This is a genomic window from Streptomyces sp. LS-MS-L19 (genome assembly GCF_058382285.1).
On record NZ_JBYCLL010000001.1, the window covers coordinates 6250072 to 6362610 of the forward strand.

Here is a 112539-nt window from a genome sequence, read left to right on the forward strand (position 1 = left end):
ATGATATCGCTGGTGGCAACAGGCCGGACGGACGGTGCGTGCGCCAGCATGCGGGCGTTGGCTTCTTCGAGCTGGGGGATACGCATCCCGCGATGGTAGGGGCGCCGCGGAGGCTTGTCACAGGTGACGCGGAACTCGAAAAAGCCAGGCCATAAAGCCCATGACCTGGCCTTTTCAAGAAGGTGCGCACGCAATTCCCCCGTGGTTCACCCGGTGTTCCGCCTAGCGCTGCACAGCCTTCTTCAGCGCCCGCGCCCGCCGCACCACCCGGCGCGCCGTGGAGTTGCGCGGCAGGAAGGTCAGCCGCTCCGGAATCCCGCCCGGCAGCCCCAGCGCCGTCAGGCGCTTCTTGCGGAAGTAGCGGCGGGTGCGCGGGCCGAAGTGCTGCGAGAGATAGCGTTCCGCGGCCGGCCGCAGCGAGGGGTGGATCTGCGGTTGGAGGGTGAAGCCGAGCGCGGTGATCAGGGCGTTGAGGGTGTCCGCGGGCACGGCCTCCTGCCCTCCTCGGCCCTCCAGATCCGGCAGCACCGCGTCCGCCAGCACCACCGGCACCCGGTTGCTGTTCTGGTACGGCGTCAGCCGCTCCAGCAGCAGCTCGGTGCCGATGCGGGCGGCCGGCAGGTCGTAGAGCGCGGACGCCGTGAACAGGGCGGTGGAGAAGCAGCCGACGACCAGTGCGGGCCGGGCCTTCTCGAACAGCACCTCGGCGAGCACCGGCTCGTCCAGGACGGTGAGGGCCACGCCGAGCTTGTCGGCCTCGGCCTCCAGGGCCCGGCTGAAGCGGGCAGGGGCGCTCGGGTGAGGCTTGAAGACGACCGAGCGGTGGCCCTGGGCGACGGCCCCCTTCAGCATCCGTACGTGCAGGTTCTCCTCCTCCTCGGGGGAGAGGATGTCCAGCGCCGAGAGGTACTGCCCGAGCAGCAGGGCCGCCTCGTCCGGAACCCGCGGCAACTCCTGGACCGACGCGCTGACTTCGCCCATCGCCTTGAGGAAGGCGGACGTCGGCACCACGACCGGCGGCACGTCGAACTCGGTCAGCAGCATCGGGGTGAGCCCCGCGACCAGGTCCAGGTGGAGCAGGCGGCGCACCCGGGTGCCGACCAGCGGGTCGAGCTTGTTGCGGGTGGGGCCGTAACTCATCAGGCCGTCGGCGTAGACGTCGACGGGGGCGCCGGTGAAGATCTGGGCGACGGTCAGGGCGGGGGTGACCTGGATGGACTCCAGGACCAGTTCGACCCGGTCCTCGCCGAGGCCCCACAGCAGGCGCAGATAGCGCTCGAAGAGGGGGACGTCGTCCGGGCGCGGGGTCCAGGAGCCCGGGTGGAAGGGGCGGATGGCCTCGTTCCAGGACAGCACCTCGTCGAAGTGGTCGCGCAGCGGGGCGAAGCCCGGCATCTCGTCCAGCGGCACCGAAGTCTCGGGCGTGGAGGTGTTGTTGAACACCAGCAGCACCCGCCGCTCGGGCTCCTCGAACAGGTCCGAGTCGATCGCGGCGGCCAGCGTGACCGCGCCGTACAGCGTCGAGGCGCAGAAGATCTGGGTCGTACGGGAACCGGTCTGTGCCATCACGCGGCCGCCTTCGCTGAGGTGACCCGCCGCCGCAGCCGCCGCAGCTTGGCGGAGCGGCGCAGGTCCATGGTGTCGAGCACGTCACCGAGCATGTCCTGCGGCATCCGCTTGATGGCGGCCGCGCTCATGGTCCGCAGCTGCCGGGCCACGGACGGCTCCCACTTGGACTCGTCGGAGAGATGGTGGGCGATGATCGCGCAGTAGGTGCGCACCGCCTTCGGCAGCAGCCGGTCGGCGTCCCGGTCCGCCGCCGTCTCCTCGATGACCTGGTCGAATGCGCGGATGAAGTCGAGCTGGCGGGCGTCGCCGATCTGGGTGAGCGAGGAGGCCACCCCGCGCCGGTAGAACACGCCGAGCAGGCTCACCACGGCGAACGACTCGGCCTCGCGGTGCAGCCTCCAGATCCACGGCCGGTCCTCGGCCGTGCGCAGCCCGTCCGTGAAGTGCAGCAGGCCCTTGTCCAGCAGCCGGCGGTGGTAGGCACCGGCCCAGGCGAACGCGTAGTCCACGGAGGTCGAGCGGTCGGCGGGCAGGATCGCGTCCCTCGGGTTCAGCACCTCGTTGCGCCGCCCGACCGGCACCCGGTGCACGGTCCGGGCGCGGGCGACCGTCTGCACATGGTCGGTGCGCACGAAGTCGCAGCCCAACTCCTCGATGGCGGTGACCAGTTCCGTGAGGTAACCCGGCGCCAGCCAGTCGTCACCGTCCAGGAAGGTCAGGTACTCGCCCCGTGCCGCGTCCAGGCCGGTGTTGCGCGCGGTGGCGAGCCCTCCGTTCGTCTCGTGGTGGATGACCTGCACCTGGGCGACGTCCGAGAGATCCTCGGCCGCACGGTCGAGAATGGCCGGGGTTTCGTCCTTGGATCTGTCGTTCACCAGCACGAACTCGAAATCCCGGCGCGCATTCATGCGGAGACTTCGGAGGGTGTCCGGGGCGTATTGCTGCACGTTGTAGAACGGCACGATGACGGAGAGCTTAGGCACCCGAGAAACGCTAGAAGGCGGTCCGGCAGCGGAACTTTCCGGAAAGGGGACTGAGGGTGAACTCGATGTGTCGGAACGGTGCATCCCGTGTACTTCCCGGTCTTCGGCGGGCCAGTTCGGCTCTCGGTGGGGTGTTGTTAACTTTTCGTTGATTCGCGGTTGGGCCGCACCTAGAAATTGCTTCCTAGCGTCTTCGTCGTGCCGCCAAGTACACCGAAGTCCCTCCGAATCGCCGTCCTCGCGGACTCCGACACCCGCTGGAAATGGGGTGCGCTGACCGCCGACCGCATAGCCCCGGATCCGTCCATGGAAGCCGCACCGCGAGGCGGGGCGCAAGTCGGCCTCGCGCTGGACGGATACCTGCTGCGCGGCCGGGCCACCCCCACCCCGCGCCAGCTCGAGGAGGTCGGCGTGCGCGCGGACTCCCTGCGGGAGGTCACCGCCGTCGAGTTCCTGCGCGCCATGGCCGAGACGTCGTACGACCTCGTCGTCCTGGCCCTGGTCGGCGGCGGGGTCCAGGCGATGCTGCACGGCCTCGCGCGGGTCTGGGAGGGTCGGGAGAAGCGGCCCGTCGTCGTCACCGGCTATGTCGGCGTCGTCTACGAGAAGCTCGCCGACGGCCTGCTCCTGCGGCACGGAGCGGACCTGGTCCTCGCCAACTCCCGCCAGGACGCCGAGCGTTTCCGCGCGGTGTACGAGGGGGTCGGCGCCGACGCCTCCGCCGTGACCGAGGTGGCCCTGCCCTTCCTCGGCGGCGCGGCCTACGAAGGTGAACACACCCCGTACACCGTGGTGTTCGCGGTGCAGCCCTCGGTGCCGGACAACCGCAGGGACCGGATGTACCTCCTGGAGCGGCTGGTCCGGCACGCACGGCTGCACCCCGAGCGCGAGGTGCTGCTCAAGCTGCGCTCCAGGCCCGGCGAACACACCACTCACATCGAGGAGTTGCCGTACCAGAAGCTGGTCCAGCGGCTCGATCCGCCGGCCAACTTCCGCCTCATGTACGGGAACATGGGCGAGGTCCTCGACCACACCGACCTGCTGGTCACCATCAGCTCCACGGCCGCCCTGGAGTCCCTGCACCGCCGCATCCCGACGGTCGTCCTGACCGACCTGGGCGTGCGCGAGACCCTCGGCAACCACCACTTCGTGGGCTCGGGCTGCCTCGCCTCCTGGGACCAACTGGACGCGGGACACCGGCCGGTGGCGGACGAGGAATGGGTGGCCCGGCAGGGCGTGGTCGCCGACGGCACGTACGCCGCCGCGTTCGACACGGCCCGCGAGCGCATCGCCAAGCTGCTGGCCACGCCCGAGATGCCGCCGCTGACCCCGTACTACACACCCACCACGGCCCCCGGCTACCTCCCCGGCATCCTCGCCCGCCACCACCTGGGCCCCGACGGCACGCCACTGCCGGGCGCCCCCGCCGCCGACAAGGAGCCCGGCCCGGTACGGCAGATCGTCCGCCGCGCGGCGCGGGGGGCGTACCGCCACGGCGTGCAGCGGGTGGCCCCGGTGATCCGCCGGATGGGCGAGCTGTGACCACGTACCCGGATGGGGGAGCTGTGACCCCGTATCAAGGAGTAGACCCCATGTCCCACCCGCAAGCCGTGCGCCGGGTGCTCGCGGTGATCCCCGCGCGCGGCGGCTCCAAGGGCGTGCCCGCGAAGAACCTCGCCCCCGTCGGCGGTGTACCGCTGGTGGCCCGTGCCGTGCGTGAGTGCCGGGCCACCCGGCTGGTGACGGACGTCGTGGTCTCCACCGACGACCAGGCCATCGCCGCCGCCGCCCGCTCGGCCGGCGCGGAGGTCGTGCTGCGGCCCGCCGCGATCGCCGGTGACACCGCCACCTCCGAGGCGGCCGTCCTGCACGCCATGGACGCCCACGAGGCCCTGCACGGCTCCGCCGTCGACGTGGTGGTGTTCGTGCAGTGCACGAGCCCGTTCATCGTCCGCGAGGACATCGACGGTGTGGCCTCCGCGATCGTCGAGAACGGCGCGGACACGGCGGTCACGGTGGCCCCCTTCCACGGCTTCATCTGGCGCGACGCGGACCCCTTCGACGAGGCGATCACGGCGGGCACCGTCACCGAGGCCGAGGCGGCCGTAGGCGGTGGCTACGGCGTCAACCACGACAAGTCCTTCCGCCCCCGCCGCCAGGACCGCCCCCAGGACCTCCTGGAGACCGGCGCCGCCTACGCGATGGACGCGCCCGGCTTCCGCAAGCACCAGCACCGCTTCTTCGGCCGCACCGAACTCGTGCGCACCGACCCCGCCCGCGTGCTGGAGATCGACGACCCGCACGACCTCGCCCGGGCAAGGGCACTCGCGCCCCTGTTCGACGCCGAGCGCCCCGGCGCGCTCCCGTCCTTCGCGGACGTGGACGCGGTCGTCCTGGACTTCGACGGCACCCAGACCGACGACCGGGTGCTGATCGACGCCGATGGAAAGGAGTTCGTCTCCGTGCACCGCGGCGACGGACTCGGCATCGCCGCCCTGCGCAACAGCGGGCTGAAGATGCTGATCCTCTCCACGGAGCAGAACCCGGTCGTCGCCGCCCGCGCACGGAAGCTGAAGATCCCCGTGCTGCACGGCATCGACCGGAAGGACCTCGCCCTCAAGCAGTGGTGCGAGGAGCAGGGCATCGCGCCCGAGCGCGTGCTCTACGTCGGCAACGACGTCAACGACCTCCCGTGCTTCGCCCTCGTGGGCTGGCCCGTGGCGGTCGCGAGCGCCCACGACGTGGTACGCGGCGCCGCCCGTGCGGTCACCACCGTCCCCGGTGGCGACGGCGCGATCCGAGAGATCGCCAGCTGGATCCTCGGCCCCTCTCTCGACTCCCTCGACAAGTAAGGAACGTTCCGCCATGTCTGCTGTGAACACCCGCCTGCGCACCTTCGGCACCGAGCGCATCGCCGGACCCGGCCAGCCCGTCTACATCTGCGGCGAGATCGGCATCAACCACAACGGCGAGCTGGAGAACGCGTTCAAGCTCATCGACGTGGCCGCCGAGGCCGGCTGCGACGCCGTGAAGTTCCAGAAGCGCACCCCCGAGATCTGCACCCCGCGCGACCAGTGGGACATCGAGCGCGACACCCCCTGGGGCCGGATGACCTACATCGACTACCGCCACCGCGTGGAGTTCGGCGAGGACGAGTACCGCCAGATCGACGAGTACTGCAAGGAGAAGGGGATCGCCTGGTTCGCCTCCCCGTGGGACACCGAGGCCGTCGCCTTCCTGGAGAAGTTCGACGTCCCCGCCCACAAGGTGGCCTCCGCCTCCCTCACCGACGACGAGCTCCTGCGCGCCCTGCGCGCCACGGGCCGTACGATCATCCTCTCCTCCGGCATGTCGACGCCGAAGCAGATCCGCCACGCGGTCGAGGTTTTGGGCAGCGACAACATCCTTCTCTGCCACGCCACTTCGACCTACCCGGCCAAGGCCGAGGAGCTCAACCTCCGCGTGATCAACACGCTCCAGGAGGAGTACCCGAACGTCCCGATCGGTTACTCCGGTCACGAGACGGGCCTGCAGACCACCCTCGCTGCGGTCGCCCTGGGCGCCACCTTCGTCGAGCGCCACATCACCCTGGACCGCGCGATGTGGGGCTCCGACCAGGCCGCGTCGGTGGAGCCGCAGGGCCTCCAGCGCCTCGTCCGCGACATCCGCACGATCGAGGCCTCCCTCGGCGACGGCGTCAAGAAGGTCTACGACTCCGAGCTCGGCCCCATGAAGAAGCTGCGCCGCGTCACCGGTGTGGTCGCCGAGGCGGAGATCGCCGCCGCCGCGGGCGAGCCGGTCTCGGTCTGATCCACCAAGCACCGGGTCCTCGGCCGCTGTTCGCCTTCGCCGAGGGCCCGGCGCCTCTCCTGCTTACGCGCCCCTCATGAGCGCCTTACGACGGGACGGTCGTACGTCGATGAGCCCCCGCGCCGGCAACACCGGCCCCCGCACTCTCGCGTTCGTGGAGAGTCCGGTACAGCTCCTGAACGCGCTGGAGTGGGCGCACGCCCACGGGCCCGGCGCCGAGCTCACCCTCGTCGTGCTGTCCCCGACCGACCCCATGACCCGCGGCCAGCTGCGCCGCATGGCGGAACTCGCCCGCGAGGAGGGCCACGAGGTCCGCTGGGAGGAGGCGAGGGGCGGCCCGGGGGCCCCCTTCCAGACCATCGGCGGCCTGGCGGGGATGCTCCGCAGGGCGGACCGCGTGGTCCTGGGCGACCCCTTCTCCCGCTACGTGCAACTCCTCCTGACCATCACCCGCGCCGACGACCTGGTCGTGGTCGACGACGGCACGGCGACGATGGAGTTCGTGTCCCAACTGGCCCGTGGGGAACGCCTCGTGCGCTGGCACCGCAAGGGCGGCCGTCCGAGCCCCCGCGACCTCGCCTTCGCGCCGATCTCTGCGGCGGCCCGCAAACGCCTGACGCCGGGGGAGGGCCGGCGAGTCGAGATCTTCTCCTCGATGCCGATGACGGAGACACCGGCGGGGGTGACGGTCTCGTCGAACTCCTTCGCCTGGACCCGCGCCCGCTTCGGCCCGCCGCGCATCACCAAGGGCGCGGACATGGTGGGCACTTCACTGGTGGAGACGGGCGTGGTGGACGCCGACCGCTACCTGGAGGCGGTGACCGGCCTCGCCAAGACCCATGGTGCGACGCGGTACTTCGCCCACCGCCGCGAGTCGACGGAGAAGCTCCACCGGCTGGCCGTGGAGACGGGCCTGGAGATCGTCCGCCCGGACCTCCCGCTGGAACTGATCGCCCGACGGGGCCCGATCGGCCGTACGATCCTCAGCTTCCCGTCGACCGTCGTCCACACGCTTCCGCTGGCGCTCGCGGGCACGGAGGTCCGGGTGGCGGTCTGTGACATCGATCCCGACTGGCTGACGGAGACGGCGTCGCCGCGGGCGCAGGGGTTCCTGTCGGGGGTGACGGGGTCGGCGAGGGATGTGCACCGGCTGTCGGCGGTGACGGCGGTGCCGATCGTCTGAACGGCCGCGTCCGAAACGCCGCGTCCGAAACGCCGGGGGCGGCGCACAGCCGAATCGTCTAGCATCATCGTTCACTTGTGCGACGTTCGATGGGGTCTACGACGGGGGCGGCTGGCGTGAGTGCCGAGGCGTTGGGTGAACGGCGGGCATGGGTGGGGGAGTTCCGGCGCAGGGAGGTCCTGGTGCCGGTGGTCGACGGCTCGTTGCTGTCGGTGGAGGCGGGCGGCATTCGCTGGCTGTTTGCGTTCACGGAACGCGCGGCGCTGGAACGGTTCGCCGAGGCGCGGGGCGAGGCTCCGCCCGGCTGGGTGCCCGTGTTCGGCGCACGCCTGCTGGACCAGGTGGTCCCGAGGGTGGACGGCCCGGTCGGTATCGCGGTGGACGCGGGAAGCCCGACCGGCATGGTGCTGCCCCCGGTGACGGGGATCGTGCCGGACGCGGTGGCCGTGGACGTCGCGTCGTGAGCGCCGGTGACGGCTATCAGGTCGATCCGGAGGCGATGGAACGGATCACCCGCGGCATCAACCAGGCGATGGCGGAGCTGAAGCAGTTCGGCTTCGACATCGAGGCGAATCTGGGCCGCGGTTTCGACGACCTGTCGATGACGGGCCTGGAGGTCGGCGACGACGGTCTCCAGCAGGTGTTCGGGGACTTCTGCGACCGCTGGGGCTGGGGCGTGCGCTCCCTGATGCAGGACGCGAACGAGTTCGCGGGCCGCCTCGGACTGTCGGCGGGGATCTACCACGAGCAGGAGCAGTACGTCTCCGACACCCTGAAGTCGGTGTGGACGGCCGGCACGGGCAACCCGTACCTCTCCCCGGAGGAGGTGAAGGAACGTTCCTGGTCGGAGACGTTGAAGGACAACCCCGTCTCCCAGGTGGCGAACGCGGACTACAGCGCGGAGTCGTTCACGTCGGGCCAGGACGAGGTGAAGGCGGCATGGTCGCAGGCGGCGGAGGACGTCTCGACCTCGACGGTGACGCCGGACGCGTTGTTCGATCCGCGGACGGACTGGCAGTGGAGCGGACCCCCGTCGGCGGACTCCCCGGAGGGTGAGGGCTGATGGGCTTCGGGGATCTGGTCGACGACTTCGGCGACGGTCTGGAGAGCGCGGCGGACGGCCTGAACAAGGGCGTCGGCGAGGCGGTGGGCTGGGGCACGGACAAGGCGGCCGGCGTGCTGTCGGACGTGGGCGCGGACGGCGCGGCGGAGAAGGTCCGCGACGTCGGCGAGAGTGTCAACAACCGCCTGGGCGGCACGGTCGCGGAACGCGCGCTGGGCGAGACCGAGGACCCGAAGGAGTTGATCCACGGCAGCTCGGGAGCGCTCCGCGAACGGGCAGTCCACCTACGGAAGTTCGCGACGGCCTTCGAGAACGTCGGCCAGGGCATGCGCTCTTTGGACCCGGGCGAGTGGCGCGGACAGGCGGCGGACGCGTTCCGCGCGAAGTTCGAGGTCCAGCCGAAGCAGTGGCTGACGGCGGCGGACGCGTGTACGGCGGCGGCGGGGGCGTTGGAGTCGTACGCCGACATGGTGGAGTGGGCGCAGGGGCGGGCGCGGGCGGCGATCGAGAAGTACCGGGACGCGGAGCGGGCCAGCCGACGGGCACGCCAGGAGTACGAGGCGGAGACGACGGCCTACAGCAAGGCCGCGGAGCAGTACAACGCCGCCGCCCGTGCCGGCGAGGACCCCGGCCCGAAACCGATCGACCCGGGTGAATACGTGGATCCGGGCAGCGGGGGCCGCCAGGAGGCGCAGGACATCCTGGAGCGCGCCCGCCGCCAGCGCACCGACGTGGCGGAGGACGCCCGCCGCAAGATCGCCACCGCGCTGCAATCGGCCCCACCGAAACCGGAGTTCACCGACCGCCTGGGCGCGGGCGCGGCGGACCTGTTCGTCGGCACCCAGCTCAACTCGGTCCACGTGCTGGGCGGTTTGCTGCGCGGCGGCACGGACGTCCTGAAACTGGCCCGCACGGTCAACCCGCTCGACCCCTACAACCTCACCCACCCCGGCGAGTGGTCGAAGAACTCCTCGATGCTGCTGGCGGGGTTGGTGGGGACGGCGGCCCATCCTGAGCGCCTGCCGATGTCGATCCTGGGGACGGGGTGGTCGAGCGACCCGGGGGACGCGGGCGGGTACTTCATCTCGAACCTGATCGGCGGGAAGGGCGCGGGGGGTGTGGGCCGGGCCGCGCTGAAGGACGCGCTGCGGGGGGCGGCCAAGGACGCGGCGACGGGAGCCGCGCGCGACGGTGTGCGCAGGGCGCCGATGGACGCCGCCCGTCGGCTGTGGTGCAAGGTGTTCGGCAGCGACCCGATCGACATGGCCACCGGCCGCATGTCCCTGCCGCAGACGGACGTGTCGCTCCCGGCCAGGCTCCCGCTGGTGTTCTCCCGCCAGTTCGAGTCGTCGTACCGGGCGGGCCGCTGGTTCGGCCCGAAGTGGACGTCCACCGCCGACCAGCGCCTGGAGATCGACGCCGAGGGAGTCGTCTTCGTCCGCGAGGACGGCTCGTTGCTGGCGTACCCGCATCCCGCTCCCGGTGTGCCGGTGCTCCCACTGGCGGGCGAAGGCCATCCGCTGACGGTCGACGAGTACGGCGACTACACGGTCACCGACCCTGTCACCGGCCGGATCTGGGACTTCGCGGGTCCGGGCGGCGACGGCAATGGCATCGCCCTGCTCTCCCAGCTCATCGACCGTTCGGGCAGCCAGTGGCTGACCTTCGAGTACGACGAGGAGGGCGCCCCGACGGGGATCGTGCACTCGGTCGGCCACCACGTGAGGATCTCGACCGAGGGCGGCCGCATCACGTCCCTCCACCTGGCCTCGGCCGAGGACATCGAGCTGGTCCGCTTCGACTATGACGCCGAGGGCCACCTGTCGGCGGTGACGAAGTCCTCCGGCCTCCCCACCCGCTTCACCAACGACGCGACCGGCCGCGTCACGGCCTGGACGGACACGAACAACTCCTCGTACCACTACGTCTACGACGACGAGGACCGCTGCGTCTCGCAGGGCGGCGAGGCAGGCCACCTGAGCTACCGGTACACCTACGGCGACCTGGACCCGACGACGGGCCGCCGAACCGTCACCGCGGTCGACTCCCTGGGCCACAGCACCCTGTACGAGATCAACGGCGACGTACAGGTGGCGGCGGTGACCACCCCGGACGGCGCCACGACCCACACCACCCGCGACCGCGCCCACCGCCCCCTCACGGTCACCGACCCGCTGGGCCGCACGGTGAGCTACGCGTACGACGAGGCGGGCCGCACGGTCCTGGCGATCCGACCGGACGGCCGCTACACGAGCATCGCGTACGACGACCAGGGACTACCGGTGGCGGTGGCCGGCGCGGACGGCACCCATGTCGCCCAGCAATTCGACGAGTTCGGCAACCGCACGGCGGTGACCGACGCGTCGGGGGCGACGACCCGCTTCACGTACGACGACCGGGGCCACCTGGAGACCGTCACCAACGCCCTCGGCGACACCACGAGGGTGCGCTGTGACGCGGCGGGCCTCCCCTTGGAGATCACCGACCCCCTGGGCGCGGTGACCCGCTACTCACGGGACGCCTTCGGCCGCCCGGTGCGGATCACTGACCCCACGGGGTCGGTGACGGCCCTGGAATGGACGGTGGAGGGCCGCCTGTCCCGCCGTACGGCCGCGGACGGCACAACGGAGTCCTGGACGTACGACGGAGAGGGCAACTGCGTCGCCCACACCGACGCCTCGGGCGCGGTCTCCCGCTTCGAGTACACCCACTTCGACCTGCTGGCGGCCCGCACGGGCCCGGACGGCGTGCGCTACGAGTTCGCCCACGACACGGAACTGCGCCTCACGCGGGTGACGAACCCACAAGGCCTGACGTGGAGTTACGACTACGACGCGGCAGGCCGCCTGGTCTCGGAGACGGACTTCGACGGCCGCACGCTGACCTACACCCACGATCGGGCCGGCCAACTGACGGAGAGCACCACGGCATCCGGCCAGTCGATCCACTTCTCACGGGACGTCCTGGGCCGGGTGATCCGCAAGGAGGCGGCCGGGGCGGTCACGACGTACGCGTACGATCCGTCGGGCGCCCTGGCGGAGGCGACGGGCCCGGACGCGGTCCTGACGCTGCACAGGGACGAAGCGGGCCGCGTCCTGTCGGAAACGGTGAATGGCCGCACCCTCACCCACACGTACGACGAACTGGGCCGCAGAACGAGCCGCACCACGCCCACCGGCGCCACGACGACCTGGTCGTACGACGCGTCGGGCAACCGGACCGACATGGTGGTGTCGGGCCGCACCCTCACCTTCACGCACGACGAGGCGGGCCGCGAACTGATCCGCCACATAGGCGAGTCGGTGAGGCTGACCCAGTCCTTCGACCCGCTGGGCCGCCTGACGAAACAGGACCTGGTGGGCCCCGCCGGCAACCGCCTCCAGCACCGCGCGTACACCTACCGCCCCGACGGCAACCTCACGGCCATCGACGACCTGAACGGCACGCGCCACTTCGATCTCGATGCCGCCGGCCGGGTGACGGCGGTCCACGCGGCGAACTGGACGGAGACGTACGCGTACGACGAGGCGGGCAACCAGACCGCGGCCTCCTGGCCGACGGAGCACCCGGGCAGCGAATCGACCGGGCCTCGGGAGTACGTCGGCACCCGCATCACCCGGGCCGGCTCCGTCCGCTACGAACACGACGAAGCGGGCCGCATCACCCTCCGCCAGAAGACCCGGCTGTCCCGCAAGCCGGACACGTGGCGCTACGAGTGGGACGCGGAGGACCGCCTGACGGCGGTGACAACGCCCGACGGCACCCGCTGGCGCTACCGCTACGACCCGCTGGGCCGCAGAATCGCAAAGCAACGCCTGTCCCCGGACGACGAATCGGTCCTGGAACAGATGGACTTCACGTGGGACGGCACAACCCTCTGCGAACAGACGACGAGCTCCCCGTCCGTTCCCCACCAGGTAACCCTGACCTGGGACCACCAGGGCCTGCACCCCCTGTCCCAGACGGAACGCATCACAGCGGCGGACGCCCCGCAGCAGGAGATCGACTCCCGCTTCTTCGCGATCGTCACGGACCTGGTCGGCACCCCGACGGAACTGCTCGACGAACAGGGCGACATAGCCTGGCGCACCCGAAGCACCCTGTGGGGCACGACAGCCTGGGCGGCGGACAGCACGGCATACACCCCGCTGCGCTTTCCAGGCCAGTACTTCGACCCCGAAACGGGGCTGCATCATAATTACTTCCGCTACTACGATCCGGAAACTGCGCGGTACCTCTCCGTAGATCCGCTCGGTCTGGCACCAGCACTGAATCCGGCCACTTATGTGCGGAACCCACATGCGTGGACCGATGCCCTGGGGTTGGCACCAAAAGCATGCACTGATGGGGAACACCTTTTCCGGGGTACGACCAGAGACTTCGATGCGAGCAGCGGAACTCAGGCGAGTGGATACACGCCCACATCTACCGATCCGGGCGTGGCTACTACTTTCGCGCGACACTCGGAGCAGTATGGGGAGGCTGTAGTTCAGTTGATTCCCAGGAGTGCGCTGGAAGGAGTGCCCCTCGAGAGGGGATTCATCCCGCCCGAAGCGGAGGTCGCCGTCGGTCTCCCTGCCGGAGAGCTGGCGCAAAGGGCCAGTGTGGTACTTCCGGTGGAAGCTGCCAGGGGGATCCTCGCCGACATGGGGATCCATGTACCCAGGTTGAACTTGTATGGAGATATCAGTGATGCTTTGAGATTCGACGTTCCGAAACTGACGCCTGAACAAGTGCAAAAATTTATCACGGAAGCGTATAGGCATGGCTGATCAAAATCTGGGGAAGCTTCAAATCTATTCAGTTGATGAGGTGGGTTCTGGGTCGGCAACGTGCATTGTGCGATGTGTGGGCGGAATCGTTCGAGCAGGGCAGCGATTTAGTGTGGATCCTGCGGACGTTGACTCGGCCGCGAGCCCCCCGGTTCTTCTGAATTGGATCAACCGGTATGGGTCTCTGGTCGATTTTGTCGATCCTCCCCACAATGCAAAGGTCAATTTCACCGGAGAGGGGGTGTCTCTACTCCGGGATGGATTGACAATCACCTCCACGGAATGAATGGGCAACTGGCCGGTCGGCTATCGGGGGCTGCCAGGCTGTCGATTCCGCAGGGTGAGATCGCGACTCGCGGGTGTCGGGATCGGGACCGGGGACGGCGAGCAGTCCCGGACGAGGGCGTCGTAATCGTGGTGGCCGAAACGCTGGTTCGCGGGCCACTTGCGGTCCGCGCCGATGAGGTCGATCGCGCCTTAAGGTAGATCCGTTCTTACGTAGATTGATTCTTACGCATCTCGGAACTACCTTTCCGGCGTGCTCGAAGCCGTCCTACGCCGGTTTCCTCGCCAGCAGGTAGGCCCGGGACAGCTTTTCCTCGTCGAGCGGTTCCCTGAGGACTCGGGCGATCACCTCGAAGCCTGCCTTGGTGAGCGGCTCGGCCACCGCCTCCGGGGCGCGGAGCCAGTAGTCGAGGGAGATCCTGTGGCCGAAGCGTTCGTCGAGGTGCATGTGGGTGCCGCCGGGCTCGTACTGGAAGCCGATCAGGGCGTGGGTGCCGGGGGCGAGGACGCGGTGGAACTCGGCGAAGGCCTGGGGGAGGTGGTCGTCGGGGACGTGGATGATCGAGTAGAGGGCTGTGATGCCGCCGAGCGTCTCCGACGGCAGGTCCAGCGACGTCATCGAGCCCACGTGGAAGCGGAGGTCCGGGTGCGCCCGGCGAGCCAGTTCCACCATCTTCGGGGAGACGTCCACGCCGAAGACCGGGACACCGATTGCGTGGAGCGCCGCGGTCACGTGTCCCGGGCCGCTGCCGATGTCGGCCACCGGGCCCTTGCCCTGCTCCTTCACCAACTCCGCGAATCCGGTGATCTGGGCTCTGTCCAGCGTGGGGATGCCGGCCCAGTCGGAGAACTGCGCGGTGTAGGGCTCGGCGATCGTGTCGTACGCGGTGCGGGTGGCCCGTATGAAGTCGGGGGTCTCGGCGTTCACGGGCTGCACCCTAGTGGGGCGTCACGGGGTGGTGTGTGGAGTTTCCCTGATGGTCACCGGGGGGTGCGGTGCGGGGACTTCAGCGCTTCGAGGAACGGTGCGAAGGCTTCGGGCGGGAAGGTGAGGGTGGCCCTGGTCGGGGTCTTGGAGTCGCGGATAGCTATGTGGGTGGGTGAGTTCGCTATCTCGACGCAGGAGTCGCCGTCGCCAGGGCCGGAGTAGGACGACTTCCGCCAGTTGTCGGGGGTGCCCATGGGTTCCTCACAACTCGTTCGCCAGCTTGTGGATGAAGTCACGCGACTGCGCGGTGTCCAGCGAGACAGCTTCCACTTTACGGAAGAGCGTTCGATAGGCTGCTAGTTGGGCTTCGGAGTCGATGAAGGTGGCGCCGTGGGGGCCGTCCCGTACCACGGTGTCCAGATTCGGTACGGATCCTGCCGCGTAAGTCATCGCGCTCGCGGCGCCGGCGAAGTCCTCGAGGTCGAACGGGATGACGCGCACAGTGATGTGGTCCGCCTCGGAGAGCTGTACGACCCGGGCGAGCTGGGCTCGTGACGCGGCGCGGTGACTGACCATGATGCGCAGTGCCGCTTCGTGGATGACGGCCTCGTACGGCTTGGGGGCGGGACCTTCCAGGATGACCTTGCGTCTCATTCGGTGCTGGACCCGCAACTCCAGCTCCTCGTGAGGGAGTTCGGGAACCCTGTACGCGTACACAGCGCGGGCGTAGTCCTCTGTCTGGAGCGGGCCGGGGATATACAGGAACTGGGCCTCTCGCAGGGATGTGGCGTGATGTTCCAGCTCGGCGAGATCCAGGAACGGCGTGGGCAGGTGCCCCCGGTACTCCTCCCACCAGCCGCGGGTGCGGTCGGTCGCCATGGCCGCCAGGGCGTCGATCAACTCGCTGTCGGCGCAGGAGTAGTGAGCGGCCAGGCGCCGGAGGCGTTTCTCGCTCACTCCCGCGACGCCCGACTCGATCTGACTGACCTGCGCGGTACTCACTCCCAGCAGGTCGGCTGCCTGGCGGTTCGTCAGCCCTGCCGCTTCGCGAAGCCTGCGCAGTTCTACAGCCAGGCGCATCTGACGTGCGGTCGGGTCGCGCCTCAACGCCATCGCGTGCTCCTTCCGACGCGCCGGAAGGGCGCGGCTCGTTCGGAGTCAGATTACGGGATCAGCTTGCGAAACCTAAACGCTAATCCCTACCGTCGGTGATGCAACGCACACTCTGCGGAAGTGCACCGCTTCGTCATGCTGTGACGGACGCGGCACCGCCACCGCCCCCAAACGCCTTCAACCGAACCGGAGTTGACCCATGCCTGAAAGTGAACCCTGGGAGTACACGCTGTATATCCCCAACGACCCCCGAGCCGTCACCGTCGCCCGCCGTACCCTCCGGCTCATCCTGACGATGCACGGCCTCATCCGCCTCGTCGACACCGCGGAGCTCCTCGCCGCGGAGCTGGTCTCCAATGCCGTACGGCATACGAAAGGGCCCGCTGCGTTGCGGGTGCGGTGGTCGGCGGGGGTGTTGCGGATCGGGGCGTGGGATGCGGATCCTCAGCCTCCCGAGCCGCCGGAGGAGTCGGATCTGCTGGGGGAGGAGGGTGGGAGGGGGCTGGCGCTGGTCCAAGCCTGCGCTGATCTGTGGGGGTGGCAGCCGTTGGCCAGGCACGGGAACCGGGGGAAGTTTGTCTGGTGTGAGCTGGGGGCTGCCTAGTCGTGGCCCTGGGACCGCCCGCTTCCTTGGCAGTGTCGTGCTTCCGTGAGCCGAGTAAAGGGCGCTTGCGCGTCGCCTTCGGCGATGGCCCGTCGGGCCACCCTTGACTCGGCTCACTCCAGCACGGGGGAGAAGCGAGCGGGCGGCCGAGGAGGGCGGGGGCCCGGGTGGGCTGATGCTTGGGGCGGTCGAGGCGTGGGCCGGGCTGTGGGGTGCGCGGTCGCGTGCTACGTCCACTGAGGCCGGTTCGGCGGCGAGCCGCTCGTGGGGGGCCGGGGCGGGCGGACCGCGGGTGCGCACGGTTGGGGGCTCAGTGAGCGGTGTGCATCGTGAAGTTACTGGTCACGGGTCTGGTGTGCGCGGGGTTCGGGATGCTCGTGCTGGTCGTGGGTGGATGCCTTCGGTGAAGATCGTCGGTAACCGGGAAACTTCGCGGTTCGTGAGGACGAGCAGGGCCCGGACCAGGGCGGTCGCCCACGTCGGGTCGGTGCGGACCTTGCCGAGTACGCGCCAATTCTTGCGGTGGGCGAAGCCGTGCTCGACTGGTGCTCGGACTGCGGCCAGTGCGGTGTTGGACAGTTTGTGGCCGCGGGTCAGGGGCCGGTTCCGGGCGGCCTTGTAACCGGTGATCGCCACCGGGTCGGTCTCGGGACCGCTGTCGTCGAGCCCGACGAGGCCCAGGTCGGCGATGGCCCCGAGTCCGGCCGCCCGCAGCCTGGCGGTGAGCCGGTTGTGGCGGCAGGCGGTGATCTCCGAGGTGCGTCCGGGTAGGGCCGCGAAGACCCAGAGCAGCCGGCCCTGGTCGTCGGTGAGCGCGATCACGAGCAGGCCATGGCCTTGTGATTGCCGGAGTAGTTCTTCCGGTTCTCCTTCCCGGTCCTGCGCCCGGTGCGGATCAGCGTGCCGTCCAGCAGTACGACTCCGCCGCCTGTTCGGGTGATCTTCTTCAGGGTGCGGTCCAGGCGTGAGGCGCGGGTGGCCAGCAGGCCGACGACTTCCCTCACCCACCGGGTGACGGTGGTTCGGTGTATCTGGTTGCCGCCGGCCAGGTCGCCGGGCCGCTGGTCACAGCGCAGTACCGCCAGCACGATGCCCGCGATCTTTCCCGCGGGCAGCGCCCGCCACCGCGAGCCGATCTTCTTCAGGTGGCCGCGTATCAGGCCGGCGAGCCAGTTCAGGGTGGCGCTCGACTGCCGTCGATCTACCGCGGCACCGCCGGTACGAAAGACGCGTTCAAGACATGTGTCCGCGTCGCTGGTAGTGGTGTCGGCGGGCGGTGTGCTGGTGTCTTCGTCGCCGGTGTGAGCGGCGCAGTTGAGCACAGGACGCCTCCTTCAGCTTCCGTTCGCGGCTGCGTGCGCCGGCTGTCGTGCCTGGCTCCGGAACTGTGCGGGTGATGAGCCGACCACGCGGCGGAACGCTGTGCTGAACGCGCTCTCGGACAGGTAGCCCGTGGCCCGTGCGAGCTCGGAGATCGACAGAGAGTCGCGGGCGAGGGCGTCGCGCGCGAGGCTGATGCGCCATTGGATGAGGTACTCCAACGGCGGGACCCCGACGTGGCTCTTGAAGGCCTGGGCGAACGCGGAACGCGACATGTGGCTGATCTCGGCGAGCTCCTTGAGGCTCCAGGAGTGGGCCACGTCCGCGTGCATGGCACGCAGGGCGGCCCCGATGCCGTCCTCGTTCAGGGCGCCCAGCCAGCCGGTGGGCCGGTCTGTCTGACCGGCGTGAGCACGCAGCATGTGCACGAGCAGGATCTGTGCGAGGTGGTTCTGCACCAGTGGGCCGCCGGCGGCGGCGACCGAGACCTCGGTGGCCAGGAGATCGATCAGCTGCGCGAGCTGCCCGCCATGAGGATCGGCCACGCGGACGATCACCAGCGGCGGCAGAAGATCGGTCAGGAGGGCCGCGTTCTGGTCGTCGAACGCGATGTGCCCGACGCAGAGGTAGAGGTCCTCCTCGGCCTTGGGGCCGATCCGCACGAACCCGTCTTCGGCACCCGCCCACACCTGCTCCGCAGGGCGCGGGCTCGCGTCGAGCGTGCCGGCCAGCACGTAAGGCGGCGGGTTGCCCAGCATGAAGGTGTCACCCTCCTGCAGGAGCACCGGCTCGTGCCCTTCGAGGATCAACCAGCACGTGCCGCGTACGAGGCCCCCGATCCGCACATGCAAGAACGTGTCGAAGCGCAAAGCCCACTCTCCCGCGGCCCGGAGACTGGGCCCGATCACCGTGCGGGGCCGGAGCAGGCCGATCGCGTCAGCCACTGGATCCTGAAATCCGAGCACCGACGACCCCCTGGACGATACGTAAAGAACCCTGGACTCTGCATTATGGATAGTATCCCCGATCTCCCGCAGTATCGATGTCGAACGGATCGGCATCGAGACAGTGATGGAGACACCCACATGGGGCAGCTGGAAGGCAAGACGTCAGTGGTCACCGGGGGCAGCACCGGTATCGGTCTGGCCACCGCCGTACGGCTGGCGAACGAGGGCGCGTACGTGTTCGTCACCGGCCGACGCGAGGCCGAACTGGAGGCCGCCGTCAAGACCATCGGAGCAGACCGGGCCACCGCGGTCGTCGGCGACATCGCGAAGCCGGAAGACCTGGACCGGCTCTACGAGGCGGTCCGGGCGCGAGGCAAGGGTTTGGACGTGCTCGTGGCGAACGCGGCGATCGGCTCGTTCATGACGCTGGAACAGACCACCGAGGAGCACTTCGACCAGACCTTCGCGGTGAACACCCGAGGCACCCTGTTCACCGTGCAGAAGGCGTTGCCGCTGCTCAACGACGGAGCCTCGATCGTCCTGGTCGGTTCGACGGCCGGCGACCGCGGAGTAGAGGCGTTCGGCGCGTACGCGGCGTCGAAGGCGGCCGTCCGGTCCTTCGCGCGGACGTGGTCCAACGAGCTCAAGGACCGTGGCATCCGGGTCAACGTGGTCTCGCCGGCATGGATCGAGACTCCCGGGGGTACCGCCGCTTTCGGTGACGAGGAGACCGCCCGGGCCGTCAAGGAGAATGTCGCCGCGACCGTGGCCAAGGGCCGCATGGGTCAGCCCGAGGAGGCCGCCGCGGTCGTGGCCTTCCTGGCCTCGGAACAGAGCAGCTACGTCGTCGGCGCGAACATCTACGTCGACGGTGGCGCGAACCAGATCTGAGCAGGCACCACAGGGTGGGTGGCACCTGAAGCGTTCCAGGCTCCATGCCGCTACTACCAGGAGCGTGCGGTGAACGGCCCGTTGCCTCGCTTGCGCAGTCAGCCGCGGTCGGCGAGCTTGGTCATCTTCGCACGCAGCGGTTCCGGCTTGCCGCGCACCGTCTCCTGAAGGCCCAGTTCCTCGCCCACCGCCCTTGCCCGGACGGGGCCGTCGGCGGCCCGCACGATCGCCAGGATCTTGCGGTAGTCAGCGGGCAGGGCGGCATTGTCGGGATTCTCGCTGCGGTGCGGGACCAGCAGGACCGCCCGCCCCGCCACCCGGGCGGGAGTCGGGGTGACGGTCGCGGCGGCCTCCGCCGCGGCCCGGTCCTGCTCGGCCGGCCGGTTCAGGACCCGCTCGGCGATCGGCAGCTCCTCCCGCTCGGCCTGGACCTCCGCCAGCTGCTTGGCCAACTCCTCGGCCAGCGTGTCCAGTTCACTCCGGCGAGCCGTGATTAGCTCCAGCTCCTGCATGCCCACGCCCTCCCCGCGACATCCCCCTGCCCCAACCCGGTGACGGATAGTAAGAGCGGCACGGGTCCTCGGCGCAGCAGAACCCGACAACGACTCCGGCCGGCATGTCAGACGATCTTCACCGTGGACCCCTGCCGACGACCAGCAGTCGGGCAGGTGAATCCAAGTGTTCGGGCAGGTCCCCGCCGGGCGCCATCCGGAGTGACGCAGTCGACAGAGGGAGGCCGCCGATGTACGGGTTGCCCCGCTCACTCCACCGCTCACCTGCGGCATCACGCCCCGCATCCGGCTGTGACCGTTCCGGCACGCAGCCCCCGCCTCGCCCCCGCCCCGTCCCGATCCTGTTTCGACAGATGAACAGAACCGCCGGGGGTAAGCGCAGCATGGTATGTGTGGGAAAAGAGGTTCCTACCCACGCCAAAACACATCCATGCGTCGAGCGGCCAAATTTTCTGCCCACCGAGGGTTGAAGTTTTGTTGATCTCGGGTCGGTTGGTCGCCCCGGCGTCCTACCCTTTAGAGGGTGAAGCAACTGATGTCACTGGAGTCCGAGGTCGATCTGCCCGGGGAAGCACTGCTCCCCGGCGTGCTGAGCGATGCGCTGCACGCCGAACTCGTCCACTTCCGGCGCGACTTGCACATGCACCCGGAGCTCGGCAACCAGGAGTTCCGCACCACCGCGGCGATCAAGGAACGGCTGGAGCGGGCCGGGCTGAAGCCCCGCGTGCTCGCCGTCGGGACCGGGCTCGTGTGTGACATCGGGGAGTGGGACGGCGGACGGCCCATGCTCGCGCTGCGCGCCGACATCGACGGGCTCCCCATCCCGGACACGAAGAGTGAGTGCTCGTACCGGTCGACCGTGCCCGATCGGGCGCACGCCTGCGGGCACGACGTGCACACGACCGTCGTGCTGGGTGCCGGCCTCGTCCTCGCCGAGCTCGACAAGCAGGGGCTGCTGCCCCGGCCCGTGCGGCTGCTCTTCCAGCCCGCCGAGGAAGTGCTGCCCGGCGGCGCCGCCGACGCCATCGACTGCGGGGTGCTGGAAGGGGTCGGCAAGATCCTCGCCGTGCACTGCGACCCCCGCGTCGACGCCGGGAAGATCGGGCTGCGGACCGGTGCCATCACCTCCGCCTGCGACCGGCTGGAGATCGCCCTCGACGGACCCGGTGGGCACACCGCCCGGCCGCACCTCACCACTGACCTCGTCACCGCCGCCGCCCGCGTCGTCACCGACGTGCCCGCCATCGTCGGCCGGCGCGTCGACACCCGCGCCGGGCTCGCCGTGACCTGGGGGCGCATCGAGTCGGGGCACGCCCCCAACGTCATCCCGCAGCACGCCGAGCTCTCCGGGACCGTGCGCTGCCTGGACCTCGACACCTGGCGGCAGGCCCCGGACGTGGTCGTGGCCGCGATCGACGAGGTCGCCAACCTCCACGGGGCCAAGTCCGAGATCAACTACGTGCGCGGTGTCCCGCCCGTCGTCAACGACGCCGAGGTGACCGGTCTGATCCGCGCGGCCATGACCGCCCGGCGCGGAGCCGACTCCGTCGAGAGCACCGAGCAGAGCCTCGGCGGCGAGGACTTCTCCTGGTACCTCCAGCAGGTGCCGGGCGCCATGGCCCGGCTCGGCGTACGCACGCCGGGCGAGCGGACCGTGCGCGACCTCCACCAGGGCGACTTCGACGCCGACGAGTCCGCGATCACCGTGGGCGTGGAGATGTTCACGGCGGCGGCCCTCCTCGACGCCGCCCTCTGATCCCACCCTGACGGTCTCCGATCCCACCGTCACGAAGACGAACGGCCCCCTCGGGGGCCGTTCCGCCGCCCGGCGCAACATGCTCGTAAGCCAATCGTGCACTCTTCGCAATCCAGGTGTGCGAAGGCCGAAGACCCTCAGTTCAGACGCTGTTTGCCTCGAATCGATAACGGCTTCGGAAGAGGTCTGTTTCCGACATCTACGCGCGTTACGATGCCGCGAAGCCAACGCCGCAGGGGCGTACAGGCCCGAGCACTGGCATGGTGCTCACATGAAGCGCCGACAAGGCGCTCAGGTCAGGTGAAGGAGCCTCCCGTGCGCCGGGTAGCCAAGCTTTCCGCTGCGTGTATCGCGACCGCAGCTCTCGCACTGACTGCCACCGCGTGTGGCAGCACCTCCTCGGAGAACGACAGCTCGTCCTCCTCGTCGTCCTCGGACGGCGGCAAGGGCGGCATCAAGATCGGTCTCGCCTACGACGTCGGCGGCCGTGGTGACCGCTCCTTCAACGACTCCGCCGCGCGCGGTGCCGACAAGGCCAAGAGCGAGTTCGGCGGCTCCCTCAAGGAGCTGACCGCCAAGAGCTCCGACACCGAGGCCGACCGCGAGCAGCGCCTGACCGACCTGGCGGACGCCGGCTACAACCCGATCGTCGCCGTCGGCTTCTCCTACGCCACCTCGGTCGACAAGGTCGCCGCCAAGTACCCGAAGGTCAGCTTCGGCCTCATCGACGCGGTCGCCAACGCCAAGAACGTCGACAGCATCACCTTCACCGAGGAGCAGGGTTCCTACCTTGCCGGTGTCGCCGCGGCGCTGAAGACCAAGAAGAACCACGTCGGCTTCATCGGCGGCGTGGACACCCCGCTGATCAAGAAGTTCGAGGCGGGCTACGCCCAGGGCGTCAAGGACACCAACCCCAAGGTCAAGGTCGACGTCCAGTACCTGACCCACGGCTCGGACTTCTCCGGCTTCGCCGACCCCGCCAAGGGCAAGGAGGCCGCGTCCGGCATGCTCGACAACGGCGCCGACGTGATCTACGCCGCGGCCGGCTCCTCGGGCAACGGCTCGATCGAGGCCGTCTCCGGAGTCAAGGGTGCCTGGGCCATCGGCGTGGACTCGGACCAGTACAACATCCCGGGCCTGGCCAAGTTCAAGAACTCGATCCTGACCTCGATGGTCAAGAACGTCGACGTCGGCGTCTACGACTTCATCAAGTCCGTCCACGAGGGCAAGCCGCTGACCGGCAACCAGCTCTACTCGCTCGCCAAGGGCGGTGTCGGCCTCTCCACCAGCGGTGGCTTCATCGACGACATCCAGCCGCAGCTGGACGCCGCGAAGAAGAAGATCGTCGACGGCACCATCAAGGTCAAGACCAGCTGACCTCATGGTCAAGCCCGGCTGACCTCACGGTTACGGCCGGACCCCGGCTCGGCGAGGGGGCCTCGACAACCCCCTCGTCGAGCCATAACAATGTGTCAACTCTACGCGTGTAGCATGGAGTTGCCGCGCTAGCGTCGCCGACGCCTGCCCTCCCCTACGCAGCCCCTTTTCCCCGAGGAGAGTGCGCCATCAACGCGTCCAGCCCTCCCGCTGCCGTCGAACTGCGCGGCATCACCAAGCGATTCCCCGGCGTCGTCGCCAACAAGGACATCGACATCACCGTCCGCACGGGCACCGTGCACGCCCTGTGCGGTGAGAACGGTGCCGGCAAGTCCACCCTGATGAAGATCCTCTACGGCATGCAGCAGCCGGACGAGGGCACCATCACCGTGAACGGCGAGACGGTCACCTTCCACACCCCCGCCGACGCCATCGCCCGCGGCATCGGCATGGTGCACCAGCACTTCATGCTCGCCGACAACCTCACCGTCCTGGAGAACGTCGTCCTGGGCGCGGAGAAGCTGTACGGCATCGGCGCCAAGGCCCGCGCGAAGATCAGGGAGATCTCCGACGCGTACAGCCTGAACGTCCGCCCCGACGTCCTCCTCGAGGAGCTCGGTGTCGCCGACCGCCAGCGCGTGGAGATCCTCAAGGTCCTCTACCGAGGCGCCAAGACGCTGATCCTCGACGAGCCCACCGCCGTCCTCGTGCCGCAGGAGGTCGACGCGCTCTTCGACAACCTGCGGGAGCTGAAGGCGGAAGGTCTCACGGTCATCTTCATCTCGCACAAGCTCGGTGAAGTCCTCTCCGTGGCCGACGAGATCACCGTCATCCGCCGCGGCACCACCGTCGGCACCGTCAAGCCGGCCGGCACCACGACCAAGCAGCTCGCCGAGCTGATGGTCGGCAGCGAACTGCCCACCCCGGAGACCGAGGAGTCCACGGTCACCGACGTGGCGCTGCTCAAGCTGGACGGCCTGCGCCTGGCCCAGACCGACCTCGACGGCGTCGAGCGGATCATCCTCGACGACATCTCCTTCACCATCCACAAGGGCGAGGTCCTCGGCATCGCCGGTGTGGAGGGCAACGGCCAGTCCGAGCTGGTCGAGGCCATCATGGGCATCCGTGCCCTGAACGCCGGCACCATCGCCCTCGACGGCACCGACATCTCCCACGTCCCCACCCGCCAACGCCGTGAGGCCGGCGTCGGCTACATCCCCGAGGACCGCCACCGCCACGGCCTGCTCCTCGAGGCCCCGCTGTGGGAGAACCGCATCCTCGGCCATGTCACCGAGAAGCCCAACTCCCGCGGCCAGCTCCTCGACATCAAGGCCGCCCGCACCGACACCGAGCGCATCATCCAGGCGTACGACGTCCGCACCCCCGGCATCGACGTCACCGCCGCCTCCCTCTCCGGCGGCAACCAGCAGAAGCTGATCGTCGGCCGCGAGATGAGCCACGCCCCCAAGCTGCTCATCGCCGCCCACCCGACCCGCGGTGTGGACGTCGGCGCGCAGGCCGCGATCTGGGACCACATCCGCGAGGCCCGCCGCGAGGGCCTGGCCGTGCTGCTGATCTCCGCCGACCTGGACGAGCTCATCGGCCTGTCCGACACCCTGCGGGTGATGTACCGCGGCCGACTGGTCGCCGACGCCGACCCCGCCACCATCACCCCGGAGGAGCTGGGCTCCGCCATGACCGGTGCCGCCACCGGCCACCTGGAGCACGAAGAGGGCTCCGCAGACGACTCCGCAGCGGTCTCCGCCGAGGACGACGAGGACGCCCGATGAACAAGCTGACCCAACGCATCGACAAGGAGCGGCTGCTCCTCGGCATCGCGGCCCCGCTGCTCGCGGTCGTCGCCGCGCTCGTCGTCACCACCCTGGTGATCCTCGCCACCGGCAAGAATCCGGGCGCCGCCTTCAGCGACATGCTGACCTACGGGTCCGCCAGCGACAGCCAGGTCTACATCCTCAACAAGGCGACGACGTACTACCTGGCGGGTGTCTCGGTGGCCATCGGCTTCCGGATGAACCTGTTCAACATCGGCGTCGACGGCCAGTACCGCATCGCCGCGTTCTTCGCCGCCGTCCTCGGTGGCGCGCTGACCACGCCGGGCTGGATCTCCATCCCGCTGATCATCCTGTGCGCCATGGCGACCGGCGCCCTGTGGGCGGCCATCGCGGGCGTCCTCAAGGTGACCCGCGGGGTCAGCGAGGTCATCTCCACGATCATGCTGAACTCGATCGCCACCGCGATCATCGCCTACCTCCTCCAGCCCGGGAAGCTCGCCGAGCTCCAGGCCGGCGGCACCGTCGTCTCCACCAAGCCGCTGCCGGAGTCGTCGTACTTCTTCCAGATCGACACCGGCGCCGCGGGCGAGCTGTGGGGCTTCATCGTGATCGCCGTGATCGTCGGCATCGCCTACTGGTTCGTGCTCGGCCGCACCCGCTTCGGCTTCGACCTGCGCACCGTCGGCCAGTCCGAGTCCGCCGCCTCCGCGAGCGGTGTCTCGGTGAAGAAGATGGTCGCCACCAGCATGGTGATCTCGGGCGCGGTGGCCGGCCTGATCGGCATGCCGACCCTGCTCAACGACAGCCACCAGTTCAGCAACGACTTCCCCGTCGGCATCGGCTTCACCGGTATCGCCATCGCCCTGCTCGGCCGCAACAACCCGGTCGGCATCGCGCTCGGCGCCCTGCTCTGGGGCTTCCTGGAGCGCACCACCAACCACCTGGAGTTCGAGGGCTACGACAAGGAGATCCTCGGCGTGATCCAGGGCGTCATCGTCCTGTGCGTCGTCATCGCCTACGAGGTCGTACGCCGTTACGGGCTCAAGCGTCAGCAGCAGCGGGTCGGCGCCGAGCTCGCCGCCCAGGCCGCCACCCGGACCCAGAAGCAGGAGGTGGCGTGATGACTGCCACGATGACCGACACGCCGCCCCCCGCGGCCCCCAAGGCGGACACCGCCACCCGGTCGGGCCGCTCGCTCGGCCAGATCCTGATGATCGTCGCCGGCGCGCTGCTGCTCATCGCCGCGGTCCGGGTCATCTCCGGCTCCGACCAGCTCACCTCCGAGGGCCAGGTCTCCGCCGCCCTCAGCCTCGCCGTGCCGATCGGCCTCGCCGGTCTCGCCGGTCTGTGGTCCGAGCGGTCCGGCGTGGTCAACATCGGCCTCGAAGGCATGATGATCCTCGGCACCTTCGGCGCCGGCTGGATCGGCTGGCAGTCCAGCCCCTGGCTCGGCCTGCTGTGCGGTGTCGGCTTCGGCGTCGTCGGCGGCCTGCTGCACGCCGTCGCCACCGTCACCTTCGGCGTCGACCACATCGTCTCCGGTGTCGCGATCAACCTCCTCGCGCTCGGCACCACCCAGTACCTCGCCAAGCTGTTCTTCGTCGACGGCAAGGCGGCCGAGGCGGGCGGCAACCCCAAGCAGTCCCCGCCCGTCGACTCGCTGCCCAACTTCGACGTCCCGGGCCTGTCCAGCGGGCTGCACTCCATCGAGAACCACCACTGGTTCCTGATCTCCGACATCGCCGGCATCCTCGGCGGCCTGGTCACCGACCTGTCCGTGGTGACGGTCCTCGCGATCGCGCTGTTCGTCGGCAGCTGGTGGCTGCTGTGGCGCACCCCGTTCGGTCTGCGGCTGCGCTCCTGCGGTGAGAACCCGATCGCCGCCGAGTCCCTCGGCGTCAACGTCTACAAGTACAAGTACATGGCCGTGGCCGTCTCCGGCGGCCTCGCCGGCCTCGGCGGCGCGTTCCTCGCACTGGTCACCTCGCACACCTACCTCGAAGGCCAGACCGGCGGCCGCGGTTACATCGGTCTCGCCGCGATGATCTTCGGCAACTGGCGTCCGGGCGGTCTCGCCATGGGCGCGGGCCTGTTCGGCTACTCCGACGCGCTCCAGCTGCGCAACGGCGGCGAGACCGTCCACGCGCTGCTGCTCCTGCTGTTCGTGCTGCTGCTGGCGATGGCCGGCTGGAAGCTGTACAAGAAGGCGCACTGGCAGGGCGGCATCAGCCTCCTGGTGGCCGCGGGCGTCCTGGTCTGGTACCTGGTCACCGACGAGGTCCCGAGCGACTTCGTGGGCGCCACCCCGTACGTCGTGACCCTGCTGGTGCTGTCGCTGTCCGCGCAGCGCCTGCGGATGCCCAAGGCGGACGGTATGCGCTACCGGAAGGGGCAGGGCAAGTGACGGGCGTCGACTGGAGCGCGCTCAGGGAAGCGGCCCGGGGCGCGATGTCCCGGGCCTACGCCCCCTACTCCGGCTACCCGGTCGGCGTGGCCGCCCTGGTCGACGACGGCCGTACGATCACCGGCTGCAACGTCGAGAACGCCTCCTACGGCGTCGGCCTGTGCGCCGAGTGCGGTCTGGTCTCGGAGCTGCAGAACACCGGGGGCGGCCGCCTCACGCACTTCACCTGCGTGGACGGCAAGGGCGAGGTGCTCGTCCCCTGCGGACGCTGCCGCCAGCTGCTCTACGAGTTCGGCGGCGCCGAGCTCCTCCTGGAGACCCCGGCGGGCATCCTGCCGCTCTCCGAGATGCTCCCGCAGGCCTTCGGGCCCGAGCACCTCACCAAGTAATTCCCGGAAGGAAAGCCCTGCATGGCCATGGACGTCATCTCCGTCATCCGCACCAAGCGGGACCGCGGCGAACTCAGCGACGAGCAGATCGACTGGGTCATCGACGCGTACACCCGCGGGGAGGTCGCCGACGAGCAGATGTCCGCGCTCGCGATGGCCATCCTGCTCAACGGCATGAACCGCCGCGAGATCGCCCGCTGGACGGCCGCGATGATCGCCTCGGGCGAGCGGATGGACTTCTCGTCCCTCTCCCGCCCCACGGCGGACAAACACTCCACGGGAGGTGTCGGCGACAAGATCACGCTGCCGCTGGCGCCCCTGGTGGCGGCCTGCGGCGCGGCCGTGCCCCAGCTCTCGGGCCGCGGCCTCGGCCACACCGGCGGCACGCTCGACAAGCTGGAGTCGGTCCCCGGCTGGCGCGCGCTGCTGTCGAACGAGGAGATGCTGAACGTCCTCGACACCACCGGCGCGGTGATCTGCGCGGCGGGTGACGGCCTGGCCCCGGCCGACAAGAAGCTGTACGCCCTGCGGGACGTCACCGGCACGGTCGAGGCGATCCCGCTGATCGCCTCGTCGATCATGTCGAAGAAGATCGCGGAGGGCACGGGTTCGCTCGTGCTCGACGTCAAGGTCGGCACCGGCGCGTTCATGAAGACCATCGAGGACGCGCGGGAGCTGGCGTCCACGATGGTGGGTCTGGGCACCGACCACGGCGTCAGGACGGTCGCGCTCCTGACGGACATGTCGACCCCGCTCGGCCTCACGGCGGGCAACGCCCTCGAAGTCCGCGAGTCGGTCGAGGTCCTGGCGGGCGGCGGCCCCTCGGACGTCGTGGAACTCACGATCGCCCTGGCCCACGAGATGCTGGCCGCGGCCGGCATCCGTGACGCCGACCCGGCGAAGGCGCTGGCCGACGGCTCCGCGATGGACGTGTGGCGGCGGATGATCGCGGCGCAGGGCGGCGACCCGGACGCGTCCTTGCCGGTGGCCCGCGAGCAGCACGTGATCAAGGCCCCGTCCTCGGGCGTCCTGACCCGCCTCGACGCCTACGGCATCGGCGTCGCCGCCTGGCGCCTCGGCGCGGGGCGTGCCCGCAAGGAGGACCCGGTGCAGGCGGGCGCGGGCGTGGAGATGCACGCCAAGCCGGGCGACACGGTCACCGAGGGCCAGCCCCTCCTGACCCTCCACACGGACACGCCGGAACGCTTCGCCTACGCGCTCGAGTCGATCGCGGGTTCCTACGACATCGAGGCGGCGGGTACGGCGTTCACGGCGTCGCAGGTGGTGCTGGAGCGCATCGCCTGAGCGGGAGTTCTTTCGAGTGAACGGGATCGGCGCGGCTGCCCGCCGATCCCGTTCGGCATGTTGGCTGACTCCATGGACGTGCTCGACGGCGACTACATCATGGCCGACAGCGAGTGGGACGAACTGGTGTGGGTCTGGCGGCAGTCGGAGGTCCCCCGAGGCTGCCGCGTGGAGATCATCGACGGACTGATCGCCGTGACGCCGTACTCAGCGGTTGGTCCTCGCAGTGCCACCCCGCCTCGGTCTCCACGTCCCCGATGTCGCCGTGGTGCCCCAGGACGCGTTGCTCACGACCGACCAGGCCTTTGTCGACGCCGGCCGGGCCGAACTCGTCGTGGAGGTCACCTCCCGGGCCACCGCCCGCCACGACCGGGTGACCAAACCCGCCGCCTACGCCTCCGCGGCCGTCCCGCTCTACCTCCTTGTCGACCGCTGGGCGCCGGACGGCCCCACCGCGACCCTCTACGGAGAGCCCCGGGGAGACGTCTACACCCCGCTGGCAGCCGCCGAGTTCGGCGAAGCCCTCACCATCCCGGCCCCCTTCGACCTCGTCATCGACACCGGTGAGTTCCCCGCGACGTGAGTCACCCCAACAACGCCGCCACGACCACCAGCACCGGTACCGACACCACCGTCGACACCAGGATCGAGTCCCGGGCCAGGCGCTCGCCCACGCCGTAGGTCGACGCGTAGGTGTAGAGGTTCTGCGCGGCCGGCAGGGCCGATGTCACCACCACGTCGAGGAGTTGCGCTCCGTGGAGGCCGAAGACGCCGGCCGCCAGCGCCCAGGCCGCCACCGGCTGCCCCACCGACTTCAGCGCGACCGAGAGCAGGACGAGCCCGCGGTCCGGGCCCCGGCCGGGCATCGTGCTGCCGCACAGGGAGATGCCGAAGGCGAGCAGGACCGCCGGGACCGACATGCCGCCGATGAGCGTGAGGGGGTCCATGACGGGGGCCGGGACCTTCAGCCCGGCCGCCGAGACCGCCACGCCGGCCAGTGAGCCCACCGCGATCGGATTGCGCAGCGGAGTGAGCAGTCGCCGCCACAGCGGGCCCTTCTCGCCCTCGCCGGACGCCAGGTCGAGGACCGTCAGCGCGACCGGGGTCACCCCGACCAGCTGGAACAGCAGCACCGGCGCCACGAGTGAGGCGTCACCGAGGACGTACACCGCGATGGGGATGCCGAGGTTGCCGGAGTTGACGTACGACGAGCACAGCGCGCCGATCGTCGTACGGCCCAGCCCCCACCCCCGTACGACACCCACCGCCACGAAGACGCCCGCCGCCGCTGCCGTGCTGAGCGCGGTCACCAGCAGGCGGCTGGAGAAGATCACCGACAGGTCGGCCTTCGCGAGCGTGGTGAACAGCAGGGCGGGGGAGGCGACATGGAAGGCGAGCTTGGTCAGGACCTCCCGGCCCTGGTCACCGAGGTATCCGCGCAGGCCGATGAGGTAGCCGACCCCGATGACCACCGCGATCACCGCGAAGCCGGTCAGCACTCCCTGCACGGGGGCTCCTCAAGGGTGAGGAGGGCGTGGGGTATCCAGGGAGGTGCTGATGGGTGGCGCATACAGGTAACCCTCGGGGGAAGGTGCCACCCAGGTCAACGTGATCCTGCCCGCGCCGAGGCGGCCGTCCTCGCGGCAGGGCCGATGAGTTACGCCCACCCGCCCGGTCTACCGATCGTGGACGCCATGACACCCGCTGTACTCGTGCTGACCGGCCCCGTCACCCGGGACGAGGTGACGGGGCTGAGCGACGAGGTCGGGGCGCTGCTGCGGACGACCCGCGCCGGGGTGGTGGTGTGCGATGTCGCCGGGCTCGGTCCACCAGGGCTCGGCGCGGTGGACCTGCTCGCCCGGCTCCAGCTGGCCGCCCGGCGGGCCGGGGGCCGGATCAGACTGCGCGACCCCGACCCCGCGCTACACGCCCTCCTTGACCTCGTCGGCCTCCGCTTCGAGGTGGAGGGGCAGACCGAACAGCGGGAACCAGCGCTGGGTGTCGAGGAAGAAGTGGAACCCGGTGAGCCGGCCCTCTGAGATCTCCAGCACCTGGACCGCCCACGGGCTGTAGCCGCCCTTCTCCGGGTCCGGCTTGTACTGGGCGAACCCCGGCAGGCCGTTGACCTGCACCGGCACCAGGCGGGAGCCCTCGCAGGCCGAGCCCAGGGTGGTCATGAAGCCGGTGATGTCGTCGTGGCCCGTCAGCCACAGGTCGAACGGCGGCATCGTCATGATGGCGTCCTCGTGGAGGAGAGCCGTCAGGGCCGTCATGTCGTACCCCTCGAACGCCTTCACATAGCGCTCCAGGAGCTTCTGCTGCTCCTCGTCGAGCGGGTCGGACACGGCCGCGTCGGCGCCGTGCTCCTCCCGCTCGGCGAGCGTGGCGCGGGCGCGCTGGAGGGCGCTGTTGACGGAGGCGACGGAGGTGTCGAGCAGCTCGGCGACCTCGCTGGCCTTCCAGGCGAGCACCTCGCGCAGGATCAGCACCGCGCGCTGCTTGGGGGGCAGTTGCTGGAGGGCGGCCATGAAGGCGAGCCGGACGGTCTCCTTGGCGACGGCCGCCTCGGCCGGGTCCTCGACGGTGGGCAGGATGCGGTTGTCGGGCATCGGTTCCAGCCAGGTGTGGTCCGGGCGGGGGGAGAGGGCGGCCTGGGCGAGGGGCGTCGACTCGGAGAGGTCCATGGGGCGGGCGCGCTTGTTGCCGGCCGTCAGCATGTCCAGACAGACGTTGGTCGCGATGCGGTACAGCCACGAGCGGAGGCTGGAGCGGCCCTCGAACTTGTCGTAGCTGCGCCAGGCCCGCACCATCGTGTCCTGCACCGCGTCCTCGGCCTCGAAGGAGGAGCCGAGCATGCGGTAGCAGTAACCCGTCAGCTCGGTGCGGTGCTTCTCGAGCCTGAGATCGAGGTCTGTCGTCGTCGTACTGTCCGTCATCGTCCACCCACCCCTGTGGCCGTGCTGTGTCGCGCCTTTGCGCCCAGTACTTGGAAGCTACCGCAGGGGTCTGACAATGGCGTGCCGAGTGGTTGAACGTGCAGGTCAGGGAGTCTCTCGCCCCCGCCGCCCCTACCCGTCCCGTCCTCCAGGGGGCTCCGCCCCCTTCCACCCCCGCTCCTCAAAGGCCGGACGGGCTGAAATCAGCCTGTCCGGCGTTTGAGGACGAGGCCCCTTCAGGGCCGATGGGGGTCTGGGGGCGCAGCCCCCAGGAACGACACGATCCCCTGGCCGGCCGACCCCGGCCAGGGGAAGCGAAACGTGCGGCTCAGGCCGTCGCGAGCCGCTGCTGGGTCTTAGGGCCGGCCAGGCACATTCCCGCCTGCCGGGCGGCGCCTGGCACGCACGCTCGCCGCGTTGCCGAACCGCCCACGTGGCTCCGCCACGAGGGCGCTCCGGCGCCTTGCGATCGCACGCACCAGACGCCGCCCGGCCAGCCCTTCGGGCTGACGACGGGAATGTGCCTGGCCGGCCCTTGCCGCACGTGTTCCGAGGACGGTGATCGACACGACGCCGAGCACCGCGAGGAGGCCCACCCCGACCGTTCCGGCCCAGCCGCCCGCGTGGAAGGCGAGCGCGCCGACCGTGCTGCCCGCGCTGGAGCCGATGTAGTAGGCCGACTGGTAGAGGGCCGAGGCCTGGGCGCGGCCGTGGGTGGCCGTCTTGCTGACCGCCGACGAGGCGACCGCGTGGCCCGCGAAGAAGCCGCCCGTGATCAGGACCAGGCCGAGCAGGACCAGGGGGAGGGAGCCCGCGAGGGAGAGCAGCAGGCCCGTCGCCGTCGTACCGCCCGCCGCGTACAGGGCGCCCCGGCGGCCGAGGCGGCCGACCAGGCGGCCCGCCGTGGACGCGGACACCGTGCCCACCAGGTAGACCAGGAAGATCGAGCCCACGATGCCCTGGGGGAGCGAGAAGGGCGCCTCGGTCAGGCGGTAGCCGATCACCGTGTACACGCCGCCGAAGACCGTCATGAACAGGGCACCGATCGCGTAGAGGCGGCGCAGCAGCGGGTCACCCAGGTGTTCCCGCACCGTGCCGAGCAGCACGCGCGGCTTCAGGGAGCCCGCCTGGAAGTGCTGCGGCGCCGGTAGCAGCAGGCGGAACGCCACCGCACAGGCCACCGCGAGCGCGCCGATGACCCCGACGGCCACCCGCCAGCCCCATTCCTGCGCGACCCAGCCGGTGATGACCCGCCCGCTCATGCCGCCCACGCTGTTGCTGGCCACGAACAGACCGATCGCCGTGACCAGGGCCTTCGGGCGGACCTCCTCGGCGAGATACGCCGTCGCGGAGGCCGGCAGTCCGGCCAGGGCCGCCCCCTGCACCGCCCGCAGCGCCACCAGCACGGGCAGCGAGGGCGCGAAGGGGACCAGGAGACCGACCGTCACCGCGACCGCCAGCGAGGCCGTCATGACCGTACGGCGTCCGAAGCGCTCGGAGAGGGCGCTCATCGGCAGGACGAACAGCGCCAGCCCGCCGGTCGCGGCCGCCACCGTCCAGCTCGCCTCGCTCGCCGCTACCCCGAACTCGCCCGAGATCAGCGGCAGCAGGGCCTGCGTGGAGTACAGCAGCGCGAAGGTCGCGACACCGGCGAGGAAGAGGGCGAAGCTCATCCGGCGGTAGCCGGGGCCGCCCGGGGTCAGGCGGGAGTCGGGGGCAGGGGCGGGAGGCACGGCGCCCACGCGGGTGGACGCCTCGGTACTGGCAGGCATGCCTCGAAGTTACGTACGACCGCGCTTATCCGTCCAATGCATGGATCCGCCATAATCGTTCCCATGGAGCATCAGCACAGGTCACGGGCGCACCTGTCACCATCCAGTGACACAGAAGACATGGTGATGTTGCTGGCCCCACGGCTCGCCCACTTCGCCGGCGTCGCCCGCACCGAGCACGTCACCCGCGCCGCCCAGGAGATGGACGTACCCCAGTCGACGCTCTCGCGTGCGATGGTCCGCCTGGAGCAGGACCTCGGTGTCGACCTGTTCGCCCGCATCGGCCGTACGGTCTCCCTCACCCCCGCGGGACGCACCTTCCTCGCCTCCGTCGAACGGGCCCTCGCCGAGATCCGGCGCGCCGCCGACGAGGTCCGCGCGGACGCCGACCCGGCCACCGGCAAGGTCGCCTTCGGGTTCCTGCACACCATGGGGTCGGAGACCGTCCCCGGCCTGATCCGCGCCTTCCGCGCCGACCATCCCCGGGTCCGCTTCAGCCTGGTCCAGAACTACGGCGAGGCGATGATCGAACGCCTGCGCGCGGGAGAGCTGGACCTGTGTCTGACCTCCCCGGTCCCGGACGCCCCGGACCTCGTCGCCCGCCGCCTCGACGAACAGAAGCTGCGGCTCGTGGTCCCCGCCGACCACCCGCTCGCGGCCCGCAGGCGCGTCCGCCTCGCCGAGGCCGCCGAGGAGGCCTTCGTCACCCTGGAACCCGGCTACGGCCTCCGCCGCATCACCGACGACCTCTGCCAGGAGGCCGGCTTCAAGCCGCGGATCGCCTTCGAGGGGGAGGAGGCCGAGACGCTGCGGGGCCTGGTGGCGGCCGGACTGGGCGTCGCGCTGCTGCCACCGCCGGCCTTTCCCCGCCCGGGGGTGGTGGAGCTGACCGTCACCGCGCCGAGGGCGGTACGGGAGATCGGCGTCGCCTGGCTGGACGGCCACCCGGACACACCCCCGGTGGCCGCCTTCAAGAAGTTCCTGCTGTCGAGACGGGGCAGCCTGCTGCCCTGACCTACCGCCGCCGCCCCCCGAACCCGGAGGCGAGCGGCATCCGCAGCCCCAGCGGCGGAGGTGCGGCCAGCGCGTCCTGCACAGGCCGGGACAGTGCCCGTCCGAACAGCGCCCCCATCACGAAGTCCTCGGTCAGCGCCTGTACTTCGGACCGGTACTGGTGCAACCCGTGTCCGTCGGAGTGGACTTCGAACCGGCACACGTCCCGGTTCGCCTTCTTCGCCCGGGACGCGAGCCGGAACGACAGCTCGGGATCGGTGCGTCGGTCGTTCGTGCCGTGCACCACCAGCACGCGCCGGCCCACGAGCTGCTTCACCGGTTCGGGGGAGGCCGCCATGTCCTCCTCGGGCAGCCAAGGCGCGATCGCCACCACGGAGTTGACCGCCTCGTGCCCACCCGCGTGCAGCGCCGCCCGCCCGCCCATACCGACGCCGACCAGGGCCACGGAAACGTCGCCGTAGCGCCGTACGACCTCGTCCGCGGCCCAGTTGGCGTCCTGCGCGAGATGCGCCTCGCTGCCGTTCCACCCGCGGTAGCGGTAGTGCACGAGGTGCGCCGCCAGTCCGTCCGGCCGGCCCGCGCGGGCCAGCCGTCGCCCCAACGACCGTACGGAGGACGGCAGTCGCATGGCGGAGGGCCTGCGCAGAGAGGTTTCGTCGCCGCTCGGGAGGAGCAGCACCACACCGCTCACCGCCGCCGGCTCCGGGCCGAGTGTCCTGCCCAGTCGGGCGCTGCGAACCGGCGTCGCTTGCTGTGCCATGGCAGAACAGTGTCAGAAGCGCGGGTGTACGACACGAGGCGGGGCGGTCACCGTTGGGTATCGACGGATCCGTACAGCGGGCGATCTACGCGCGTAGGCGTTAGAGTGCGGAAATGACGAGCAAGACTGACCGGACGGGGACCTCCCCGAGCTCGGACCAGATCCGCCGGGCACCCAAGGTTCTGCTGCACGATCACCTCGACGGCGGGCTGCGTCCCGGCACGATCGTCGACCTCGCCCGGGAGACCGGGTACGGCCAACTCCCCGAGCACGACGCGGACCGGCTCGGCGTCTGGTTCCGCGAGGCCGCCGACTCCGGTTCGCTGGAGCGGTACCTGGAGACCTTCTCGCACACCGTCGGCGTCATGCAGACCCGCGAGGCCCTGACCCGGGTGGCCGCCGAGTGTGCCGAGGACCTCGCCGAGGACGGCGTCGTCTACGCCGAGGTCCGGTACGCCCCCGAACAGCATCTCGAGAAGGGCCTGACCCTCGAAGAGGTCGTCGAGGCCGTCAACGAGGGCTTCCGGGAAGGCGAGCGGAGGGCCAGGGCGAACGGCCACCGCATCCGCGTCGGCGCCCTGCTGACCGCGATGCGGCACGCGGCCCGCGCCCTGGAGATCGCCGAGCTCGCCAACCGGTACCGCGACCTCGGCGTCGTCGGCTTCGACATCGCGGGCGCCGAGGCCGGCTACCCGCCCACCCGGCACCTCGACGCCTTCGAGTACCTCAAGCGCGAGAACAACCACTTCACCATCCACGCCGGTGAGGCCTTCGGGCTGCCGTCCATCTGGCAGGCGCTCCAGTGGTGCGGCGCCGACCGGCTCGGGCACGGGGTGCGCATCATCGACGACATCCAGGTCCACGAGGACGGCACCGTCAAGCTCGGCCGGCTCGCCTCCTACGTCCGGGACAAGCGGATCCCGCTGGAGCTGTGCCCCAGCTCCAACCTCCAGACCGGGGCGGCGACCTCGTACGCCGAGCACCCGATCGGACTCCTGCGGCGGCTGCACTTCCGGGCCACCGTGAACACCGACAACCGGCTGATGTCCGGGACCAGCATGAGCCGGGAATTCGAGCATCTTGTCGACGCGTTCGGCTATACGCTCGACGACATGCAGTGGTTCTCCGTCAATGCGATGAAATCAGCGTTCATTCCTTTCGATGAACGACTCGCGATGATCAATGACGTCATCAAGCCCGGATATGCCGAGCTGAAGTCCGAATGGCTGTTCCAGCAGACGGCCTCCACCAGCGGTTCTGTGGCCGAGGACGACTGATCCCGGGAATTCTCCGGTACGGAATGCGGGCGGGTGTTCACAATCCGTCCGCATTTCGATGTTTGCGGCGGGCGGGTGCGCATGTTTACGGTCGTGGACCGCTCACATCCCCGTAAACCCATTTCGAGGACGCATTTCATGAAGCAGTCTGCTGCCAAGACCCTCGGTGTCGCCGCCCTCGGTGCCGCCTTCGCCGCGGCCGGCGCGGGTGCCGCGAACGCCGCTCCGGCGGTCCCGGACGCCTCCCAGGCGCTCGGCACCGTCTCCCAGGGGCTCCCCACCGAGAACCTCACCAAGGCGCTCCCGGGTGCCGGTGAGGCGCTGGCGCAGGCCCAGCCGGCGCTCGGCGCGGGCCTCGCGGCCGCGCAGCCCGCCGCCCAGCGGGTGCTCGCCGACGGTCCGACCGCGCCCGTCGCCGGTCTCCTCGGCGGCCTGCCGATCGGCAAGGTCCTGCCCGGCGGTGGCGCCGGCACCGGCGTGAACGGCCTGCCGCTCGGCTGAGCCACGGAGTCATGAGGCGGCCCTGAGGCAGTGAGGTCCTCAAGGCCCGCCGCTCCTCGCACGCGCCGGTGGGGCGCACCCCCTGAACTCGGGGTGCGCCCCACCGGCGTACGTGCGCACGGGGTGCTACCAGGCGGCCTGCGCCTTGTCCTCCGAGGGGAACAGGATCCACAGGGCGATGTAGAGCAGGAACTGCGGGCCCGGCAGCAGACAGGAGACCAGGAAGATCACGCGCATGGTGGTCGCGGAGGTGCCGAAGCGCCGTGCCAGCGCGGCACACACTCCGCCGATCATGCGGCCGTTGGTGGGGCGGGCGAGGCGGGACATTGCGGCTCCTTCGCGAGCGTCGGGTGGGAGAGTCCGAGTGACCCTCCAACTGCTTTCCACGCTACGGAGACGAAAGACGCAAAGCGTCGCTCTACGGTGCGATCCCGACCCTGGGAATCGTCGGGGTCCTACCCTGAGCCGGCTCCTCCTGGCGGACGGACGGGCGAGGGCCGCGCCCGGTCCCGCGACGGAGCCAGTGGCGGGCCGCCGGCACGACCGCGAGGTGCGCGAGCGCCACACCGGCGGTGTTCAGGAGCAGCGAGTCGATGTCGACGACCTGGCCGGGGACACCGGTCTGGAGCAGCGCGATGCCCAGGGAGATCAGGGCCCCTGCGGCGGCCGTACGGACCAGGGAGCCCAGCGTGGACGCCCAGAGCCTGCCGTGCGCCATCGGGATCAGGAAGCCGAGCGGGGCGAGCAGGGCGAGCCCCTCGCCGATCCGGCGGGCCGCCTCCTGCCAGCCGAGCGCGAGGTCGGCGCGGATGCCGGCCAGGGGGTGCAGGTTGGCGGGGACGACCCACGGGACGTCCAGTGGCCGCAGCCTGTACCAGGCGACGAACGCGAGGTGTGCGACGAGGAGGACACCTCCTGCCACACGGACGCGAAGGGCGGTATTGCCGCCGATGAAGCCTTGCTGCACGACCCCCTAGACGCCGCGCTCGGCACGATCGGTTCCGGAACACCCCGAGGTACCTGGGTGAGGTCTGCGCCACACGTGGTCGTCGGACCCCCGTCAGCCGCCGGTCACCTCGCTCGACGGCGGCTGGTGGCTGCTCGGCTGGGAGCGGACCTGGTCCGTGCAGTCGTAGCGGCGCAGGGGGGCGGTGCCGGGGCCGCCGAGGATGACGGAGCCGTCGCCCTCGGCCGCGGCCGAGTCGGAGAACGTGCACACGAGCTGCGCGAGGGCGTAGCGGGAGAGGTCGGCGGGCGGGGTGCTCAGCCGGAGCGTGTCCTCGGGGTCCTTGGGGCGCGGTCCGCTGACGGTCGTGCCGCCGCGGACGTACGTCTGGTACCCGGCGTCCTGCTCGGCAGCCGACGGAGCCTTGGCGAGCTGGTCGAGGAGGCCCTGCGCGACCAGCACCCGCCGCTCGGAGTCCTCGGTGCCGTCCGGCACCCGTACGGTCCGGTCCACGGCCACCAGCGACGACCCGCACAGCAGGAACACCTGCACGGCCAGCCCCCCGGACGCCTGCGCCGCCCCCGACTCCGACAGGGAACACCGCACCCGGGAGGGCGCGGGCCCGAAGTCGGTGGGCACCTCGGTGGACCGGATCCCGCACCCGGCGACCAGCACCGCGAGCACGGGCAACGCGAGCAGCCGCCGCACGGCGACACCGGCCCGCGTCTTCCGGACCCGGCCCGCGCCCTGCAGCCGGGACAGCGACGCACCGCCCTGCCCGGCCCGCCGCCCGCCGAGCAAGGGCACGGAGGCCGCCGAGCCGACGCGCGGCTGTGTCTCCTGGCCGACCCGCGTCCGCGCCTCCCCGCCGACCGGCGTCTGAGCCGCCCGCCCGGGGCGCGGCTGTGTCTCCTCGCCGACCTGTGCCCGCGTCTCCCCGCCGCCGACAGGGGACTTCGTCTCCCAGCCGGCCTGCCCCCGTCGCCGCCCCGTGTCCATCACACGTCCCCCTTCTTCGCCCCGGCGTCGTCCTTCTTGGTCTCTGTCAGTTGTTCTGCCAGGGCCGAGGCGTCGCGCGGGAGGTGGAGGGTGAAGACGGCGCCGCCGTCGGGGGAGTTGGCCGCGGTGATCTCGCCGCCGTGGATGTGGGCGTTCTCCAGGGCGATGGAGAGGCCGAGGCCGCTGCCCTCGGAGCGGGGGCGGGAGGCGCTGGCCTTGTAGAAGCGGTCGAAGACGTGCGGGAGGACGTCCTCGGGGATGCCGGGACCGTGGTCCCGGACCCGGATGACCACCTCGTCGTCCGCGGCGCGCACGGCCACCCGCACCGGCGAGCCACCGTGCTTGAGCGCGTTGCCGATGAGGTTGGCCAGGATGACGTCCAGGCGCCGCGGGTCCAGGCGGGCGTGGATCCCGCGCTCGGCGTCCAGCTCCACCGCGTCCAGCCACGCGCGCGCGTCGATGCACGCCGTGATCTGGTCGGCCACGTCGACGTCGTCGAGGACCAGCCGGGCCGTACCCGCGTCGAAGCGGGTGACCTCCATCAGGTTCTCCACCAGGTCGTTGAGCCTGCGGGTCTCGCTGACCACCAGCCGGACCGCCGGTTCGATCATCGGGTCCATGGAGCCGGACTCCGCCTCCAGCTCCTCCTCCAGGATCTCCGTGACGGCGGTGATCGCGGTCAGCGGCGTCCGCAGCTCGTGGCTCATGTCCGCCACGAAGCGCCGCGAGGCGTCGTCGCGCGCGGCCATGTCCTCGACCCGCTTCTCCAGCGCCTCGGCCGCGTAGTTGAACGTCCGTGACAGGTCCGCGAGTTCGTCGGTGCCGGAGACCCTGAGCCGGGTGTCGAGGCGACCCTCGCCGAGCCGCCGGGCGGCAACTCCCAGCCGGTGCACCGGCTTCAGTACGGTCGTCGCGGCGGCCTGCGCGAGCAGCGCGGAGCCGATCAGGGCGAGGCCGGTGGCGATACCCAGCGACCAGGCAAGGGAGTTGAGGTCCTTGGCCTCCGGCTCGAGGGACTTGAGCATGTAGCCGGTCGGACCGCCGCCGATCACGCGCGTACCGGCGACCAGATACGGCGTGTCGTGGTCGACGATCCGCTGCCAGTACAGGTGGTAGGCGGACTTGTTGGCGGAGTCGATATTCTGCTTCTCGTTCACCGCCTCGCGCAGCGACACCGGCACGTCCTGGAGCGTGAACCCGTCCAGGGCGCCCGAAGTGCCGTACACCGTCCTGCCGTTCACGTCGTCGGCGACCAGCAGCACGCTGAAGCGCTGGCTGCTGCCCGCCATCTGCCCGGCGGCCTGCTGGAGTTCGTCCTGTGTGGGATCCGCCGGCAGGGCGCCCGCGCGGTTCTGCATCTCCTGCTGGAAGTCCCGCAGCACCGCGTCCTGGGCGCGGGTGAGGACCGCCTCGCGGTTGAGCCAGTAGGCGATCCCGGACGCGGACACGGCGGCGGTCAGCGCCACCAGGCCGAACACCACGACCAGACGCAGTCGCAGACTGGTGAAACGCAGCCGTGACCACACACCCTTGCGAGCCGCGAACCAGCCGCGGAGCCCCCCTTGCGCTTCGGTCACTGAGGCGTGTCCAGCCGGTAGCCCACACCCCGCACGGTCCGGATCAGCGTCGGGGACGACGGCACGTCCTCGACCTTGGCGCGCAGCCGCTGCACACAGGCGTCCACCAGACGGGAGTCACCGAGGTAGTCGTGCTCCCACACCAGCCGCAGCAACTGCTGGCGGGACAGCGCCTGACCGGGCCGCCGGGACAGCTCCAGGAGCAGCCTCAGCTCGGTGGGCGTCAGCTGCAGGTCCTCGCCGTTCTTCGTGACGGTCATGGCCGCACGGTCGATGACCAGGGACCCGAAGCTCGCCGCGTCCGTCGACTCGCGTTCACCGCGCCGCAGCACGGCCCGGATCCGGGCGTCGAGGACCCGCCCCTGGATCGGCTTGACCACGTAGTCGTCGGCGCCGGACTCCAGCCCGACCACCACGTCGATGTCGTCGCTGCGCGCGGTCAGCAGAATGATCGGCAGCTGGTCCGTGCGCCGGATGCGCCGGCACACCTCGAACCCGTCGATACCGGGCAGCATCACGTCCAGCACGATCAGGTCCGGCCGCTGCTCACGCAGCAGTTTGAGGCCGTCCTCGCCGGTGGCAGCGGTGGCAACCCGGTGACCCTGGCGCGTGAGGCTCAGCTCCAGGGCGGTACGGATGGCGTCGTCGTCCTCGATCAGCAACAGGGAAGGCACGGGCTCATTCTGGCCCATGGCACGGCCGGGTATCGACACCTGTACACCTGCGTGCGCATAGCGCTGCTCTCTGTGCCCGTCCTGTGCGATTCCTGCGACGGGGCCCTGTGACAGGTCTGTGACAGTCGGCGGACACGGCCATGAAGGTGCGAGGGCAAGCTTCTCGGCACGGGCAAGGAAGTACCGCCCGGAACGACCGAACACCGGAAGTCCACGACGGGGGGCGCGAGATGAACACGCTGCACAGCACCAACACTGGCGCAGTGATCACGCGTCTCCACGACGTGAACGGGGGCCGGGGTTCCGAGAAGTCCGGTGCCGCAAGCGGGCGGGGGTGCGCTCGCGGCACCGGGCGTCAGCACACCACGTACATGTCGGTGGTTGACACCTTCACGGGGGAAGCGCACGGGGGATCGTCGTACAGGGAGGGCACGGGGGAGCGTCGTTCGCTGTCGGAGGCGGAGTTCACCGCCTACGTCCAGGAGCGCCGCGCCTCCCTGTACGCCACCGCCTACCACCTGACCGGTGACCGCTTCGAGGCCGAGGACCTGCTGCAGAGCGCGCTGTTCTCGACGTACAAGGCGTGGGACCGGATCAGCGACAAGGCCGCGGTCGGGGGCTACCTCCGCCGCACCATGACGAACCTGCACATCAGCGCGTGGCGCCGCCGCAAGCTGAACGAGTACCCGACCGAGGAACTGCCGGAGACGCCCGGCGACACGGACGCGATGCGCGGCACCGAACTGCGCGCGGTCCTGTGGCAGGCGCTCGCCCGGCTCCCCGAACTCCAGCGCACGATGCTGGTCCTTCGTTACTACGAGGGCCGCACCGACCCGGAGATCGCGGAGATCCTCGACATCAGTGTCGGCACGGTGAAGTCCAGCATCTGGCGGTCCCTGCGCCGCCTGCGCGAGGACGAGGTCCTCAGCTTCGGCCGTGACGAGGAGAACGCCTTCGGGGAGCTCGTGGCCTGAGGGTTCGGGGGGACAGCACCACCATCGGGGGAGCACCACCAGTGGGGGACCGGGTATCGGCTGGGGGGCCGGTACCCGGGCGGGGGACAACGGGGAAGCACCAGGAAGCGGGACTGGAGGGCCGGGGGGTCCTTCCAGTCCCGCTTCTTCGTGCGCGCTCAGCCGGCCTCCATCAGCCTCGCCCCGGCGGCCGTGTCACCGACCGCGACGGCCTCGGCGGGCTCCCGCCCCTCGACGGCGTACACGCCGGTCGTGCCGTGCGGGATCGTGACCTCGGAGTCGCCCGGGGTGTCGTCGCACTCCGGGATCTCGGCGGTCCCCAGCCGCTCGCCCACCGTGAAGCCGATCTCTCCGGCGGGCAGATAGACGCGGTTCTCGTACCGCACCGCACCCGCACAGGAGGCCGCGGCCTCGCCGGACTCCTCGCCCGGGCCGCAGCCGGCCACGGCCGCGAGGAGGACGAACGCGAGAACCCGCTGGGCAGTTGTCATCGGCTTCCTTTCCGAGTGACCGTTTTCCGGTCCTACGACGGAGAAGGCGCCGTCGGCGTTCAGGTCGCCGGAGTCGCCGCCGGGCGGGGGTCGGCCGCCGCGGCGGAGAGGCGGGCGAGCGCCTCGTCCTTGTCACAGGGGTGGGCTCCCAGCGCGGTCTGGCGGGCGACGATCGAGCGCTCCAGACGCATCAGCCGCCAGCCGCGCCGCAACAGGAACGGCACCGACTTGCGGCCCTCGCGCAGATCCCGCAGGAACCGGCGACGGAAGGTGCGCACCGGGCCCCGGCTCAGACACAGCGCGTCGGCCAGCACCCCCAGCTCCCGGCAGCGGGTGACGATCTCGGCGGCGAAGATACCCTCCGCGATGAACAGCGGGGTGCGGCCCATCTCGACCGCCTCCTCGCCGGTGCGGGCGCTCAACGAGATGTCGTAGACCGGGATGCGCGTACGGCCCGTGCGGCACAGGTCCACGATCGCCGCCACCGCGGTGTCCGCGTCCCAGGAGCCGGGATGGTCCCAGTCGATGTCGGAGCTCCCCGCCACCAGCGGCAGCGTCGGGTCGGTGCCCTCCTTGTAGAAGTCGTCGAGCCTCAGGACCGGAAGACCGGAACGGGCCGAGAGAAGGGACTTGCCGGAGCCGGAGGGGCCGCAGAGCAGCACGACTCGCGTCGGTATGGCCGGTTGGGAACTCACGGGACACCAGTGTGAGGCATTCACCTGCCGTTCATCGACCCCGCGGGTCGGCTTTGAAGCGTGCGTCACACTTCAACTACCCTTCGTGCCGACTCGATTACCCCCCGTACGGAGAAGGTGGCAGCAACGATGGCCCGATACGAGAACCCGACCGCCCAGCGGGCGCTGGTCGCCCTGGCGACCGCGGGAGTGGCGCTCGGCGCCGGCGCGACGGCGGCCTCCGCCGCGGAACCGGTCGTCGACGTGGTGCGCACCCGGCCGACCTCCCTGGGGAACATCGACCCCCAGTCGGGGTTGCAGGGGCTCACCGGCACGGTCGGGTACGTCACCGGGCCGGTGGCCGGGCTCAAGCCGAACCCGCTGGCGGGGACGGGTGTCGACCCGCTGGACAACGGGGTCGGTACGCAGCTCGCCGACTTCCAGCCGCTGGCGACGCGGGCGCTGACCGGGCCGGTGGCTCAGGCGCAGTCGATCGGGTCGATGCCGGTGGTGGGGCAGGTGGCGGGGCTGCTCGGCGGGTGACACGGAGGGGGGCGGCGGGGAGCTGCGGACCGTTGCCGGGTGCGGGTGCGTCCTGGCTGGTCGCGCAGTTCCCCGCGCCCCTGAAGACGCGGCCTGCGGCCGCTGTCCTCAGTACGAGGAGCCCCCGGCTCCCAGCGAACCCGTCGGGTGCCAGACCGTCTTCGTCTCCAGGAACGCCGTCAGGCGGTCGATTCCCGGCGTCGCCGTCCAGTCGTCCACAGGCTGTGGACGCAGGACGCGCTTCAGGTTGTCCGCCGCGGCGATCTCGAGTTCCTTCGCGAGGATCTCGTCCGCACCCGCCAGGTCGATCGCGTTGACGTCCTGGTGGGAGGCGAGGGGGGTCGCGATCTCCGCCGTACGGCCGGAGAGGACGTTGACCACGCCTCCGGGGACGTCCGAGGTGGCCAGGACCTCGGCCAGGGACAGGGCGGGGAGCGGGGACTTCTCCGAGGCCACCACGACCGCCGTGTTGCCCGTCGCGATCACCGGGGCCAGCACGCTCACCAGGCCCAGGAACGACGACTCCTGCGGGGCCAGGACCGCGACCACGCCCGTCGGTTCGGGGGAGGAGAGGTTGAAGTACGGGCCCGCCACCGGGTTGCCGCCGCCGACCACCTGGGCGATCTTGTCGGTCCAGCCCGCGTACCAGACCCAGCGGTCGATCGTCGCGTCCACCCGCTCGGCGGCCTTCGACTTCGACAGGCCCTCCGCGTCGGCCACCTCGTGGACGAACTGCGCCCTGCGGCCCTCCAGCATCTCCGCGACGCGGTAGAGGACCTGACCGCGGTTGTAGGCCGTGGCTCCTGACCAGCCGCCGAACGCCTTGCGCGCGGCCACGACCGCGTCACGGGCGTCCTTGCGGCTCGACTGCGGCGCGTTCGCCAGCCACTTGCCCTTTGCGTCGGTCACCTCGTACACCCGGCCGCTCTCGGAACGCGGGAACTTCCCGCCGACGTACAGCTTGTAGGTCTTCAGCACATTCAAGCGGTCAGACATCGAGGTATGCCTCCAGGCCGTGGCGACCGCCCTCGCGGCCGAAGCCCGACTCCTTGTAGCCGCCGAAGGGCGAGGTCGGGTCGAACTTGTTGAACGTGTTGGACCAGACGACCCCGGCCCGGAGCTTGCCCGCGACCGCCAGGATCCGCGAGCCCTTCTCGGTCCAGATGCCCGCCGACAGGCCGTACTGCGTGTTGTTCGCCTTGGCGACCGCCTCGTCGGGCGTACGGAAGGTCAGGACCGACAGCACCGGGCCGAAGATCTCGTCGCGGGCGATGGTGTGCGCCTGGGTGACGTTGGTGAAGAGCGTCGGGGCGAACCAGTAGCCGGAGGACGGCAGTTCGCACTCCGGGGACCACGGCTCGGCGCCCTCGGCCGCGCCCTTGTCGACGAGCGAGGTGATCCGCGCGAGCTGCTCGGCGGAGTTGATCGCGCCGATGTCCGTGTTCTTGTCGAGCGGGTCGCCGAGGCGCAGGGTGGACAGGCGGCGCTTCAGGGAGTCCAGCAGCTCGTCCTGGATCGACTCCTGGACCAGGAGGCGGGAGCCCGCGCAGCAGACCTGGCCCTGGTTGAAGAAGATGCCGTTGACGATGCCTTCCACGGCCTGGTCGATCGGGGCGTCGTCGAAGACGATGTTGGCGCCCTTGCCGCCCAGTTCGAGGGTGAGCTTCTTCCTCGACCCCGCCACCGTCCGCGCGATCTCCTTGCCGACGGCCGTCGAGCCGGTGAAGGCCACCTTGTTGACGTCCGGGTGCGCGACGAGCGCGGCACCGGTGTCGCCGTAGCCCGGGAGGATGTTGACGACACCCTTCGGCAGACCCGCCTGGCGGCACACGTCCGCGAAGAACAGGGCGGACAGGGGGGTCGTCTCGGCGGGCTTCAGCACGACCGTGTTGCCGGTCGCCAGGGCCGGGGCGATCTTCCACGCCAGCATCAGGAGCGGGAAGTTCCACGGGATGACCTGGCCGGCCACGCCCAGGGGCTTCGGCGCCGGGCCGAACCCGGCGTGCTCCAGCTTGTCGGCCCAGCCCGCGTAGTAGAAGAAGTGCGCGGCGACCAGGGGCAGGTCGGCGTCGCGGGTCTCCTTGATCGGCTTGCCGTTGTCCAGGGTCTCCAGGACGGCCAGCTCGCGCGAGCGCTCCTGGATGATCCGGGCGATGCGGAACAGGTACTTGGCGCGCTCGGAGCCGGGCAGCGCCGACCACTTCGCGAAGGCCCTGCGGGCGGCCCCCACCGCGCGGTCCACGTCCGCCTCGCCCGCCTGGGCGATCTCGGACAGGACCTCCTCGGTGGACGGCGAGACGGTCTTGAAGACCTTGCCCTCGGCCGCCTCCACGAACTCGCCGTCGATGAACAGGCCGTAGGAGGGGGCGATGTCGACGACCGAGCGGGACTCGGGCGCCGGTGCGTACTCGAATGCGGATGCCATGGTGATCAGTCCACCGTCACGTAGTCGGGGCCGGAGTAGCGGCCGGTGGCCAGCTTCTGACGCTGCATCAGCAGGTCGTTCAGGAGCGAGGAGGCGCCGAAGCGGAACCAGTGGTTGTCGAGCCAGTCCTCGCCCGCGGTCTCGTTGACCAGGACGAGGAACTTGATCGCGTCCTTGGACGTACGGATGCCGCCGGCCGGCTTCACACCCACCTGGACGCCGGTCTGCGCACGGAAGTCGCGCACCGCCTCCAGCATCAGCAGGGTGTTGGCGGGAGTGGCGTTCACCGCGACCTTGCCGGTGGACGTCTTGATGAAGTCCGCGCCGGCCAGCATGCCGAGCCAGCTCGCGCGGCGGATGTTGTCGTACGTCGACAGCTCGCCGGTCTCGAAGATGACCTTGAGCCGGGCGTCGGTCCCGCAGGCCTCGCGCACGGCGACGATCTCGTCGTACACCTTCATGTAGTTCCCCGCGAGGAACGCCCCGCGGTCGATGACCATGTCGACCTCGTCTGCGCCGGCGGCCACCGCGTCGCGCACGTCGGCCAGCTTCACGGCCAGGGCGGCGCGGCCGGCCGGGAAGGCGGTGGCCACGGAGGCGACCTTCACACCGGAACCGGCGACGGCCTCCTTGGCGACGGCCACCATGTCGGGATAGACGCAGACCGCGGCCGTGGCGGGGGTCGTCCGGTCGGTCGGGTCGGGGCGAACCGCCTTGGCGCCGAGCGCCCGGACCTTGCCCGGGGTGTCCGCGCCTTCCAGCGTCGTCAGGTCGACCATCGAGATGGCGAGGTCGATGGCGTACGCCTTCGCGGTCGTCTTGATGGAACGGGTACCGAGGGAGGCGGCGCGCGCCTCCAGACCGACGGCGTCCACGCCGGGCAGCCCGTGAAGGAACCGGCGCAGCGTGCTGTCGGACGCGGTCACGTCCGTGAGCGGGTGTGCGGCTGATGCAGTGGTGGGCATGGTCACCAGACGAGCATATCTACGCGCGTAGCGGCTGTACAGGGGGGCAGGTCACCCACGTGGAAGGGGAGCGGGCCGCACGAACCCTCTTACCGGCGGCGCTTAGGATCGCGAGCATGTCGTCCGCAACCCCGGAATCCAGGGACCGCATCTACCGCTCACCCATGGCGCTGATCGGCGGCTTCCTCCTCCTCGTCATCATCGGCTGGCTCGGCTTCGACGCGGTCGCCTCCGGCAGCGGCAGCACGCCGTGGTTCGCGCTCGCCACGCTGCTCCTCCTCGTGCCGCTGGTGATCGCCTTCACCCTCCGCCCGGCCGTCTTCGCCAACCACGACCGGCTGCGCATCCGCAACCCCTTCCGCGTCATCGTCCTGCCCTGGGGCGAGGTCGAGATGTTCCGCTCGGGGTTCTCGAACGAGGTGCTCGCCAAGTCCGGCACCAAGTACCAGCTGTGGGCGATCCCGGTCTCGCTGCGCGGCCGCAAGAAGGCGGCGCGGCAGACCGCCCGGCAGGAGTCCGGGCGGGGGCCGAGCAGGGGGATGGGGCTGTTCGGCTCGATGCAGACCGATGTGCTCGGGGGGCGGACGCCGGTTCCCGACGGTCCCGTCCGGGCCGAGACCGACCAGATCATGGACGATCTCGGGGACCTGCTGGAGGCCCGGGGGAAGGCGAAGACGTCCCAGGGGGAGGTCTCGGTGCGGTGGGCTTATGAGATCGCGGGGCCTGCGGTGGCGGGGGCGGTGCTTCTTTTGATTCTGGCGGTGGTGGGGTAGCGCGTCACGGGGTGTTGCGCGGGGTGTGCGGCGGGTGCGGGTGCGGGTGCGGGTGCGTTGTGGCTGGTCGCGCCCGCGCGGCGGTAGCCGCACATCGATACAGCCCCGCGCCCCTTTGGGGCGCTCACGGCGGGCCGGGGTGGGAGTGGGGCGCGGAACCAAGGTCAACATCCATCCCTAAATCACCCGATGGGGTGCTCCGGACCTGTGCATGGGGCAACGCAGAGGTTCAGTCCAATCCCCATTCACCGGCTGCTGTCAGCCTCCGGCCATGAACGCACCCCTGAACACCCCGCGCATGGGCATCCCCGCCCGTCTCGCGGACACGCTGAGCATGCCGGAGCGGCACGAGTACCTCCGGCGGTCCCTGTCCCGGCGCGGTCTCCTCGCCGCGACCGCGGTCGCCGGTGCGGCCGGACTCGCCGCGAGCGGCACTGCGCGGGCGGCCACCCCGGACCTCGTCACCCGCTCGGCCACCGAGCACGTCGACGGCGCCCTCGTCGCGCCGTTCGGCCGGCACCTCGCGTACGGCGCCGACCCGCGCACCCAGATGCGGGTGTCCTGGCAGGTTCCGCTGCCCGTCCGCGATCCCTTCCTGCGGATCGGGCTCAGCCCGCTCGACCTCGGCCACAAGGTCCCCGCCGAGGTGCGGGACCTGTTCACCCCGGCCGGGGTCGGCAAGAGCGCCGACATCGACCAGTACTACGTGCACGCGGCCCTGGACAACCTGCGGCCCGGGACGACCTACTACTACGGCGTCGGCCACGACGGCTTCGACCCGGCGCACGCCGGTGCCGCGCACACCGTCTACTCCTTCACCACCGCCCCCGACACCCACAGCCGGCGCCCGTTCGCCTTCACCGCGTTCGGCGACCAGAACCCCAGCTACACCGCCATCGGCCTCAACGCCCTCGTCCAGGCCCAGAACCCGGCCTTCCACCTGCACGCAGGCGACATCTGCTACGCCGAGGAGACCGGGCACGGGCTGCCCGCCGACAGCAGCAACTACGACGCCCGGCAGTGGGACCAGTTCCTCGCCCAGATCGAACCGACGTCGAGCCGGGTGCCGTGGATGGTGGCGTTCGGCAACCACGACATGGAGGCCTGGTACTCGCCCAACGGCTACGGCGGCAACGAGGCCCGCTTCACGCTCCCCGGCAACGGGTTCGACCCGGAGAAGGCACCGGGTGTGTACTCCTTCGTCCACGGGAACGTCGCCGTCGTCTCGGTCGACGCCAACGACGTGTCGTACGAGATCCCCGCCAACCGCGGTTACACGGGCGGCAGGCAGACCGCGTGGCTGGACCGGCGGTTGGGGCAGCTGCGCAAGACGCCCGGCATCGACTTCATCGTGGTCTTCCACCACCACTGCGCCTTCTCCACCACCAGCTCGCACGCCTCCGAGGGCGGGGTGCGGGAGGAGTGGGTGCCGCTGTACGAGAAGCACCAGGTGGATCTCGTCGTCAACGGGCACAACCACGTGTACGAGCGCACGGACCCGGTGGTGCGGGACAAGGCCGTGCGGGAACTGCCCATCGGGGGCACGCACGAGCCGGCCCGTGGTGGGGTCGTCTACGTGACCGCGGGCGCGGGCGGGGAGAGCGTCTACAGCTTCCCCGTGGCCGACAGCTACGAAGGGCACGAGGACGAGGTCGGGGCGGTTCCGACGTACTACACGGGCGCGGGGGGCAAGGTCACCGAGAGCGTGGACTGGTCGCGGGTGCGGTACACCGGGTACTCGTTCATCCGCGTCGACGTGAAGCCGGCTTCCGCGGGGCGGACCTCCACGCTGACGGTGCGGGCGCTGGCGGCCACGGGGGCGGAGGTGGACCGGTTCGTCGTGGCGCGGAAGGTGACCGGCTGAGACGGGTGACCGGCTGAGACGGGTGAGGGGCGGCCCGGACGGGGGCCGCCCCTCGGCTTCGGTGGCGGTGGCGGGTTGTGGTGGTGGCGGTTGTGGTGGCGGTTGCGGTCAGATTCCCGCGGCTGCCGACAGGTCCCGCTTGATGGTGGCCAGGAGGTCGGTCGCCTTGGCGCGGGCCGTCGGCAGGTCCGCGTGGGTGGTCACCGGGATCACCACCTCCAGGTAGCACTTCAGCTTCGGCTCCGTCCCGCTCGGGCGGACGACGACCCGGGCGCCGGTGAGGGTGTAGCGCAGGCCGTCGGTGGGCGGGAGCCGGTCCGTGCCCCGCGTGAGGTCCTCCGCCCTGGTGATCGGCAGGCCCGCGAGCTCGGTCGGCGGGTGCTCGCGGAGCCGCTCCATCGCCCTGGCGATGATCGTCAGGTCCTCCACGCGGACCGCGAGCTGGTCGGTGGCGTGCAGGCCGTGGGCCACGGCGAGGTCGTCGAGGAGGTCGGGGAGCGTGCGGCCCTGTTCCTTGAGCTCGGAGGCTAGCTCCGTGATGAGGAGGGCCGCGGTGATGCCGTCCTTGTCCCGTACGCCGTCGGGGTCCACGCAGTAGCCGAGGGCCTCCTCGTAGCCGTAGCGCAGGCCCTCCACGCGGGCGATCCACTTGAAGCCGGTCAGGGTCTCCTCGTAGGGCAGGCCCGCCTTCTCGGCGATCCGGCCGAGGAGGGAGGAGGAGACGATCGACTCGGCGAACGTGCCCTGTGCTCCGCGGGTCACCAGGTGGGCGGCGAGGAGCGAGCCGACCTCGTCTCCGCTCAGCATGCGCCAGGTGCCGTTGTCCTTTACGGCCACGGCGCAGCGGTCGGCGTCGGGGTCGTTCGCGATGATCAGGTCGGGGTCGGTCTCGTGCGCCTTCGCGAAGGCGAGGTCCATCGCGCCGGGCTCTTCCGGGTTGGGGAAGGCGACGGTCGGGAAGTCGGGGTCCGGGTCGGCCTGTTCCGCGACGAGGTCCGGGGTGGGGAAGCCCGCGCGGGCGAACGCGGCGAGGAGGGTGTCCTTGCCGACGCCGTGCATCGCCGTGTAGACGGTGCGGGCGGTGCGGGGGGAGTTCTTCGCGAGGACGGCGTCCGTGCGGGCGAGGTAGGCGTCGAGGACGCTGTCGTCGAGGGTCTCCCAGCCGGCGTCGGGGCGCGGGACGTCGTTGAGGGACGCGATCGCTTCGATCTCCGCCGCGATCTCCGCGTCGGCGGGCGGGACGATCTGGGAGCCGTCGCCGAGGTAGACCTTGTAGCCGTTGTCGCGGGGCGGGTTGTGGCTGGCGGTGACCTCCACGCCGGCGACCGCGCCCAAGTGCCTTATGGCGTACGCCAGGACGGGGGTGGGGAGGGGGCGGGGGAGGACGGCCGCGGTGAGGCCGGTGCCGGTCATGACGGCGGCGGTGTCCTGGGCGAAGTCCTTCGACTTGTGGCGGGCGTCGTAGCCGATGACGACGAGGCCGTTGCCGTTGCCGTGCTTCCTGAGGTACGCGGCGAGGCCGGCGGCGGCTCGGATGACGACCGTGCGGTTCATGCGCATCGGTCCTGCGCCGAGTTCGCCTCGCAGGCCGGCGGTGCCGAACTGGAGGGTGCCGCTGAAGCGGGCCTTCAGTTCTTCGACGTCTCCGGCCTCGATGAGCTGGGCGAGCTCGTCGCGGGTGTCCGGGTCGGGGTCCTCGGTGAGCCAGGTTGTGGCGCGGGCGATGAGGTCGTCGTGCACGGTTGCCTCCGGCGGTGGGGCGGTTGTTTGTCTGCGGTTCGGTGGGGGCGGGCGTTTTTGCGCAGTTCCCCGCGCCCCTGGGGGCCTGCGGCGGCCCGTTGCTGTCCGGTGGGGGTGGGCGTAGCGCGTTTCGTTCGGTGGGTGGGTCGGTGCCGGGGTGGGGGGTATCCGTCCTCGGTCCGGCGGCTCGGTCCCTTCAGATGTCCTCGGTTCTTGACGCCGGCCGCTGCGGGCGGACACCCCCCACCCCGTCCCCTGCGCGCCGTACGCGGCGACCGGTGCGTGGGGGCGGACGCGGCGGCTGACGGTCCCATCGTGGCGCAGGCCAACTGCAACTCCCCAGGGGCGCGGGGAACTGCGCGACCAGCCACGACGGACCCGCAGCCGCACCACAACCGAACCCGGCACCTCACTAGGCACCCGGCCCAAGCCCAGCGCAGCGGGGGCGCGACCAGCCACGACGGACCTCAAGCCGCCCGACGACCTGACCCGGCACCCCCCTAGGCGCCCGGTGCTCGCGAAGCTCAGATGCGGCCCAGTACCTGCGCCAGCAGGGACCCCATCCGGGTCGCGCTGTCGCGGCCCGCCTGGAGGACCTCCTCGTGGTTCAGGGGCTCGCCCGTCATCCCCGCGGCGAGGTTCGTGACCAGGGAGATGCCCAGGACCTCCGCGCCCGCCTCGCGCGCGGCGATCGCCTCGAGGACCGTCGACATGCCCACCAGGTCCGCGCCGATGACGCGGGCCATGCGGATCTCCGCCGGAGTCTCGTAGTGCGGGCCGGGGAACTGGGCGTAGACGCCCTCCTCCAGCGTGGGGTCGATCTCCTTGCACAGGGCGCGCAGACGGGGGGAGTAGAGGTCGGTCAGGTCGACGAAGTTCGCGCCGATGATCGGGGACGTCGCCGTGAGGTTGATGTGGTCGCTGATCAGGACCGGCTGACCGGGTCGCATGCCCTCGCGCAGGCCGCCGCAGCCGTTGGTGAGGACGATCGTCTTGCAGCCGGCCGCGACCGCGGTGCGCACGCCGTGGGCCACGGCGGCCACGCCACGGCCCTCGTAGTAGTGCGTACGGCCGAGGAAGACCAGGGCGCGCTTCGCGCCGATCCGGTACGAGCGGATCTTGCCGCCGTGTCCCTCCACCGCCGGCGGCGGGAAACCGGGCAGCTCGGTGACCGGGAACTCGGCGTCGGGGGCACCGAGCGCGTCCACCGCCGGTGCCCAGCCGGAGCCCATCACGAGGGCGACGTCGTGGGTCTCGGCGCCGGTCAGTTCGCGCAGGCGTACGGCGGCGGCGTCGGCGGCGGCGTGCGGGTCGCCCTGGATGTCGTCCGGAAGAAGAGATGCGTTCACGCGGATGAGGGTAGCCGGTCCGGGCCTACGCGCGTAGATGACAGAGCTGACGGGATGGCGATCGTTGTCTTGTTGTTTCCGACCAAGGGTGGGGCCGCTGTGGCGTGAGGGTCAGCAGGGGCGCTTGCGCAGTTCCATCACGTAGTCGTGCGGCGCGCCGGCCGACTCCGCCGCGTCGGCCACCTCGCCCAGGTAGCGGGCCGAGGGCAGACCGCCCTCGTAGCCGTTGAGGACGTACGTCCAGGCCTGCTCCTCGCCCTCCAGGGTGTGGATCCGGACCCGGGTGCGGCGGTAGATGTCCAGGCCCACGCCCTCCCAGCGGTCCATCGAGTCGTCGTCGGCGGGCGCGATGTCGTAGAGCGCGACGAAGACCTGGGAGAGGGGGTCCTCGACGATCGTGGCCAGGGCCCCTTCCCAGCCCATGTGCTCGCCGCCGAAGGTCAGCCGCCAGCCGTTAAGCCACCCCGTGGCGCGCATCGGCGAGTGCGGGGCGCGGCGGGTCATCAGCCGCGCGTCGAGGTTGCCGGCGTAGGCGGCGTAGAGCGACATGCGTCGAGGGTACGGCAGGCTTCTCGGGCGTCTCTCCCGTAACAGAGGTATCTCGGGACGGGCCCCAGGCAGTGGCACTCCGGCGCGTGCGGGACAATGGAGTACGTGACTCGGATCGTGATCATCGGTGGCGGACCCGGCGGATACGAGGCGGCCCTGGTGGCCGCCCAGCTCGGCGCGGAGGTGACCGTCGTCGACTGCGACGGTCTGGGCGGGGCGTCGGTGCTGACCGACTGCGTCCCGTCGAAGACCCTTATCGCGACGGCTGAGGTCATGACGACCTTCGACTCGTCCTACGAGGAGCTGGGGATCATCGTCGCCGACGACACCCCACCCCTGGAGCAGGCCGCGCGGGTGGTGGGCGTCGACCTGGGGAAGGTCAACCGGCGTGTGAAGCGGCTCGCTCTCGCCCAGTCCCACGACATCACCGCCTCTGTCACGCGGGCCGGTGCCCGGGTGCTGCGCGGGCGTGGACGCCTTGAGGGCATGCAGGCGCTCGACGGGTCCCGGAAGGTCGTCGTGCGGGCCGTCGACGGGAGCGAGGAGACGCTCGTCGCCGATGCCGTACTGATCGCCACCGGCGGCCACCCCCGTGAGCTGCCCGACGCGCAGCCCGACGGGGAGCGGATCCTCAACTGGACCCAGGTCTACGACCTCGACGAGCTCCCGGAAGAGCTCATCGTGGTCGGGTCCGGTGTGACCGGTGCCGAGTTCGCCGGCGCCTACCAGGCGCTCGGGTCCAAGGTGACGCTCGTATCGTCCCGGGACCGGGTGCTGCCCGGAGAGGACCCGGACGCGGCCGCGGTGCTGGAGGACGTCTTCCGGCGGCGCGGCATGAACGTCATGGCCCGCTCTCGTGCCCAGTCCGCCAAGCGGGTCGGGGACCGGGTCGAGGTCACGCTGGCGGACGGCCGGGTCATCAGCGGGTCGCACTGTCTGATGGCCGTCGGTGCCATCCCCAACAGTGCCGGGATGGGGCTGGAGGAGGCGGGCGTCAAGCTGCGCGACTCCGGGCACATCTGGACCGACAAGGTGTCCCGGACGACCGCTCCCGGTGTGTACGCCGCCGGTGACGTGACCGGTGTGTTCGCGCTGGCTTCCGTGGCCGCCATGCAGGGCCGTATCGCCATGTACCACTTCCTCGGCGACGCGGTGGCCCCGCTGAACCTGAAGACCGTCTCCTCCAACGTCTTCACCGACCCCGAGATCGCCACCGTCGGCTACTCGCAGTCCGACGTCGACGGCGGCAAGATCGACGCCCGGGTCGTGAAGCTCCCGCTGCTGCGCAACCCGCGCGCGAAGATGCAGGGCATCCGCGACGGCTTCGTCAAGATCTTCTGCCGGCCGGGCACCGGGATCGTCGTCGGCGGTGTCGTCGTCGCGCCCCGCGCCTCGGAACTGATCCACCCCATCTCGATCGCGGTCGACAACAATCTGACGGTCGAACAGATCGCGAACGCGTTCACCGTTTACCCCTCCCTTTCGGGCTCGATCGCCGAGGTGGCACGGCAGTTGCACACGCGCAAGGAGACCGGGGAGGCCTGACGGCCGAAAGCGATTCCTGCCTGGTCACCGTCAGTTGTCGACCATTCGTGCGGCATAGGCGGGGAGATTAGGCCCTATACCACTTCCCGTCCTACTGTGCGAACAACTTCGGTAATTCGGCGCAAACTGCTGAAACCAGACGGTCGCCCGCGTTACTGTCAGTTTCGTGTTCGCTGCAGAACGTCGCCAATTGATCCTCGAAATGGTGCGAGCCAATGGGGCCGTGTCGCTCCGTGAGCTCGCCCGCGTCGTCCAGACCTCCGAAGTGACCGTACGGCGGGACGTGCGCGCACTGGAGGCAGAAGGACTCCTCGACCGCCGACATGGCGGTGCGGTATTGCCGGGCGGGTTCACGCGGGAGTCCGGCTTTCCGCAGAAATCGCATCTCGCGACCGCCGAGAAGACGGCCATCGCCGATCTCGCCGCGGGCCTCGTCGAAGAAGGCGAGGCCATTGTGGTGGGGGCGGGCACCACCACCCAGGAGCTGGCGCGCCGGCTCGCCCGGGTCCCCGGGCTGACCGTCGTGACCAATTCCCTTCTGGTGGCCCAGGCGCTCGCCCATGCCAACCGGGTGGAGGTCGTGATGACCGGCGGCACCCTGCGCGGCTCCAACTACGCCCTGGTGGGCTCCGGAGCCGAGCAGTCGCTCCAGGGGCTCCGGGTCTCGCGTGCCTTCCTCTCCGGGAGCGGGCTCACCGCCGAGCGCGGGCTCTCCACGTCCAACATGCTGTCGGCGTCCGTCGACCGGGCGCTGGTGCAGGCCGCCGCGGAGGTCGTGGTCCTCGCCGACCACACCAAGCTCGGCACCGACACCATGTTCCAGACCGTGCCGACGGATGTGATCACCCGCCTGGTCACCGACGAGCCCCCGGCCCACGACGACCGGGCCGGCACGGAGCTCCAGGCGCTCGCCGACCAGGGGGTGCAGATCGCGGTGGCCGGCGCGTCGGGAGCGCCGGGGGGTGATCAGGCCCCGGCGCGCCGGGGCCAGGAGCGCCGCGACGTGCCCCTGCCGGGGCCTCGGCGCGGGCAGGTCTCGGGAGCGGGGCCGACGCTGCGGACGGCGGCGGTGCTGGGGGATCCGACGTCCGGGGCGGAGCGGGGGCGAGTGGCGGATCTTCGACGCCGCTGACGGGGCCTCTCCGTCGGCTGGGACCGGGTCAGGTTTCGGGGCGGGGTGGGGTGCCGGGTCTGGCTTCGGTGCGGGGGCGCCGTGGTCTGGCGTGGGTGTGGGGGCGCCGGGTCTGGGGGTGTCACGGGAGCCGGGGCTGAGAGTCGACACGGGGGTGCTGGCTCGGAGGGTCGACGCAGGGGTGTCGGGGCTGAGGGTCGACACGGGGGTGCTGGCTCTGAGTGTCGACGCGGGGGTGTCGGGGCTGAGGGTCGCGACGGGGCGCCGGGTCTGAGCTGTGCCGCGGCTGGGGGCCGGGTCTGAGCTGTGCCGCGGCTGGGGGCCGGGTCTGAGCTGTGCCGCGGCTGAGGGACTGGGCTGAGAGGCGCCATGGCCGGGGGCCGGTCCAAGAGGCGCTCACGTGGGGCCGGTTGAGGTCGTACGGCGGCTGCGGGTTCGTTGTGGCGGGTCGTGCCCGCGCGGGGTGGCCGCTCGTTCGGCCCTGGCGCCTCAGTGGCGCGAACCCCGCCCACCGAGACGGCGGCGCCCCTCCCGTCGCGCACGCCCCCCGCAGGTCAAGTCGCCCTTTGCGCGCCCCTGTTCGCCCTCCCTCCCGCCCCCGGCGATCCGGCCAGGACGCTGCACACAGCGGCCTGAAGTCGTAGTTTTCTCTCAAGGGGGAGTTATCGCCCTCTGGGGATATCTCTGGCGAGAGCAGCGCCGGGAGAGCGTATGGAGATCAGCGGGGCCGACGCGCGCCGTGTGGTGGAGCTGGGGCGGGAACTGGCGGATGCCGGGCGGCCCGAGGAGTTGTGGGAGCGGGCGCTGACCGCCGTGCTGGAGCTCGTGCCCGCCGACGCCGGGCAGCGGTACCGGCTGCCGCTGGACGGGCGGGGCGTGTTCGTGGTCAACGTGCCCGCGGACTCCTTCCACGCCGACCCGATGGTGATCTACGACCATCCCCTGGACCACCCCCTCACCGACCTGATGCTGGACGCGGTCACCCCGGGTGCCTGGCGGGTCAGCGATGTCGCCGGCGACCGGCAGTGGCAGCGCACCCACTGCTACAACCTCGACTTCCGTCCCTTCGGCCTGCGCCACCACCTCGTCGCCGCCGCGGGCTCGGACACCGCGACCGCGGTGGAGGGCTACGCCCTGGTCCGCTCCGGCACCGACTTCACCCCACGGGAACGCGATCTGCTGGGTCTTGTCCAGCTCCAACTCGGTCAGCTGGAGAGCCAGTTGGCCGAGCGGCAACGCCTCGTCGCGCTGTCCGCCGCCGCACTGCGGCTCGCCGAGGGGCACGGCTGCGGTGTCGCGAGCCTCGACGACACCGGCCGGCCCCGCCCCCTCAACGCCGTCGCCGCCGACCTGCTCACCGCCCTGCGCGACGACCCCCGCCTCACCGCGGGAGTCTCCTTCACCGCCCGCCACATCGAGGTACGGCACCTGCCCGCCACGCCCGGTCTGCCCGCGCTGCTCCTCCTGCACGACCTGTCCCGCGCCCGCGCGGTGGCCCGCCTGTTCGGCATCACCGAGCAGGAGCACCGCACCCTGGCCCACCTCCACGACGGCCGTACGGCGACGGAGGCGGCCCACCGGATGGGCCTGTCCCCGGCGACCGTACGCGGCTACATCGCCTCCCTGCACCGCAAGCTGGAGGCCGGCCACACCGCCGCCCTCCTCCGCCGCGGCCGCGACCTGGGCCTCCTCACGGACCGAGTGAGCTGAGACGTTGCTGGGGCGGGGGTGGTGTCCGCCTGGTGAGCCGTAAGGCGACATGTCGCGACCCCCTCAGAATTGACGGATGGTCATCAGGCGGGCCTGATCGGTTCACTGGTGGGAGGCGCTCCGCTCGGGGGCAGACCGCCAAGGGGGACTCATGACCACCACGCCGTCACCGTCACGCACGCCCACGGCCGCCGCGGACGCGGGCACACCCCGCACCGCCCGCCTCCTCGCCGCGATCACGGCCACCCTCGGTCCGCTGATGTTCGCCGCGGCGGGACTCGTGGCCCCGTACGACACCGACGCCTCCAGCAAGGAGATCGCCCGGGACATCGCCGCCCACACGGGCGCCGCGGAGCTCTCCGTGTGGCTGTGGACGGTGGGCACCGTGCTGTTCCTGCCCGGCCTGGTCGGCGTCGCGCTGCTCGCCGTGGCCCACTCCGCCCGGCTGGGCCTGTGGGGCGCGGTCCTCTTCGGCACCGGGCTCACCGCCGTCAACGCCACGCCCAACCTCGACATCGTCGCGCTCGGCGGCTTCGAGAAGGGCGTGAGCCAGGACTCCCTGGTGCGGGTGGCCGACGGCGTCAACGAACTCGCCGTGGTGAACGGCCCGATCCTCTACTTCGTCGCCGCCCATGTCGTCGGCGCGGTCCTCCTCGGCGTCGCCCTGCTGCGCGGCCGCGTGGTCCCCGCCTGGGCGGCCTGGCTGCTGATCCTGTCCATGCCGCTCAACGTGGCCGGCTATGTGATCGGCATCGCCGCCCTGACCGCCCTGACCTTCGTCATGGCGGCCGTCGCCTTCGGGTACGCCGGCCTCGTCCTCGTCCGCCACGGCAGCGGCTGGACGCGGACCGCGTAGCCCACCAGGGCCACCGTCACGGGGGACGGGGAAGCGAGGCGCCCCGCGGACCTGCTGCTCAGGTCCGCGGGGCGCCTCGGGAAGGTCGTACAGGAAGAGGCCCTGTGGTCAGTCCTTGATCTCGCAGATCGCCGCGCCGGAGGTGATGGACGCGCCGACCTCGGCGGTCAGGCCCTTGATGGTGCCGGAGCGGTGGGCGTTGAGGGGCTGTTCCATCTTCATGGCTTCGAGGACGACGACGAGGTCGCCTTCCTTGACCTCCTGGCCCTCCTCGACGGCGATCTTGACGATGGTGCCCTGCATCGGGGAGGCGAGGGTGTCGCCGGAGGCCACGGGGCCGGACTTCTTGGCGGCCCGGCGCTTGGGCTTGGCGCCCGCGGCGAGGCCGGTGCGGGCCAGCGACATGCCCAGCGAGGAGGGCAGCGAGACCTCCAGGCGCTTGCCGCCGACCTCGACCACGATCGTCTCGCGGTCGCCGTCGTCCTCGGCCTCGGTGTCGGCCGGGGCGGCGAAGGGCTTGATGTCGTTGACGAACTCGGTCTCGATCCAGCGGGTGTGGACCGTGAACGGGTCCGCCGAGCCGGTCAGCTCGGGCGCGAACGCCGGGTCCTTGACCACCGCGCGGTGGAAGGGGATCGCGGTGGCCATGCCCTCGACCTGGAACTCCTCCAGGGCGCGGGCGGCACGCTGGAGGGCCTGCTCGCGGGTGGCGCCGGTGACGATCAGCTTGGCCAGGAGGGAGTCCCAGGCGGGGCCGATGACCGAGCCGGCCTCGACGCCGGCGTCCAGGCGCACGCCCGGGCCGGAGGGCGCCTCGAACTTGGTGACGGTGCCGGGGGCGGGCAGGAAGTTACGGCCCGGGTCCTCGCCGTTGATGCGGAACTCGAAGGAGTGGCCGCGCAGTACGGGGTCGCCGTAGCCGAGTTCCTCGCCGTCGGCGATGCGGAACATCTCGCGCACCAGGTCGATGCCGGCGACCTCCTCGGTCACCGGGTGCTCGACCTGGAGGCGGGTGTTGACCTCCAGGAAGGAGATCGTGCCGTCCTGCCCGACCAGGAACTCGCAGGTACCGGCGCCCTCGTAGGAGGCCTCCTTGAGGATGGCCTTGGAAGCCCGGTACAGCTCGGCGACCTGCTCCTCGGACAGGAACGGCGCGGGCGCCTCCTCGACCAGCTTCTGGTGACGGCGCTGCAGCGAGCAGTCACGGGTGGAGACGACGACCACGTTGCCGTGCTTGTCGGCCAGGCACTGGGTCTCCACGTGCCGGGGGCGGTCCAGGTAGCGCTCCACGAAGCACTCGCCGCGGCCGAACGCGGCCACCGCCTCACGCACCGCGGAGTCGTACAGCTCGGGGACCTCTTCCAGGGTGCGGGCGACCTTCAGACCGCGTCCGCCACCGCCGAAGGCGGCCTTGATGGCGATCGGCAGCCCGTGCTCCTGGGCGAACGCCACCACCTCGTCGGCGCCGCTCACCGGGTCGGGCGTGCCGGCCACCAGCGGGGCGCCGGCCCGCTGGGCGATGTGCCTCGCTGCGACCTTGTCGCCCAGGTCGCGGATGGCCTGCGGGGGCGGGCCGATCCAGATCAGGCCCGCGTCCAGGACCGCCTGCGCGAACTCGGCGTTCTCGGAGAGGAAGCCGTAGCCCGGATGGACCGCGTCCGCGCCCGCCTCCCGCGCGGCCCCCAGGACCTTGTCGATGTCGAGATAGCTGGTGGCCGGGGTGTCACCGCCCAGGGCGAACGCCTCATCCGCGGCGCGGACATGCAGAGCGTCCCGGTCCGGGTCGGCGTACACGGCCACGCTCGCGATACCGGCATCCCGGCAGGCCCGGGCAACGCGGACAGCGATTTCGCCACGGTTGGCGATGAGCACCTTGCGCACGATTGAGGCTCCCTCCTTGAAACAAGCCGAGTTTAGGGACTGCCGACACGGCACTTCGACCCGTCCCCGGTGGTGAGCTAGCCCACACAGAGCGTGATAGGCGGCTCACTCCGTCTGCGAAATCCCTTGTCGCACCTCGGTACGCAGGACTCCTCCCGGAAACCCTAGCCCTCCTCTGTGGCCAAGGTCTCTGTAAGAGCGTGCTGCGGACCACTTCGTTTCTTTGTGGAGTCCCTACGAATGGCCCAATGATTCTTTGCCACCCGCCGAACCCTTGTCCCGCGGTTTACCCGTTAGTAGCGTTCACGCTGTATCGAACGTACTTGGGGTAACAAGAGCACGGCTCGAAAGTGGGTGGGGACCGGTGATACGCAGGCCGGTGGCGTGGATCGTGGCGGTCGTCCTCTTCGCCGAGGCGTTCGGTGTGGCCCTGCTGAACTGGATCATGGCCAATGTCGTCGACGGGCAGAACATGTCCCTGGCCGGCCTCGACCCGGACGCCATGGTGATGTCCTCGAAGGTGGGCGCGGTCGTCTTCGGCCTCTACTTCGCCCTGTGCGGCCTGGTGGCCCTGCTGGTGGCCCTGCGCGACCGTCAGCCGGCCGGCCTCGGCCGCATCCTGCTGATCAGTGTGGCCGTGGTGCACGGCCTGCTCGCCGCCGTCGCCTGGGCGCTGATCGGCCGGCCGCAGTTCGTGTTCATGGTGGTCATGCTGGCGCTCATCGTCCTGCTGCTCGTGACGTACGACGCCCAGCCGCAGTCGCAGCCGACGCCTCCCGCGGACCCGCGGGGCACCGACGGGCCCGACGGGCCCGGCGATCCCGAGGCCGCCGAGGAGCCGAAGGACGCTCAGGAGGCCGCAGGCTCGCCGCTCACGCCTCCGCCGGCGCCCACAACTCCGTGATGCCCACGCCCAGTTCGGCCAGCAGCCTGCGCAGCAGCGGCAGGCTCAGGCCGATCACGTTGCCGTGGTCGCCGTCGATGCCCTCGACGAACGGGGCCGAGCGGCCGTCCAGGGTGAAGGCCCCGGCGACGTAGAGGGGCTCGCCGGAGGCGACGTACGCGGCGATCTCGTCGTCGGTCGGGTCGCCGAAGCGGACCACCGTGGAGGCCACGGCGGAGACGTACCGGCCGCTCGTGGTGTCGTAGACGCAGTGGCCGGTCTGGAGGGTGCCCGCGCGGCCGCGCATGGCCTTCCAGCGGGCCGTCGCCTCCTCGGCGTCGGCCGGCTTGCCGAGCGCCTCGCCGTCGAGGTCGAGCACCGAGTCGCAGCCGATCACCAGGGCGCGGGCTGCCTTGGGCAGTGCGGCGACCACGGACGCCTTGGCCTCCGCGAGGGCGAGGGCCAGTTCGGCGGGGGTGGGGGCGGTGACGGCGTCCTCGTCGACGCCGCTGACGATCACCTCGGGGGCCAGGCCCGCCTGGCGCAGGAGGTTCAGCCGGGCGGGCGACTGGGAGGCGAGGATGAGGCGGCGGCGCGGCTGATCGGTCATGCGGTCAGCGTAATGCCGGTCGGTGGAGGGCCGGGTCAGCGCAGTCCGACCACGATCATCGCGAGCACCATGGCCAGGGCCATGAAGATGCCCAGCCGCCGAAGCATCTCCTGCATGTCGCGGAGTTCCTTCGGGGGTTCGTCATCGGGGTCGGACCACAGCATGCCACCAGCGTGGGGCTTGGCGGAGGGGGGCGCCTGAGTACGGGTACTCAAAATGGCGCCCTGAGTTGTGGCCAGGTGCGCGGTTCCCCGCGCCCCTGACGAGTTTCACCCGGGCCAGTAGGAACGAGCCCATGCCGTCGGGCCCGGTTGGGGCAGGCGGTGGGTGGCGATCCTTGACGGGTCGGACCACGCTTCCTTGTGCTGGTCCGCGCCGGGCGGCTCCGGGGCTGCCGCGGCGCGGGCGCGGACCACCGCCAGGGCGGCGGCCAGCTCCTCCGGCGTGGGGTTGCCCCGTACGACCTTGATGTTCACAGCGTCTCCTTAGAGGGGGATGTTGCCGTGCTTCTTCGGGGGCAGGGACTCGCGCTTGGTGCGGAGCTGGCGCAGGCCCCGTACGACATGGCGGCGGGTGTCCGACGGCATGATCACGGAGTCGATGTAGCCGCGCTCGGCCGCGATGTAGGGGTTGAGGAGCGCGTCCTCGTACTCCTGGATCAGCCGGGCCCGGGTCGCCTCCACGTCTCCCGCGGCCTCGGCCTCGGAGATCGTGCGGCGGTGCAGGATGTTGACCGCGCCCTGGGCGCCCATGACGGCGATCTGGGCGGTGGGCCAGGCGAGGTTGAGGTCCGCGCCGAGGTGCTTGGAGCCCATGACGTCGTAGGCGCCGCCGAAGGCCTTGCGGGTGATCACCGTGATGAGCGGGACGGTGGCCTCGGCGTAGGCGTAGATCAGCTTGGCGCCGCGGCGGATGATGCCGTCGTGCTCCTGGTCGACGCCCGGGAGGAAGCCCGGCACGTCCACGAAGGTGAGAACCGGGATGTTGAAGGCGTCGCAGGTGCGGACGAACCGCGCGGCCTTCTCGGAGGCGGTGATGTCGAGGCAGCCGGCGAACTGCATCGGCTGGTTGGCGACGATGCCGACCGGGTGGCCCTCGACGCGGCCGTAGCCGGTGAGGATGTTCGGCGCGAACAGCGGCTGCGTCTCGAAGAACTCGGCGTCGTCCAGGACGTGTTCGATCACCGTGTGCATGTCGTACGGCTGGTTCGCGCTGTCCGGCACGAGCGTGTCCAGCTCGCGGTCCTCGTCGGTGATCGCGAGGTCCGCCTCCTCCGGGTAGACCGGCGGCTCGGACAGGTTGTTGGACGGCAGGTACGACAGCAGCTGCTTGACGTACTCGACGGCGTCCTTCTCGTCCCCGGCCATGTGGTGGGCCACGCCCGAGACGGAGTTGTGGGTGCGGGCGCCGCCCAGCTCCTCGAAGCCGACGTCCTCGCCGGTGACCGTCTTGATGACGTCCGGCCCGGTGATGAACATGTGCGAGGTCTGGTCGACCATGACCGTGAAGTCGGTGATCGCGGGGGAGTACACCGCACCGCCCGCGCACGGGCCGACGACCAGGCTGATCTGCGGGATGACACCGCTCGCGTGGGTGTTGCGGCGGAAGATCTCGCCGTACGCGCCGAGGGAGGCCACACCCTCCTGGATGCGGGCGCCGCCGGAGTCGTTGATGCCGATGACCGGACAGCCGGTCTTCAGCGCGAAGTCCATCACCTTGACGATCTTCTGGCCGTAGACCTCGCCCAGCGCGCCGCCGAAGACGGTGAAGTCCTGGGAGAACACGGCGACCGGGCGGCCGTCGACCGTGCCGTACCCGGTGACGACGCCGTCGCCGTAGGGGCGGTTGTTCTCCAGGCCGAAGTTGGTGGAGCGGTGCCGGGCGAACTCGTCCAGCTCGACGAAGGAGCCCTCGTCGAGGAGGAGTTCGATGCGCTCACGGGCCGTCAGCTTGCCCTTGGCGTGCTGCTTCTCGACGGCACGTTCGGAGCCGGCGTGCGTCGCCTCCTGGATGCGGCGCTGGAGATCCGCGAGCTTGCCCGCGGTGGTGTGGATGTCGATCTCTTCCGGCTCGGACATCGGTCTCGCGGCTCCCTGCCTGCTCAAAAGGGGGGACGGTTACTCATCCGTAGAGTAGTGGTGCCCCTACGAATCAGCAGTGCGGCGTTTCACACACCTAGGGTGGCTTGCATGACGCCGCGAGATGCTTCAGGAGACGACAGCCGTTGGTCGGACCTCGACCGGCCACCCCTCAACGCCGCCGCGCTGCGCCGCGGGCTGGTGCGTGACGGCGGGCTCTGGTCCGGGATCGAGGTGGTGGCCGGCACCGGCTCCACCAACTCCGACCTGGTGGCGCTTGCCACCGCGGGCAAGGCCGCCGAGGGCGCGGTCCTCGTCGCCGAGGAGCAGACCGCCGGGCGGGGCCGCCTGGACCGGCAGTGGACCGCGCCGCCACGCTCGGGCCTCTTCTTCTCGGTCCTGCTGACGCCGGGTGACGTGCCGGTGGCCCGCTGGGGCTGGCTTCCGCTGCTCACCGGGGTCGCGGTGGCGACGGGCCTGTCACGGTCCGCGGGTGTCGACACGGCCCTGAAGTGGCCCAACGACCTGCTGGTGACCGTCGGCGGCGAGGAACGCAAGGCGGGCGGGATCCTCGCCGAGCGGGCCGGCGACCACGGGGTCGTCATCGGCGTGGGCATCAACGTCACGCTCCGGGAGGACGAGCTGCCGGTGCCGACCGCCGGTTCGCTGGCGCTGGCCGGAGCGGTGAGCACGGACCGGGACCCGCTGCTGAGGGGCGTACTGCGCTCTCTGGAGCAGTGGTACGAGCGCTGGCGTGCGGCGGCGGGGGACCCGACGGTGAGCGGCTTGCAGGAGACGTATGCGGCGGGGTGCGCGACGCTGGGAAGACGGGTACGGGCCGAGCTGCCGGGAGACCGGTCACTGGTCGGCGAGGCGGTGGCTGTGGACGGCGACGGCCGCCTGGTGATCGCGACGGAGGAGGGCGTACAGGAACCGGTGGGAGCGGGAGACATCGTCCACCTGCGGCCCGCGTAGGCCCGCACCCCCTTGTCGGCGCCCTCGGGAGTGAGCTGGCGCACACCTGCCGTACAGTTGAGGCCGGTCGATACCTGACCGTGACAGATCGGAAGGGCAGCAGGCGTGACCGTAGACGACACGGGCTCCGGCGCGGACGCGACCCCGCACCCGCTCGCCGTGCGTCTCGAACAGCTCATCCTCGGCGCCGAGCGGCGCTACACCCCCTTTCAGGCGGCCCGCACCGCCGGCGTCTCCATGGAGCTGGCCACCCGCTTCTGGCGGGCGATGGGCTTCGCGGACGTCGGCCAGGCCAAGGCGTTCACCGAGGCGGACGTCCTCGCGCTGCGCCGGCTCGCCGGTCTCGTCGAGGCGGGGCTGCTGAGCGAGGCCATGGCCGTACAGGTGGCGCGGTCCACCGGGCAGACCACCGCGCGGCTCGCCGAGTGGCAGATCGACTCCTTCCTGGAGGGCCTGACCGACCCCCCGGAGCCGGGCATGACCCGCACCGAGGTGACGTACCCGATCATCGAGCTGCTCCTGCCCGAACTGGAGGAGTTCCTCGTCTACGTCTGGCGCCGCCAGCTCTCCGCGTCGGCGGGCCGGGTCGTGCAGGCCGCCGACGACGAGGAGATGGTCGACCGGCGGCTGTGCGTCGGCTTCGCGGACCTCGTCGGTTTCACGCGGCTGACCCGCCGGATGGAGGAGGAGGAGCTCGGCGAGCTCGTCGAGGCCTTCGAGACCACCGCCGCGGACCTCGTGGCCGCGCGCGGCGGGCGGCTCATCAAGACCCTCGGCGACGAGGTGCTGTACGCGGCGGACGACGCGGCGGTGGCCGCCGAGATCGCCCTGCGGCTGATCGAGACCATGGCGAACGACGAGACCATGCCCGAGCTGCGCGTCGGCATCGCCTTCGGCACGGTGACCACCCGTATGGGTGATGTCTTCGGTACGACGGTGAACCTGGCCTCCCGGTTGACCTCGATAGCTCCCCGGGACGCCGTACTCGTCGACAGCGCCTTCGCGGAGGAGCTGATCCGCCACGGCGAGGCGCCCGCCTCCGAGGCGGAGGCGGCCGAGGCCGCGGCCACCGCCGAGAAGGAGGGCGAGGAGCCGCCGACGTACCGCTTCGCGCTCCAGCCGATGTGGCAGCGGCCGGTGCGTGGTCTCGGCGTGGTCGAGCCGTGGCTGCTGACCCGCCGGGACGTGGCGCCCTAGCCGTGCCGTTCGGGCACGTCGGCGAGGCCTAACGCTGCTGCACGCACAGGCCGATGATCGGTACGCACAGGCCCGGGGCGGGCCGGCTGGACCGGGTGGGCTGTGCCGTCGGGGCGGGGGCCGGCGGGGGTGTGGTCCGGGCCGAGGTCGGGGCCGGCCGGGGTTGCGGGGCGGCGGTCGTGGCCGGCGCGTGGGGTGCGGTGGTGGTCGTGGGGGCGGGTGCCGGGGTGTTCGGAGCGTCCGGGATCGTCGTGGGGGCGGCCGCGTAGGGCAGCGGTACGGCGGATGCGGGCGCGGATGCGGATGCGGATGCCGGTGTGCTCGGTGCGAAGGGTGCGCCCGCTGTCGGGGTCGCCGAGATCCCGCCCATGAGCGTGGTGGAGGACGGGCTCACCTTCGGGACGGCACCGATGGTCGCGGCGGTGTCGGTCGTGCGGTCCGTGCCGGTGCCCGTGTCTGTGCCGGTGTCCACGCCGGTGTTCGTGTCCGGGGCCGCCTGGGGGTCGGTCTCCGTCGCGCCGAAGCCGCCCATCGTGGTGTCGGAGGCCAGTCGTACGAGGCTGAGGGCGCCGGCGGCCAGGGCGAGACCGCCCGCCGCGAGGAGGACCTTGCGGGGGCGGGGCTTGCGGTGGCGGCCCCGGGGGCCTCTCGGCCCGCGTGAGCCGAAGAGGTGGGTGCCCTCGCTGTCCGCGAGCCCCGTCGTCATCGTGACCGTCGCCGTCATGGTTCCTCCCCTGTGTGCCCGCGCCCCCTGTGCGCCGTGGCGGGGCGCACGTTATGCGCTGCTGTGGGCGGTGGGGGAGGAGTTGGGCGGGATGTCACTCGAACGGGGTGTCGGGCGGGTCGGCGGGAACCTTTCGTGGAGTGGGCGGGGCTGCGATGATCTGAGCGTTCTTGTTAACCCGCGTTAACTGGGAGGGTCTGATGGGCGAGCAGCGGTTCGGGGAGTTCGTGCTGGTGCGGGGGCATGGGGAGGACGGTGTCGTCGAGCTGGTGCTGGACCGGCCGAAGGCGATGAACGCGGTCTCCACGGAGATGGCACGCTCGGTCGCGGCGGCGTGTTCGGCGCTCGGGGGTGACTCGGGGGTGCGGGTGGTCGTGGTGACCTCCACGCATGAGCGGGCGTTCTGCGTCGGGGCGGATCTGAAGGAGCGGAACTCCTTCAGCGACGCGGAGCTGCTGCGGCAGCGGCCGGTGGCTCGCGGGGCGTACACCGGGGTGCTGGAGCTGCCGGTGCCGACGATCGCGGCGGTGCACGGGTTCGCGCTGGGCGGGGGGTTCGAGCTGGCGCTCGCGTGCGACCTGATCGTGGCGGACGGTACGGCGGTGGTGGGGCTGCCTGAGGTGTCGGTGGGGGTGATTCCCGGGGGTGGGGGGACGCAGTTGCTGCCGCGGCGGGTGGGGGCGGCGCGGGCCGCCGAGCTGATCTTCACGGCGCGGAGGGTGGAGGCGGAGGAGGCGTACCGGTTGGGGCTGGTGGATCAGCTGGTGCCGGTGGGGGAGGACCGGGCCGCTGCGCTGGCTCTGGCGGGGCGGATCGCGGCGAACTCGCCGGTGGGGTTGCGGGCGGCGAAGCGGGCGTTGCGGCTGGGGCAGGGGCTGGATCTGCGGGCCGGGCTCGAGGTGGAGGACGCGGCGTGGCGGGCGGTGGCGTTCTCGGGGGATCGGGCGGAGGGGGTGGCGGCGTTCAATGAGCGGCGGGCGCCTCGGTGGCCCGGGGTTTGACGTTGTTCGTCTGCGGGTTCGGTGGGGGCGGGCGTTTTGCGCAGTTCCCCGCGCCCCTGGGGGCCTGCGGCGGCCCCTTGCTGTCCGGTGGGGGCGTGCGTAGCGCGTGCTGGTTCGTCTCGGGTCGGGGCCGGGGTGGGGGGTATCCGTCCTCGGTCCGGCGGCTCGGTCGCTTGAGATGTGCTCGGTTCCGGACGCCGGCCGCTGCGGGCGGACACCCCCCACCCCGTCCCCTTCACGCCGTCGGCGGCTTCAGGAGCGTCCACCGTCCCCACCCAGGGGCGCGGGGAACTGCGCGACCAGCCCCCACCGGGCCGCAGTCGCCCGCCAACAGAACCCGGCGCCTCAAACAGCCCAACCTCACCCCGGCCCTCACCCAAATCCTCCCTAACCTGGAGTGATGGGTGAGGACATCCGGCTGGCCGCGGTCGTCTCGTTGGCGCAGGGCATGGCGGCGGCTCACGGCTCGCGGGAGGCGTGGCGGGCCGCTGCCGCCGGGGCGTGCCGTGCGCTCGGGGGGAGTTTCGCCGCGCTGTCGGTGTGGGAGCGGGAGCTGGGGCGGCTCAGGGTGTTGGTGAACGTGGGGGAGCGGGTCGCCGGTGAGGAGGAGTTTCCCGAGGGGGAGGCCTACCCCGTGCACCAGTTCCCGGAGATCACCGAGTTCCTGCACGAGCGCTGGGCCGGGGGCGGGGAGCCCAATGCGTGGGTGGAGACGGCGGAGGGGCCCGCGGCGGGCGTGCGGCCGGGGTACGTGCATCAGCGGGTCGCCGCGCTCCGGAGGAGGGGGCGGGGGTGCTGTGTCGTCGCGCCGATCGTGTTGAACGGGCGGGCCTGGGGGGAGTTGTACGTGGCCCGGCCGGTGGGGGCTCCGCTGTTCGGGCGGGAGGACGCCGACTTCGCCACCGTGCTGGCCGCCGTCGTCGCCGCCGGTATCGCGCAGGCGGAGCGGCTGGAGGAGGTCAGGCGGCTCGCGTACACGGACGCGCTGACCGGGCTCGCCAATCGCCGGGCCGTGGACGTGCGGCTCGACGAGGCCGTGGAGCGGCACAAGCGGGACGGGGTCGTCGTCAGTCTGGTCGTCTGTGATCTCAACGGGCTCAAGCGGGTCAACGACACCCAGGGGCACGCCGTGGGGGACCGGCTGCTGGAACGTTTCGGGTCCGTGCTGTCGCTGTGCGGGGCCATGGTGCCGGGCGCGCTGGCCGCGCGGCTCGGCGGGGACGAGTTCTGTCTGCTCGCGGTCGGGCCCTCCGCCGACGAGGTGGTGCGGGCCGCCGACGAACTGTGCCGTCGGGCCGGGGAGCTGGAGCTGGGGGAGGGGGTGGCGTGCGGGGTCGCCTCGACCGCGGATCCCATCGGGCCCGTGCGGTCGGCCCGGCGGCTGTTCCGGCTCGCCGACGCCGCGCAGTACCGGGCCAAGGCCGAGCGGGCCACCAAGCCGGTGGTCGCCGGCCGGGGCGGGGTCGAGGATCCCGTCGTACGGCTGGCGGATGCCGCGCCGTCCGAGCCCCCCTCGCCGGAGCGACGGCGGTTCCGGGGGCGGACCTGAGGTGCCGGGGGCGGTAAGGGTCGTAACCCCGACCCAGTAGTGACATCCTGGAATTCAATGCGTACGCTCCTGAATATGGATATGCACACTGTGGTGGTGGGGACGTCCGGGGTCACCGCGTCCGACGTCCTTGCCGTGGCGCGCGGCGGTGCCCGGGTCGAGCTCTCCGGGGAGGCGGTCTCGGCGCTGGCGGCCGCGCGCGGGATCGTGGACGCGCTCGCGGCCAAGCCCGAGCCCGTCTACGGCGTCAGCACCGGCTTCGGTGCCCTCGCGACCCGGCACATCAGCCCCGAGCTCCGGGCCCAGTTGCAGCGCAACATCGTGCGCTCGCACGCCGCCGGAATGGGGCCCCGGGTGGAGCGGGAGGTCGTACGGGCACTGATGTTCCTGCGGCTGAAGACCGTCTGCTCGGGACGCACCGGGGTACGGCCCGAGGTCGCGCGGACCATGGCCGACGTGCTCAACGCCGGGATCACGCCCGTCGTTCACGAGTACGGCTCCCTGGGGTGTTCCGGCGACCTCGCGCCGCTGTCCCACTGCGCCCTCACGCTCATGGGGGAGGGGGACGCCGAGGGGCCCGACGGTGTCGTACGGCCCGCCGGTGAGCTGCTCGCCGAGCACGGGATCGCGCCCGGGGAGCTGCGGGAGAAGGAGGGGCTCGCCCTCCTCAACGGCACCGACGGCATGCTCGGCATGCTGGTGATGGCCCTCGCCGACCTGGACATGCTCTACAAGTCCGCCGACATCACGGCCGCCCTCTCGCTGGAAGCGTTGCTCGGGACCGACAAGGTGCTCGCTCCCGAGCTGCACGCCATCCGGCCGCATCCGGGGCAGGGGGACTCCGCGGCCAACATGCTGGCCGTGCTGGAGGGTTCGGAACTCACCGGACACCACCAGGACGACGCACCCCGGGTCCAGGACGCCTACTCGGTGCGCTGCGCCCCGCAGGTCGCCGGAGCCGGGCGGGACACCATGGCGCACGCCCGGCTGGTGGCGGAGCGGGAGTTGGCGTCCGCGGTCGACAACCCCGTGGTGCTGCCCGACGGCCGGGTCGAGTCCAACGGCAACTTCCATGGCGCGCCCGTCGCTTACGTGCTGGACTTCCTCGCCATCGCGGTCGCCGATCTCGCGTCGATCGCCGAGCGGCGCACCGACCGGCTGCTCGACAAGAACCGGTCCCACGGGCTGCCGCCGTTCCTCGCCGACGACGCCGGTGTGGACTCGGGGTTGATGATCGCCCAGTACACGCAGGCGGCGCTGGTCAGTGAGTTGAAGCGGCTGGCCGTGCCGGCGTCCGCGGACTCGATCCCCTCGTCCGCGATGCAGGAGGACCACGTGTCGATGGGGTGGTCGGCCGCGCGCAAGCTGCGCACCGCCGTCGACAACCTCACCCGGGTCCTCGCCGTCGAGCTCTACGCCGCCTCGCGTGCCGTCGAGTTGAGGGAGGGCCTGAGCCCCGCGCCGGCGACCCAGGCCGCCATCACCGCCGTACGCAAGGCGGGGGTCGAGGGTCCCGGACCGGACCGGTTCCTGGCGCCCGACCTCGCGGCGGCCGACGTGTTCGTGCGGGAGGGGCGGCTGGTGTCGGCGGTGGAGGCCGTCACCGGGCCGCTGCGGTAGGAAGGCGGGGCCCTGTTCGTCGTACGGCTGAACAGGGCCCTTTCGGCGGCTACTTCAGCTTGGTGACCTGCGCGTCGAGGACGGCGGCCGGTACGGTGGCCGCCTTGCCGCTGCCCAGCGAGGCGAAGTCGACCGTGTAGTACGTGGAGACGGTGCTGCCGACGCGGACCACGTCGACGTTGAAGGTGGCCGTGCCCTCGCCGTCCATGTCGGAGTTCACGGCGAAGGCCACCGACTGGTCGCCCTTGCCGGAAGCCTTGCCCGCGGCGACCTTGGTGATCTTGAGGTTCTCGCCCTCGGCCGCGATGCCGAACCCGCCGGAGCAGGCGGCGATCCCGTCGGAGACGGCCTTGACCGCCTTCTCGGCGCCGTCGCCCTCGTAGGAGGACAGGCCCACGATGGTCATGTCGACGTTGAAGGCGTCCTCGATGTCGGCCTCGCCGGGGGACGGCGTGGAGGTCTGCGAGGTGACGGTGTTGTTCGCGCTCGCGTCGGTGTCGGCCGGCGGGAGGCCGGACAGCGCGTAGGCGAGCGGCGCGCACGCGGACTTGTCGGCCTTCACGGCGCTCTTGGCCTTCGGCAGGGTGTCGTCACCCGGGTCGACGTCGTAGCCGGCGACATCGCCCTTGGCGAGGAGCAGCTTCTCCAGTTCGGCCGCGCTGTGGGCCTTCGCGGCCGGGGCCGAGCTCGCGGCGGAGGAGGCGCCGGCCTCCTTGGACGACCCCGACTCCTTCGCGTCGTCGTCCGAACCCCCGCCGCATCCGGTGACGAGGGCGAGGGACAGCACGCTCACGGTCGCCGTGGCGCCTATGCGCGCCCGCGATGATCTCTTCATGTGCGGACTATGAAGGCCTCACCAAGAAATCGTCAAGCGGGTTTAAAAACCCAGCCGTTCCCGGCGTACCGAATAGACGACGAAGCCCGCACCCAGCGTGAGGAAGAGGGTGCCGCCGACGACGTACGGCGTGGTGTCGAAGCTGCCGGTGTCGGCGAGCTGCACGCTCTCCCCGGTCGTCTCCGTGTGTGTGGTCGTGGCCCGCGCCTGCGCCGTGGCCTGCACGGACGGCTCAGTTCTGACCGGCTTGTCCTGGGACGCGTTGGCGGACGGGACGAACCAGAGGGCACCCAGCAGGGTCCCCGCGGCGGTGGCGGTCAGCAACGGACGGCGAACGGATGACACGGAATATCGATCCCCTTGTGGCACTGGCGAATTGGCCGTGTGGGGCGATGTTAGTGAAAGACGCGGGTCACGGGAAAGTCACGGGAGCGATGGGCCTTACTCTCCGGGCATGAGCACTGAAGAGACATCACGCTTTGTACGACTTCGGGTGGAACTCGTCGTCGAGATCGACGACCGGGACGCCGTGACCCGGGCCGCGCTGGAGCGGATCGCGGACGATCCGGACACGCCGGACGACGAGCGGGCGCACGCCGAGGGTGCTGTGACCGAAGACACTGCCGAGGCCCTCGCCTATCTCGTGGACCCGTTCGACCTGGTGGGGGACGTGCCGGGGGTCGAACTGGCCCAGGCCTCCTGGAGCAGTGAGCAGATCGACTACGACCCGGATTCGCCGGACTGGGACCTCGACGACGATGATGTCGAGGAGGACGAGGAAGAAGAGGCCGTCGGCTGAGCGCGCCGGGAAAAACCTGACCCCGGGCGGCAACCGCCGCCCGGGGTTTCGTCGTCTCAGGGGTCGCACGGCCCGACAGTCGCACCCTCCGCCACGGCGGACGTGGTGTGCCCCACACCTTCCGAGATGGTGGAACGGGACGAACCGGTCGTAGCGTTGAGTTTTCATTGACGGGGACTCTCGGGGTTTCTGGGATTCGGCAACGATGGAGAAGCGTGTGATGACGGTCAGTAAGCGGCGCAGGGGCCTGACGGTCGCGTCCGCTCTGCTCGGCGGGGTGCTGGTGCTCTCGGCCTGTTCCGGTGGCGACGACTCGTCGTCGAGCGGCGGCGGCAACGACACCTCGCAGGCCAAGGCCGACGAGGCGGCGGCCAAGAAGAGCTCCGCCGCCGAGATCAAGATCACGCCGAAGGACGGCACGGACAACGCCTCCATCAACAACTCGGCCGCCGTCACCGTGAGCAAGGGCACGCTCACCGAGGTGACGATGACGACCGCCGACGGCACCGAGGTCGCGGGCCAGCTGTCCGCCGACAAGACCAGCTGGAAGCCCGACGCCCAGCTGGAGCGCTCCACGAGCTACAAGGTCGCCGCGGAGGCCAAGGACGCGGACGGTCTGGTCGCCCACGAGAACGCCTCGTTCACGACGGTCTCCCCGGCCAACAGCTTCATAGGCAACTTCACGCCGGAGAACGGCTCGACCGTCGGCGTGGGCATGCCGGTGTCGATCAACTTCGACAAGGCGATCACCAACAAGGCGGCCGTCCAGAAGGGCATCACCGTCTCCTCCAGCAGCGGTCAGGAGGTCGTCGGCCACTGGTTCAACGCCAACCGGATCGACTTCCGCCCCGAGGACTACTGGAAGGAGAACTCCACCGTCACGCTGAAGCTCGCGCTCGACGGTGTCGAGGGCGCCTCCGGGGTCTACGGCGTCCAGCAGAAGACGGTCACCTTCAAGATCGGCCGCAACCAGGTCTCGTACGTCGACGCCAAGACCAAGCAGATGAAGATCACGCACAACGGCGCGACGATCAAGACCATCCCGATCTCGGCCGGTTCGCCGGAGAACAAGACGTACGAAGGCATCATGGTGATGTCCGAGAAGTTCAAGGAGACGCGCATGAACGGCGCGACCGTGGGCTTCACCGACGACGACGGCAAGGGCGAGTACGACATCAAGGACGTGCCGCACGCCATCCGGCTCACCAACTCCGGCACCTTCGTGCACGGCAACTACTGGGGCGCCAAGTCCATTTTCGGCAGCGTCAACACCAGCCACGGCTGCGTGGGTCTGTCCGACACCAAGGGCGCCAACGACACCGGCACGGCGGGCTACTGGTTCTACAACAACTCGATCATCGGTGACGTGGTGGTCGTGAAGAACACCGGCGACAAGACGGTGGCCCCGGACAACGGCCTCAACGGCTGGAACCTGAGCTGGGCGGACTGGAAGGCGGGGTCGGCGGTCTGACGTCGAGCGCTCCGCAGAACGCCGGAAACGCGCTCGCCGCCCTCACGGGTGGCGGGCGCGTTTCTGCTTTTCGGGTCTGCTTTTCGGGCGGAGCGAGACCTCAACTCCCCCTGAACCCGGCGGTCTTGTAACAGACTTTGCAGTCGGCGAGTTGTCTGTTGAACGTGGTGATCACCCCTCGGCATACTGCGGGCACCGGGGGGTGCACGTACATGCGTGCGAAACTCCCCCCGGCCGGGTGAACGGGGAATTCACCCGGTCCTTCTGCAAGGGGGAAACTTGCGCAGACAAGTGAAAAAGGCATGCGCGGCCACGATCGCCACGGCGGCCGCGGTAGCGCTCGCGGCGGGAATGACCAGCCCCGCCTCGGCGGACGCGCAACAGACCGCGAGTGTCTCGCGGTCCGGCAAGGCCCAGCTCACGCCCCACCACCGGATCACCCTGATCACCGGTGACCGAGTCGTCGTGGACGCGAAGGGCCGCGTCGTCGGCCTGGAGCCCGCGAAGGGGCGCGCGCACATACCGGTGCAGCTCCGCAAGGCCGACGGCCACACCTATGTGCTGCCGTCCGACGTGGCCCGCCTGGTGTCGAGCGGCAAGCTCGACCAGCGGCTCTTCGACATCACCGAGCTCGACAAGGCCGCCACCCGCAAGTCCCAGGCCAAGGGACTGAAGGTCATCGTCGGCTACCAGGGCGCGGCGAGCGCGGCCAAGGCCGAGGTCCGGGACGCGGGCACGCTCCGCCACTCCCTGGCCTCCCTGAACGCCGACGCGGTACAGACGCCGAAGGACGACGCGCCCGAGCTGTGGGACGCGGTCACCAACGGCGACAAGACCGCCTCCGGTATCGCGCACGTCTGGCTCGACGGGGTCCGCAAGGCCAGCCTGGACAAGTCCGTGCCGCAGATCGGCGCCCCCAAGGCATGGGCGGCCGGCTACGACGGCAAGGGCGTCAAGATCGCCGTCCTGGACACCGGTGTCGACGCGACCCATCCGGACCTCAAGACCCAGGTGATCGCCTCGAAGAACTTCTCGACCTCCGCGGACGCGACCGACAAGTTCGGTCACGGCACGCACGTCGCCTCCATCGCGGCGGGCACCGGCGCCAAGTCGGGCGGCAAGTACAAGGGTGTCGCGCCGGGCGCCAAGATCCTCAACGGCAAGGTCCTGGACGACACCGGCTCCGGTGACGACTCCGGCATCCTCGCCGGCATGGAGTGGGCGGCGGCGCAGGGCGCCGACGTCGTCAACCTCAGCCTCGGCGGCGGCGACACCCCGGAGATCGACCCGCTGGAAGCCGAGGTCAACAAGCTCTCGGAGACCAAGGGCATCCTGTTCGCCATCGCGGCGGGCAACTCCGGTCCGGAGTCCGTCGGTTCGCCGGGCAGCGCCGCCTCCGCCCTGACCGTCGGCGCGGTCGACGACAAGGACAAGCTGGCCGACTTCTCCAGCACCGGCCCCGGCCTCGACGGGCAGATCAAGCCCGACGTGACCGCGCCGGGTGTGGACATCACCGCGGCGGCCGCTCCCGGCAGTGTCATCGACAAGGAGGTCGGTGAGAAGCCGCCGGGCTACCTGACGATCTCGGGTACGTCGATGGCCACCCCGCATGTCGCGGGCGCCGCTGCCATCCTCAAGCAGGAGCACCCCGACTGGGGTTACACCGAGCTGAAGGGCGCGCTGACGGGCTCGACGAAGGGCGGCAAGTACACGCCGTTCCAGCAGGGTTCGGGCCGTATCCAGGTGGACAAAGCCATCAAGCAGACCGTGATCGCCGACCCGGTGTCGGTGAGCTTCGGTACGCAGCTGTGGCCGCACACCGACGACAAGCCGGTGACCAAGAAGCTGACGTACCGCAACCTGGGCACGAAGGACGTGACGCTGAAGCTGGCGTCGACGGCCACCAACCCGAAGGGGCAGGCCGCCCCGGCGGGCTTCTTCAAGCTGGGTGCGACCACGGTCACCGTCCCGGCGGGCCGCAGCGCCTCCGTCGACATGAGCGTGAACACCAAGCTGGGCGGCACGCTGGACGGCGCCTACTCGGCGTACGTGACGGCGACGGGCGGCGGCCAGACCGTGCGCACCGCGGCCGCGGTACAGCGCGAGGTCGAGTCGTACGACGTCACGCTGAACGTGCTCGACCGTGACGGCAAGCCGACCAAGAACTACGGCGCCGACCTGTCGGGCATCTCCGGCCTCGGCAAGGGCAGGTGGTTCACGCCGTACGACGCGGACGGCTCCGTCACCGTCCGGGTGCCCAAGGGCGGCTACATCCTCAACTCCTCCACCTTCGTGGACCCGGATGACTCCACCAAGGGCACCGACTGGCTGGTCCAGCCGAAGCTGAACGTCACCAAGAACACGACGGTGACGCTGGACTCGCGCAAGGCCAAGCCGGTGGACATCACCGTGCCGGACGCGGCCGCCAAGTCGGAGTTCGCCATGCCCGGCTTCCAGGTCGACACGGCCGACGGCGGCTACGGCTACGGCTGGTTCCTGGACACGTACGCGGGCTTCCGTACCGCGCACTTCGGCCCGCAGGTGACCGACGGCTCCCTCACCCAGCAGTTCGACGGGCACTGGAGCAAGGGTGCCACCGAGCAGTACGACACCGTGTCCGGCGGCAAGGTCAAGCAGTTCCCCACCGGTTACACCAAGCACTACAAGGCGAGCGAGCTGGCCACGGTGAAGGTCGGTCTGGGCGCGGCGGCGAGCGGCAAGAAGGGCGCGGTCAGCGCCACGGGCTGGCTGCCCGGATCCTTCTCGGGCTCCTCGATCAACTTCGCGCAGGCCCTGCCCAGTACCCGCACCCTGCACCTGTCGACGGTCAGCGGCGTGAAGTGGGACCTGTCGTTCGAGCAGTACAGCGGGGTCGACGCGGACGGCTTCCCGATCAGCGACGCGTACTACACGGCCGGCGCTCCGCGGTCCTTCCAGGGCGGCAAGTCGTATGCGAAGACCTTCAACACCGCGGTCTTCGGCCCGCGTCTCAACGCCGACTACGGTCTCTACCGCAAGGGCAACGAGATCTTCGGCTCCCTGCCGCTGTTCGCGGACGGCCAGGGCAACCCCGGTTCCTCGGACTTCACCTCGGTGAAGACCACGCTGTACAAGAACGGCGTCAAGGTCGGTTCCAACGACGACCCGCTGTTCGGCGAGAAGGTCTTCACGGTCCCGGCGGGCAAGGCCGACTACAAGCTGACGACCTCGGTCAAGCGCAGTGTCAAGGTCGCGGCGGCCTCCACCCGGATCGACGCCGGCTGGACGTTCGCGTCCAAGAAGACCGGCGACCTCACCAAGCTGCCCGCCTCCACGGTCCGCTTCAACGCGGCCACGGGGCTGGACAGCAGGGTCGAGGCCGGCAAGACGGTCAAGATCCCGGTGACGGTCGAGGGTGCCGCCAAGGGCTCGAACCTGAAGTCCCTGTCGGTGTACGTGTCGTACGACTACGGCCAGACCTGGAAGAAGGTCACCGTCACGGGCGGCAAGATCACCGTGAAGAACCCGGCGAAGGGCAAGGCGATCTCGTTCCACGCCAAGATCGCCGACAAGAAGGGCAACAAGTCGACGATCTCGATCTACAACGCGTACTACGGGAAGTGACCTGTAGGAAGCGGTAGTCGAGGGCCCGCCGGAAGCGCACCGCTTCCGGCGGGCCTTTCCCGTACGGGACTCACCCCGTGCCCCGGCCGGTCTGACAGGCACGTGACGGCTCGTGCCCGGCTCCCGGACAGGCTTCTCATGCAGCTCTTATAGACGGCTTATGGAGTCATCACGCGGCCTGCCTAGCTTGCGGCCATGTTCTTCACCTACCTGAGGCGCGAGCTGCGCCGCCGCAGAAAGGCGGCCCTTGTCGTCGCCTCCGGGCTCGCGCTGGGTATCGCGCTGGTCATCGTGGTCAGTTCCGTGTCGTCCGGCATGGGGAAGGCCCAGGACAAGGTGCTCCAGTCGCTCTACGGGCTGGGCACCGACATGACCGTCACCAAGGCGGCCCAGCCGCAGGCCAGTTCGTCCGACCGGCCGCGTTTCCGGTTCGACGCGCAGGACAACGGCTCCAACGCCGAGCAGAGCAGCGACCGCGTGATGGTGCAGGGCTTCCAGACCCTGTCCACCTCCACGGTCACCAAGGTCGACCAGCAGTCCGGCGTCTCCGACGCGGTCGGCGGGCTGAGCCTGCAGGTCATCAAGATCAACGGCCAGTTCACCCGCGGCGAGTTCCAGCAGAACGGCAACGGGGGCGGTGAGGGCGGCTTCCGCCGCGAAGGCGGCGGCACCGGCCAGCCGCAGGGCGAAGTGCGCGGCGGTGGCGCCGACTTCGACGTCAACAACTACTCCGTCTACGGCACGGACGTCACCAAGCCCGCCCTCGGCCCGCTGACCTCCTCCAAGATCACCAGCGGCCGTACGTTCAAGTCGACCGAGACCGACGCGAAGGTCGCCGTCCTCGACTCCGCGTACGCCAAGGAGAAGAAGCTCAAGGTCGGCTCCACCCTCACCATCAAGAACGTCAAGTTCACGGTGATCGGCGTCGCCACCGCGGACAGCGGGGACGCGGCCGCCAACGTCTACATCCCGCTCACCCAGGCCCAGACCCTCAGCGACTCGAAGAACAAGGTCACCACGATCTACGTCAAGGCGACCGACTCGCAGAAGATCAACTCCGTCAAGTCCTCGATCCAGAAGAACGTCTCGGGTACGACGGTGACGACCTCGGCGGATCTCGCGGACACGGTGTCCGGGTCGCTGTCCACCGCCTCTTCCCTGGCGTCCAACGTCGGCAAGTGGCTGTCCATCGCCGTGCTCGTGGCCGCGTTCCTGGTCGCCGGGCTGCTGACCTCCTCCGCCGTCTCACGCCGGGTGCGGGAGTTCGGCACGCTCAAGGCGCTGGGGTGGAAGTCGGGCCGCGTGACCCGGCAGGTCGTCGGCGAGGCGATGGTCAACGGGCTGCTCGGCGGAGTGCTGGGGATCGCGCTGGGCCTGGCGGGGGCGTACGCCGTGACGGCGGTCAGTCCCACGTTGCAGGCGCAGTTGGGGGGCGGTGGAGGCGCCGGCGGCGGTGCCGGTGGTTTCGGCGGCTTCGGCCGGCGGGCCGCCGAAAAGACGCTGGACGTCTCCCTCAGTGCTCCGGTCAGCCTGACGACGGTCGCGATCGCGGTGGGCCTTGCGGTGGCCGGTGGTCTCATCGCCGGTGCGTTCGGCGGTTGGCGGGCGTCGCGGTTGCGGCCGGCGGACGCGTTGCGGCGCGTCGAGTAGCGGACGTCGGCGGTGGTGCCGGTGCGCCCCCGCATGTGCCTCGTCCTGTGGTCACGCGGGAGCGGGAGCGTCGTGGCTGGTCGCGCCCCGCGGCGGAGCCGCACATTGATGCAGCCCCGCGCCCCTGAGTGGGTGCAGGCAAGGCATGCCCAGCTGTACCCACCCTTGGGGGCGCGGGGAACTGCGCGACCAGCCCCCACCGACCCGCGGCCGACATCGATCCGCGCCACCCCGAACCCCACTCACCCACCCAGGAGCTCACCATGTACGAACTCAGAAGCGTCACCAAGCGCTATTCCCGCGGCAAGGACACCGTCGACGCGCTCGCCGGGGTCGATCTCACCATCGCCGACGGGGACCGCCTGGTCATCCAGGGCCCCACCGGCGGCGGCAAGTCCACCCTCCTCCAGATGCTCGGCGGTCTCGACAAGCCCACCGAGGGCGAAGTCGTCCTGGACGGCACCGACTTGGCCAAGCTGTCGGAGGCCAGGCTCACCAGGGTCCGCAGCGAGAACATCGGCTTCGTCTTCCAGAGCTTCAACCTGATCCCCACCCTCACCGCCCAGGAGAACGTCGAGACCGCCCTCGTCCCCCTCGGTGTGAAGGGCAAGGAGCGCAGGGAACGGGCGGCCGAGGCGCTCACCTCCGTCGGCCTCGGGGAGCGCCTCGCGCACCTGCCCTCCGAGATGTCCGGCGGGCAGCAGCAGCGCGTCGCCATCGCCCGCGCCCTCGTCAAGCAGCCCAAGGTGCTCCTCGCCGACGAACCCACCGGCAACCTCGACGAGTCGATGCGCGACGAGATCATGGACGTACTCGAACGCATGTGGAAGGAGCTGGGGTTGACCTTCATCATGGTCACCCACGACTCCGCGATCGCGAAGAAGGCCCCGCGTCTGGCCACGATCCGCAAGGGGCGGATCAGCGTCAAGGAGAACGCCGCCACCTGAACCGTGCGGCCTCAACTCCCCCTGAATCCGGCAGTCTTGTAACAGACTTTGCTGTCAGGGACTTGTCTATTGAAGGTCGTGATCACCCCTCGGCATACTGCGAGTTCCGGGGGGTGCACGCGCATGCGTGCGAGACCACCCCCGCCCGGGTGAACGGGGAATTCGCCCGGTCCTTCTGCAAGGGGGAATCTTGCGCAGACAAGTGAAAAGGGCATGCGCGGCCACGATCGCCACAGCGGCGGCCGTGGCGCTCGCGGCGGGAATGACCAGCCCCGCCTCGGCGGACGCGCAGCAGACGGTGAGCGCGGCGGAATCCGCCGGCGCCGGACTCACCGCGAAGCACCACATCACCTTGATCACCGGTGACCGGGTCGCCGTCGACGGCAAGGGCCGGGTCGTGGGCCTGGAACGGGCGAAGGGGCGCGAACACATACCGGTGCAGATCCGCAAGGTCGACGGCCACACCCTCGTGGTGCCGGGCGACGCGGTCCGCCTGGTCGCGAGCGGCAAGCTCGACCAGCGCCTGTTCGACATCACCGAGCTCAACAAGGCCGCCACCCGCAAGTCCCAGGCCAAGGGACTGAAGGTCATCGTCGGCTACCAGGGCGCCGCCACGGCCGCCAAGGCCGACGTCCGGGACGCGGGCACCCTGCGGCGCACCCTGAAGACGCTCAACGCGGACGCCGTCCAGACCCCGCAGAAGGAAACCCCCGAGCTGTGGGACGCGGTCACCAACGGGGGCAGCACCGCCTCCGGTATCGCGCACGTCTGGCTCGACGGGGTCCGCAAGGCCAGCCTGGACAAGTCCGTGCCGCAGATCGGCGCCCCCAAGGCATGGGCGGCCGGCTACGACGGCAAGGGCGTCAAGATCGCCGTCCTGGACACCGGTGTCGACGCGACCCATCCGGACCTCAAGACCCAGGTGATCGCCTCGAAGAACTTCTCGACCTCCGCGGACGCGACCGACAAGTTCGGTCACGGCACGCACGTCGCCTCCATCGCGGCGGGCACCGGCGCCAAGTCGGGCGGCAAGTACAAGGGTGTCGCGCCGGGCGCCAAGATCCTCAACGGCAAGGTCCTGGACGACACCGGCTCCGGTGACGACTCCGGCATCCTCGCCGGCATGGAGTGGGCGGCGGCGCAGGGCGCCGACGTCGTCAACCTCAGCCTCGGCGGCGGCGACACCCCGGAGATCGACCCGCTGGAAGCCGAGGTCAACAAGCTCTCGGAGACCAAGGGCATCCTGTTCGCCATCGCGGCGGGCAACTCCGGTCCGGAGTCCGTCGGTTCGCCGGGCAGCGCCGCCTCCGCCCTGACCGTCGGCGCGGTCGACGACAAGGACAAGCTGGCCGACTTCTCCAGCACCGGCCCGCGCGCCGGCGACGGAGCGATCAAGCCGGACGTCACCGCGCCGGGTGTGGACATCACCGCGGCCGCGGCCAAGGGCAGCGTCATCGACCTGGAGGTCGGTGAGAAGCCGCCGGGCTACCTGACGATCTCGGGTACGTCGATGGCGACCCCGCATGTCGCGGGCGCCGCTGCCATCCTCAAGCAGGAGCACCCCGACTGGGGTTACACCGAGCTGAAGGGCGCGCTGACGGGCTCGACGAAGGGCGGCAAGTACACGCCGTTCCAGCAGGGTTCGGGCCGTATCCAGGTGGACAAGGCCATCAAGCAGACCGTGATCGCCGACCCGGTGTCGGTGAGCTTCGGTACGCAGCTGTGGCCGCACACCGACGACAAGCCGGTGACCAAGAAGCTGACGTACCGCAACCTGGGCACGAAGGACGTGACGCTGAAGCTGGCGTCGACGGCCACCAACCCGAAGGGGCAGGCCGCGCCGGCCGGCTTCTTCAAGCTGGCCGCCACCACGGTCACCGTCCCGGCGGGCCGCAGCGCCTCCGTCGACATGAGCGTGAACACCAAGCTGGGCGGCACGCTGGACGGCGCCTACTCGGCGTACGTGACCGCGACGGGCGGCGGCCAGACCGTGCGCACCGCGGCCGCGGTACAGCGCGAGGTCGAGTCCTACGACGTCACGATCAAGCACATCGGCCGGGACGGGAAGCCGACCGCCGACTACAACACCATCCTGTTCGGCTTCTCGGGCCTCGCCGAGGGCCGGGGCTACCAGGTCACCGTCGCGGACTCCGGTACGACGACGATGCGCGTCCCCAAGGGCAACTACCTGCTGGACGCCTGGATCGCGAAGGACCTCGTGAACTTCGAGGGCGGCCTGGACTGGCTGGTCCAGCCGAAGCTGAGCGTCACCAAGAACGTCTCCGTGACGATCGACGCCCGCAAGACCAAGACGTCCGACATCACCGTCCCGGACGCCCAGGCCAAGCAGCAGCTCGGCGTGATCAGCTACCTGTACGACCCGGCGGGCATCGGCTTCGGAGTCGGTCTGGAGACCTTCGAGGGCGTCCGCGTGGCACCGCTCGGCGGCGACGTCTCCGGTCTGCACCAGACCTGGAGCGGTCAGTGGACCAAGGGTGACCAGGCCGAGTACGACGTGGCCACCACCGCCGACGTCAAGAGGCTCCAGGGCGACAAGGTCCGGCACTTCAAGGCGAGCGAGCTCGCCACGGTGAAGAACAACCTCGGTTCCGGGGTCTCGGGCAAGACCGGCGCGGTGACCGTGTCGGGGTACTTCCCGAACGACTTCACCCTCGGCACGGCGGTCGAGCAGAAGCTGCCGGGCACCCGCACGCTGTACCTGTCGACGGTCGACAAGATCCAGTGGTCGTTCGACTTCGCGCAGTACAAGGGCAAGGACGCGGACGGCTTCCCGATCACGGAGGCCTACTACACCCTGGGCGACCCGCAGACCTTCAAGGCGGGCCAGAAGTACTCGAAGACCTTCAACACCGCGGTCTTCGGCCCGCACCTGAACAAGTACTACGGCCTCTTCCGTGACGGGAACTCGGTCTACGGCTACGTCCCGCTGTTCTCCGACGGTGCCGGCCACGCCGGTTCCTCGGACTTCACCGCGGTCAGCACCAGCCTGTACCGCAACGGCACCAAGGTCGGCACCAACGACGACCCGCTGTTCGGCGCCAAGGCGTTCACGGTGCCGTCCGGCCAGGCGAAGTACAAGCTGACCACGTCGGTCAAGCGCAGCGTCAAGGTCTCGGCGGCCTCCACCCGCATCGACGCGAGCTGGGAGTTCACGTCGAAGAAGCCGGCCGCCGGCACGGTGGCCACCCTCCCGGCCTCCATGGTCCGCTTCAACGCCAAGACGGGCCTGGACAACCGGGTCGAGGCCGGCAAGACGGTCAAGATCCCGCTGACGGTCGAGGGCGCCGCCAAGGGCTCCAACCTGAAGTCCCTCGCGGTGTACGTGTCCTACGACTACGGCCAGACCTGGAAGAAGGTCACGGTCAAGGACGGCCAGATCACCGTGAAGAACCCGGCGAAGGACAAGGCGATCTCCTTCCACGCCAAGATCGCCGACAAGAAGGGCAACAAGTCGACGATCTCGATCTACAACGCGTACTACGGGAAGTGACCTGTAGGAAGCGATGACCGCGACGCCCGTCGGAAGCACTGCTTCCGGCGGGCGTCCGTGTTTGAGTGGCCGTATGACCACAGAGACCGTCGAGTACATCCGCTACCGCATCCCGGAAGACCGCTCGGCGGAGTTCCTGTCCGCCTACACCCACGCCTCGGGCCGGCTGGCGGCGGCCCCGCAGTGCGTCGACTACGAACTCGCGCGCTGCGAGGAGGACTTCGAGCACTACGTCCTGCGCATCACCTGGACCTCGACCGAGGACCACCTGGAGGGCTTCCGCAAGTCGGACCTCTTCCCGGACTTCCTCGCCGAGATCCGGCCGTACGTCGAGAACATCGAGGAGATGCGGCACTACAAGCCGACGACGGTCCGCGGCCGGGGCGCCGCCGTCCCCACGCTGTACGCCTGGGCGGGCGGCGCGGAGGCCTTCACCCGGCTCACCACGGTCTTCTACGAGAAGGTCCTCGCCGACGACCTCCTGGCCCCGGTGTTCGAGGGTCTGGCCCCCGAGCACGCCGAGCACGTGGCCCTCTGGCTCACCGAGGTCTTCGGCGGGCCGCCCGCCTACTCCGAGACGCAGGGCGGACACGGTCACATGGTCGCCAAGCACATGGGCCGCGGCATCACCGAGCCGCAGCGCCGCCGCTGGGTGAACCTCATCCAGGACGCGGCCGACGAGGCCGGCCTCCCCACCGACGCGGAGTTCCGCTCGGCGTTCCTCGCCTACGTCGAGTGGGGCACCCGCCTCGCGGTCCACTTCTCCGGCCCGGACGCGAAGCCCCCGGCCGAGCAGCCGGTACCGAGGTGGACGTGGGGGGCGGCACCGCCGTACCAGGGGTGAGAGCGGGGCCCCGGTACAGGGTCCGGAGTCCCCGGCCTCAAGGCCGAGCCGACTCGCCCGCCCGGGTCGCGTCCGCGCCCCAGCTGGCCAGGAGACGGAGGGCGTCCGCCGAGGGGGAGCCCGGTTCCGCGTGGTAGGTGATCAGGGCCTGTTCCGTGCCGTCGGACAGCCGGAAGGACTCGAAGTGCAGGGCCAGGTCGCCGACCAGCGGATGCCGGAGGCGCTTGACGCCGAAGCTCTTCTCCTTGACGTCGTGCGTGGCCCACAGCCGGCGGAACTCCTCGCTCTTCAGGGAGAGTTCCCCGACCAGCGAGGACAGCAGCGGGTCGTCGGGGTGGCAGCCGGCGTCCATCCGCAGATAGCTGACCATGTCGGAGGCCTTCTGGTCCCACTCCACGAACAGATCGCGGTACTCCGGCCGCAGGAACACCAGCCGGGCCCAGTTCCGCTCCGGCACCGGAAGCTCCGACCAGTCCCCGAACACCGCCGCCGCCATCCGGTTCCAGGCCAGGATGTCCGAACGCCGCCCCGAGACGTACGCCGGGACCTCGATCGAGTCCAGCAGCTGCCGCAGCGGCCCCCGCACCTGCTCGGTCCGCCCGCCCGCCTTCTTCTTGTGCTGCTTCGGCTTCGCCAGATGCGTCAGGTGCGCGTGCTCGGCGTCGCTCAGCCGGAGCGCGCGGGCGATCGCGTCCAGGACCTCCGCCGAGACATTGCGCCCGTTGCCCTGCTCGAGGCGGGTGTAGTACGCCACCGAGACGCCCGCCAGCTGCGCCAGCTCCTCACGCCTGAGCCCCGGCACCCTGCGGTGCCGCCCGAATTCCGGCAGCCCGACGTCCTCCGGCTTCAGCCGGGCCCGCCGGGTGCGCAGAAACTCGCTGAGCTCGGCACGCCGGTCCAGGGAGCCGCCTCCGGTACGTTCCTCGGCCATGTCGTCCATACGTCGAGTATTCACGGTCGTACGCACACGATCCTGTCCCCGCCAGTGGTAGGAACAGTGGACGTAGGCAGAGTGAGGGCCTGGGTGGATGCCGATTCCTGGGGCAGGCTGTACTGCGTGCCCGGACGGATGAACGACAGAAGGCAGCCGGGCGCGCACCCCCGTTCGAGGAGAACCACCCTCATGACCACTGTTGCCGCTTACGCCGCCCCCGCCGCGAAGGCTCCCCTGGAGCGCACCACCATCGAGCGCCGGGCGGTCCGCGAGCACGACGTCCTGATCGACATCAAGTTCGCCGGCATCTGCCACTCCGACATCCACCAGGCCCAGGAGGGCTGGGGCCAGGCCATCTTCCCGATGGTCCCGGGCCACGAGATCGCGGGCGTCGTCTCCGAGGTCGGCCCCGGTGTCACCAAGTACAAGGTCGGCGACCGCGTCGGCGTCGGCTGCATGGTCGACTCCTGCCGTGAGTGCGAGAACTGCAAGGCCGGTCTGGAGCAGCACTGCACCCAGGGGAACGTCGGCACGTACAACGCCATCGGCAAGGACGGCGAGCCCACCTACGGCGGCTACTCCGAGAAGGTCGTCGTCGACGAGAACTTCGTCGTCCGCATCCCCGAGGGCCTGGCCCTCGACGAGGCCGCGCCGCTGCTGTGCGCCGGCATCACCACGTACTCCCCGCTCAAGCGCTGGGGCGCCGCCCCCGGCAAGAAGGTCGCCGTGATCGGCCTGGGCGGCCTCGGTCACATGGGCGTCAAGATCGCGCACGCGCTGGGCGCCGAGGTCACCGTCCTCTCCCAGTCCCTGCGCAAGAAGGACGACGGCCTCAAGCTGGGCGCCGACCACTACTACGCGACCAGCGACGAGACCACCTTCAAGGAGCTGGCCGGCTCCTTCGACCTCATCCTCTCCACGGTCTCGGCCCCGCTCGACTTCGGCGCCTACCTCGGCCTGCTCAAGGCGAACGGCGCGCTCGTGAACGTCGGCGCCCCCGAGGAGCCGATCTCCCTGAACCTGTTCTCCCTCATCGGCGGCAGCAAGACCCTCGCCGGTTCGGCGATCGGCGGCATCGCCGAGACCCAGGAGATGCTGGACTTCTGCGCGGAGCACGGCATCGGTGCGGAGATCGAGCTGATCGCCGCGTCCGAGATCAACGAGGCGTACGAGCGGGTCGTCAACAGCGACGTGCGCTACCGCTTCGTGATCGACACGGCGACGATCTGACGCCGACCGCTTGAACGAAGGGCCCCGGCGCTGTGCCGGGGCCCTTCGCCGTACGGCCGCCCGCCGGCGGGTGGGTGTTGTGGCTACCCGGGTGGGCGTTGTCGCTACCCGGGTGGGCGTTGCTGCTACCGGGTGCCGTTGGCGGCGAACTTCCACACGGCGCGGCTGCCGGGGCCGACGGTGAGGGTCGAGTTGCCGATCTGCTCCACGTGCCGGTCCTTCACGGGCCGGTTGAGGGACAGCTCGACCCGTTGCAGCCCGGCCTGCTCGCGGGGTACGGCGTCCAGCCGGATCGTGGTGCCGCCGCCCTCCGCGACGACACCGGCGCCGGCGACGCTCCGCACGGTGAACCCGCCGGCCCGCAGCAGCGGCACGGTGTCGGCGAGGTCGCTCTCGGTGACGGCGATGCGCACGGAGGTCACGTCACGCATGAGGTGGTTGCGGTAGTCGTCGGAGAGGTAGCGCTCCCTGCCGACGTCACCGGGAAAGCTCGCCGGCTCGGTGTTGCCGCGCGGGTCGGCGAAGTACTCCGGCCGGTACTCCATCGCCCAGGCCTGGAAGGCGTCGTACTCGGTGGCGGTGAGCAGGGCGTCGAACCAGGGCACGGGCACGCCGTCACCGAAGTCCCGGGTCTGGAGGAACTCGATGGGGGTGGCGCCGTCGCTCTTCATCCGCTCGGCGACCGTCGCCAGGTCTCCGTCCCGCTCGGTCGACACACCCAGTCCGGCGGCGCCGAGAGTGCCGTCAGGCCCGGGGAGGTCACCGACCCCGAACAGTTCCAGGTAGGTCTCGCGCCCCCGCAGATAGCGGCCGGTCCAGGTCTGTCCGCCGGAGCCGGTCGTGGTGCGGACCTCGAAGCTCGCGAAGTCCCGCAGGTAGTCGGAGTGCTCGATGGCATCGGCGGTCTCCCGGTCGAGCACGCCGTAGGAGTGGTTGTAGAACAACAACTGCCGGTCGTGGTCGTACGAGGATCCGCTCCCCGCGGCCTGCGCCGTCCCCACACCACCCCCGACCGCTCCGACGAGGGCCACGGCCAGTACGACGATCATCCGTAATGTCCGACGAATCAACATGCGGGGATCGTAGGACAGGGGGGATTCGGCCACGGCTCCTTTTCGGCGGAGCCTAAATGATTGACACGGGGCGTTCGAGGTGCCGTGAGGTGCCGTGGGGCAGCGCCGGTGGGCGGAATCGGCGGGAGCCTTCCCGCGTTGAGCACAGTGGGCGTGGGCTGCCGGTAGGTACGAGTCGAGCGTCCCGAGTGACCGAGCGGACAGAAATGGGAGGAGCGGCAATGGCTGCGCAGACGCAGAGGGCCGTGCTGGCGGGCGGATGCTTCTGGGGGATGGAGGAGCTGATCCGTCGCCTTCCCGGTGTGACGGCGACCCGGGTCGGATACACCGGGGGTGACGTGCCGAACGCGACGTACCGCAACCACGGCACCCACGCGGAGGCCATCGAGATCCTCTACGACCCCGAGAAGACCGACTACCGCACCCTCCTGGAGTTCTTCTTCCAGATCCACGACCCGAGCACCAAGAACCGCCAGGGCAACGACATCGGCCTCAGCTACCGTTCGGCGATCTACTACGTCGACGACGAGCAGAAGCGGATCGCCGAGGACACGATCGCGGACGTCGACGCGTCCGGCCTGTGGCCCGGCAAGGTCGTCACCGAGGTGGAGCCGGTCGGCCCCTTCTGGGAGGCCGAGCCCGAGCACCAGGACTACCTCCAGCGCTACCCCGACGGCTACACCTGCCACTTCCCCCGCCCGGGCTGGCGCCTGCCGACACGAGCGAAGGACTGACGGGGGAGGACGGGGGCGGTCCTGGTGCCACGGGACCAGGACCGGGACCCGGACCACATCGCTCACGGACGGTTGCCGCGGTCGCGGCCTACTGCCCTCGCACCTGCTCCACGTTCGACCGGTGGGGTGCGGACAGCCAGTCGGCGGACGCCAGGCGGGCGTCGTCCGGTTCCGCTCCCTGCCGTAGGGCCGCGAGGTAGGCGCGGTCGGCGGTGAGGCGGGCCGTCACCTCCGGGCCCCGGGCCACGGCCCCGTGGCCGGGGATGACGACGTCGACGTGGGCGGCGGCCTTCTCGAGACGGTCGAGGGCGGTCTCGTAGGCGCTGATCTGATCGTCCTGGCGGACGTCGAAGAGCGGGATCAGGACGTCGGAGAGCATGTCGCCGACGACGAGGACGCCACGGTCCGCGAGGAGGAGCGCGGCGTGGCCGACGGCGTGCGCCCGGTGCTCGATGATCTCGCCCGGCACGGGGCCGCCGTCCGCGGGCAGCGGGGTGAGGAGCGCGACCAGGTCGAGAGGGATACCGGGCGCACTCTGCTCCGCCATCGCCCGAGCCCGCTCCCTGGCCTGACCGGCGAGGTGGGCGCAGGCGGGGGTGGCGTAGCGCGGCACGTCACCGAACCGGGGGTGCCAGAGCAGGTGGTCCCAGTGGGGGTGGGTGGAGAACCCGGCGACCACCGGGATGCCGAGCCCGGCCACGTCGTCGGCGAGTCGGTCCAGCTCCGAGCCGTTGATGCCGGGGTCGATGACGACCAGCCCGTCCTCTCCGCGCACCACGACGGAATTGGACCAGACCCACTCGCTCTGGCGGACCCAGACACCGTCGGCCACTTCCTTCAGCTCGCCCATGTCCACTCCTGTTGGTCTGTTGCCCGGCCGGTCACAGTACTGAGACCGTGCCCGGCCGCCGAACTCATCGCTTCAGCCGCTGGGGCTGATCGGCAGGGGCTTCAGGGGTGGAGTCGTACGAGCTCGTCTGCGCGGCGGAGGTCCTTCGGGCGGCCGAGGGCTCGCCGCATGCGTATCAGATCGTCGAGCGCGGCATAGCGGATGGTGAAGCCCGCGGCGTCGTGAGTCGTCTCGGCCCTGGTCAGGCAGGGGGCGACAGCCATGGTGCCCCAGGGGAGGCCTGGGGTGCAGAGGTCTCCGACGGCGCCGGTGACCCGGTACCCCACCTGCACGCGGTCGAGATCGGGCAGCTCGGCACAGCCGCACCGCGCGAGAGCCTTGCGCAGGGCGTGCGCCTCGTCAGGGGTGCCGTCCCAGAGCAGGTCGAGGTCCCCGGTCAGCTCGGTGGACCCGTGCATGATCCCGGCGACCTGACCGATGACCACCGCATGCGAGCCGACGTCATGGAGGGCCTGGAGGAAGGGGAGGGGATCGAAGCCGAGGGCACCGTCGGTGGCGAAGGTACCCAGCACGTCATCGGCGTCCTCCGGCCGACGACCGACGGCGCCACGCCCTCGCGTGGCGTCCTCGGTCCTGCCGATCGCCTGCCGAAGCCGCAGGGCAGCTGTCTGGTCCATGCGCTCATCCAACACGGTCCGCCCGACGGTGGCTGAGGTCTACATGCCGCGGTACGGGCCGTGGCTGACGCGGGTGTGCTCACGGTCCCGGGGAAGTTCCGTCTCGAGTTCGGCCTCCAGACGGGTCCAGGCAGTGGGGTCGGCGTTGCGGTTCTCAGGCGGCCCGATCATGGCGAGCACAGCTTGCCAACGCGTGCTCAGAGACCTCTCGGTGATGGCTCCCTGATGTGGGTTCGCCCCCCGAGGTCGCGCGCTCACGCAGGCTCGGCGACCGTCGTCAGGGCGCATAGTAGGCGGCGTAGAAGTCCGAGTGGCCTTCGACGGAGAAGCCCTCGAAGTTGCCGGCCGATTCGCACTGGAGCAGTCGTCGCAATGCCGCCTCAGCTTCGGGCAGGTGAAGGCTCGACAGGTATGCCTTGGTGGTGGCCAGGCCGCTGCCGCACAGCAACTGGACATCGATCGAGCAAGCCGCGTCCATGCTGGCGGACTTCGCTTCCCAGATCAGGAGCACGTCTTCCGGGCTCCCGGCGTTGTACAGCTGCACGCAGCACAACTTCATCAGCTCCGTGTCACCGTCCCCCTGCGCACGCTTCTCCAGCCGGGTTTGCGCGGTGAGCGGAGCTCGTACGGCGGGCACAGGAGCGTTGTGCCGAGATGTACCACCGGTTGAGGTCTGTGAACCCGGTTAGATGACCCACGTCGAGCCGTGCTCAAGGAGCGCTTGCGGCACTGCTCTCCTGGGCTTCGAGAAGTTCGTCACCGTGCTCGATCGCCCAGCGTCCAAGCGCCCTCATGGGGCCCTCGACGAGACTCTGCCCCAAGCCGGTCAAGGCGTAGTCGACGCGTGGCGGCGCCTCCGCGTGGACGTGGCGCTCGATCAGTCCGCCTGCGAGCAGACGATGCAGGGAGTCGGTCAGAACCTTGTCGCTGATGCCGCCGATCGCGGCGCGCAACTCGCGGCGTCGGTGCGGCCCCGAGCGAAGTGCCGCCAGTACAACGGGATCCCAGGTATGGGCGAGGAGGTCGGTGGCCGCGCGCAACCGGCAATCGGCGACCAACTCGTAGCAGGGAGCGTCGTCATCAGTCATCTCACCGTCCATCATCGCGCGCCTGTTACGCACCGATCGGTGCGTGTCGCCTTCCCTACCGTGATGATCCATCCGACCGCTGGGGGAGAGGTATCAGACAGATGCGCATCGGGATCCTGGGAACCGGAACATTGGCGACGGCCCTGGGCGGGGGCTGGGCACGCGCCGGACATGAGGTGGCGATCGGCGGACGGTCGCAGGTCAAGGCGGAGAGGATCGCCGAGCGGCTGGGCCACGAAGCGCTCGCTGTCGCACCGCGTGAGGCGGTCACCGGGCGCGATGCGGTACTCCTCGCCGTGTCCTGGGACGGTGTCGAAGAGATGCTGGAAATGGTGGGCGCATCCGACGGCGTACTCGAAGGGACACCGCTGATCGATCCCACGAACGCCGTGACGCATGGCGTCGGCACTCTGCTCACCGAACAGGGCGAGGCGATGGCGGAGCGGATCGCCGGACTCGCTCCGGGCGCCCGGGTCGTGAAGGCGTTTCATCTCTTCCCCGCCGACCAGTGGACGAGCGGGCCCAGGGGTGGCCAGTCCCGTGTGACGGTGGCGATGTGCGGCGACGATGCGGCAGCCCTGCACGTCGTCGCTGAACTGGTCCGTGACGTCGGCGGAGTCCCGGCGACTCTGGGGACGCTGGATCGCTCCCGCCAGTTGGAGGAGGTCGCGGGTTTCGTCATCGGCTTGGCCTTCGCAGGCTTCGACCCTGGCTCCGCCGTCCCGCACGTCCCGTCGAACGGCGGGCTCGCCGGCTCACACGGGTAAGCGTTCACAGGGGTCAGCCCGCGTCGAGGCTTGGTCAGTGCTGAGCGACGCTGCCGTTCCTGTGCTCAGGGCGGCGGGTCCACAGGGATACGTCACTGCTCGTCGCTACGGCGATGGTCTCGCCGGAAGGAGAGAAGCCGAAGGCTCGAAGTTCCGAGTAGGTGGAGTGAAAGATGTGCCACCACGTCTCTCCGTGCCGACCGGCGTGGGGGAGTCCGCCGTCGACCGAGAGCAGCACACGATCGTTGGGCCAGGCCGGGGTGACGGCCTCCAGGGTCCAGCCGTCCTCGGTCGTGGTGTGCAGCCCTCCGCCGAAGAGCCCTGCGATGCCTACGCGGTTGCCGGCGATCGGCCCCAGTCCGGGGCACGTCAGATCGGCGACCGCGTCGGGGGTGCTGTCCTCGGGGGCGGGGTCGCGGTCCCTGGCGATCTTCTCGCCCGTGACGGCGTCGAAGAGCCCGTGACCGTCGTGCGAGACGACCATGACCAGGTCATGGCCGCTCTCGGGATGCGACGCGAAACCGATGCCGAGCAGTCCACCGACAGCAACTCCGTATGCGGAGTCGAAGACGGGCCGCCAGGGCGGGGGCGCGGGAACGACAGGTGCAGCGAGCAGTCGGTCTCGTAGTGCCCGCTGGGAGGCGGAGAGTTCCGGTTCGCTGACGGTTTGCTCCACCGGAACCGCCCTCTTGGTCTGCTTCTTCACGTCCCCATGGTCTCGCTCCAGGCAGCTACCGCCCGAACCTGCCGGGCCGTGCCAGGAACGGATACACACGACAGAGCTACGCCGATCGCGGTCTGCACCGGTCGAGCCGCACCGTCGGATCTTTCTTCGACAGTGACGATTGAGACCTGACGCCCGGTCGCACGGCGGCTACGCGGGGACGCGGCTGGGGGTGGCGGTGGGGGTTGCGAGCAGGGCGCGCAGCGGGGCGGTGTCGGGCGTGTCGGCCACGGCCGCGTCGATGGCGTCGTCCATGCCCTTCTCCCACGACTCGGGGAGAATCAGTCCGGGCTGCCCCGACCAGGCGATGTCGGGCTTGGCGTGACCGGACTCAGCGAGGCGCAGGTGGACCATGCCCGCGAGCCCGTCGAAGATCCTCGGCCGAATGAAATTGCGGGCGGACGCCCCGAACAGTCGCGCTGCCTGATCGGGCTTGGGCATGCGGTCGGCGACCTCCATCCACAGCAGACCGCGGTCGAACGCGTCGAGTATCTCCTCCAAGGTGGGCAAGAGGTCGTCGGCCCCCTCGCCGGCCGTGGCATCTTGGCGTCGGGTCACCGTGTCGCCTGCGTCGTGCGCCGAGGAACGAAGCGCCCTGGCCACGGCGACCCGCAGCGGCCGGGACCAGCCCTCGGCGTCGGTGATCGCACGGGCCATGGCGAGGTCGTCCCAACTCATGCGCCGTAGCCCCGCCGAATCCGGCGACAGCGTGCACGCCTCCAGCGCGGCGAACACCCGGTCCGGGTCGCGCAGCAGGCTGAGCCCGACCGTCTCATCGGCCGACTGACCCGGTCTGTCATCGGCAGGCAGCTTGTCGATCAGGGCGATTCGTTCGGCCATCGGGGGGTGGGAGTCGTACTTGTGCGGCCGGGGCGGCCGATGACCGGCGGAGAGCGCGTCCAGCCGCTCTCCGGTTCGGGCGGCAAGCAGCCGACGAAAGCCGCCGTGCACCTCGCCGACGGGCGGCAGCACGCCCAGCGAACCACCTATCGCGGCGTATGTCTCCAGGTAGTGGGCGTAGGCACCGTCGAGCACAGGAATGGTGCGCAGCGCAGCAGCCGTCGCCTCGCGGCCGGCGTACCGGACCGCCATCCGGTCCGCGGCGAGTTCCTGGTGGCGAGCGACGGACTGCGTGGTCCGCAGATACATCCGGGCGTAGCCGACGTACAGGGCACCGATCGCCTGGTGCAGCTGGGTGCTGCCTTGCTGGAATGCCTCCACGGTGTGCATCAGTGCTTCGCGGCCGCGCATCGTGAGGCCCCCGAGCCGTGTGTCGAGGTTGCCGTAGTGCCCGAACTCGTGGGCGAGGACGGCGCGCAACTGCGGGACGGTCAGCCCGGCGAGCAGCGGCAGGCCCAGGAACATACGGCGTCGTCCGTGCCGCAATCCCAGCAGGCGGCTCTGTTCGGTGACAGCCGCGTTGACCTCAGCGACGAGGTAGAGCTCGTCCGGCGGCCGCTGCCCCGTCGCTTCGGCAGCGGCTTGTACCTGTTCCCACAGCTCGGGCTGCTCCTTGGGCGTGACCGCCACCGCGTGGGGAACGGGCCTCGAACGGCCGGCCCGCAGAAAGACGAAGAAGCCACGCAGAATCGCCGCCGCCAGCAGGACGGTGACGGTCAGAACCGCGCCCTCGACCCAGGCAGCCCGTGCGGTGACCAGCCGGGTCAGCACCAGCCAGTCGAGTGCCGCCATGGCCGACAGCAGAACCACGCCGATGAGGAAGAAGCCGAGCAGCAGGGCGAACGCGCGGACAGCGCGCAACCGAAACGTCATCGAGAAATCCCCCACCCACATGGCTGACGGGCCCGAACAGGCCAGTCGCGCTCGCGGATACTACCCGCAGGCCGCAGACCACCGGCACGGCCTGGAACCGAGAAGAACCGACGCCATGTTCACAGCCCTTTTGCCCGACGGAGTGGAGCTGCCCTGCGCTTTAAAACCCACCTATCTCCCAAGTGAACGATCTACTGTGCTACTTGATGCATCGCGCCGGGGCCGAGGGCTCGTGTTCCGGAATCAAACGGGTGGAGAAACAGTGGTTCGCCAATCAGGTGTCGGCCTTACCGTTGCCATGCTCATGACCTCGTTGGCGATCGCCGGATGCGGAACCGGGCAGGGCTCTGGGACCGATGCCGCACCGGAGCGGACAGGGACGTCCGGTGTACAGGCCAAGCCGTTGAGCGAGGCGGACCTGGAGCGGGCGACGATCACAGGCGCAGATCTCGGCGGCTACGAAGTGGAACGGGCCCTTGCTGCCACCTTTGCGTCCCGCAAGACGGCGGACCCCGCGGAATGCGCGCCTGTCATGCAGGCGGTGGGCGGCAGCAGTGGTTTCGCGGCGACAGCGCGCATCGCCCGGAGCATCTTTCCGAAGGAGAACGGCCCCAGTGCGCAGATGACCCTTTCGTCGCACAGCCCGGGAGATGCCGAGCAGGTGATCGACGCGCTGCGGACAACCGCCGAGCGGTGCAAGACCTTCAAGGACATCCAGACGGACTTCGACTACGACACGGTCCAACTCCGGCCCGACCCGGGCTACGGCGATGAATCCGTGTCCCTCCGGCTCACACAGCTGGCGTCGTTCGAGGGCGAGGAGCCGGTCCGGGTGCCCTACGCGGTGGTGGCTGTCCGACAAGGGGCCACGGTCGCCATGTTCACGAATTTCAACCGCCCCAACGGGCCGAACGACAAGGCCCCGGCCGACGTACCGAAAGCGATCATCAAGGCACAGCTGAACAAGCTCAGCAAGCTGGTGTCTGCCAAGTGACGAGGATGGGTCTTCCGCTGAGGAGCGGAGCCCGCGCCCTGCCGCCGGACCGATGTGACTCCGACCAAGAGGGAGTTCCATCCTCGACCCTGATCTCTTGGCGGCCCCGGGTCCGGATCCTCCTCGTGCGCCAAGGTCGTCCAGCGGCTGCCTCCGGGGTGCACCTCGGGCCGCCGTGACAGGAGTTCGGCACCGCCCCGCTCCCAGGACCAGGCCACCGTGATGACGTAGACGTCGGTGTCTCCGAAGAGTTCGTCCAGCAGCGCGGGAGGCTGTGAAAGCGCACCGTGTGCTGCCATGCCCCATGGCCAGCGGGACGGACTGTCAGCCGCGCAGGTGGTCAAGCAGTTCGTCTTCAATGGGATACGCGCGTTCCTGGGGCAGCGCGCGGGCGGCGGAGTCCAAGTCCCCGCTGTGCACCAGGGCTTGGATCTCGTGAGCGAGTGGGGTTACGTCGCGGATGGCGACCGTCCATTCGTCCGCGTAGCGTCGTACGGCCTCACCGGAGAGGCCGAGTTGCAGGGATCGGTAGGGCAACGGCTGCAGATGCAGGTCCCGCTCGGGGTCCCACTGCACGCGAGCGGGTGAGCGCTTCAACTGCCGCTGCCAGGTGGCCCGGTCGGGGTGTACTCCGCGCACATAGCTCGACAGAGTCGCGTGGCGCAGCGCCCACTCGAAGCCGTCACGCCTGATCTCGACGGCGAGGACAGTCTCCTGCCCTTCTTTGGCGCCCCAGCCACAGCGGTACATCATCCACAGGAACGACGGCTTGATCCACGTCATCCGGTCGCGCTTCCACAAAGCGGGGAAACGGCCCTCCTGGGCGGCGGGCAGGCCGATCTCAGGGGCGTAGGCCTGGTAGACGGTGATCGTGGAGGCCGTGTGCAGCGCTCGGATCCTGTGCCGTGGTTCGTTCATGACGTACAGGGTGTGGTCTCTTGATCTCCGACGGCCATTCGTTTTCCCACCAGGCTCCTCACTTGGTAGCCGACCGAGGGGGCTTGGGAGTTCAGGCGAGGGGCCATTTCAATGGCACCGTGACTATGGAGCAGTTGGATCCTATGAGAACCATTGCCGGGCGGGTCTCACTCAACGACGTCATCGCGAAGCTGGCTGGGCGCCGGCCGGTCTTCCATTCCGAAGCCGACCTTCAGCACAGTTTCGCCCGAGTCCTGTGGGAGCTGGCGCCGGACGTGGACTCGCGACTCGAGGTGCCGCAGCGAGAGTCGGGCAGGACCGAGTACCTGGACCTCGAGTGCCTCGGGGCTGAGGGGCGCACCGCGATCGAGTTCAAGTACTTCACCCGAAGCTGGACGGGAAAGGCCGGCTCTCCGGTCGAGGACTACGCCCTGAAGGCACATGGCGCCACCGACCTCGCCCGTCTGCACTTCGTTCGGGACATAGCGAGGCTGGAACGCTTCTGTCATCGGTCTGGTCGGAACGGCCTCGCCTTCATGCTGTCCAACGAGCCGTCCTTGTGGACGCCGCCGAACTCCGGTCGCCGACGTACTCGAGATCATGACTTCCGGATTCACCAAGGACGGGAACTCGCGGGGACGTTGCTGTGGGCCGAGGGGAGTTACCAACCGAACACTTGCACTCTGCGAGGTGCCTATCCCCTCGCGTGGGAGACGTACTCAGCGCAGAGCGGAGTGGGCGGAGAGTTCCGGTACCTGGCGGTGTACGTCGGTTCAGCGGCGCGCGGAGCCCACGACGCCCCGAATGCATGACCTCGACGTTCGCCGAACACGGCTGTCGGCAAGGGGTCAGTCGTCGGCGGGAGCCGGAACGAGCCGGGTCGGGCACGATGCGCCCCAGTCGACCTCGAACGAGTCACTCAGCTTGACCCCCGTCCCACCGATCCCGCAGTACCCCGCCGGATTCTTGTCGAGGTACTGCTGGTGTCATTCCTCGATCGGTCAGTGAGCGGTCCTTCGCGCGGTCTTCAGAGGCCGGCCGGGTTGCTGGGCAGCCAGGCGCGGTGATCGTCGCGCAGTCGGGTGCGTTGTTCGGGGCTTGCCGCGATGACGTCTGCGCCGCCGTCGTAGGGATGGTGCACGCGGCTGAGTCCGCTGTCCGTGATGATCACTCCGCTGAGCTCGTCGTCCGCAACCTCTCGGAGGATCTCATCGACCGCGCCTGGTCGCCAGGGGCGGCGGTCGGCGTAGAAGTGCGTGTAGCTGTGTAGTTCGGGGTCTGGGTCGTCGTCGTGGGCCAACGTCGTCCAAAGGCTGCCTTCGGGGTGTACTTCGGGCCGTCGTGACGGGAGTTCAGCTCCGTCCGGTTCCCAGGACCAGGCCACGGTCACGACGTAGACGTCGGTGCCTTCGAAGAGTTCGTTCAGGAGCGTGTTGTACCGGTGGAGGACGATGGTGTACTCATCCTCGGTCTCCGGGTAGCGCTTGGAGCCCGGGAGACTGTGGAAGCGCACCCAGCGGTCGCTGTAAGCAGTGCGGAGTTCGTGCGCGATGGGAGGCCCTTTCGGGAACTGCTGCTGCCACAGCGCGGACAGACGGTCTCCGTCGAAGTCGCTGCTCATCCCTCGGCCGGCGCCAGTCCGATCGGGCACGACACCCCCGTCCCGTCCAGCCCGCAGTACCCGTCCGGGTTTTTACTGCCCGAAAGGTACTGCTGGTGGTACCCCTCCGCCGGATAGAAAGGGCGGCCCTCGGCCGGGAGGATCTCCGTCGTGATCGTGCGGTGGCCCGAGTAGGTGAGGACCTGTTGGTAGGCGGCTCGGGAGGAGACGGCCAGCGCTGCCTGCTCGGGAGTGTGGGTGTGGATCGCCGAGCGGTACTGCGTGCCCACGTCATTGCCCTGGCGGAAGCCCTGCGTGGGGTTGTGGGACTCCCAGAAGGTCTTCAGGAGGCGCTCGTAGGAGATCAGGGCAGGGTCGTACACCACCCGGACCACCTCCGCGTGGCCCGTGAGACCCGAGCAGACCTCCTCGTACGTGGGGTTCTCGGTGTGCCCGCCCTGGTAGCCGACCAGTGTCGTCCAGACGCCCACCGGGAGCCGCCAGAACGTGCGTTCCGCGCCCCAGAAGCACCCCATGCCGAAGTCGGCCACCCCATAGCCCTCCGGGTACGGGCCCAGCAGCGGGGTGCCGAGCACCGTGTGCCGGTCCGGCACCGTGAACACCGGCTCGGAGCGGCCCTTCAACGCCTGCTCGGGCGTGGGCAGAACGGGCGTACGGCCGAACAGCATGACGCGGGCTCCTTCGTGAGCGAATGCGGACGGGGCACGGAAGCGAGGAGCCCCCGCCTGCGGGGACTTGGGGCGTCGGCCGGGTCGCGGGTGGTCGCCATAACGCGGGGCGGTGGCCACCACAACGTTTCCGTACCGGTCCGCATTCCTACGACCGTCAGCTCGCCCCCGGCCCCCCGCCCCCCGCCGAAGCCCCGACTTCCTCCCCGCACCCCGCACCCCGAACCCGCAGCGCCAACCAACCCCCTCAGCCAGACACCCCCTCGCCCCCACCCCCGCCCACATTCCCCAGACTCAGATCCCGCATCCGGCAGAACTCGCCCGCCGGATCACCCCGATACCGCCACGGCAGCGCGTCCACGTACCCGTCGACCAGGCGGAACTGCTCCACCGCCGCCTCGTCACGGTCCTGGAGGCACAGGTAGTAAGCCAGCAGGTGCCGTACCTCCGCCAGACGCGGATGGTCCGGGTCCGCCGCCGCCACGTCCGCGAGCACCGCGTCGACCAGGGCCCGCATCTCAGGCGTGCGGTCGGCGTCCGTCGTGTCCGACTCGTCGTGCTCGAAGTGTGCGATCAGCGGGAAGACCGTCATCAGGCTGCCCGCCGGGGCCTCCGCCGCGGCCTCGGCCGCGAAGTCCCGGGCCAGTTTCTCCGAGCCGCGCCACTTGGCACACCAGTACTGGAGGGCCATGAAGTGCGCCTCGTAGTGGTGCGGATCGCGGTCGGTGAGCTCCTTCCAGATGCGTTCCATCTCGATGTGCGGGTCACCGAGCCCCAGCGCGGTCGAGATCAGTCCGACGTACGGCACCGGGTCGCCCTCGACGCCCACCGAGATCGCCCGGGCGTGGTGCTCGCGGGACTGCTCCATGACCCGCCGGAAACCCTGGAACTGCTCGGCGGTCGTGTACTTCGCCTGCTTCGACCCCCGGATCTTCCCCGCCAGCGCCACCGTGCTGCGCGCCCGCACCAGGGCCGCCCCCGGGTCGTCGGGGCGCGCGCTCTCCCAGGCCAGCAGCCAGGTGTCGTCGTCGGCGGCGGCGTCCGCGAGCCACGAGCTGTGGAAGGACCGGTTCTCCCAGTCCCGCGCGGTGGCCGTCGCCTCCAGCAGATCCGCGGCCGGCTGCCAGTCGCCGCTCTTGGCAGCGGCGACGGCGGAGGTGAGCGCGGCCGGTACCGGCGCCGCGGAGTCCCCGTTCTGCTCCTCCGGCGGCTTCATCTTGAGCGCGGCGGCCGCGGCCGGCAGCTCGTACGGCCGGTCGGCGTCCCCCTCCGACCCGTCGTCCGCTCCGCGCCAGCCCTCGATCGCGCCCTGCACGATCGCCTTGAGGAAGTACAGGCCCAGGGCGAGCAACGGCACCCCGATGACACCCAGAACGATCCAGAGGATGATCACACCGCACCTCGCTCGGACTCGCGGGATTCACCGTGCTCGCGAGAGCCGGCACGGGGTTCACCGTGCTCGCGAGAGCCACCGTGCTCGCCCTGCCCGCCGGGCTCCCGCCCGAGCAACTCCCGCAGCGCCCCCGTGTCCGGCGCGTCGGCCACCGTCGGTGCCACCACCTCGTCGAGATCCGTCTCGCCGCCGTCCGCGCCCCGCGGCAGCCGCGGGATCGCCGACCGCTCCCAGGAGAACTCCCAGCGCAGCAGCCCGCGCGCGTTCAGTTCGGCCATCACCATGCTCTTCAGCGACTTGTGCAGGATCGGCCGTACGAACTCACGGAACACCCGCCCCTGGGCCGCGGCCGCCTCGTCGGACATCGGCAGCCGCTTCGCCAGCTGCCACAGCCGGCCGTCCTCGATCAGGTCGAGCAGCACGGGCAGCGTCGGCTGCTCGCCGGTGTACTCGGCGTACGCCCGGTGCAGCGGCGTCGTGCCGGCCCGGTACGACTTGGCCATCACCAGGTCGAGCAGCTCCTGCCAGTCGGCGGTACGGCGGAACCCCCGCACCTCCTCCGTCAGCACCGCGTCCTCCAGCTCCGTGAGCGTCCGCCGCGGGTCGGTGAGGAGGTCGAGGGCGGCGCCCCGGGCCTCGTCCGCCCGCCCGTCGTCGGGCAGTTCCTCGATCCGGCGGACCCGGTCGGCGATCGGCGGATGCGAGTCGTACGGCGATGTCGGCCCCGTCGGCAGATCGCCGCGCATCTCGACCAGCTCCAGGCTGCGGCCGCTCAGCATCCTGCCGAATCCGCCGAACATCTCACCGCGCGGCGGCAGGATCTCCTGGTCGGTGCCGAGGGTGGCGTAGCACCGCATGTAGAAGTCGAACGAGCCGTCCAGCACCGGGATCTCGCGCAACGCCGAGGCGGTCGCGTCCCGTCCGGCGATGCGGGCGGCCGCGATGTCGGCGGCGTACTCCTGGCGGCGGGAGACGGAGAGCGTGGCGCGGAAGTACAGCTTGGCGTAGCCGACGTAGATCTTCGCCATGGTGCGGTACGTGATGCCCGCGTGGCCGGTGTCGACCTCCTTGGCCTGCTTGCCCTTCGCCTCGGCCTTGGCGTTCTTCTTCTCCTGCTTGGCCTGCTCGCGCGCGGCCGTGTTGTCGGCACGCTGCTCGAAGTGCCTGATGGTGCGCAGCACTTGGGTACGGCCGCGCACGGTCAGGGCGGCGAGCCGGGTGTCGGAGTTCGAGTAGTGGCCCAGCTCATGGGCGAGGACCGCCCGCAACTGCGCCTGCGACAGCCCCTGAAGCAGCGGTACGCCTAGGTAGAGGCGGCGCGGTCCCGGCCGTAGCCCCAGCAGTCGGGCGTCCTCGGCGACGGCGGCGTTGACATCGGCGGTCAGGACGATCCGGGACGGGGCGGCGGTGCCGACCTCGTCGGCCAACTCCCTCACCGTCCGCCACAGTCCGGGCTCATCGGCCTCGGTGACGGGCAGGCCCGCCATCTCCTCGTCCCGCGGCGTGCGCAGCATGAACAGGCCGCGCACCAGCGGGATCGCCAGCAGCACGGAGACGATGATCAACTTGCCCGCGAGGCTGGTCGGGGCGTGCAGGAACAGCAGGTAGTCGGCGCCGGCCAGCACGGCCAGCAGCAGGACGCCGAGCAGATAGAAGCCGGCGAGCAGCAGAAGAGCGCGCAGCGCACGCAGAGTCGTGCCCATTGGGCAGAGGTCCCCCCACAGGACGGATCGGTCCCCCCACGGGACGGATCAAAGGATCACGGAACGACCTGGCGGCCGACGGGCACGTAAGACGTGCTCATGACCAACAGGGTGTGAGCGCGGAGTATGGCCGACCGGCCCGCCATCAGGCAAGACGCGCCCGCAGGAGGGCCCTGGCCCGGCTGGGATCACGGCTGGACCTACGGCGTCACTGCGCGAGTGTCGCCGGACTGCCGCCGTTCGCCTCGTACCCCGCCACCGCCAGGGCCCGGTATATCGCGAACTCCGCGGCCGGGTCGGCCGACAGGGTCCAGGGCAGCGCGCCGACATGGCCGTCGATGTGCACGAGCTGGCTCATCGCCTCCGCCCAGCGCTCGCTCCGCACCAGGAAGAACACCAGCAGGTGCCGCACATGGGCAAGCATCGGGTCGTCCGCGCGGGCCGAGTGCACCGCGTGCAGCGCGCCGTGGATCGCCTTGGTGACGACCTCGCTCTGGTAGAAGCCGCTGACCAGGTTCACCTCCGGCAGGTGCTCGAAGACCGCGAACAGCGGCATCGCGGCCAGCAGCGAGCCGTGCGGCGCCCGGGCGGCCGCCGCCTCCGCGAAGGTGTACGCCAGCTCCCGCGAGCCGTGCCACTTCTCGCACCAGTAGTGCAGCGCGGCCAGATGCGCGCCCATGTGGTTCGGCGCGCGGTCCAGGATCTTCAGCCACAGCTGCTCGAACTCCGCCTGGGAATAGGCCAGTCCGCGCGCGACGGAGAGCTCCACGATGTACGGCACCGGATCGCCGGGAGCCAGCAGCGCCGCCTCGCCGCAGGCCGCCTTCGCCTCCTCCATGATGATCCGGAACTCGTCGGTGCCCGGCGTCGACGTGCGCCACGCCTGCTGCACCAGGAACTCCGCGTGAACGGCCGCGCCGCCCGCGTCCTTGGGCTGCTCGGCCCGCCACACCCGCAGCCACTGCCCGCCCGGCGCCTCACTCACCCCGCCCGGCCGCTGCCGCAACTCCAGTGAGGCGGCCCCGGCGAAAGCCTGCACGCGCTGCCAGCGCGGCTCGCCCTCCCGCTCGGTGCCGGCCAGCAGCTGGGAGGCCGCCTTGTAGTCCTGGGTGCGCTGCACCAGGTCCAGGACGTCCAGCAGGTCCTGGTCGGGGCCGGGCATGCGGATGTCCAGCTCCTCCTGCCGCATGAAGCCGTAGTCCGCCGGGTCCGCGGCGTCCGGGTGGCCCGCCGGGACCAGCTCGATGCCGCCTCGCCTGCGCCGCAGGAACGGGAGCAGCACGAAGCCCAGCAGGACCGCCGCCATCAGGACCCAGAGAATCTCCATGCCTCAAGAGTTCCAGACGCCACCGACAATTGCCCAACCCGGTCGGCGCCCTGTGGAAAACTCCCCGCACCTGCCCGAAGACCTGGGGAAAACCCTGCCGTCCGACGGTCTAGGACCGCGGTGTCCGTCATCCGGCTCCCGAGCGGACTACCCTCGGGGCCCATGAGCGACAGGCACATCAGTCAGCACTTCGAGACCCTCGCGATCCACGCGGGCAACACCGCGGACCCCCTCACCGGTGCGGTGGTCCCCCCGATCTACCAGGTCTCGACCTACAAGCAGGACGGCGTCGGCGGTCTGCGCGGCGGCTACGAGTACAGCCGTAGCGCCAACCCGACCCGCACCGCCCTGGAGGAGAACCTCGCCGCCCTCGAAGGCGGCCGCCGGGGCCTCGCGTTCGCGTCCGGACTGGCGGCCGAGGACTGCCTGCTGCGCACGCTGCTCAGCCCCGGCGACCACGTGGTCATCCCCAACGACGCGTACGGCGGCACCTTCCGGCTGTTCGCGAAGGTCGTCGCCCGCTGGGGCGTCGAGTGGTCGGTCGCCGACACCAGCGACCCGGCCGCCGTACGGGCCGCGATCACCCCGAAGACCAAGGCCGTGTGGGTGGAGACCCCCTCCAACCCGCTGCTCGGCATCAGCGACATCGCCGCCCTCGCCCAGGTCTCCCGGGACGCGGGCGCGAAGCTCGTCGTCGACAACACCTTCGCCACGCCCTACCTCCAGCAGCCGCTGTCGCTCGGCGCCGACGTCGTCGTGCACTCCCTGACCAAGTACATGGGCGGCCACTCCGACGTCGTGGGCGGTGCGCTGATCGCCGCCGACGAGACGCTCGGCGAGGAGCTGGCGTACCACCAGAACGCGATGGGCGCGGTCGCCGGGCCCTTCGACTCCTGGCTGGTGCTGCGCGGCGCCAAGACGCTGTCGGTGCGCATGGACCGGCACAGCGAGAACGCCACCAAGGTCGCCGACATGCTCACCCGCCACGCGCGCGTGACCAAGGTGCTCTACCCGGGCCTCGAGGACCACCCCGGCCACGAGGTCGCCGCCAAGCAGATGCGTTCCTTCGGCGGCATGGTCTCCTTCCGCGTGGAGGGCGGCGAGGAAGCGGCCGTCGAGGTCTGCAACCGCGCGAAGATCTTCACGCTGGGCGAGTCCCTGGGCGGTGTCGAGTCGCTGATCGAGCACCCCGGCCGGATGACGCACGCGTCCGTCGCGGGCTCCGCCCTCGAGGTGCCCGCCGACCTCGTGCGCCTGTCCGTGGGCATCGAGAACGTCGACGACCTGCTGGAGGACCTCCAGCAGGCGCTGACCAAGTAGGCCGGGCCCGGACTCACCAGCCCGTCATCGGTGGAGTCGTCGTGGACGGCGGCTCCACCCACGGGCGCGCGGTCAGCGCCCACACCGCGAACGCCACACTCGCCGCGAACAGCGCCAGCCACATCAGCCGGCGCGCCAGGACCCGGCGCCGCAGCATGCGCGTCCCACGCCGTACGACGTCCCCGTACAGGTCCGCCGGCACCTGCGGCGACGCCCGCTCCATGAGCTGCCGCACGGCCGCCTCACGCTGGCTCCGGTTCACGTGTGCCTCCCCGGGCCCCCCGGAGGTCTCATGAGCGGGTGTCTCATGACGCGGCCACCTTCGCCTTCGCGCCCACCACCGCCGACGCGGTCCGGCGCGGGGGGTGCAGGAGGCTCGCCGTCGCCCGGTCGCAGATCGTGCGGACGCGTTCCGTGGGCAGGCCGAGCAGGGCCGCCGCCTGCTGCTCGGCGACGCCCTCGTAGAGGCGCAGCACCACGATCAGACGCTCCTGCGGGGCCAGCCGGGCCAGCGGGCTGGTGGGGTGCGGGCGGCCGCGGAGCAGCAGGCCGTGGCGGCGCCAGGCCCCGTGCGCGAAGCGCAGCGCCAGGTACTGGCGGGCCCGGTCGTAGGGGTCCTCGCCGCGCAGCCGGTCCCAGCACGCGTACGTGTGGGCGAGCGCCAGCGTCAGCAGGCGCCGCGCGCGCGGGTTGTCGTCCGGGGCCTCCGCCGTCAGGAGCGTGGCGGTGTGCAGCAGCCGCCCGGACGCGCCCGCGACGAACGCCTCGAACTCTCGGGCCCGACGCGTGCCCTGGACCACCTGCCGTTGCCGCACCGCACCTCCCGCCGCCCGCGGACGGTCGTACGACGGCTTCGCACGACCACGAGAACCCGGTCTCGAAGGCCCCCCGGTCTCATATGAGGCCCGGCGCGCCCGTCCGGTCAAGAGGTGGGGCGACACACGCGTGTGCGGGCGGCTAGGAGGACTGTGCGTCCGGCCCCGGGACGCCCTGGGCGGCCATCCGGGAGGAGAGCGCCGTGTTGAAGCGCGTGAGGAGCGTGCAGAACGCCTCGCGCTCCTCGGGCGCCCAGTCGTGTGTCAGCTCGGCCATCAACTGACGCCGGGAGGAACGCACTTCCTCCAGCCGGGACTGCCCGCGCGGGGACAGCTGGAGCACCACCGCGCGCCCGTCCTCGGGGTGCGAGGTGCGCTTGACCAGCCCGGTGTCGACGAGCGGGGCCACCTGGCGGGTGACGGTCGACGAGTCGATCCCCATGCTCGCCGCGAGCGCCTTGACGCCCATCGGGCCCTCCTTGTCGAGCCGGTTGAGCAGCAGGTACGCGGCACGGTCCATGGAATTGCGCACCTGCCCCACCCCGCCGAGCCGGGTCTGTTCGGCACGACGGGCGAAGACCGCCACCTCGTGCTGGAGCGTGTCGAGGAGACCGGTGTCACCGACGGTCGTCATGTCCATCGACATTTCAGGTGTTGTGGGCATGGCCGGAGGCTCACTTCATGAAGGGGGAGCTGAATTGGGGGACAGAGTACGCGGCCGGGAGGCGAGCCGTACCAGCGCTGCGCAAACCCGTCTCGGACGTTGGTCACAGCGCGAGTCCGCGCGTGTGAACTGCGAGACTTGAGTCATGAACTACCGCAAGGCCCGCCCCGTGCCGCCGGTGACGCTCGACGACGTGCGCGGCGCGCAGAAGATGCTGTCGGGCGTGGCGCGGACGACCGCGATGGAGGGCAGCCGCCATCTGAGTCAGCTGGTGGGCGCGCCGGTGCACTTCAAGTGCGAGAACCTCCAGCGCACGGGGTCCTTCAAACTGCGCGGCGCCTACGTCCGCATCGCCGGGCTGCTGCCCGAGGAGCGGGCCGCGGGTGTCGTGGCCGCGAGCGCCGGCAACCACGCGCAGGGCGTCGCCCTGGCCTCCACCCTGCTCGGCGTGCGCTCCACGGTGTTCATGCCGAAGGGTGCCCCGCTGCCGAAGATCAGCGCGACCAGGGACTACGGCGCCGAGGTGCGCCTGCACGGCCAGGTGGTCGACGAGACGCTGGCCGCCGCCCAGGAGTACGCGGCCGAGACGGGCGCGGTGTTCATCCACCCCTTCGACCACCCCGACGTCATCGCGGGCCAGGGCACGGTCGGCCTGGAGATCCTGGAGCAGTGCCCCGAGGTGCGCACGATCGTCCTCGGCATCGGCGGCGGCGGACTCGCGGCCGGGGTCGCGATCGCCGTGAAGGCCCTGCGGCCCGACGTGCGGATCGTGGGCGTGCAGGCGGCGGGCGCGGCCGCGTATCCGCCCTCGCTGGCGGCCGGGCGCCCGGTGTCGATCGAGAACCCGGCGACGATGGCCGACGGCATGAAGGTCGGACGGCCCGGTGACGTGCCGTTCGGGATCGTGGACGACCTCGTGGACGAGGTCCGCACGGTGACGGAGGACGAGCTGTCCGCCGCGCTCCTGCTGTGTCTGGAGCGGGCCAAGCTGGTGGTCGAGCCGGCCGGGGCGAGCCCGGTCGCGGCCCTGCTGAGCGACCCGGGCGCCTTCGAGGGACCGGTCGTCGCCCTGCTGTCCGGCGGCAACGTCGATCCGGTGCTGCTCCAGCGCGTCCTGCGCCACGGCATGGCCGCGCAGGGCCGCTACCTGGCCGTACGACTCCGCCTCACGGACCGGCCCGGTGCCCTCGCGACGCTTCTCGGGGTGTTGTCAGTGGTCGACGCTAATGTCCTCGACGTAAGCCACGTCCGGACCGATCCACGGCTCGGGCTCGCGGAGGCGGAGGTCGAGCTGCACCTGGAGACGAAGGGGCCGGAGCACTGCGCCGAGGTCGGCCGCGCCCTGCGCGAAGCGGGCTACACCGTCATCGACTGAGGTCACGGACTCGGGTTCACTCGTTCGGTTAAGTCCATTGAGAGACGCGATACATCGCGTTATGGTGTGTGTGGAAAACGGAAGGCGGAGGACGTCGCGCCTACCTAGGCTTTCCCAACAATCCCCGACGACGTGGAGACTCATATGCCAGGCGCCATCTACGCCGAAGGCCTGGTCAAGACCTTCGGCGACGTAAAGGCTCTGGACGGCGTCGACCTCGATGTCCCGGAGGGCACCGTCCTGGGCCTCCTCGGACCGAACGGCGCGGGCAAGACGACAACCGTCCGCTGTCTGACCACCCTGCTCAAACCCGACAGCGGCCGCGCGGTCGTCGCGGGCATCGACGTGCTCAAGCAACCCGACGCGGTCCGCCGCTCCATCGGCCTCTCCGGCCAGTTCGCCGCGGTCGACGAATACCTCACCGGCCGCGAGAACCTCCAGATGGTCGGCCAGCTGTACCAGATGAAGGCCAAGCAGGCGAAGGTCCGCGCCATCGAGCTGCTGGAGCAGTTCGACCTCGCCGACGCGGCCGACCGCCCCACCAAGACCTACTCCGGCGGCATGCGCCGCCGCCTCGACCTCGCCGCCGCCCTGGTCGTCTCCCCGCCCGTGATGTTCATGGACGAGCCGACGACAGGCCTCGACCCACGCAACCGCCAGATGCTGTGGGAGGTCATCAAACAGCTGGTCTCCGGCGGTACGACCCTCCTGCTGACCACCCAGTACCTGGAAGAGGCCGACCACCTCGCCCACGACGTCGCCGTCGTGGACCACGGCCGGGTCATCGCCCGGGGCACCTCCGACCAGCTCAAGGCCCGCACCGGCGGCGAGCGCGTCGAGGTCGTCGTGCACGAGCGCGAGCACATCCAGACCGCCATGGAGGTGCTGCGCGGCTTCGGCAAGGGGGAGACCACCGTCGAGGACCACATGCGCAAGCTCACCGTCCCCGTGAGCGGCGGCGCGAAGCTGCTCGCCGAGGTCATCCGCGAGCTCGACACCCGCGGCATCGAGATCGACGACATCGGACTGCGCAGACCCACCCTCGACGACGTCTTCCTGTCCCTGACGGGACATGTGGCCGAGGCCAAGGACGAGGAGAGCGACGAGAAGGAGACCGCCAAGTGAGCGCCGTCAGTGATTCCCTGGTGATCACCCGCAGGAATCTGATCCGCATGAGCCGGATTCCCGAGATGATCATCTTCGGCCTGGTCCAGCCGATCATGTTCGTGGTGCTGTTCACCTACGTCTTCGGCGGCTCGATCCAGGTCGGCTCGTCCACCTCCACCCAGGCCTACCGCGAGTTCCTGATGGCCGGCATCTTCGCCCAGACCGTCACCTTCGCCACGGCGGGCGCGGGCGCCGGCATCGCCGACGACATGCACAAGGGCCTCATCGACCGCTTCCGCTCCCTGCCCATGACCCGGGGCGCGGTACTGACCGGCCGGACCATCGCCGACCTGGCCCAGACGGCGCTCACCCTCGTCGTCCTGGCGATCGTCGCGGTGATCGTCGGCTGGCGTACCCACGAGAACTTCGGCAAGGTGCTCGCCGGATTCGGTCTGCTCCTGCTGCTCGGATACGCGTTCTCCTGGATCGGCGCCCTCATCGGCCTGTCCGTGCGCACCCCAGAGGCGGCGACCTCAGGTGGTCTGATCTGGCTGTTTCCGCTGACGTTCATCTCGAACGCCTTCGTGGACGCCAACCAGATGCCCACGTTCCTGAGACACATCGCGGAGTGGAACCCGTTCAGCGCCACCGTGCAGGCGTGCCGTGAGCTGTTCGGCAACCTCCCGCCGGGCTTCCAGGCCTCCGACGCCTGGCCCATGCAGCACCCGGTGTGGGCCTCGCTGATCTGGTCGGTCCTGATCATCCTGGTCTTCCGCACCCTGGCCGTCCGCAAGTACCGCCGGGCACACGGCTGAGCACATGACGCGGTCCCCGGCGCCGTGGCGGGCGCCGGGGACCGGTCCAGGGCGGGCAGGCGGCCGGGTCAGCCGCTGTAGGGCTCGGCCTTGAGGATGGTGACGGAGGCCTTCTTGCCGTTCGGCAGTTCGTACTCCGCGTCCTCACCGACCTTGTGGCCGATCACGCCGGAGCCGAGCGGGGACTGCGGCGAGTAGGTCTCGACGTCCGCGCTCGCGTACTCGCGGGAGGCGAGCAGGAAGGTCATGGTGTCGTCCTCGTCACCGTCGAAGGCGATGGTCACGACCATGCCGGGTGCCACGGTGCCGTCCGCGGACGCCGGAGCCTCGCCGACCTTGGCCTTCTCCAGGAGCTGGGTCAGCTGGCGGATGCGGAGCTCCTGCTTGCCCTGCTCTTCCTTGGCCGCGTGGTACCCGCCGTTCTCGCGCAGGTCGCCCTCCTCGCGCGCGGCCGCGATCTTCGCGGTGACTTCCTCGCGCGCGGGACCAGACAGGTACGCCAGCTCTTCCTTGAGCTTGGTGTACGCCTCCTGCGTAAGCCAGGTGACGTCTTCGCTGGTCTGGGTCACAGGTGCTCCTCGTAGGTACTGGGAATACAAAGCATCGCCCTACCCAGAAGAATGTTCCTTCACGGAAGGGCGAAACCACGAGCCTAACAATTCAGGAGCCGAAGGGGGAGGACATAAGCCATCAGAAATACGTCGGCGCAGCTCAGCGGCTCCCGGCCGAGGGTGACGCCGGTGGTGGGGCGGGTGGTGACGTCAGTCGGCGTGACAGCCCAGCAGCTCGGCCGTGGTCCCGGGGGCCGTCGTACGGAGGGTGACGAGCTTGTCGATGCGGGTGGCCTCGCCGCCGAAGCGGAAGTCGGCCCGGCCCACCTCGGAGCCGTCCGCCGCCTGGGAGCGGACCGTGCAGTAGCCGGAGGTGCCGGAGTCCTTGCGGACCTCCAGATGCACCTCCACCGCGGACTTCTTCGCGTCGAAGGCGATCACCTCGCCGCTGATCTTGTTCTGGCCGACGTAGTGATAGGCGAAGTAACCGATCAGCACGAGCAGGAGGGTGCCGAGCACGGCACCGGCGATCCTGAGCTTGTGGTCGGCGCGCTCGTCCGAGGAACGGCCGTAGCGGCCCTCGGGCAGCTGGGTGCTCGCCGTACTCATGATCGTCTCCTGGTAAACCGAGACCGTGGAATGAAAAGCCCCCCGATTCGGTCACTATAGAAGCCGCCGTTCGCACCCGAAGACACCGGGGGCGCCGACTTACGAGGATTGAGTCTTGACTGACCAGCTGCGACTGATGGCCGTGCACGCCCACCCCGACGACGAGTCGAGCAAGGGCGCGGCCACCATGGCGAAGTACGTGTCCGAGGGGGTGGACGTGCTGGTCGTGACCTGCACGGGCGGGGAGCGCGGCTCCATCCTCAACCCGAAGCTCCAGGGCGACAAGTACATCGAGGAGCACATCCACGAGGTACGCAAGAAGGAGATGGACGAGGCCCGCGAGATCCTCGGCGTCAAGCAGGAGTGGCTCGGCTTCGTCGACTCCGGCCTGCCCGAGGGCGACCCGCTGCCGCCGCTGCCCGAGGGCTGCTTCGCGCTGGAGGACGTCGACAAGGCGGCCGGCGAGCTGGTGAAGCAGATCCGCGCCTTCCGTCCCCAGGTGATCACCACCTACGACGAGAACGGCGGCTACCCGCACCCCGACCACATCATGACCCACAAGATCTCGATGGTGGCGTTCGAGGGCGCGGCGGACACCGAGAAGTTCCCGGAGGCCGAGTTCGGCCCGGCCTACCAGCCGCAGAAGCTGTACTACAACCAGGGCTTCAACCGCCCCCGCACCGAGGCGCTGCACAACGCGCTGCTCGAGCGGGGCATGGAGTCGCCGTACGGGGACTGGCTCAAGCGCTGGGACGACTCGCCGATGCGCGACCGCACCCTGACCACGCACATCCCGTGCGCCGAGTTCTACGAGATCCGCGACAAGGCCCTGATCGCGCACGCCACCCAGATCGACCCCGACGGCGGCTGGTTCAAGGTCCCGCTGGAGATCCAGAAGGAGGTCTGGCCGACGGAGGAGTACGAGCTCGCGAAGTCCCTCGTCGATACCTCCCTCCCCGAGGACGACCTCTTTGCGGGCATCCGCGACAATGCCTGACATGAGCGCAAGCGCAAGCCTGGCAATGACGCACGTCGTGACCTTCGCCCAGGAGGTCGACGAGGACAAGGTCACCCCCGGCGTCCTCGGCTTCATCGTCTTCGCGGCGATGGCCCTGGCGGTGTGGGCCCTGATGAAGTCCATGAGCAAGCACATGAACAAGGTCGACTTCAAGGAGACCCCGGACGACGCCGCCTCCGGCGACGGCACGTCCGAGAAGGAGACCGCCGCCCAGGGCACGGCCGGCCGGAGCACCACCGAGGGTTCGTCCGGCAAGCCCGCACCCGGCAAGGGCTGACCGCACGACCGGCGGCGGGAGGGTCACATACGCCCCCTCCCGCCGGCGGTCGCACGCGGCCGTCGAACGCCGAGCGACCGGTGCCCGAGGACCCGCGCCCTCGGATCAGACAGGCAGCGGATGCCGTAGCCCGCACGCAGAGGGCCCGCCACTGCTGCGCCGTCCCCGCCGAACCCTCACGGAGACGGAGCCGTCGCCGCCACCCCCATCACCTCCCGCGCATGCCGGTTCGGGACCATGCCCAGGCGCCAGGCCTGCCAGCCTGCTTCCAGGTTCACGCCGCGTT

Annotated in this window: 105 protein-coding genes and 3 pseudogenes (1 of these 108 only partly in view); 53 read left to right on the forward strand and 55 right to left on the reverse strand. The window is 70.3% G+C overall.

The window, feature by feature from the left end; translation table 11 throughout:
* Positions 1-222 precede the first annotated feature (222 nt).
* Together AC2XR2_RS28015 and AC2XR2_RS28020 are read right to left on the reverse strand one after the other, a co-directional pair.
* Positions 223-1566, reverse strand: a complete 1344-nt coding sequence (locus AC2XR2_RS28015; RefSeq protein WP_381297321.1) for an alpha-2,8-polysialyltransferase family protein — start codon at positions 1564-1566, stop codon at positions 223-225.
* Complete coding sequence (locus tag AC2XR2_RS28020; RefSeq protein WP_491516619.1) at positions 1566-2552, reverse strand: glycosyltransferase family 2 protein; 987 nt, start codon at positions 2550-2552, stop codon at positions 1566-1568. Before AC2XR2_RS28020 ends, AC2XR2_RS28015 begins: the two co-directional genes overlap by 1 nt.
* A gap of 198 nt (positions 2553-2750) precedes the next feature.
* Here AC2XR2_RS28020 and AC2XR2_RS28025 point away from each other — a divergent pair, with 198 nt between their 5' ends.
* The 7 genes from AC2XR2_RS28025 to AC2XR2_RS28055 all read left to right on the forward strand — a co-directional run bounded on the left by AC2XR2_RS28025 (position 2751) and on the right by AC2XR2_RS28055 (position 13380).
* Positions 2751-4094: a DUF6716 putative glycosyltransferase gene (locus tag AC2XR2_RS28025; RefSeq protein ID WP_491516620.1), complete on the forward strand. Its 1344-nt coding sequence runs from the start codon at positions 2751-2753 to the stop codon at positions 4092-4094.
* A gap of 50 nt (positions 4095-4144) precedes the next feature.
* Positions 4145-5404 carry a cytidylyltransferase domain-containing protein gene (locus AC2XR2_RS28030; protein WP_491516621.1) on the forward strand — a complete coding sequence of 420 codons (1260 nt, stop codon included), beginning with the start codon at positions 4145-4147 and terminating at the stop codon, positions 5402-5404.
* Positions 5405-5417: 13 nt separating this feature from the next.
* Positions 5418-6362: an N-acetylneuraminate synthase family protein gene (locus AC2XR2_RS28035; RefSeq protein WP_381297313.1), complete on the forward strand. Its 945-nt coding sequence runs from the start codon at positions 5418-5420 to the stop codon at positions 6360-6362.
* A 109-nt stretch (positions 6363-6471) separates the two neighbouring features.
* A complete protein-coding gene (locus AC2XR2_RS28040; protein WP_491518513.1) occupies positions 6472-7545 on the forward strand; it encodes a hypothetical protein in 1074 nt (357 codons plus the stop codon).
* Between the two features lie 116 nt (positions 7546-7661).
* The gene (locus tag AC2XR2_RS28045; protein ID WP_381297311.1) at positions 7662-8009 is read left to right on the forward strand and encodes an SseB family protein; all 348 of its coding nucleotides are present in this window, start codon (positions 7662-7664) and stop codon (positions 8007-8009) included.
* A complete protein-coding gene (locus AC2XR2_RS28050; protein ID WP_491516622.1) occupies positions 8006-8608 on the forward strand; it encodes a hypothetical protein in 603 nt (200 codons plus the stop codon). The genes AC2XR2_RS28045 and AC2XR2_RS28050 overlap by 4 nt, the downstream gene beginning before the upstream one ends.
* Positions 8608-13380, forward strand: a complete 4773-nt coding sequence (locus AC2XR2_RS28055; RefSeq protein ID WP_491516623.1) for a putative T7SS-secreted protein — start codon at positions 8608-8610, stop codon at positions 13378-13380. The genes AC2XR2_RS28050 and AC2XR2_RS28055 overlap by 1 nt, the downstream gene beginning before the upstream one ends.
* Positions 13381-13933: 553 nt before the next feature.
* Here the strand turns inward: AC2XR2_RS28055 and AC2XR2_RS28060 are convergent.
* Genes AC2XR2_RS28060 through AC2XR2_RS28070 form a run of 3 tightly spaced genes read right to left on the reverse strand, consistent with a single transcriptional unit; the run spans position 13934 to position 15706 of the window.
* Positions 13934-14593 (reverse strand): class I SAM-dependent methyltransferase, encoded by a 660-nt coding sequence (locus AC2XR2_RS28060; RefSeq protein WP_491516624.1) that lies wholly within the window; start codon positions 14591-14593, stop codon positions 13934-13936.
* A 53-nt stretch (positions 14594-14646) separates the two neighbouring features.
* Positions 14647-14847: a DUF397 domain-containing protein gene (locus AC2XR2_RS28065; RefSeq protein ID WP_123762689.1), complete on the reverse strand. Its 201-nt coding sequence runs from the start codon at positions 14845-14847 to the stop codon at positions 14647-14649.
* 7 nt (positions 14848-14854) lie between these two features.
* A complete protein-coding gene (locus tag AC2XR2_RS28070) occupies positions 14855-15706 on the reverse strand; it encodes a helix-turn-helix domain-containing protein (RefSeq protein ID WP_381297302.1) in 852 nt (283 codons plus the stop codon).
* A 199-nt stretch (positions 15707-15905) separates the two neighbouring features.
* Here AC2XR2_RS28070 and AC2XR2_RS28075 point away from each other — a divergent pair, with 199 nt between their 5' ends.
* Positions 15906-16310, forward strand: a complete 405-nt coding sequence (locus tag AC2XR2_RS28075) for an ATP-binding protein (protein WP_491516625.1) — start codon at positions 15906-15908, stop codon at positions 16308-16310.
* Positions 16311-16730: 420 nt separating this feature from the next.
* Here AC2XR2_RS28075 and AC2XR2_RS28080 read toward each other — a convergent pair.
* Positions 16731-17500, reverse strand: a pseudogene (locus tag AC2XR2_RS28080) (transposase family protein); the annotation flags it as partial.
* 144 nt (positions 17501-17644) lie between these two features.
* A complete protein-coding gene (locus AC2XR2_RS28085) occupies positions 17645-18595 on the reverse strand; it encodes an AraC family transcriptional regulator (RefSeq protein ID WP_491518514.1) in 951 nt (316 codons plus the stop codon).
* Between the two features lie 120 nt (positions 18596-18715).
* Between AC2XR2_RS28085 and AC2XR2_RS28090 the strand changes: the two genes are divergently transcribed.
* Entirely contained in the window at positions 18716-19468 is a 753-nt protein-coding gene (locus AC2XR2_RS28090; protein ID WP_381297296.1) for an SDR family NAD(P)-dependent oxidoreductase, read from the forward strand.
* A 98-nt stretch (positions 19469-19566) separates the two neighbouring features.
* Here AC2XR2_RS28090 and AC2XR2_RS28095 read toward each other — a convergent pair whose 3' ends face one another.
* On the reverse strand, positions 19567-19980 hold the full coding sequence (locus AC2XR2_RS28095) for a hypothetical protein (protein WP_491516626.1): 414 nt from the start codon (positions 19978-19980) through the stop codon (positions 19567-19569).
* A 535-nt stretch (positions 19981-20515) separates the two neighbouring features.
* On the opposite strand from AC2XR2_RS28095, the gene AC2XR2_RS28100 reads away from it, so the two are divergent.
* From AC2XR2_RS28100 to AC2XR2_RS28135, 8 genes and pseudogenes are all read left to right on the forward strand, one after another.
* Entirely contained in the window at positions 20516-21736 is a 1221-nt protein-coding gene (locus AC2XR2_RS28100) for a M20 family metallopeptidase (protein WP_381297530.1), read from the forward strand.
* 315 nt (positions 21737-22051) lie between these two features.
* Positions 22052-23113, forward strand: coding sequence for a BMP family lipoprotein (locus tag AC2XR2_RS28105; protein ID WP_381297293.1), 1062 nt, complete (start codon positions 22052-22054; stop codon positions 23111-23113).
* A 221-nt stretch (positions 23114-23334) separates the two neighbouring features.
* Complete coding sequence (locus AC2XR2_RS28110; RefSeq protein ID WP_330269628.1) at positions 23335-24903, forward strand: ABC transporter ATP-binding protein; 1569 nt, start codon at positions 23335-23337, stop codon at positions 24901-24903.
* Entirely contained in the window at positions 24900-26027 is a 1128-nt protein-coding gene (locus tag AC2XR2_RS28115; protein WP_449351771.1) for an ABC transporter permease, read from the forward strand. The genes AC2XR2_RS28110 and AC2XR2_RS28115 overlap by 4 nt, the downstream gene beginning before the upstream one ends.
* Positions 26027-27310 carry an ABC transporter permease gene (locus AC2XR2_RS28120; protein WP_381297289.1) on the forward strand — a complete coding sequence of 428 codons (1284 nt, stop codon included), beginning with the start codon at positions 26027-26029 and terminating at the stop codon, positions 27308-27310. Before AC2XR2_RS28115 ends, AC2XR2_RS28120 begins: the two co-directional genes overlap by 1 nt.
* On the forward strand, positions 27307-27699 hold the full coding sequence (locus AC2XR2_RS28125; RefSeq protein ID WP_491516627.1) for a cytidine deaminase: 393 nt from the start codon (positions 27307-27309) through the stop codon (positions 27697-27699). Before AC2XR2_RS28120 ends, AC2XR2_RS28125 begins: the two co-directional genes overlap by 4 nt.
* A 27-nt stretch (positions 27700-27726) precedes the next feature.
* The gene (locus AC2XR2_RS28130) at positions 27727-29004 is read left to right on the forward strand and encodes a thymidine phosphorylase (RefSeq protein WP_491518515.1); all 1278 of its coding nucleotides are present in this window, start codon (positions 27727-27729) and stop codon (positions 29002-29004) included.
* Positions 29005-29061: 57 nt separating this feature from the next.
* A pseudogene (locus AC2XR2_RS28135) lies at positions 29062-29587 on the forward strand (Uma2 family endonuclease).
* A gap of 1 nt (position 29588) precedes the next feature.
* Here AC2XR2_RS28135 and AC2XR2_RS28140 read toward each other — a convergent pair.
* Entirely contained in the window at positions 29589-30512 is a 924-nt protein-coding gene (locus AC2XR2_RS28140; RefSeq protein WP_491516628.1) for an AEC family transporter, read from the reverse strand.
* A gap of 144 nt (positions 30513-30656) precedes the next feature.
* Between AC2XR2_RS28140 and AC2XR2_RS28145 the strand changes: the two genes are divergently transcribed.
* Positions 30657-31043, forward strand: a complete 387-nt coding sequence (locus AC2XR2_RS28145; RefSeq protein ID WP_491516629.1) for an STAS domain-containing protein — start codon at positions 30657-30659, stop codon at positions 31041-31043.
* Here AC2XR2_RS28145 and AC2XR2_RS28150 read toward each other — a convergent pair.
* Positions 30927-31940 (reverse strand): sigma-70 family RNA polymerase sigma factor, encoded by a 1014-nt coding sequence (locus tag AC2XR2_RS28150; RefSeq protein ID WP_491516630.1) that lies wholly within the window; start codon positions 31938-31940, stop codon positions 30927-30929. The two genes, AC2XR2_RS28145 and AC2XR2_RS28150, sit on opposite strands and share 117 nt — an antisense overlap.
* 356 nt (positions 31941-32296) lie before the next feature.
* Positions 32297-33712 (reverse strand): MFS transporter, encoded by a 1416-nt coding sequence (locus AC2XR2_RS28155; RefSeq protein WP_491516631.1) that lies wholly within the window; start codon positions 33710-33712, stop codon positions 32297-32299.
* A gap of 63 nt (positions 33713-33775) precedes the next feature.
* Between AC2XR2_RS28155 and AC2XR2_RS28160 the strand changes: the two genes are divergently transcribed.
* Positions 33776-34726, forward strand: coding sequence for a LysR family transcriptional regulator (locus AC2XR2_RS28160; protein ID WP_330264804.1), 951 nt, complete (start codon positions 33776-33778; stop codon positions 34724-34726).
* A gap of 1 nt (position 34727) precedes the next feature.
* On the opposite strand, the gene AC2XR2_RS28165 is transcribed toward AC2XR2_RS28160, so the two are convergent.
* Positions 34728-35486 carry a dienelactone hydrolase family protein gene (locus AC2XR2_RS28165; protein ID WP_491516632.1) on the reverse strand — a complete coding sequence of 253 codons (759 nt, stop codon included), beginning with the start codon at positions 35484-35486 and terminating at the stop codon, positions 34728-34730.
* A gap of 113 nt (positions 35487-35599) precedes the next feature.
* Here AC2XR2_RS28165 and AC2XR2_RS28170 point away from each other — a divergent pair, with 113 nt between their 5' ends.
* Together AC2XR2_RS28170 and AC2XR2_RS28175 are read left to right on the forward strand one after the other, a co-directional pair.
* Positions 35600-36763 carry an adenosine deaminase gene (locus tag AC2XR2_RS28170; protein WP_381298317.1) on the forward strand — a complete coding sequence of 388 codons (1164 nt, stop codon included), beginning with the start codon at positions 35600-35602 and terminating at the stop codon, positions 36761-36763.
* 138 nt (positions 36764-36901) lie between these two features.
* Positions 36902-37264, forward strand: coding sequence for an ATP-binding protein (locus tag AC2XR2_RS28175; RefSeq protein WP_330264801.1), 363 nt, complete (start codon positions 36902-36904; stop codon positions 37262-37264).
* Positions 37265-37390: 126 nt separating this feature from the next.
* Here the strand turns inward: AC2XR2_RS28175 and AC2XR2_RS28180 are convergent, their stop codons facing one another.
* From AC2XR2_RS28180 to afsQ1, 5 genes are all read right to left on the reverse strand, one after another.
* Positions 37391-37591 (reverse strand): PspC domain-containing protein, encoded by a 201-nt coding sequence (locus AC2XR2_RS28180; protein ID WP_328780767.1) that lies wholly within the window; start codon positions 37589-37591, stop codon positions 37391-37393.
* Between the two features lie 91 nt (positions 37592-37682).
* Positions 37683-38231: a VanZ family protein gene (locus AC2XR2_RS28185; RefSeq protein WP_491516633.1), complete on the reverse strand. Its 549-nt coding sequence runs from the start codon at positions 38229-38231 to the stop codon at positions 37683-37685.
* Between the two features lie 93 nt (positions 38232-38324).
* Positions 38325-38963, reverse strand: coding sequence for a hypothetical protein (locus tag AC2XR2_RS28190; protein WP_381298515.1), 639 nt, complete (start codon positions 38961-38963; stop codon positions 38325-38327).
* Between the two features lie 245 nt (positions 38964-39208).
* Complete coding sequence (locus AC2XR2_RS28195) at positions 39209-40786, reverse strand: ATP-binding protein (RefSeq protein ID WP_491516634.1); 1578 nt, start codon at positions 40784-40786, stop codon at positions 39209-39211.
* Positions 40783-41460 (reverse strand): two-component system response regulator AfsQ1, encoded by a 678-nt coding sequence (gene afsQ1, locus AC2XR2_RS28200; protein WP_020141253.1) that lies wholly within the window; start codon positions 41458-41460, stop codon positions 40783-40785. Before afsQ1 ends, AC2XR2_RS28195 begins: the two co-directional genes overlap by 4 nt.
* Positions 41461-41690: 230 nt before the next feature.
* On the opposite strand from afsQ1, the gene AC2XR2_RS28205 reads away from it, so the two are divergent.
* The gene (locus AC2XR2_RS28205; protein ID WP_449351761.1) at positions 41691-42434 is read left to right on the forward strand and encodes a SigE family RNA polymerase sigma factor; all 744 of its coding nucleotides are present in this window, start codon (positions 41691-41693) and stop codon (positions 42432-42434) included.
* Between the two features lie 158 nt (positions 42435-42592).
* Here AC2XR2_RS28205 and AC2XR2_RS28210 read toward each other — a convergent pair whose 3' ends face one another.
* Entirely contained in the window at positions 42593-42925 is a 333-nt protein-coding gene (locus AC2XR2_RS28210; RefSeq protein ID WP_491516635.1) for a DUF6281 family protein, read from the reverse strand.
* Between the two features lie 59 nt (positions 42926-42984).
* Positions 42985-43689, reverse strand: a complete 705-nt coding sequence (locus AC2XR2_RS28215; RefSeq protein ID WP_381298327.1) for a uridine kinase — start codon at positions 43687-43689, stop codon at positions 42985-42987.
* A gap of 60 nt (positions 43690-43749) precedes the next feature.
* Here AC2XR2_RS28215 and AC2XR2_RS28220 point away from each other — a divergent pair, with 60 nt between their 5' ends.
* Entirely contained in the window at positions 43750-44142 is a 393-nt protein-coding gene (locus AC2XR2_RS28220) for a hypothetical protein (RefSeq protein WP_381298329.1), read from the forward strand.
* A gap of 108 nt (positions 44143-44250) precedes the next feature.
* Here the strand turns inward: AC2XR2_RS28220 and AC2XR2_RS28225 are convergent, their stop codons facing one another.
* The 3 genes from AC2XR2_RS28225 to deoC are packed head-to-tail and all read right to left on the reverse strand — an operon-like array spanning position 44251 to position 47532.
* On the reverse strand, positions 44251-45138 hold the full coding sequence (locus AC2XR2_RS28225) for an aldehyde dehydrogenase family protein (protein WP_381298330.1): 888 nt from the start codon (positions 45136-45138) through the stop codon (positions 44251-44253).
* Entirely contained in the window at positions 45131-46567 is a 1437-nt protein-coding gene (locus AC2XR2_RS28230) for an aldehyde dehydrogenase family protein (RefSeq protein WP_491516636.1), read from the reverse strand. Before AC2XR2_RS28230 ends, AC2XR2_RS28225 begins: the two co-directional genes overlap by 8 nt.
* Positions 46568-46572: 5 nt before the next feature.
* The gene (gene deoC, locus AC2XR2_RS28235) at positions 46573-47532 is read right to left on the reverse strand and encodes a deoxyribose-phosphate aldolase (RefSeq protein WP_330269626.1); all 960 of its coding nucleotides are present in this window, start codon (positions 47530-47532) and stop codon (positions 46573-46575) included.
* 116 nt (positions 47533-47648) lie between these two features.
* On the opposite strand from deoC, the gene AC2XR2_RS28240 reads away from it, so the two are divergent.
* Together AC2XR2_RS28240 and AC2XR2_RS28245 are read left to right on the forward strand one after the other, a co-directional pair.
* On the forward strand, positions 47649-48305 hold the full coding sequence (locus AC2XR2_RS28240) for a PH domain-containing protein (protein WP_330264791.1): 657 nt from the start codon (positions 47649-47651) through the stop codon (positions 48303-48305).
* Between the two features lie 298 nt (positions 48306-48603).
* The gene (locus AC2XR2_RS28245; protein WP_491518516.1) at positions 48604-50169 is read left to right on the forward strand and encodes a purple acid phosphatase family protein; all 1566 of its coding nucleotides are present in this window, start codon (positions 48604-48606) and stop codon (positions 50167-50169) included.
* Positions 50170-50277: 108 nt separating this feature from the next.
* Here the strand turns inward: AC2XR2_RS28245 and AC2XR2_RS28250 are convergent, their stop codons facing one another.
* The 3 genes from AC2XR2_RS28250 to AC2XR2_RS28260 all read right to left on the reverse strand — a co-directional run bounded on the left by AC2XR2_RS28250 (position 50278) and on the right by AC2XR2_RS28260 (position 53807).
* A complete protein-coding gene (locus tag AC2XR2_RS28250; protein WP_491516637.1) occupies positions 50278-51909 on the reverse strand; it encodes a phospho-sugar mutase in 1632 nt (543 codons plus the stop codon).
* Between the two features lie 524 nt (positions 51910-52433).
* Positions 52434-53258 (reverse strand): purine-nucleoside phosphorylase, encoded by an 825-nt coding sequence (locus tag AC2XR2_RS28255; RefSeq protein WP_330264789.1) that lies wholly within the window; start codon positions 53256-53258, stop codon positions 52434-52436.
* 111 nt (positions 53259-53369) lie between these two features.
* Positions 53370-53807 carry a gamma-glutamylcyclotransferase family protein gene (locus AC2XR2_RS28260; RefSeq protein WP_020141438.1) on the reverse strand — a complete coding sequence of 146 codons (438 nt, stop codon included), beginning with the start codon at positions 53805-53807 and terminating at the stop codon, positions 53370-53372.
* 96 nt (positions 53808-53903) lie between these two features.
* On the opposite strand from AC2XR2_RS28260, the gene AC2XR2_RS28265 reads away from it, so the two are divergent.
* From AC2XR2_RS28265 to AC2XR2_RS28280, 4 genes are all read left to right on the forward strand, one after another.
* Positions 53904-55352, forward strand: coding sequence for an NAD(P)H-quinone dehydrogenase (locus tag AC2XR2_RS28265; RefSeq protein WP_330264788.1), 1449 nt, complete (start codon positions 53904-53906; stop codon positions 55350-55352).
* A 166-nt stretch (positions 55353-55518) separates the two neighbouring features.
* Complete coding sequence (locus AC2XR2_RS28270) at positions 55519-56484, forward strand: DeoR/GlpR family DNA-binding transcription regulator (protein ID WP_330264787.1); 966 nt, start codon at positions 55519-55521, stop codon at positions 56482-56484.
* Positions 56485-57195: 711 nt separating this feature from the next.
* A complete protein-coding gene (locus AC2XR2_RS28275) occupies positions 57196-58194 on the forward strand; it encodes a response regulator transcription factor (protein WP_449351755.1) in 999 nt (332 codons plus the stop codon).
* A 151-nt stretch (positions 58195-58345) separates the two neighbouring features.
* The gene (locus tag AC2XR2_RS28280) at positions 58346-59050 is read left to right on the forward strand and encodes a hypothetical protein (RefSeq protein WP_491516638.1); all 705 of its coding nucleotides are present in this window, start codon (positions 58346-58348) and stop codon (positions 59048-59050) included.
* A gap of 108 nt (positions 59051-59158) precedes the next feature.
* Here AC2XR2_RS28280 and AC2XR2_RS28285 read toward each other — a convergent pair whose 3' ends face one another.
* The gene (locus AC2XR2_RS28285; RefSeq protein ID WP_381298345.1) at positions 59159-60931 is read right to left on the reverse strand and encodes an acetyl/propionyl/methylcrotonyl-CoA carboxylase subunit alpha; all 1773 of its coding nucleotides are present in this window, start codon (positions 60929-60931) and stop codon (positions 59159-59161) included.
* Between the two features lie 364 nt (positions 60932-61295).
* On the opposite strand from AC2XR2_RS28285, the gene AC2XR2_RS28290 reads away from it, so the two are divergent.
* Positions 61296-61835: a hypothetical protein gene (locus AC2XR2_RS28290; RefSeq protein WP_491516639.1), complete on the forward strand. Its 540-nt coding sequence runs from the start codon at positions 61296-61298 to the stop codon at positions 61833-61835.
* Here the strand turns inward: AC2XR2_RS28290 and AC2XR2_RS28295 are convergent.
* The 4 genes from AC2XR2_RS28295 to AC2XR2_RS28310 form a co-directional block, all read right to left on the reverse strand.
* Positions 61804-62424: a nucleoside triphosphate pyrophosphatase gene (locus AC2XR2_RS28295; RefSeq protein ID WP_491516640.1), complete on the reverse strand. Its 621-nt coding sequence runs from the start codon at positions 62422-62424 to the stop codon at positions 61804-61806. The two genes, AC2XR2_RS28290 and AC2XR2_RS28295, sit on opposite strands and share 32 nt — an antisense overlap.
* A 35-nt stretch (positions 62425-62459) precedes the next feature.
* Positions 62460-62588, reverse strand: a complete 129-nt coding sequence (gene mmpB, locus AC2XR2_RS28300; RefSeq protein ID WP_267974108.1) for a morphogenic membrane protein MmpB — start codon at positions 62586-62588, stop codon at positions 62460-62462.
* Positions 62589-62693: 105 nt separating this feature from the next.
* Positions 62694-62900: an acyl-CoA carboxylase subunit epsilon gene (locus tag AC2XR2_RS28305; RefSeq protein WP_381298351.1), complete on the reverse strand. Its 207-nt coding sequence runs from the start codon at positions 62898-62900 to the stop codon at positions 62694-62696.
* A gap of 9 nt (positions 62901-62909) precedes the next feature.
* Positions 62910-64502 (reverse strand): acyl-CoA carboxylase subunit beta, encoded by a 1593-nt coding sequence (locus AC2XR2_RS28310; protein ID WP_330264780.1) that lies wholly within the window; start codon positions 64500-64502, stop codon positions 62910-62912.
* A 111-nt stretch (positions 64503-64613) separates the two neighbouring features.
* Here AC2XR2_RS28310 and AC2XR2_RS28315 point away from each other — a divergent pair, with 111 nt between their 5' ends.
* On the forward strand, positions 64614-65477 hold the full coding sequence (locus AC2XR2_RS28315) for a biotin--[acetyl-CoA-carboxylase] ligase (protein WP_381298355.1): 864 nt from the start codon (positions 64614-64616) through the stop codon (positions 65475-65477).
* A gap of 105 nt (positions 65478-65582) precedes the next feature.
* A complete protein-coding gene (locus tag AC2XR2_RS28320) occupies positions 65583-66674 on the forward strand; it encodes an adenylate/guanylate cyclase domain-containing protein (RefSeq protein WP_123762732.1) in 1092 nt (363 codons plus the stop codon).
* Positions 66675-66702: 28 nt separating this feature from the next.
* Here the strand turns inward: AC2XR2_RS28320 and AC2XR2_RS28325 are convergent, their stop codons facing one another.
* Positions 66703-67398: a hypothetical protein gene (locus tag AC2XR2_RS28325; RefSeq protein ID WP_381298357.1), complete on the reverse strand. Its 696-nt coding sequence runs from the start codon at positions 67396-67398 to the stop codon at positions 66703-66705.
* 200 nt (positions 67399-67598) lie between these two features.
* Here AC2XR2_RS28325 and AC2XR2_RS28330 point away from each other — a divergent pair, with 200 nt between their 5' ends.
* From AC2XR2_RS28330 to hutH, 3 genes are all read left to right on the forward strand, one after another.
* Positions 67599-68399: an enoyl-CoA hydratase/isomerase family protein gene (locus AC2XR2_RS28330; protein ID WP_491516641.1), complete on the forward strand. Its 801-nt coding sequence runs from the start codon at positions 67599-67601 to the stop codon at positions 68397-68399.
* A gap of 400 nt (positions 68400-68799) precedes the next feature.
* Positions 68800-69948: a GGDEF domain-containing protein gene (locus AC2XR2_RS28335; protein WP_381298360.1), complete on the forward strand. Its 1149-nt coding sequence runs from the start codon at positions 68800-68802 to the stop codon at positions 69946-69948.
* A gap of 81 nt (positions 69949-70029) precedes the next feature.
* A complete protein-coding gene (hutH, locus tag AC2XR2_RS28340) occupies positions 70030-71568 on the forward strand; it encodes a histidine ammonia-lyase (RefSeq protein ID WP_491518517.1) in 1539 nt (512 codons plus the stop codon).
* A 49-nt stretch (positions 71569-71617) separates the two neighbouring features.
* Here hutH and AC2XR2_RS28345 read toward each other — a convergent pair whose 3' ends face one another.
* Both AC2XR2_RS28345 and AC2XR2_RS28350 read right to left on the reverse strand, forming a co-directional pair.
* Positions 71618-72403, reverse strand: a complete 786-nt coding sequence (locus AC2XR2_RS28345) for a hypothetical protein (RefSeq protein ID WP_449351086.1) — start codon at positions 72401-72403, stop codon at positions 71618-71620.
* 42 nt (positions 72404-72445) lie between these two features.
* The gene (locus AC2XR2_RS28350) at positions 72446-72748 is read right to left on the reverse strand and encodes an LPXTG cell wall anchor domain-containing protein (RefSeq protein WP_330264774.1); all 303 of its coding nucleotides are present in this window, start codon (positions 72746-72748) and stop codon (positions 72446-72448) included.
* A gap of 109 nt (positions 72749-72857) precedes the next feature.
* Between AC2XR2_RS28350 and AC2XR2_RS28355 the strand changes: the two genes are divergently transcribed.
* The 7 genes from AC2XR2_RS28355 (at position 72858) to AC2XR2_RS28385 (ending at position 85228) form a co-directional block, all read left to right on the forward strand.
* On the forward strand, positions 72858-73202 hold the full coding sequence (locus AC2XR2_RS28355) for a hypothetical protein (protein WP_381298364.1): 345 nt from the start codon (positions 72858-72860) through the stop codon (positions 73200-73202).
* A gap of 205 nt (positions 73203-73407) precedes the next feature.
* Positions 73408-74673, forward strand: a complete 1266-nt coding sequence (locus AC2XR2_RS28360; RefSeq protein ID WP_381298366.1) for a L,D-transpeptidase — start codon at positions 73408-73410, stop codon at positions 74671-74673.
* Between the two features lie 291 nt (positions 74674-74964).
* Positions 74965-78276, forward strand: coding sequence for a S8 family peptidase (locus AC2XR2_RS28365; RefSeq protein WP_491518518.1), 3312 nt, complete (start codon positions 74965-74967; stop codon positions 78274-78276).
* A 195-nt stretch (positions 78277-78471) separates the two neighbouring features.
* Positions 78472-79926, forward strand: coding sequence for an ABC transporter permease (locus AC2XR2_RS28370; RefSeq protein WP_491516642.1), 1455 nt, complete (start codon positions 78472-78474; stop codon positions 79924-79926).
* A gap of 263 nt (positions 79927-80189) precedes the next feature.
* A complete protein-coding gene (locus AC2XR2_RS28375) occupies positions 80190-80873 on the forward strand; it encodes an ABC transporter ATP-binding protein (protein ID WP_356467297.1) in 684 nt (227 codons plus the stop codon).
* 202 nt (positions 80874-81075) lie between these two features.
* The gene (locus AC2XR2_RS28380) at positions 81076-84384 is read left to right on the forward strand and encodes a S8 family peptidase (protein WP_491518519.1); all 3309 of its coding nucleotides are present in this window, start codon (positions 81076-81078) and stop codon (positions 84382-84384) included.
* A 73-nt stretch (positions 84385-84457) separates the two neighbouring features.
* Positions 84458-85228, forward strand: coding sequence for a group II truncated hemoglobin (locus AC2XR2_RS28385; protein WP_330264766.1), 771 nt, complete (start codon positions 84458-84460; stop codon positions 85226-85228).
* Between the two features lie 37 nt (positions 85229-85265).
* Here AC2XR2_RS28385 and AC2XR2_RS28390 read toward each other — a convergent pair whose 3' ends face one another.
* Positions 85266-86168 (reverse strand): helix-turn-helix domain-containing protein, encoded by a 903-nt coding sequence (locus AC2XR2_RS28390; RefSeq protein WP_123762750.1) that lies wholly within the window; start codon positions 86166-86168, stop codon positions 85266-85268.
* 183 nt (positions 86169-86351) lie between these two features.
* On the opposite strand from AC2XR2_RS28390, the gene AC2XR2_RS28395 reads away from it, so the two are divergent.
* The gene (locus tag AC2XR2_RS28395; protein ID WP_330264765.1) at positions 86352-87392 is read left to right on the forward strand and encodes an NAD(P)-dependent alcohol dehydrogenase; all 1041 of its coding nucleotides are present in this window, start codon (positions 86352-86354) and stop codon (positions 87390-87392) included.
* Between the two features lie 125 nt (positions 87393-87517).
* Here the strand turns inward: AC2XR2_RS28395 and AC2XR2_RS28400 are convergent, their stop codons facing one another.
* Positions 87518-88441, reverse strand: coding sequence for a DUF5829 family protein (locus AC2XR2_RS28400; protein ID WP_491516643.1), 924 nt, complete (start codon positions 88439-88441; stop codon positions 87518-87520).
* Between the two features lie 245 nt (positions 88442-88686).
* On the opposite strand from AC2XR2_RS28400, the gene msrA (AC2XR2_RS28405) reads away from it, so the two are divergent.
* A complete protein-coding gene (gene msrA, locus AC2XR2_RS28405; RefSeq protein WP_381298377.1) occupies positions 88687-89199 on the forward strand; it encodes a peptide-methionine (S)-S-oxide reductase MsrA in 513 nt (170 codons plus the stop codon).
* A gap of 88 nt (positions 89200-89287) precedes the next feature.
* Here msrA (AC2XR2_RS28405) and AC2XR2_RS28410 read toward each other — a convergent pair whose 3' ends face one another.
* From AC2XR2_RS28410 to AC2XR2_RS28430, 5 genes are all read right to left on the reverse strand, one after another.
* Complete coding sequence (locus AC2XR2_RS28410) at positions 89288-90049, reverse strand: MBL fold metallo-hydrolase (RefSeq protein ID WP_491516644.1); 762 nt, start codon at positions 90047-90049, stop codon at positions 89288-89290.
* Between the two features lie 101 nt (positions 90050-90150).
* Positions 90151-90726: a hypothetical protein gene (locus AC2XR2_RS28415; protein WP_491516645.1), complete on the reverse strand. Its 576-nt coding sequence runs from the start codon at positions 90724-90726 to the stop codon at positions 90151-90153.
* A gap of 39 nt (positions 90727-90765) precedes the next feature.
* The gene (locus tag AC2XR2_RS28420; protein ID WP_491516646.1) at positions 90766-90897 is read right to left on the reverse strand and encodes a hypothetical protein; all 132 of its coding nucleotides are present in this window, start codon (positions 90895-90897) and stop codon (positions 90766-90768) included.
* A 106-nt stretch (positions 90898-91003) separates the two neighbouring features.
* The gene (locus AC2XR2_RS28425; protein ID WP_491516647.1) at positions 91004-91363 is read right to left on the reverse strand and encodes a hypothetical protein; all 360 of its coding nucleotides are present in this window, start codon (positions 91361-91363) and stop codon (positions 91004-91006) included.
* Between the two features lie 73 nt (positions 91364-91436).
* The gene (locus tag AC2XR2_RS28430) at positions 91437-91814 is read right to left on the reverse strand and encodes a winged helix-turn-helix transcriptional regulator (RefSeq protein ID WP_381298384.1); all 378 of its coding nucleotides are present in this window, start codon (positions 91812-91814) and stop codon (positions 91437-91439) included.
* A gap of 101 nt (positions 91815-91915) precedes the next feature.
* Between AC2XR2_RS28430 and AC2XR2_RS28435 the strand changes: the two genes are divergently transcribed.
* Positions 91916-92581, forward strand: coding sequence for an NADPH-dependent F420 reductase (locus tag AC2XR2_RS28435; RefSeq protein WP_491516648.1), 666 nt, complete (start codon positions 91916-91918; stop codon positions 92579-92581).
* A gap of 34 nt (positions 92582-92615) precedes the next feature.
* On the opposite strand, the gene AC2XR2_RS28440 is transcribed toward AC2XR2_RS28435, so the two are convergent.
* Positions 92616-93287 carry a hypothetical protein gene (locus AC2XR2_RS28440; protein ID WP_491516649.1) on the reverse strand — a complete coding sequence of 224 codons (672 nt, stop codon included), beginning with the start codon at positions 93285-93287 and terminating at the stop codon, positions 92616-92618.
* Between the two features lie 168 nt (positions 93288-93455).
* Positions 93456-95078 carry a M48 family metallopeptidase gene (locus AC2XR2_RS28445; RefSeq protein WP_491516650.1) on the reverse strand — a complete coding sequence of 541 codons (1623 nt, stop codon included), beginning with the start codon at positions 95076-95078 and terminating at the stop codon, positions 93456-93458.
* A gap of 298 nt (positions 95079-95376) precedes the next feature.
* On the opposite strand from AC2XR2_RS28445, the gene AC2XR2_RS28450 reads away from it, so the two are divergent.
* Positions 95377-96072, forward strand: a complete 696-nt coding sequence (locus AC2XR2_RS28450; protein ID WP_491516651.1) for a hypothetical protein — start codon at positions 95377-95379, stop codon at positions 96070-96072.
* A 324-nt stretch (positions 96073-96396) separates the two neighbouring features.
* Here AC2XR2_RS28450 and AC2XR2_RS28455 read toward each other — a convergent pair whose 3' ends face one another.
* Positions 96397-96990, reverse strand: a complete 594-nt coding sequence (locus AC2XR2_RS28455) for a DUF4291 domain-containing protein (protein WP_491516652.1) — start codon at positions 96988-96990, stop codon at positions 96397-96399.
* A gap of 143 nt (positions 96991-97133) precedes the next feature.
* On the opposite strand from AC2XR2_RS28455, the gene AC2XR2_RS28460 reads away from it, so the two are divergent.
* Positions 97134-97802 (forward strand): hypothetical protein, encoded by a 669-nt coding sequence (locus AC2XR2_RS28460; RefSeq protein ID WP_491516653.1) that lies wholly within the window; start codon positions 97134-97136, stop codon positions 97800-97802.
* A gap of 36 nt (positions 97803-97838) precedes the next feature.
* Here the strand turns inward: AC2XR2_RS28460 and AC2XR2_RS28465 are convergent.
* The 6 genes and pseudogenes from AC2XR2_RS28465 to AC2XR2_RS28490 form a co-directional block, all read right to left on the reverse strand.
* A pseudogene (locus AC2XR2_RS28465) lies at positions 97839-97976 on the reverse strand (peptide-methionine (S)-S-oxide reductase MsrA); the annotation flags it as partial.
* A gap of 41 nt (positions 97977-98017) precedes the next feature.
* Positions 98018-98611: a DUF3885 domain-containing protein gene (locus tag AC2XR2_RS28470; protein WP_491516654.1), complete on the reverse strand. Its 594-nt coding sequence runs from the start codon at positions 98609-98611 to the stop codon at positions 98018-98020.
* A complete protein-coding gene (gene msrA / locus AC2XR2_RS28475; RefSeq protein ID WP_491516655.1) occupies positions 98608-99279 on the reverse strand; it encodes a peptide-methionine (S)-S-oxide reductase MsrA in 672 nt (223 codons plus the stop codon). The genes AC2XR2_RS28470 and msrA (AC2XR2_RS28475) overlap by 4 nt, the downstream gene beginning before the upstream one ends.
* Before the next feature lie 247 nt (positions 99280-99526).
* Positions 99527-100672: a hypothetical protein gene (locus tag AC2XR2_RS28480; protein ID WP_491516656.1), complete on the reverse strand. Its 1146-nt coding sequence runs from the start codon at positions 100670-100672 to the stop codon at positions 99527-99529.
* Positions 100669-102375: a M48 family metalloprotease gene (locus AC2XR2_RS28485; RefSeq protein ID WP_491516657.1), complete on the reverse strand. Its 1707-nt coding sequence runs from the start codon at positions 102373-102375 to the stop codon at positions 100669-100671. Before AC2XR2_RS28485 ends, AC2XR2_RS28480 begins: the two co-directional genes overlap by 4 nt.
* Positions 102376-102583: 208 nt before the next feature.
* Positions 102584-103702, reverse strand: a complete 1119-nt coding sequence (locus AC2XR2_RS28490; RefSeq protein ID WP_381298402.1) for a hypothetical protein — start codon at positions 103700-103702, stop codon at positions 102584-102586.
* Positions 103703-103864: 162 nt separating this feature from the next.
* On the opposite strand from AC2XR2_RS28490, the gene AC2XR2_RS28495 reads away from it, so the two are divergent.
* Complete coding sequence (locus AC2XR2_RS28495; protein ID WP_449351734.1) at positions 103865-105022, forward strand: cystathionine gamma-synthase; 1158 nt, start codon at positions 103865-103867, stop codon at positions 105020-105022.
* 13 nt (positions 105023-105035) lie between these two features.
* On the opposite strand, the gene AC2XR2_RS28500 is transcribed toward AC2XR2_RS28495, so the two are convergent.
* The 3 genes from AC2XR2_RS28500 to AC2XR2_RS28510 all read right to left on the reverse strand — a co-directional run bounded on the left by AC2XR2_RS28500 (position 105036) and on the right by AC2XR2_RS28510 (position 106483).
* The gene (locus tag AC2XR2_RS28500) at positions 105036-105284 is read right to left on the reverse strand and encodes a hypothetical protein (protein ID WP_381298406.1); all 249 of its coding nucleotides are present in this window, start codon (positions 105282-105284) and stop codon (positions 105036-105038) included.
* A gap of 43 nt (positions 105285-105327) precedes the next feature.
* Positions 105328-105837, reverse strand: a complete 510-nt coding sequence (locus tag AC2XR2_RS28505) for a sigma factor-like helix-turn-helix DNA-binding protein (protein WP_381298407.1) — start codon at positions 105835-105837, stop codon at positions 105328-105330.
* 142 nt (positions 105838-105979) lie between these two features.
* Positions 105980-106483: a MarR family winged helix-turn-helix transcriptional regulator gene (locus AC2XR2_RS28510; protein WP_491518520.1), complete on the reverse strand. Its 504-nt coding sequence runs from the start codon at positions 106481-106483 to the stop codon at positions 105980-105982.
* Between the two features lie 163 nt (positions 106484-106646).
* Between AC2XR2_RS28510 and ilvA the strand changes: the two genes are divergently transcribed.
* The 3 genes from ilvA to AC2XR2_RS28525 all read left to right on the forward strand — a co-directional run bounded on the left by ilvA (position 106647) and on the right by AC2XR2_RS28525 (position 109798).
* Complete coding sequence (gene ilvA, locus AC2XR2_RS28515; RefSeq protein WP_381298409.1) at positions 106647-107876, forward strand: threonine ammonia-lyase; 1230 nt, start codon at positions 106647-106649, stop codon at positions 107874-107876.
* A 144-nt stretch (positions 107877-108020) separates the two neighbouring features.
* A complete protein-coding gene (locus AC2XR2_RS28520; protein WP_491516658.1) occupies positions 108021-109001 on the forward strand; it encodes an ATP-binding cassette domain-containing protein in 981 nt (326 codons plus the stop codon).
* Positions 108998-109798: an ABC transporter permease gene (locus tag AC2XR2_RS28525; RefSeq protein ID WP_391191447.1), complete on the forward strand. Its 801-nt coding sequence runs from the start codon at positions 108998-109000 to the stop codon at positions 109796-109798. Before AC2XR2_RS28520 ends, AC2XR2_RS28525 begins: the two co-directional genes overlap by 4 nt.
* Before the next feature lie 68 nt (positions 109799-109866).
* Here AC2XR2_RS28525 and greA read toward each other — a convergent pair whose 3' ends face one another.
* Together greA and AC2XR2_RS28535 are read right to left on the reverse strand one after the other, a co-directional pair.
* Positions 109867-110367, reverse strand: a complete 501-nt coding sequence (greA, locus tag AC2XR2_RS28530; RefSeq protein WP_330264744.1) for a transcription elongation factor GreA — start codon at positions 110365-110367, stop codon at positions 109867-109869.
* A gap of 192 nt (positions 110368-110559) precedes the next feature.
* The gene (locus AC2XR2_RS28535; protein ID WP_491516659.1) at positions 110560-110958 is read right to left on the reverse strand and encodes a DUF4307 domain-containing protein; all 399 of its coding nucleotides are present in this window, start codon (positions 110956-110958) and stop codon (positions 110560-110562) included.
* Positions 110959-111094: 136 nt separating this feature from the next.
* Between AC2XR2_RS28535 and mca the strand changes: the two genes are divergently transcribed.
* The gene (gene mca, locus AC2XR2_RS28540; protein WP_330269621.1) at positions 111095-111955 is read left to right on the forward strand and encodes a mycothiol conjugate amidase Mca; all 861 of its coding nucleotides are present in this window, start codon (positions 111095-111097) and stop codon (positions 111953-111955) included.
* Positions 111948-112253, forward strand: a complete 306-nt coding sequence (locus tag AC2XR2_RS28545; RefSeq protein ID WP_491516660.1) for a hypothetical protein — start codon at positions 111948-111950, stop codon at positions 112251-112253. The genes mca and AC2XR2_RS28545 overlap by 8 nt, the downstream gene beginning before the upstream one ends.
* A gap of 176 nt (positions 112254-112429) precedes the next feature.
* On the opposite strand, the gene AC2XR2_RS28550 is transcribed toward AC2XR2_RS28545, so the two are convergent.
* Positions 112430-112539: the end of a tetratricopeptide repeat protein gene (locus AC2XR2_RS28550; protein WP_491516661.1), read on the reverse strand. 3097 nt of this gene lie beyond the right edge of the window; 110 of the gene's 3207 nt are visible here — the last part of the coding sequence; the start codon falls outside the window, past its right edge; its stop codon occupies positions 112430-112432.

What these genes read in the sequence shown, in the direction of transcription:
- deoC (WP_330269626.1), bottom strand. Translation starts at nt 47,532, where the DNA reads ATGCCCACCACTGCATCAGCCGCACACCCGCTCACGGACGTGACCGCG.
- AC2XR2_RS28275 (WP_449351755.1), top strand. Translation starts at nt 57,196, where the DNA reads ATGGAGATCAGCGGGGCCGACGCGCGCCGTGTGGTGGAGCTGGGGCGG.
- AC2XR2_RS28245 (WP_491518516.1), top strand. Translation starts at nt 48,604, where the DNA reads ATGGGCATCCCCGCCCGTCTCGCGGACACGCTGAGCATGCCGGAGCGG.
- AC2XR2_RS28155 (WP_491516631.1), bottom strand. Translation starts at nt 33,712, where the DNA reads ATGCCTGCCAGTACCGAGGCGTCCACCCGCGTGGGCGCCGTGCCTCCC.
- mmpB (WP_267974108.1), bottom strand. Translation starts at nt 62,588, where the DNA reads ATGCTGTGGTCCGACCCCGATGACGAACCCCCGAAGGAACTCCGCGAC.
- AC2XR2_RS28120 (WP_381297289.1), top strand. Translation starts at nt 26,027, where the DNA reads ATGACTGCCACGATGACCGACACGCCGCCCCCCGCGGCCCCCAAGGCG.
- AC2XR2_RS28040 (WP_491518513.1), top strand. Translation starts at nt 6,472, where the DNA reads ATGAGCCCCCGCGCCGGCAACACCGGCCCCCGCACTCTCGCGTTCGTG.
- AC2XR2_RS28240 (WP_330264791.1), top strand. Translation starts at nt 47,649, where the DNA reads ATGTCGTCCGCAACCCCGGAATCCAGGGACCGCATCTACCGCTCACCC.
- AC2XR2_RS28170 (WP_381298317.1), top strand. Translation starts at nt 35,600, where the DNA reads ATGACGAGCAAGACTGACCGGACGGGGACCTCCCCGAGCTCGGACCAG.
- AC2XR2_RS28130 (WP_491518515.1), top strand. Translation starts at nt 27,727, where the DNA reads ATGGACGTCATCTCCGTCATCCGCACCAAGCGGGACCGCGGCGAACTC.
- AC2XR2_RS28450 (WP_491516651.1), top strand. Translation starts at nt 95,377, where the DNA reads ATGCTCATGACCTCGTTGGCGATCGCCGGATGCGGAACCGGGCAGGGC.
- AC2XR2_RS28210 (WP_491516635.1), bottom strand. Translation starts at nt 42,925, where the DNA reads ATGACAACTGCCCAGCGGGTTCTCGCGTTCGTCCTCCTCGCGGCCGTG.
- AC2XR2_RS28545 (WP_491516660.1), top strand. Translation starts at nt 111,948, where the DNA reads ATGCCTGACATGAGCGCAAGCGCAAGCCTGGCAATGACGCACGTCGTG.
- AC2XR2_RS28470 (WP_491516654.1), bottom strand. Translation starts at nt 98,611, where the DNA reads ATGAGCAGCGACTTCGACGGAGACCGTCTGTCCGCGCTGTGGCAGCAG.
- AC2XR2_RS28180 (WP_328780767.1), bottom strand. Translation starts at nt 37,591, where the DNA reads ATGTCCCGCCTCGCCCGCCCCACCAACGGCCGCATGATCGGCGGAGTG.
- AC2XR2_RS28330 (WP_491516641.1), top strand. Translation starts at nt 67,599, where the DNA reads ATGGGCGAGCAGCGGTTCGGGGAGTTCGTGCTGGTGCGGGGGCATGGG.
- AC2XR2_RS28435 (WP_491516648.1), top strand. Translation starts at nt 91,916, where the DNA reads ATGCGCATCGGGATCCTGGGAACCGGAACATTGGCGACGGCCCTGGGC.
- AC2XR2_RS28165 (WP_491516632.1), bottom strand. Translation starts at nt 35,486, where the DNA reads ATGGCACAGCAAGCGACGCCGGTTCGCAGCGCCCGACTGGGCAGGACA.
- AC2XR2_RS28175 (WP_330264801.1), top strand. Translation starts at nt 36,902, where the DNA reads ATGAAGCAGTCTGCTGCCAAGACCCTCGGTGTCGCCGCCCTCGGTGCC.
- AC2XR2_RS28070 (WP_381297302.1), bottom strand. Translation starts at nt 15,706, where the DNA reads ATGGCGTTGAGGCGCGACCCGACCGCACGTCAGATGCGCCTGGCTGTA.
- AC2XR2_RS28400 (WP_491516643.1), bottom strand. Translation starts at nt 88,441, where the DNA reads ATGATCGTCGTACTGGCCGTGGCCCTCGTCGGAGCGGTCGGGGGTGGT.
- AC2XR2_RS28445 (WP_491516650.1), bottom strand. Translation starts at nt 95,078, where the DNA reads ATGACGTTTCGGTTGCGCGCTGTCCGCGCGTTCGCCCTGCTGCTCGGC.
- AC2XR2_RS28260 (WP_020141438.1), bottom strand. Translation starts at nt 53,807, where the DNA reads ATGTCGCTCTACGCCGCCTACGCCGGCAACCTCGACGCGCGGCTGATG.
- mca (WP_330269621.1), top strand. Translation starts at nt 111,095, where the DNA reads ATGGCCGTGCACGCCCACCCCGACGACGAGTCGAGCAAGGGCGCGGCC.
- AC2XR2_RS28375 (WP_356467297.1), top strand. Translation starts at nt 80,190, where the DNA reads ATGTACGAACTCAGAAGCGTCACCAAGCGCTATTCCCGCGGCAAGGAC.
- AC2XR2_RS28460 (WP_491516653.1), top strand. Translation starts at nt 97,134, where the DNA reads ATGAGAACCATTGCCGGGCGGGTCTCACTCAACGACGTCATCGCGAAG.
- AC2XR2_RS28345 (WP_449351086.1), bottom strand. Translation starts at nt 72,403, where the DNA reads ATGAAGAGATCATCGCGGGCGCGCATAGGCGCCACGGCGACCGTGAGC.
- AC2XR2_RS28205 (WP_449351761.1), top strand. Translation starts at nt 41,691, where the DNA reads ATGAACACGCTGCACAGCACCAACACTGGCGCAGTGATCACGCGTCTC.
- AC2XR2_RS28115 (WP_449351771.1), top strand. Translation starts at nt 24,900, where the DNA reads ATGAACAAGCTGACCCAACGCATCGACAAGGAGCGGCTGCTCCTCGGC.
- AC2XR2_RS28310 (WP_330264780.1), bottom strand. Translation starts at nt 64,502, where the DNA reads ATGTCCGAGCCGGAAGAGATCGACATCCACACCACCGCGGGCAAGCTC.
- AC2XR2_RS28520 (WP_491516658.1), top strand. Translation starts at nt 108,021, where the DNA reads ATGCCAGGCGCCATCTACGCCGAAGGCCTGGTCAAGACCTTCGGCGAC.
- AC2XR2_RS28280 (WP_491516638.1), top strand. Translation starts at nt 58,346, where the DNA reads ATGACCACCACGCCGTCACCGTCACGCACGCCCACGGCCGCCGCGGAC.
- AC2XR2_RS28065 (WP_123762689.1), bottom strand. Translation starts at nt 14,847, where the DNA reads ATGGGCACCCCCGACAACTGGCGGAAGTCGTCCTACTCCGGCCCTGGC.
- AC2XR2_RS28015 (WP_381297321.1), bottom strand. Translation starts at nt 1,566, where the DNA reads ATGGCACAGACCGGTTCCCGTACGACCCAGATCTTCTGCGCCTCGACG.
- AC2XR2_RS28090 (WP_381297296.1), top strand. Translation starts at nt 18,716, where the DNA reads ATGGGGCAGCTGGAAGGCAAGACGTCAGTGGTCACCGGGGGCAGCACC.
- AC2XR2_RS28335 (WP_381298360.1), top strand. Translation starts at nt 68,800, where the DNA reads ATGGGTGAGGACATCCGGCTGGCCGCGGTCGTCTCGTTGGCGCAGGGC.
- AC2XR2_RS28385 (WP_330264766.1), top strand. Translation starts at nt 84,458, where the DNA reads ATGACCACAGAGACCGTCGAGTACATCCGCTACCGCATCCCGGAAGAC.
- AC2XR2_RS28360 (WP_381298366.1), top strand. Translation starts at nt 73,408, where the DNA reads ATGGAGAAGCGTGTGATGACGGTCAGTAAGCGGCGCAGGGGCCTGACG.
- AC2XR2_RS28035 (WP_381297313.1), top strand. Translation starts at nt 5,418, where the DNA reads ATGTCTGCTGTGAACACCCGCCTGCGCACCTTCGGCACCGAGCGCATC.
- AC2XR2_RS28455 (WP_491516652.1), bottom strand. Translation starts at nt 96,990, where the DNA reads ATGAACGAACCACGGCACAGGATCCGAGCGCTGCACACGGCCTCCACG.
- AC2XR2_RS28370 (WP_491516642.1), top strand. Translation starts at nt 78,472, where the DNA reads ATGTTCTTCACCTACCTGAGGCGCGAGCTGCGCCGCCGCAGAAAGGCG.
- AC2XR2_RS28145 (WP_491516629.1), top strand. Translation starts at nt 30,657, where the DNA reads ATGAGTTACGCCCACCCGCCCGGTCTACCGATCGTGGACGCCATGACA.
- AC2XR2_RS28265 (WP_330264788.1), top strand. Translation starts at nt 53,904, where the DNA reads ATGGAGTACGTGACTCGGATCGTGATCATCGGTGGCGGACCCGGCGGA.
- hutH (WP_491518517.1), top strand. Translation starts at nt 70,030, where the DNA reads ATGCACACTGTGGTGGTGGGGACGTCCGGGGTCACCGCGTCCGACGTC.
- AC2XR2_RS28420 (WP_491516646.1), bottom strand. Translation starts at nt 90,897, where the DNA reads ATGATCGGGCCGCCTGAGAACCGCAACGCCGACCCCACTGCCTGGACC.
- AC2XR2_RS28485 (WP_491516657.1), bottom strand. Translation starts at nt 102,375, where the DNA reads ATGGGCACGACTCTGCGTGCGCTGCGCGCTCTTCTGCTGCTCGCCGGC.
- AC2XR2_RS28095 (WP_491516626.1), bottom strand. Translation starts at nt 19,980, where the DNA reads ATGCAGGAGCTGGAGCTAATCACGGCTCGCCGGAGTGAACTGGACACG.
- AC2XR2_RS28100 (WP_381297530.1), top strand. Translation starts at nt 20,516, where the DNA reads ATGTCACTGGAGTCCGAGGTCGATCTGCCCGGGGAAGCACTGCTCCCC.
- AC2XR2_RS28415 (WP_491516645.1), bottom strand. Translation starts at nt 90,726, where the DNA reads ATGGACCAGACAGCTGCCCTGCGGCTTCGGCAGGCGATCGGCAGGACC.
- AC2XR2_RS28395 (WP_330264765.1), top strand. Translation starts at nt 86,352, where the DNA reads ATGACCACTGTTGCCGCTTACGCCGCCCCCGCCGCGAAGGCTCCCCTG.
- AC2XR2_RS28160 (WP_330264804.1), top strand. Translation starts at nt 33,776, where the DNA reads ATGGAGCATCAGCACAGGTCACGGGCGCACCTGTCACCATCCAGTGAC.
- AC2XR2_RS28150 (WP_491516630.1), bottom strand. Translation starts at nt 31,940, where the DNA reads ATGACGGACAGTACGACGACGACAGACCTCGATCTCAGGCTCGAGAAG.
- AC2XR2_RS28230 (WP_491516636.1), bottom strand. Translation starts at nt 46,567, where the DNA reads ATGGCATCCGCATTCGAGTACGCACCGGCGCCCGAGTCCCGCTCGGTC.
- AC2XR2_RS28495 (WP_449351734.1), top strand. Translation starts at nt 103,865, where the DNA reads ATGAGCGACAGGCACATCAGTCAGCACTTCGAGACCCTCGCGATCCAC.
- AC2XR2_RS28490 (WP_381298402.1), bottom strand. Translation starts at nt 103,702, where the DNA reads ATGGAGATTCTCTGGGTCCTGATGGCGGCGGTCCTGCTGGGCTTCGTG.
- AC2XR2_RS28315 (WP_381298355.1), top strand. Translation starts at nt 64,614, where the DNA reads ATGACGCCGCGAGATGCTTCAGGAGACGACAGCCGTTGGTCGGACCTC.
- AC2XR2_RS28355 (WP_381298364.1), top strand. Translation starts at nt 72,858, where the DNA reads ATGAGCACTGAAGAGACATCACGCTTTGTACGACTTCGGGTGGAACTC.
- AC2XR2_RS28220 (WP_381298329.1), top strand. Translation starts at nt 43,750, where the DNA reads ATGGCCCGATACGAGAACCCGACCGCCCAGCGGGCGCTGGTCGCCCTG.
- ilvA (WP_381298409.1), top strand. Translation starts at nt 106,647, where the DNA reads ATGAACTACCGCAAGGCCCGCCCCGTGCCGCCGGTGACGCTCGACGAC.
- AC2XR2_RS28295 (WP_491516640.1), bottom strand. Translation starts at nt 62,424, where the DNA reads ATGACCGATCAGCCGCGCCGCCGCCTCATCCTCGCCTCCCAGTCGCCC.
- AC2XR2_RS28410 (WP_491516644.1), bottom strand. Translation starts at nt 90,049, where the DNA reads ATGGGCGAGCTGAAGGAAGTGGCCGACGGTGTCTGGGTCCGCCAGAGC.
- AC2XR2_RS28075 (WP_491516625.1), top strand. Translation starts at nt 15,906, where the DNA reads ATGCCTGAAAGTGAACCCTGGGAGTACACGCTGTATATCCCCAACGAC.
- AC2XR2_RS28225 (WP_381298330.1), bottom strand. Translation starts at nt 45,138, where the DNA reads ATGTCTGACCGCTTGAATGTGCTGAAGACCTACAAGCTGTACGTCGGC.
- AC2XR2_RS28030 (WP_491516621.1), top strand. Translation starts at nt 4,145, where the DNA reads ATGTCCCACCCGCAAGCCGTGCGCCGGGTGCTCGCGGTGATCCCCGCG.
- AC2XR2_RS28430 (WP_381298384.1), bottom strand. Translation starts at nt 91,814, where the DNA reads ATGACTGATGACGACGCTCCCTGCTACGAGTTGGTCGCCGATTGCCGG.
- AC2XR2_RS28390 (WP_123762750.1), bottom strand. Translation starts at nt 86,168, where the DNA reads ATGGACGACATGGCCGAGGAACGTACCGGAGGCGGCTCCCTGGACCGG.
- msrA (WP_381298377.1), top strand. Translation starts at nt 88,687, where the DNA reads ATGGCTGCGCAGACGCAGAGGGCCGTGCTGGCGGGCGGATGCTTCTGG.
- AC2XR2_RS28055 (WP_491516623.1), top strand. Translation starts at nt 8,608, where the DNA reads ATGGGCTTCGGGGATCTGGTCGACGACTTCGGCGACGGTCTGGAGAGC.
- AC2XR2_RS28510 (WP_491518520.1), bottom strand. Translation starts at nt 106,483, where the DNA reads ATGTCGATGGACATGACGACCGTCGGTGACACCGGTCTCCTCGACACG.
- AC2XR2_RS28325 (WP_381298357.1), bottom strand. Translation starts at nt 67,398, where the DNA reads ATGACGGCGACGGTCACGATGACGACGGGGCTCGCGGACAGCGAGGGC.
- msrA (WP_491516655.1), bottom strand. Translation starts at nt 99,279, where the DNA reads ATGCTGTTCGGCCGTACGCCCGTTCTGCCCACGCCCGAGCAGGCGTTG.
- AC2XR2_RS28535 (WP_491516659.1), bottom strand. Translation starts at nt 110,958, where the DNA reads ATGAGTACGGCGAGCACCCAGCTGCCCGAGGGCCGCTACGGCCGTTCC.